Consider the following 93,172-nt stretch of genomic DNA (forward strand, 5'->3'; position numbering starts at 1 on the left):
ACAGGCCATCGCGTGCTCGGCGCGGTCGCGGGTGGCGGCGTCGGCTTGCGCAAGCTTCGCGAGTGTCTTCGACAGATGCTTCGCTTGCTCGTCGCCCGGGCCCGGATGCTCGTCGGCGGCGAGCGACAACTGGTTCGACAGGCGTTTGAGCGCCGCGACCCGCACCGCGTCCGTGACCGGCGCCGCGACCGGCTGGTTCAGCGCGGGGAGCAACTGCGCGGCGGCCGCGCGGATCAGTTCGAGGTTCTTCGGCTGATCGTCGGGGATCAGCGAGTCGAGCGTCGTCACGCGGCCGACTTCGGGCAGTTTCGCGAGTTTCTCGCCGATCGCCTTCGCGTCCGCGAGCGACGGCGCGAGCACGGCGACATCGTTGACCGACGCCTCGGGCGCGTCCTTCAGCGCGAGCAGCGTCTCCATCGATTCGGTGTGCGGGTCCTTCAGATGCAGCGGATTGAAGTCGAAGCGCAGGTTCAGGAGCAGCGGCAGCGCGCCGATCACGACGATCAGCGTGCCGATCAGCACGGGTTTGCGATTGCGGTCGAGATATTCGTCGACGGGCGCGAGCGCCGGGAAGCCCGGCGCGCTCGGCTCGCCGGGCGGCGCGAACACCTTCAGGAGCGCCGGCAGGAGCGTCATGTTGGTCACGAACGCGACGATCATCCCGACGCCCGCGATCAGCCCGAGTTCGGACACGCCGCGATAGGCGGTCGGCAGGAACGAGAAGAAGCTCGCGGCCGTGGCGGCAGCGGCGAGCGTCAGCGGCACGGCGACGTGCCGCGCGGTTTCGGCGAGCGCGACGTCGAGCCGGCGGTGCCGGTGGCGTTCCTCGCGATAGCGCACGCCGAACTGGATGCCGAAATCGACGCCGAGGCCGACGAACAGCACCATGAATGCGACCGAGATCATGTTGAGCGCGTGAACCATCAGCAGGCCGAGCGCGGCCGTGATCGCGAGCCCGACGAACACCGTAAGGAACACCGCGACGATCATTTTTCCCGAGCGCAGCGCGAGCCACAGGATCACCAGCACGACGATGAAGGTCGCCACGCCGTTCAGCACGGCGCCGTCCTTGACCGAAGCGAATTCCTCGTCGGCGAGCGGCTGGGCGCCCGTCAGCCGGACCGCCGCGCCGTATTTCTGCGCTAGGCCGAGCTCGTTCGCGGTGGCGCGGACGGCGTCGGAAGCGCCTGCGCCGGCTTCGAGCGCGTTGTAATCCAGCATCGGCTGCAAGGTGACGAATGCGTAGGCGAGCCTGCCTGAACCGGACGAATCCGCCGAATCCGCGAGATTGCGCCACGAGAACGCGGCCGGCTGGTTCGCCAGCACGCGGTCGAGCACGGTCGCGCTCTGGTTCAGCAGGTTCGACATCTGCCCGAGCGTCACCTGTCCCAGTTGCAGCGGCAGGTTCAGGCTCGTGTTGAGCGTCTGCGCGAGGCCGGTGAGCGACGGGTCGTGCGCCAGCGCATTGATGAGTGGCCGCGCCTGGGTGAGTTGCCCGGTGGTTTGTGCGACTTTGTCGGCCGACAGATAGAGCAGGCCGTTGTGCTCGAAGAAATCGCCGCCCGAAGGCTGCGATACCGACCTGAAGCGGTCCGGATGCTTCGCGAGCGCGCCGGCGAGTTCGTTCGCGGCGGCTTCGGCGAATTCAGGCGCCTCTGCCTCTACGACCACGAGCAGCGTCGAGCCGCGCTGCGGGAACGCCTGGTCGATCGCCTGGCTGCGCGCGGCCCACGCCGGCTCGGTTTCGATCAGCTGGCTGACGTCGGTGCTGATCCTGAAGTGATGGACGACGTAAATCGAGCTCAGCACGGCGAGGAGCAGCGATACGACGATGATCCACGCCGGCCGGCGAATGGAAATCGTGACGAGGCGGGTGAGGTGGGACGTCAGCATGAAGACGGGTACCGTTGGTGCTACTTTTTAAGTGCGGGCTGTGCTGGGCAAAATCTGCGCGTTTCGAAATCCGCGCTCGCGCACAGCCGGGAACCGCGCAAGTATACCGGGCGGGGCACGAAGCGCTCCGGTGAACTGTCGGCGCGCGGGCGAGTCGATATACTGGCTTGCAGCCGCGGCGCATTCCGGCTTGCCACAAGGCGCGCCGCGCTGAAAACCCAAGCCCACGCGTTCAACTTTCCAATATAGAGAACGGGTTCCATGAAACGCTATCTGTCTATTTGCTTCGCTTTTCTTGCCGCCTCGCTGTTCCATTCGGGCGAGGCCTTCGCCCAGGCGAGCCCCGATTCGGTCGTGAAGACTGCCGTCGAAGGCACGGTCAACGCCATGAAGGCCGACCCGCAAGCCCGCGGCGGCGACATGGCGAAGATCACACAGCTCGTCGAGACGCGCTTCGTGCCCGCCACCGACTTCGAGCGCATGACGCGCATCGCCGTCGGCAAAGCCTGGAGCACCGCCACGCCCGAGCAGCAAAAGCAGCTCTACGAGCAGTTCCAGAAGCTCTTCGTGCGCACCTACGCTTCGTCGCTCGCGCAATTGCGCGACCAGGACGTCAAGTTCGTCTTCGACACCCCCAAGGTCGACGCGAACGCGAAGGACGTCGTCGTCGAATCCCACGTGATTTCCACGGGCGGCGACAATCCGGTGCGCTACCGCCTCGCCAAGGGCGCCCAGGGCTGGAAAATCTACGACATCGACATGATGGGCGCCTGGCTCGTCCAGGTCTACCAGCAGCAGTTCGCAGGCCAGTTGTCGAAAGGCGGCGTGGATGGCCTCATCAAGTTCCTGACGGAGCACAACGCGCGCTCCGAATAAGCCGCGTTGGCGTTCAGGTCCGGCGGTGTTCCACCGCGAACTTGATCAGTTCGGCCTGACCGTCGATATCGAGCTTGCGCTTCAGGTTCAGCCGGTGCGTTTCCACCGTACGCACCGACAACCCATGCTGCTGCGCGATCTGCTTGCTCGACAAACCTTCGGCAAGGGCATCGAGAATATCGCGCTCGCGCGGCGTCAGACGCTCGAGCAGCGTCTCGGCCGACCGCGCCTGGATCATCCGCATCGCGAGGCTCGCGCTGAAAAACGTCTTGCCGGCCAACACGGCGTCGATCGCGTGGATGATTTCCGTCGCCGGCGAATCCTTCAGCACGTAGCCGCTCGCGCCGGCCCGTACCGCCTGCGTCACGTATTCCGCGTTGTCGTGCATCGACAGCATCAGCACGCGAATCGCCGGAAAACGCTCGTGAAAAAGCGCCGCCAGTTCGATCCCGCTCATTCCCGCCATGCCGACGTCCATCAGCGCGAGATCGGGCGGATTGGTTTCGTCGGCGGCGAGCGCGAGCGCCTCGGCCGCGTTGCCCGCCTCGCCGATCACGGTGAGATGCGGCGCCGCCTCCAGCCGGGCGCGCAAGCCGTCGCGCACGAGCGGATGGTCGTCGATCAGCACGAGGCGCGCAGGATTAGTGGTCATCGGTCAATCCTTGCAATGTGGGGACGGCGAGCGGCAGCGGCACCCTGGCGGCGAGCACCGTGCGCCCGACCTGCGATGCAATCGAGAGCGTCGCGCCGAGCGCATCGAGCCGCTCGCGCATGTTGCGCAGGCCGACGCCGCTCTGCGGATCGACGAGCGCGGCATCGACGTCGAATCCTTCGCCATTGTCCGCGATCGTGAGCGTCACCGCGTCCGGCGTGAGGTCGAGCGTGAGCAGGGCGCGCGTCGCCCGCGCGTGCCGGACGATGTTCGTGAGCGCTTCCTGCGCGATGCGAAACAGCACCGTGTTGACCGCATCGGGCAGCGCGGGACGCGCGCTCACCGGCGCCCGCGTCACCGATTCGAAGCGCACGTCGAGCGTGCCCTGTTCCCCGAGTTCGCGGGCAAGCTGTTCGAGCGCGGCGGCGAGGCCGAGGTCGTCGAGCATCGCGGGACGGAGCGCGTGCGAGATCTGACGCACCTCGCGCAGCGTGTCGGCGAGGCGGCCGAGGCTGGTCGAGAGCGCCGCTTCGGCGGCGGGCACGCGCGTTTCGCCGCGCTCGAAGCGCGCGAGCGCCGACTCCAGCAGCAATTTCACCGACACCAGCATCTGGCTGATGCCGTCGTGCAGTTCGCGCGAAAGGCGCGCGCGTTCCTGTTCCTGCGAATCGACCACCTGCCGCGCGAGCCGCTTGAGCTTGACGTCGGCGCTGCGATGCTCGCTGATGTTGAGCACGGCGCCGCACACCGCGATCACTCCGAGCGCGGCCAGCGCGATCGCGCCGATCCACATCATGGTGCGCTCGATGTTCGCCGACGCGTGTTCGTCGATGCGCGCGAGGGTCGTCTCGACATCCTCCAGATAAATGCCCGTGCCGATCATCCAGCCCCAGCGTTCGAGCGGCACGACATAGCCGAGCTTCGGCGCGAGCTTGCCCGTCGACGGCCGGCGCCACACGTAGCGCACGTAGCCGCCGCCGCGCGATGCTTCGGTGACGAGCTTCTGGATGGTGAGCGCGCCCGCCGGATCGCGCATTTCCCACAGATCGCGGCCGACGAGATCCGGCTGGCGCGGATGCATCAGTGAAGTGCCGTGCATCGTGTAGGCGAAGAAATAGCCGTCGGCGCCGAAATCGAGTTGCTGCAGCGCGTCGAGGGCCTGTTTCTGGCGCCGTTCTTCTTCGGCGGGCGTGCCGACGGGCGCATCGTAGAACGGCGCGATTGCACTCTTCGCGATCTCCACGTAATGACGCAGTTCGATTTCCTTGCTCGACATATACGCGGACTGCATCGTCGCGTGCTGCGACTGCGCGAGCGTTGTGGCCTGCTGGCGCACGCCGTACTGGATGCCGCCGATCGCAAGCGCGAACGGCACGATCGCGAGCAGAAAGATCTTGGCTTTGAGATTCATGTCGAGCTTGATGGACGGTGCATCCCGTCTCCCCTACGTAATTTTACGTAGTTCGCTTACGTAGTTGTCCGCTTGTAAGGGCTGCGGCGAAGGCGAATACTACACGCCCATGGCGCCATTGGCGCAATACGTCCGCTTTGTCAATCGGATACGGCGGGAACTTCAAACTAAAAGACAGGAGACACCATGAATCGGGCTTCCGGATTCCTGGTCTGGATTGCGATCGCGCTACTTGGCGCGTTCTCTTTCGGCACCATTGCACTCGCGCATGGAGAGCGCATCAGCGCGCTCTGGGTCGTAATCGCCGCGGTCTGCGTGTATCTCATCGCCTACCGTTTCTATTCGCGCTTCATCGCAAGCAAGGTGTTGCAACTCGACGGTCTGCGCATGACGCCGGCCGTGCGCCACAACGACGGTCTCGACTACGTTCCGACCAATAAATACGTGCTGTTCGGCCACCACTTCGCGGCGATTGCCGGCGCGGGTCCGCTCGTCGGTCCGGTGCTTGCCGCGCAGATGGGCTACACGCCCGGCATGCTCTGGATTCTCGCGGGCGTCGTATTCGCGGGCGCGGTGCAGGATTTCGTCGTGCTCTTCATCTCGACGCGTCGCGACGGCCGTTCGCTGGGCGACCTCGTCAAGATGGAACTGGGCCTCGTGCCCGGCGTGATCGCGCTGTTCGGGGCGTTCCTCATCATGGTGATCATTCTCGCGGTGCTCGCGCTGATCGTCGTGAAGGCGCTGACGGGCTCGCCGTGGGGCACGTTCACGGTGGCCGCGACGATTCCGGTAGCGATCTTCATGGGCATCTACACGCGCTATATCCGGCCGGGCCGGATCGGCGAGGTGTCGATCATCGGCTTCTTCGGCCTGATGTTCGCGATCGTGTACGGCCAGCACGTGGCGGAATCGGCGACGCTCGCGCCGTTCTTCACGTTCACCGGCACGCAGCTGACGTGGATCCTGATCGGCTACGGCTTCGTCGCTTCGGTGCTGCCGGTGTGGCTGCTGCTCGCGCCGCGCGATTACCTTTCGACGTTCCTCAAGATCGGCACGATTCTCGGCCTCGCGATCGGCATCCTGATCGTTGCGCCGGAACTGAAGATGCCGCAGTTCACGAAGTTCGTCGACGGCACCGGCCCGGTCTGGTCGGGCAGCCTGTTCCCGTTCCTCTTCATCACGATCGCGTGCGGCGCGGTGTCGGGCTTCCACGCGCTGATCTCGTCGGGCACGACGCCCAAGCTGATCGACAACGAAAGCAACATGCGCTTCATCGGCTACGGCGCGATGCTGATGGAATCGTTCGTCGCGATCATGGCGCTGGTCGCCGCGTCGGTGATCGAGCCGGGCATCTACTTCGCGATGAACAGCCCGGCGGCCGTGCTCGGCACGACGCCCGAAGCAGTCGCGCAGACGGTGACGGGCTGGGGCTTCATGCTCACGCCCGACATGCTGACGTCCACGGCGAAGGCGGTCGGCGAGACGACGATCGTCGCGCGTGCGGGCGGCGCGCCGACGCTGGCGGTCGGCATGGCGCAGATCCTGCATCAGGTGATCGGCGGCCCGGCGATGATGGCGTTCTGGTACCACTTCGCGATTCTGTTCGAGGCGCTCTTCATCCTGACGGCGGTCGATGCCGGCACGCGCGCGGGCCGCTTCATGCTGCAGGACCTGCTCGGCACGTTCAACCCGGCGCTGCGCCGCACGGAATCGCTCCCGGCGAACCTGATCGCCACCGGCCTGTGCGTCGCGGCCTGGGGCTACTTCCTGTATCAGGGCGTGATCGATCCGCTCGGCGGCATCAATACGCTGTGGCCGCTCTTTGGCATCTCGAACCAGATGCTCGCGGGCATTGCGCTGACGCTCGGAACGGTCGTGCTGTTCAAGATGAAGCGCGAGCGTTTCGCGTGGGTGACGGTCGTGCCGACAGTGTGGCTTCTCATCTGCACGATGACGGCCGGCTGGCAGAAGATTTTCGACGCAAACCCGAAGGTCGGTTTCCTCGCGCATGCGTCGAAGCTGAACGAGGCGTTCGATGCGGGCAAGATCGTCGCGCCGGCGAAATCGCTGGATGAGATGAAACGGATCATCTTCAACGATTACATCGACGCCGCGCTGGCCGGGCTGTTCATTTTCGTGGTGGTGGCCATCGTGGTGTATGGTGTGATGGCCGTGATGCGCGCGCGTCGCGAAACGCGTCCGACCGTGCGCGAAACGCCGTTCGAAGCAATGCCCGGCGGCACGCCGACGGGCGCCGCGATCCGTTCGGGACACTGAGATTCGAAAGCAACCAGTTGCATGGGCCGGAGTAAGCGCTAACTTTGGCCGACAGGAGAAAGCCATGTTCACCGATCTTCGACAGGCAGGGCGGTATCTCGGGCAGGCGATGCGTCTGATGGTAGGCTTGCCCGATTACGACAACTACGTCTCGCACATGCAGGCGACACATCCGGATCGGCCCGTGATGACCTATGAGGAATTTTTCCGCGAGAGGCAGGAAGCGCGGTATGGGTCGGGGGCGGGGAAGTGCTGCTGAGGCAGTAGTTTTCTGCGTTGGAAATGAAAAAGCGCGACGGCGGAAGCCGTCGCGCTTTTTTTATGCTGCGAGCGAAGCGGGCAAGCTGGAAGCGCCTCAAACCTCCGACACCAGCACCACCGCCTTCGCCGACACACTCTTCGCCGACCTGAGCGCCTTGTCGCGCACGGCGGTCATGTCTTCGACCTCGCTCGAATACCGATAGCTCGCCGGCAGCAGCCGGAAATCGCCGCCCACCTGCGCGGCCTTCGTCTCGCTGAATCCGAGCTTGCGCAGCGTCCTGCCGAGCAGCGAGTAATCGTCGAGATCGGCCTTGCCGAGGTTGATCAGTATGTTGAATTGAGCCATGACTTTCCGTGCATCCTGTCGCAGAGCCGCGAATCGTACATCGGTCGGCGCCTGACGCCCGGACGCATCGACAAAAAGCATCAAAACGAAAGCGTCGCATCGTCGATCCGCGACGCCAAAACAAACGGGCAGATGAAGCCGCCGCAAAAGGCGACTTCATCTGCCCGCGATCTCATCGCATCGTGACGAAGCTCAGTGCGCCGCCGCCGTCTGCTTTGCGCCCTTGTTCTTGCCCGCGCGGCCGATCTCTTCCAGCTTGATCTCGACGTGCTTCGAGAACACGTATTCCGCCGGACGCTGCTTGTCGATCGGCAGTTCCTTTGCGTACGCGCCTTCCGTGCGCGGTCCGCGCAGCGACACGCCGAGCGCCTTCAGCGGATGCGCCACGGTATCCATCACCGCCGTCGCTTCGAAACCGCTGTGCACCATGCAGTCCGCGCACTTCTCGTAGTTGCCCGTGCCGTACTTTTCCCACTCGGTCGTTTCCATCAGTTCCTTGAAGGTCTTGGCATACCCTTCGCCGAGCAGATAGCACGGACGCTGCCAGCCGAACACCGTGCGCGCCGGGTTGCCCCAGGGCGTGCACTGATACGTCTGGTTGCCCGCGAGGAAGTCGAGGAACATGCCCGACTGGCTGAACGACCAGTTCTTGCCGTTGTTGCCGCGCTTGAAGATTTCGCGGAAGAGCGTCTTCGTCTTGTCGCGGTTCAGGAAGTGCTGCTGGTCCGGCGCGCGCTCGTACGCGTAGCCCGGCGACACCGTGATGCCGTCGACGCCCATCGGCCCGAGCGTATCGAAGAACGCGGCCACGCGTTCCGGATTCGCATCGTTGAAGAGCGTGCAGTTGATGTTCACGCGAAAGCCGCGGCGCTTCGCTTCCTTGATCGCGTTGACGGCCTTGTCGTACACGCCGTCCTGCGAGACCGAATGGTCGTGCGTCTGCCTGTCGCCGTCGAGGTGGACCGACCAGACGAAGTACGGGCTGGGCTCGTAGTCGTCCATCTTCTTTTCCATCAGAAGCGCGTTCGTGCAGAGATACACGAACTTCTTGCGCGCGATGATGCCCTTCACGACCTGCGGCATTTCCTTGTGCAGGAGCGGTTCGCCGCCCGCGATCGACACGACCGGCGCGCCGCATTCATCGACGGCGCCGAGGCATTCTTCCAGCGACAGACGCTGATTCAGGATCGGGTCCGGATAGTCGATCTTGCCGCAGCCGTTGCAGGCGAGATTGCAGCGGAACAGCGGTTCGAGCATCAGCGCGAGCGGATAACGCTTGTTGCGCATGAAATGCTGGCGCGCGATGTACGCGCCAACCCGGACTTTCTGCAGCATCGGAATAGACAATTGGGTGCTCCTTATTCTTCCCGCGCGGCCGTCGCATCGACCGCGGCGAGCGGTTGCGTCAGTTTCGCGGGGAGTTTGAATTCGACCTTTTCTTCACGGCCGCTCATCGTCGACACTTCGACGTGACCGAGCGCGCGCAAGGCGTCGATGACATGGTTGACCATTTCCTCGGGTGCCGAAGCGCCCGCGGTAATGCCGACGGTCTGCGCATTCGCAAACCATTCCGGCTTCACTTCCGAGCCGTCCGCGACGAGATAGCTCGGCACGCCGGTTTCGGCACCGATCTCGCGCAGGCGATTCGAGTTGGAACTGTTGGTGGCGCCGACCACGAGCAGCACGTCCACTTGCTTCGACAGTTCGCGCACGGCGGCCTGCCGATTTTGCGTCGCGTAGCAGATGTCGCGCGTATCGGGGCCGACGATATCGGTGAAGCGGCGCTGCAGCGCGTCGATGATGCCGCGCGTGTCGTCCACCGAGAGCGTGGTTTGCGTGACGTAGGCAGCGGGCGTGTCGACGGGCAACTCGAGCGTGGCTACTTCGGCTTCGCTCTGCACCAGCACGACCTTGCCGGGAATCTGGCCGATCGTGCCTTCGACTTCCGGGTGCCCCGCGTGGCCGATCAGGATCAGCGTCCGGCCCTGCGAGACATACTGGCGGCCCTGTACGTGGACCTTCGTCACGAGCGGACAGGTTGCGTCCAGCACGTCGAGGCCGCGCGCCTGAGCGTCCGCCTCGACGGCCTGCGCGACGCCATGCGCGCTGAAGATCGCGACAGCGCCGTGCGGCACTTCGTCGAGTTCCTCGACGAAACGCGCGCCTTTGTTCCGCAAATTGTCGACGACGTGCCGATTGTGAACGATTTCGTGGCGCACGTAGACGGGCGCGCCATGCCGTTCGAGGGCCCGATCGACGATTTCGATCGCACGGACCACGCCCGCACAAAAGCCGCGGGGCTGAGCAAGGATGATACGCATATTCGGGCGAACTCCGACTGGCGCGGGTTTCGGGTGAGCCGACGCGGGGGCGTACGGCCTTTCGAGTCCATCTCGTCCGGCGAGCAAAACGCTCGAGGACTCACAAAGACGATCGGTAATAAAGGAACGATTCTTTCAAACTTCGCGGCGAAGTTGACCGCGTATTCTAACGCGTTCGCTTTTTGGATGCTTGTTACCCGCTTATGACGCGGCGAGTCGCGAAATAGATCAAATTACTGCGATCCGCAGAACCCAGTAAACTGTCCGGCGTTCCGGCGCTGGCCGGCTTTTCGTCATACATCCTGCGCGTCGATTCTGGCGGTTCTGAACGAATGCGGGCGGCGTTTTCGGCCGCCGTGCCGTTTGTTGTAGCCAAATCTTCGCGGTTGCGCTGCGTGAGCGTGCCTGCAGCCGGGCGATGCCCAGGTCCTGGCCGTTGCGCGCAGGCGCATTTTGTCGAAGGCTCATCCTCATGTTATTGATCGCCTGGTCGTCGTTTCTCATCTGGCTCGTCCTCGTCTTCGCACGTGGCGGGTTCTGGCGCGTGCAGCCGGCCGCGCCGCTTTCGGACACCACCTTGCACGCGGTCGGGAAGGCGGAGATCGCACGGCACGGCGCGTGGCCGGCGCTCGTCGCCGTGGTGCCGGCGCGCAACGAAGCCGATGTGATCGGACGAGCGGTCGGCTCGCTGCTCAAGCAGGAATACGCGGGGTCGTTTCGCGTGATCGTCGTCGATGACCACAGCGCCGACGGAACCGCCGACGCCGCGCAGTCCGCCGCCCGCGAACTGGGCCTCGAGGATCGGCTGACGGTGCTGACGGCTGCGCCGCTGCCGCCTGGCTGGTCGGGCAAGGTGTGGGCGCAGTCGCAGGGTATCGAGGCTATCGAGAAGCTCGGCCTGCCCGCGGAGTTCCTGCTCCTCACCGACGCCGACATCCATCATCCTGCCGATGCCGCGACGCAGCTCGTCGCGCGGGCGATTCTGGAGGACCGCGATCTGGTGTCGCTGATGGTGCGGCTGCGTTGCGATTCGCTGTGGGAGAAGGCGCTGATTCCGGCGTTCGTGTTTTTCTTTGCAAAGCTGTATCCGTTTTCGTGGGTGAGCGACGTGAGGAAGCCGACCGCTGGCGCGGCGGGTGGCTGCATGATGGTGCGGCGTAGCGCGCTGGAAGAGGCGGGCGGGATCGAATCGATCCGGGCGGAACTGATCGACGATTGCAGTCTTGCTGCGCGCCTGAAGCATGGCGACGGGCGCGGCGAGGCGCGGCCGATCCGGCTGGATCTTGCGGAGCGTAGTGAGTCGCTGCGTCCCTACGACGACTGGCGCCAGATCTGGAACATGATTGCGCGCACGGCGTTCACGCAGTTGCGGTATTCGCCGTGGCTGCTCGCGGGGACCGTGCTCGGGATGGTGGTGATCTATATCGTGCCGCCGGTGCTGGCGCTATGGCTCGGACCTCGCGCGTGGCCGGCCTGCGCGGCGTGGGCGTTGATGTGCATCGCGTATGCACCGATGCTGCGGTACTACCGCAGGTCGTTGTTGTGGGCGCCCATTTTGCCGGTCGTTGCGCTGTTCTACGTGAGTGCGACCGTCGGGTCGGCCGTGAGGTTCTGGCGCGGCAAAGGCGGACAGTGGAAGGCGCGGGTGCAGGCGCCGGGGAAAGGGTCTTAGCGGATGGGTTGGTTTTTAAACATCAGGCGGTGTCGAGCGACCCACCGCTAGCACCAGCGAAACTCAAGCGACCATCACCGGCACAGCAGCCAGCGAAGGCGCCTGTTTGCGGCGCTCTCTGGTGGGCGCCGTCCCAAACGCATCACGATAGCTTTTAGAAAAATGACATGCGGACTGAAAACCGCAAGCCATGGTGATGTGCATGATCGACATATCGGTCTGAAGCAGCAACTCCCGCGCGCGCCTCAACCGTAGCGTCAGATAGTAATGCGTCGGCGTCATGCCGAGATGCTCGCGAAAGAGCCGCTGCAACTGCCTTTGCGACATCCCCGCGAGCCGCGCGAGTTCTTCCCGCGACAAAGGCTCTTCGATGTTGTTCTCCATCAGCGAGATCACCTCGAAGAGCGATTTGTTCGCCGACCCTAATCGCGCCACGAGCGGCATGCGTTGCTGCGCATTGGTGTCACGAACATGCTCGACGATGAACTGCTCCGCAATCTGCGTCACGCGCGCGGTGCCGACGCGCGCGGCAATCAGGTTAAGCATCATGTCGAGCGGCGCGACGCCGCCCGTGCAAGTCACACGATCGCGATCGACGACGAACAACTCCTTCAGAAACCGCGTGTCCGGAAACTCCTCCTTGAGCGCGGACATGTTTTCCCAATGGATTGCGCACGCGTAGCCCGCAAGCAGTCCGGCGCGCGCAAGCGCGTAGGTTCCGGTGCAAAGGCTCCCGAGCACGCTGCCGAGCCGCGCGAAGCGGCGCAGTGCCACAAGATGCGCCGGCGTGGTCTCGCGCTGCACGTCGATGCCGCCGACCACGAACACGATGTCCGGCTGGCCGACGCATTCGACCGGTCCCGTATCGACGGACAAGCCGTTGCTCGCCGTGACCGGTCCGCCATCAGGACTGACGATCGACCAGCGGTAAAGCGGTTGCCCTGTCAGATAGTTCGCCATGCGCAACACTTCGATAGCGTTGGTGAACGCGATCATCGTGAAGTTGGGGAGCGGCATGAATACGAAATGCGACAGCGACGCCGTGCGATCGGGGGACATGGGGACGGTGATTCCTTCGAATCTATAGTTTGACGCCGGCGTGGGGAGCGACGGCTTGTTCATTTTGATTACTAGTGCAACTACCATGCCATAAGGCTAAACCCTGAGCCGTTCATTTGCCGTGCCCCACGGAGGCGCGACGGCCGCACCGGAAACGGGTTGAGGCGCCCGCTGGACAAGCATCCGCGCTCTGCCGCAGTGCAGCACGCACACCGGCTACCTCAAATCGCGCGACGCCACTTGTCGAAAAAAGACGCGCATGTCGGAAAAGGCCAAGAACGCGTCTGAATTCGTAAATTGACTTGAAGGACGTGAGACAAGAATAGACCCATCGAAGCGCAGTAAAGGACGGCCAGCCGGGCCGGTCCCCGGCGCCTCGGAATCGTTCCATTTCCTTGACCCACGGACCTCACAATGTCGAATCCGAATCCTTTCTTTGAAGAGTCGCTGGCGACGCGCGACGCCCTCGTGCGCGGCGCCGTACTGAAAGAACTCGAGCGCCAGCAGTCGCAAGTCGAACTGATCGCGTCGGAAAACATCGTGTCGCGCGCGGTGCTCGAAGCACAGGGTTCGGTGCTGACCAACAAGTATGCCGAAGGTTATCCGGGCAAGCGCTATTACGGCGGCTGCGAATTCGTCGACGAAATCGAAGCGCTCGCCATCGACCGCATCAAGCAGCTCTTCAACGCGAAGTTCGCGAACGTGCAGCCGCATTCGGGCGCGCAAGCCAACGGCGCCGTCATGCTCGCGCTCGCCAAACCGGGCGATACGATCCTCGGCATGTCGCTCGACGCCGGCGGCCACCTCACGCACGGCGCGAAGCCCGCGCTCTCCGGCAAGTGGTTCAACGCGGTCCAGTACGGCGTGAATCGCGAAACGATGCTGATCGATTACGAACAGATCGAAGAACTCGCGCAACAGCACAAGCCGTCGCTCCTGATCGCGGGTTTCTCCGCGTATCCGCGCAAGCTCGACTTCGCGCGCCTGCGTTCCATCGCGGACAGCGTCGGCGCGAAGCTCATGGTCGACATGGCGCACATCGCCGGCATCATCGCGGCGGGCCGCCACGACAATCCGGTCGATCATGCGCACGTCGTGACGTCCACGACGCACAAGACCCTGCGCGGCCCGCGCGGCGGCTTCGTGCTGACCAACGACGAAGACATCGCGAAGAAGATCAATTCCGCCGTGTTCCCCGGCCTGCAAGGCGGCCCGCTGATGCACGTGATCGCGGGCAAGGCAGTCGCGTTCGGCGAAGCGCTGCGGCCGGACTTCAAGACCTACATAGACAATGTGCTCGCCAACGCACAGGCGCTCGGCGACGTGCTGAAGCAAGGCGGCGTCGATCTCGTGACGGGCGGCACCGACAACCATCTGCTCCTCGTCGACCTGCGTCCGAAGGGTTTGAAGGGCAATCAGGTCGAGCAGGCGCTGGAGCGTGCGGGCATCACATGCAACAAGAACGGCATTCCGTTCGATACCGAGAAGCCGACGGTCACGTCAGGCATTCGCCTCGGCACGCCGGCGGGCACGACGCGCGGCTTTGGCGTGAATGAATTCCGCGACATCGGGCGCCTGATTGTCGAGGTCTTCGATTCATTGCGCGACAACCCGGAAGGTCATGCCGCCACCGAACAGCGCGTGCGCCGCGAGATTTTCGCGCTGTGCGAACGCTTCCCCATCTACTGAGAACGCCTGGAGCATTCAGATGAGCAACCTGCACGAAAACAGCATCATCATCGACGGCCTGAACATCTCGAAGTTCGAGCGCTCCGTGTTCGAGGACATGCGAAAGGGCGGCGTCACCGCCGTCAACTGCACGGTGTCGGTGTGGGAGGACTTCCAGAAGACCATCGACAACATCGCGGAAATGAAGCAGCAGATCCGCGAATACAGCGAGATCCTGACGCTCGTGCGCACGACCGACGACATCCTGCGCGCGAAGAAGGAGAACAAGACCGGCATCATCTTCGGCTTCCAGAACTCGTACGCATTCGAGGACAACCTCGGCTATATCGAAGTGTTCAAGGAGCTCGGCGTGAACGTGGTGCAGCTCTGCTACAACACGCAGAACCTCGTCGGCACCGGTTGCTACGAAGCAGATGGCGGCCTGTCCGGCTACGGCCGCGAAGTCATTCAGGAAATGAACCGCGTTGGCATCCTGGTCGATCTCTCGCACGTCGGCGCCAAGACTTCGTCGGATGCAATCGCCTGCTCGAAGAAGCCGGTCACGTACTCGCACTGCTGCCCTTCGGGCCTTAAGGAACATCCGCGCAACAAGTCAGACGAGCAACTCAAGGAGATTGCCGACGCACACGGCTTTGTCGGCGTGACGATGTTCGCGCCGTTCCTGAAGCGCGGCGCCGAAGCGAACGTCGAGGACTATCTTGAAGCCATCGAATACGTGGTCGATCTCATCGGCGAAGACAAGGTGGGCATCGGCACCGACTTCACGCAGGGCTACTCCACCGAGTTCTTCGACTGGATCACGCACGACAAGGGCCGCTATCGCCGCCTGACGAACTTCGGCAAGGTCGTGAATCCGGAAGGCATTCGCACGATCGGCGAATTCCCGAACCTGACCGCCGCGATGGAAAGAGCGGGCTGGAGCGAGTCGCGCATCAAGAAAGTGATGGGCGAGAACTGGATGCGTGTGTTCGGCGAAGTCTGGAACGTCTGACGCCAACCAAAAGAACAAGGAACCCTGCGATGCAACCTCAACTGCCCATCGACGTCGATCCGAAGACTGGCGTCTGGACCACCGACGCGCTGCCGATGCTCTACGTGCCGCGCCACTTCTTCACGAACAACCACACGGCGGTGGAAGAAGCGCTCGGGCGCGACGTCTATGCCGAGATTCTTTACAAGGCCGGCTACAAGTCGGCGTATCACTGGTGCGACAAGGAAGCGAAGCAGCACGGCATCGCGGGCATGGCCGTGTTCGAGCATTACCTGAACCGCCTGTCGCAACGCGGCTGGGGCCTCTTCACGATCAGCCAGGCCGATCCTTCGTCTTCCCGCGCACGTATCGAACTTCATCACTCGTCGTTCGTGCTCGCGCAGCCGGGCAAGGAGGGCAAGCTTTGCTACATGTTCGCGGGCTGGTTTGCAGGCGCTATGGACTGGGTGAACGACACGGCAGCGCCCGAAGCAACGAAAGGTCCGCGCTCGCATTCCGTCGAAACGCAGTGTGCCGCCGAAGGGCATGACCACTGCGTGTTCGAAGTGTCGCCGCTCGCGTCGTAGCGAACACGCGCCAGCTGCCAAGCCAAACTATTCCGAGGTCGATCGCGATGCGTTACCCCAACCTTTTCAAGCCTCTCACGCTGAACAAGCTGACCTTGCGCAACCGCATCGTCAGCACCGCGCACGCCGAGGTCTATGCGGAACCGGGCGGCTTGCCGGGCGACCGTTATATCCGCTACTACGAAGAGAAGGCGAAGGGCGGGGTCGGGCTTGCCGTGTGTGGCGGGTCGAGCCCGGTCTCGATCGACAGCCCGCAAGGCTGGTGGAAGTCGGTCAATCTCTCTACCGACAAGATCATCGATCCGCTTGCGCGTCTTGCCGAAGCGATGCATCGCCATGGCGCGAAGATCATGATCCAGGCGACGCACATGGGGCGCCGCTCGGCATGGCATGGCGAGAGCTGGCCTCATCTGATGTCGCCTTCGGGCGTGCGTGAGCCGGTGCACCGCGGCAACGCGAAGATCATCGAAGTGGAAGAGATTCGCCGCATCATCACGGACTTCGCGGCTGCCGCGAAGCGCGTGAAGGATGCGGGCATGGACGGCATCGAGATTTCGGCGGCGCACCAGCATCTGATCGACCAGTTCTGGAGCCCGCGCACGAACTTCCGCACCGACGAATGGGGCGGCTCGCTCGAAAATCGCCTGCGCTTCGGCACGGAAGTATTGAAGGCCGTGCGCGAAGCGGTGGGCGCGGACTTCTGCGTCGGCCTGCGCATGTGCGGCGACGAATTCCACGAAGACGGCCTCGATCACGAACAGTTGAAGGAGATTGCGCAGGCGATGTCGGAGTCGGGTTTGATCGACTACGTCGGCGTGATCGGGTCGGGCGCGGACACGCACAACACCCTCGCGAACTGTATGCCGCCGATGGCGCTGCCGCCCGAGCCGTTCGTGCATCTCGCGGCCGGCATCAAGTCGGTGGTGAAGCTGCCGGTAATGCATGCGCAGAGCATCCGCGATGCAGGTCAGGCCGAGCGTCTGCTCGCGAGCGGCATGATCGATCTGGTCGGCATGACGCGCGCGCAGATCGCCGACCCGCACATGGTCATCAAGATCCGCGATGGCCGCGAAGACGAGATCAAGCAGTGCGTCGGCGCGAACTACTGCATCGACCGCCAGTACAACGGGCTTGACGTGCTGTGCGTGCAGAACGCCGCGACCTCGCGCGAAGAAACGATGCCGCATGTGATCGAAAAGACGCGCGGGCCGAAGCGCAAGGTGGTCGTGGTCGGCGCGGGTCCGGCGGGACTCGAAGCGGCGCGCGTGGCGAAGTCGCGCGGGCATGACGTCGTGCTGTTCGAGAAGAACGACTACGTCGGCGGCCAGATCATGATCGCCGCAAAGGCGCCGCAGCGCGAGCAGATGGCGGGCATCGTGCGCTGGTTCGACATGGAGACGAAGCGCCTGGGCATCGATCGCCGTCTGGGTGTCGCCGCCGACGACAAAATGATCATGGCCGAGAAGCCGGACATCATCGTGCTGGCGACAGGCGGCTCGGCGTTCACGCAACAAGTTCCCGCTTGGGGCGTCGAGGAAGGGCTCGCCGTGAGTTCGTGGGACGTGCTCTCGGGCAAGGTCGAGCCGGGCAAGAACGTGCTCGTCTACGATGGAGTCAGCACGCATGCCGGCGCCGGCGTCGCGGACTTCATGTCGAGCCGGGGGGCGAATGTCGAGATCGTCACGCCGGACGTGAAGGTCGCGGACGACGTCGGCGGCACGACGTTCCCCATTTTCTATCGACGGCTTTATGCGCAGGGTGTGATCCACACGCCGAACTACTGGCTCGACAAGGTGTACGAGGAAGACGGCAAGAAGATCGCCGTACTTCGCAACGAGTACACGGAAGAGCAGGAAGAGCGCGTGGTCGATCAGGTGGTGATCGAGAACGGCAGCACGCCGAACGACGAACTCTACTGGAAGCTCAAGCCAGAGTCGCTCAATCGCGGACAAGTCGACGTGCAGAAGCTCTTCGCGTCCGAGCCGCAGCCGTCGCTCGCGGAAGAGCTCGGCAATGGCCGCTTCCTGCTGTTTCGTGTAGGCGACTGCATCTCCATGCACAACATCCACGGCGCGATCTACGACGCGCTGCGTCTTTGCAAGGACTTTTGACGATGAGCCCCGTGTTTGTCATCACCGTCTTGCTGTGGGTTTCGGTCGCCGGCCTCGCGTTTGCCGTGGCCAGGCGCGCGGCTTACTGGCGCGAAGGGCGCGCGACCGCGGCGGGTGCCTACGGCTGGGCCAACCTGCTTTCGATCCCGAAGCGCTATTTCGTCGATCTGCATCATGTGGTCGCGCGCGATCCGTATATCGCGAAGACGCACGTCGCGACCGCGGGCGGCGCGATCCTCGCGATGGCGCTCGTCTTCGTGAACTACGGTCTCGCGATCTATTCGCCGTGGCTCGACAAGGCGATCTTTCTCGCGTCCTTGATCATGCTGGTCGGCGCGGTGTTCGTGTGGCGTCGCCGGCATGGCGCCAAAGCCGTGCCCGCGCGGTTGTCGCGCGGTCCGTGGGACAGCCTGCCGCTGCTGCTCGGTTCGTTCGCGCTCGGCCTCGCGCTGTTCGTGGCGCTGCCGGCGGGCGCGATGTCGGGTGCGCTCGCGGTCATCATCGCGTTGCTGATCGCGGCCGGGGCCTTCACCATGACCTTCGGCGCGGCGCGCGGCGGTCCGATGAAGCATGCGACTGCGGGCCTCTTGCATCTCGCGTTCCATCCGCGTCAGGAGCGCTTCACGAACAAGGACCATGCAAACGACCTCGTGCCGCCGACCGCGCTCAAGATGCCCGTCCTCGACGCAAAGGAATACGGCGTCGGCAAGCCGGTGGAGTTTCGCTGGAACCAGTTGCTGAGCTTCGATGCGTGCGTGCAATGCGGCAAATGCGAAGCCGCGTGCCCCGCGTTCGCATCGGGCCAGCCGCTCAATCCGAAGAAGCTGATCCAGGATCTCGTGACGGGCATGGTCGGCGGAACGGACGCGGCCTACGCAGGCAGCCCGACGCCCGGCATTCCGGTCGGCCGTCATGGCGGTGCGCCGGGCAAGCCGCTGATTTCGAGCCTGATCGAAGCGGACACGATCTGGTCCTGCACCACCTGCCGCGCCTGCGTGCAGGAGTGCCCGATGCTGATCGAGCACGTCGATGCGATCGTCGACATGCGTCGCAACCAGACGCTCGTCGAGGGCGTCGTGCCTGGCAAGGGACCGATCACGCTTGCGAACCTGAGAGAGACGGGCAGCGCGAACGGGTACGACATCGGCGCGCGCTATGACTGGGCGGTGGACCTGCAGGTGCAGGTCGCGCAGCCGGGACGTCATGTCGATGTGCTGCTGATCGCGGGCGAGGGTGCGTTCGACATGCGCTATCAGCGCACGCTGCGAGCGCTCGTCAAGGTGCTGAACAAGGCGGGAATCGACTATGCGGTGCTCGGCGGCGTGGAGACCGACACGGGCGACACGGCCCGTCGTCTCGGCGATGAAGCCACCTTCCAGCAGCTCGCGAAGCAACTGATCGGCACGCTCTCGCAGTACTCGTTCGGCAAGATCGTGACCGCCGATCCGCACGTGATGCACAGCCTGCGCAACGAGTATCGCGCGCTTGGCGGCTTTTACGACGTGCAGCATCACACGTCGCTGATCGCGGAGATCGTCGCGAGCGGCAAGCTTTCACCGCGTGTTGCCGCCGCGCTCGCCGAGAAGAAGATCACGTATCACGATCCCTGCTACCTGGGCCGTTACAACGGCGAGACGGAAGCGCCACGCAAGCTGCTGAAGACCATCGGCATCAAGGTGGTCGAGATGGAACGGCACGGCATGCGCGGTCGCTGCTGCGGCGGCGGTGGCGGAGCGCCGCTCACCGACATCCCCGGCAAGCAGCGCATTCCCGACATCCGTATCGCCGACGCACGCGCCATCGACGCGGAGATCGTCGCGGTCGGCTGCCCGAACTGCACGGCGATGCTCGAAGGCGTCGTGGGCCCGCGTCCGGAAGTGCTCGACGTGGCGGAACTCGTTGCAGCGGCGCTGGAGTAAGCGATGAACGACAACATCAAACGAATCGATCCGCGCCGGCCGTTCACGATCACGGCCGAAGGGCTCAGGCGCATCACGCTCGGCGCGGTGGGCACGGGCGGCATGATCGATCTCGCGGCCGCGCTAGGCGGCGGCCATCGCGAGCAGCCGAAGCAGCTTCGCACGACGGCCGTTGCGCAGCGCACGCTGCTGGTGGCGGCGCATACGGATCGCGGCGCGCTCGACGATCACGGCCGCCAGACGCTGGCCGCAGCCGCATTGATCGCGGATGCGCACACGGAAGTGGTGCTGCTCGCGTTCGGCGAGTTCAACGACGACGCAGCCGCACTCGGCGCGGACAAGCTCATCGCTTTGCCTGCGTTCGACCGGCGCGGCTTTGCGCCGGAAGACGAACTGAACGCGCTGGCCGCTTACGTCGCCGCGTTTTCGCCCGCGCACGTTTTCCTGCCGGACAACGCGACCGGCGATGGCGACCTCGGCCGCCGGTACGCGGCGCGCGCGAACGCGAGCGTCGCGACGCATGTGGTCGAGATCGATGCGAAGCACGTGGCTGCGTACGCGCAGGGCGGCAAGGCGTTCGCGACGCGCGCGCTGCCCGAAGTGGTGCTGCTCGCGCCGAATGCCGTCGACCCGAAGCTGCCCTTCGTGGGCGCGGGTGAGCGGATCGAAAGCATCGGCGTGGTGGCGTCGAAGGGCGCGTATCGCGATCTCGGCATCGAAGAGATCGACGCCGCGCAGGTCGCGCTGGAAGAAGCGGACTTCATCGTGTCGGCGGGCAACGGCGTGTCCGACGTGCCTGCGTTCGAGCGTCTCGCCCGAACGCTTGGCGCCGCGATCGGCGCGAGCCGGGTCGCGGTCGACGACGGCAAGTTCACGCGCGACAAGCAGATCGGCGCGACCGGCAAGACCGTCGATGCAAGCGTCTATATCGCGTTCGGCATCTCGGGCGCGGTGCAGCACTTGCAGGGCATCAAGGATTGCCGCCATGTGATCGCGGTGAACCTCGACGCGAGTTCGCCGATCGCCAAGCGCGCAAACCTGACGATTGTCGCGGACACGCAGGAAACCATCGCCGCGCTGACCGAGGCGGCATCCGCCGCGCGCGGCTCGAAGGGCACGGGCGCGGCGTTGCTGAACACGAAGCCCGTCTCGGAAGGAGCACTGGCATGAAGATCGCCGTACTGGTTTCCATCGGACGACACCCGGTGAGCGGCACCGCGCGCTACAGCCGCAACGACGCCGCCGCGCTCACCATGGCGCTTTCCATCGCGAAGGAACGCCGCGCGACGCTCGATGTGCTGCATGCAGGCGATCCGTCGAATCCCGCGCTGCAGGAATATCTCGCGCTCGGCGCGGCACGCGTCGAAGTGCTCGATGTGGAAGGCGACGCCATCGCGGCGCTCGCCGCGCGCCTGAAAGGCTACGACCTCGTCATGACCGGCACGCGTGCCGAAGGCGCGTTCGACAGCGGCATGCTGCCCTACCGTCTCGCCGATGCGCTCAACATGGCGCTCGTCGGCTCGGCGGTCGATGTGTCGGTCAAGGATGCGGCCGTCGAAGTGCGGCAGTTCATGCCGAAAGGCTTGCGCCGCCGCGTGGAGGCGTCGCTGCCCGCGCTCGTCGCCGTGCATCCGATGGCGAACGCGGCGCCGCGCTACGCCTACGCCCGCCTGCGCGAAGGCACGGTCGCGCCCGTAATTACACGCGCGCCGGCGGACGCCGAAAGCGCGCAGTGGACCATCAAGCCCGCGACGGCAAAACCCGTGCGTCTCGCCGCCGCCGAAAAGCGCTCGGGCCACGCACGCATGCTTTCCGCGACGACGACAGAGAGCCGCGGCGGCAGCGTCGTAATTGAAGGAAGTTCCGTCGAAAAAGCACAAGTGATCCTGGCGTATTTGCGCGAGCATCAACTCGTGGATTACTGATTTTTCGTTTCGCAGACAACCTGCCGGCACGAACGCTCGAGCGGGTCACCCCAGGCACAACGGAGCACACGATGAAAGTTTCGGCAGACGTTCGCGTAATGATCGAACGCCGCAAAAAGGGCTACACGCTCGAAGCGCCGTTCTACACGAGCGAGGACATTCATGCGCTCGATCTCGACGTAATTTTCCGCAAGCACTGGATTCAGGTCGCGGTGGAACCGGACGTGCCCGAGCCGGGCGATTACGTGACGGTCGAGATCGGCAATGATTCGGTGCTGATCGTGCGCGACGACGACATGCAGATCCGTGCTTTCCACAACGTCTGCCGCCATCGCGGCGCACGCCTGTGCAATTCGGAGAAGGGCTCGCTCGGCAACATCGTGTGCCCGTATCACAGCTGGACCTACAACCTGAGCGGCGACCTGATGTTCGCCGAGCACATGGGCGACCAGTTCGACCGCTGCAAGCACAGCCTGAAGAGCGTTCATCTGGAGAATCTGGCGGGCCTCATCTTCATCTGCCTCGCCGACGAGCCGCCCGCCGACTTCGGCGTGATGCGCGCGGCGATGGAGCCGTATATGCTGCCGCACGGCCTCAACGAGACCAAGATCGCCGCCTCGATCGACATCGTGGAGGAAGGCAACTGGAAGCTCACGATGGAGAACAACCGCGAGTGCTATCACTGCGTCGCTAACCATCCCGAGCTTACGGTTTCCCTCTACGAATACGGCTTCGGCTATCAGCGCACGCCGGCCAACGAGGAAGGCATGGCCGCGTTCGAAGAGACTGTCGCGCGCCGCACCGCGCAGTGGGAAGCGATGAACCTGCCGTCGGCGGAGATCGAACGTCTCGCCGATCTGGTCACCGGCTTTCGCACGCAACGCCTGCCGCTCGACCGCGACGGCGAATCGCAGACGCTCGACGCCAAGGTCGCTTCGAAGAAGCTGCTCGGCGGCTTCGAGCAGGCGGACCTCGGCGGCCTGTCGTTCTGGACTCAGCCGAATTCGTGGCATCACTTCATGAGCGATCACATCGTGACGTTCTGCGTGATTCCGCTGTCCGCAGGCAGGACGCTCGTGCGCACGAAGTGGCTCGTGCACAAGGACGCGCGCGAGGGCATCGATTACGACGTGAACAACCTCACGGCCGTGTGGCGCGCGACGAACGACCAGGACCGCACGCTCGTCGAGTACTCGCATCGTGGCGCGACGAGCAGCGCCTATGAACCGGGCCCGTACTCGCCGTTCACAGAAGGTCTGGTCGAGAAGTTCTGCGAGTGGTACATCGCGCGTCTCGCGGACTACGCAGACGCGCCCGAAACGAAACTTCCGGTTGATTCCGAACCGGCATCGCACGGCGAGAAAGTCGTGTCCTTCATGCGCTAAAGGCGCCGCCTGAAACGAGAAGCAGGAGAAACACATGATGCGCGATCAGGCGATCCTCGAGGCGACGAGCCGCGTGACCCAGCCGCAATTCTGGGGCACGCTGCCGGCGCGCTGGGATAGCGATACCGACGACACACTCGTTTGTTGCCACGTCCGGCAGGAAACGCACGACGTGAAAAGCTTTTTCTTCCGCGCGCCGGGCGAACGCGCGTTCGTCTTCGAGCCGGGACAGTTCATCACACTCGAACTCGACATCGACGGCGAGACGATCAACCGCTGCTACACGATCTCGTCGCCGCCGACGCGTCCGCACACGATCTCGATCACGGTCAAGCGCGTGCCGGGCGGCAAGGTCTCGAACTGGCTGCACGACAATCTTCGGCCCGGAGCGAGCGTGCGTGTGCTCGGGCCGTCCGGCGAATTCACCTGCGCGCGGCATCCGGCGCGCAAGTTCCTGTTCCTCTCCGCGGGCTCGGGCGTCACGCCGCTGATGTCGATGAGCCGCGCGCACCATGAGCTTGGCGAGGACAGCGACATCGTGTTCATGCATAGCGCCCGCACGCCCGACGACATCATCTTCGCGCGCGAGCTGGACCTGATCGCGTCGAATCAGTCGAACTTCCGCACGGCGTTCGTCTGCGAGCGGATCGGCGCGCGCACGAACTGGCCGGGCATCACGGGTTTCCTGACGCTGCCGCTCCTCAAGCTGATCGCACCGGATTTTCTTGAGCGCGAAATCTTCACATGCGGCCCCGCGCCGTACATGAAGGCGGTGCGCGACCTGCTCGACGCCGGCGGTTTCGATCGCGAGCACTATCACGAAGAAAGCTTCTCGTTCGAGACGGTTTCCGAAGTCGCCGCGCAACTGACCACCGCTCATGTCGCCGACGCATTGCAGGGCAACGGGCATTTGGCAGAGGAATCGGTCGGCTTCGCACCGGCGCCCGCCGAGGTCGAAACGAAGTTCAAGGTGAGCTTCGCGAAGAGCAATCGCGAGATCGAATGCGGCGGCGCACAACACGTGCTCGACGCCGCGAAGAAAGCTGGCGTGCGGCTGGCCGCTTCGTGCACGCAGGGCATGTGCGGCACCTGCAAGGTCAAGCTCGTGTCGGGCGCAGTCGACATGAAGCACGCGGGTGGTATCCGTCAGCGCGAAATCGATCAGGGGATGGTGCTGCTGTGTTGCAGCAAGCCGTTATCCGATCTCGTCGTCGACAAGTAGGACGCAGGGAAAACAGCCGACGTCGCATCCGGACAACTCGATGTCGGAAAACAGCGTTACAGCGCATTTCTGGCTGGCGATTCTGAATGCTCAACGGCTTGAACCGCGAACGGGAGAACGACGATGAGACTGATCAAAAAACTGCTGGTACTTAGTACTTTGAGCGCGGCACTGGCTGCAACTAGCGTAGGGGTTTCCGCCGATACGAAACCGACCATCAAAATCGGCTACGTGGAAGGCTGGGACGATAGCGTCGCGACGTCCAACGTGGCCGCGCGCATCATCGAGAAGCGCTTGGGCTATCAGGTGCAACTGGTGCCGGTCGCGGCCGGCGTGATGTGGCAGGGCGTGGCGCGCGGCGATCTCGACGCGACGCTTTCGGCGTGGCTGCCGATCACGCACGGCGCCTACTGGAACAACTTCAAGGAAAAGGTGGTCGATCTCGGTCCCAACTTCAACGATGCGAAGATCGGCCTGATCGTGCCCGAGAACGTCGATGTGAAGAGCCTCGACGACCTTCAGGCGAAGAAGGCGGAGTTCGGTTCGCGCATCGTCGGGATCGACGCAGGCGCGGGTGTGATGCAGAAGGCGAGCGAGGCGATCAAGGCCTACAAGCTCGACTATCAGCTGATGCCGAGTTCGGGCAGCGCGATGACGGCCGAACTGGCACGCTCGGAAGCGGCGAACAAGCCGATCATCGTAACCGGCTGGAAGCCGCACTGGATGTTCGCGAAGTACAAGCTCAAGTTCCTCGAGGACCCGAAGAAGGTGTTCGGTGAAGCCGAGCACGTCGACAGCGTCGTGAATCCGGAACTGGAAAAGAAGGCGCCGCCGGTCGTCGCGTTCCTGAAGAAATTCCAGTGGAAGCCGGGCGAGATCGACAGCGTGATGCTCGCGACGCAGAACGGCGAGAAGCCGACCGCTGCCGCCGATGCATGGATCGGCGCGCATGGCGATCGGGTGGACAGCTGGGTGAAGTAACGCTCTCTTTGCAGGCCAGTCAGCAAAACGCCGCTTTTAAAAGCGGCGTTTTGCGTTACTGCAGCACGACCGTGCGGTCGCCGTTGATGAACACACGCCGCTCGATGAACGCCTTCACCGCGCGCGCAAGCGTGATGCATTCGACGTCGCGCCCGGTGGCGAGCAGCCGCTCCGGGCTGTACGAATGATCGACGCGCTCCACTTCCTGTTCGATGATCGGGCCTTCGTCGAGATCGTCGGTGACGAAATGCGCCGTCGCGCCGATCAGCTTCACGCCGCGCGCGTGAGCCTGGTGATACGGCTTCGCACCCTTGAAGCCGGGCAGGAACGAGTGGTGGATGTTGATCGCGCGGCCCGCCAGCTTGCGGCTCGTGTCGCCGGAAAGAATCTGCATGTAACGCGCGAGGATCATCAGTTCGGCGCCGCAGGTGTCGAACAGGTCGAGAACGCGCGCCTCCTGTTGCGGCTTGGTGTCCGCGGTGATCGGCAGATGATGGAACGGCAGGCCGTGCTGCACTGCGAGCGGCTCCAGATCCCGGTGATTCGAGCCGATCCCGACGATATCCATCTTCAGTTCGCCCATGCGCCAGCGGAACAGGAGATCGGCGAGACAGTGTTCCAGCTTGGACACCATGATCAGCACCTTCGGCCGCGCGGCGACGTCGTGAATCGCCCAGGTCATGTGAAAGCGCACGGCGATTGCTTCGAATTCGCGCTTGAGCGCCTCAATCTGCAGCGTCTCGTCGCGCTCGACGCCATGAAACACGCAGCGCACGAAGAAGCGCTCGCTCAAGTCGTCGTCGAAGACGGTCAGTTCGTCGATATAGCACTGATGCCGGTCGAGAAAGCCGACGACGGCGGCAACCTGGCCCGCCGCGCTCGGACAGGCGACGGTCAGCACCAGTTGATGCGGACGGGAAATGGCACTGGAATCGGCGGACATGCGCTCTCCACTAGTCGATCAGAGTCAGCTCTTTGACGCTTACTCTGGTCCCATGCAAGATACTTGCTGGACGATTGGGCTTCGCCGCGGACGCGGCACTGCATGATCGAAGTAGAGCAAACCGGAGCGGCCCCCGGATAGAAGCTAAACGCCGTCGAACTGGAACGGGAGCGTCAGGTACTCATTCAATGCCGCATTCGTCTAGCAGCCACTGGCGGAACGCGTTGATGGTCGGCGTCGGGGTGCGCTGCGTGACGAGGAGATAGCCACGCTCGGTCACGACGGGCACGTCGAACAGTCGCACGAGCTGGCCGGTCGCGATCAGTTCGTCGACGAGCGGCGCCCAGCCGAGCGCGACGCCTTCGCCCATGACCGCCGCATGCGCCACGAACGCGTAGCTGTTGAACGTGATGCCGCGATGCGCCGGCGGAGAATCGAGCCCATGCGCCGCGAACCAGCCGTCCCACGAGAGCCAGCGGGCGGGCGTCGTCGGCTGGAGATGCAGAAGCGGCAGTGCGGCGAGATCGGCGGCCGTGTGCGGCTTCGCGTTGCCCGCGAGGAACGACGGGCTGCAGACCGGCGTGACTTCCTCCGCGAACAGCTTCACGACCTCGCGCGCGCCCCAGTCGCCGTGCGCATCGCCGAATGCGATGGCGATATCCGCATGATCGTGCGACGTATCGAACACGTTCTGCGACGTGATGATCTTCACGTCGACGTCGGGCATCAGCGCCTTGAACTGCGAGAGCCGCGGCATCAGCCAGTAGGTGGCGAAGCCGAAATCGGTGGAGAGCGTCAGCGTGCGCGGCGTGTGGCGCGCGCGAATGTCGGCGGTGGCGAGGCGGATGGTGTCGAGAGCCTGCCGTACCGCTTCGAGGAGACGCGCCCCGTCTTCAGTCAGCGTGACGCCGCGATGGCCGCGCTCGAAGAGCGCTGCACCGAGCGCCTCTTCGAGCTGAATGACGCGCTGGCTCACGGCCGGCTGCGTCGAGCCGAGTTCGCGCGCGGCGGCAGTGAAGCTCGCGAGGCGCGCGGCGGATTCGAACATCGATAGCGCCTGCATCGGCGGCAAGCGATCCTGCCTCGGCATAACTCCCCCTTATGGCCACATAACGAAATGCCGTCTTCACAGCCCGGATATGGACGGCAATAGTGACGCTCATGGCCGCTTGCGCATCCACGCGGCCATCTGCACTTCTGTTCGATTCTATTCGAGGCACGCACACATGCTCAGCACGAAACAAAATATCGTCATCCTCATGGCCGACCAGATGACCCCGTTCGCGCTTGCCGCGCACGGTCATCGCCTCACGAAGACGCCGCATCTCGACCGGCTCGCGAAGGAGGGCGTCGTGTTCGATTCGGCCTATTGTGCGAGCCCGCTGTGTGCACCTTCGCGCTTTTCTCTTCTCTCGGGCAAGCTGCCTTCGGCCATCGGCGCTTACGACAATGCCGCCGAGTTTCCCTCGCAGACGCTGACCTTTGCGCACTATCTTCGCGCCGAGGGCTATCGCACGGTGCTGTCGGGCAAGATGCACTTCTGCGGCGCCGACCAGTTGCACGGGTTCGAGGAACGCCTCACCACCGACATCTATCCCGCCGACTTCGGGTGGACGCCCGACTGGGAGCACTTTGAAGAGCGTCCGACCTGGTATCACAACATGAGTTCGGTGATCGATGCCGGGCCGTGCGTGCGCACGAACCAGCTCGACTTCGACGACGAAGTGACCTTCACCACGCGCCAGAAGCTCTTCGACATCGCGCGCGAACGCAACGCGGGCAAGGATGCACGGCCGTTCTGCATGGTTGCGTCGCTTACGCATCCGCACGATCCGTACGCGATTCCGCAGAAGTACTGGGACATGTATCGCGACGAAGACATCGACATGCCAGTGCATCGCGATTCGCTCGAAGAATGCGACGCGCATTCGAAACGCCTGCGCTACGTGTGCGAAGCGGACCGCACGCCGCCGACCGACCAGCAGATCCGCAACGCGCGCCGCGCCTACTACGGCGCGATCTCGTACGTGGACGACCAGTTCGGCTCGATCCTCGAAGCCCTCAGGCAGTCTGGTCTCGATGAGAACACCATCGTGATCGTCACGTCCGATCACGGCGAGATGCTTGGCGAACGTGGCCTCTGGTACAAGATGACCTTCTTCGAAGGCGGCTGCCGCGTGCCGCTGATCGTGCATGCGCCAAAGCAGTTCGACGCGCATCGCGTCAGCGCTTCGGTCTCGCATCTGGATCTGCTGCCGACGCTCGTCGAACTCGCTCGTGGCAAGCCGCGCGACGCTTGGCCCGATTCGCTCGACGGCAGAAGCCTCGTGCCGCATCTGCTGAATGCGCGCGATGCGCACGACGAAGCCATCGGCGAGTATCTCGGCGAAGGCGCGATTGCACCGATCGTGATGCTGCGGCGCGGGCGCTTCAAGTTCATCCACACGCCGGCCGATCCGGACCAGCTCTACGACGTCGAGGCCGATCCGCTGGAGCGGAACAACCTCGCTTCGAACGCGGACTACAAGGCAGAAGCGGCTGCATTCCGCGACGAAATCGCCAGCCGCTGGAATCTCGCTGCGCTGCATGACGCTGTGCTTCAAAGCCAGCGCCGCCGCCGCTTTCACTTCGACGCGACCACACGCGGCGTAATCCAGTCGTGGGACTGGCAGCCGCACGTCGATGCGAGCCAGCGCTACATGCGCAATCACATCGACCTCGACACGCTCGAAGCGATGGCCCGCTTTCCCCCAGTCGCCCATCCCTGAGCACACGACCCCACCCTACAAAGGAAGCCGACATGAAAAAGCCCTTTGCACAAGCGGTATTCGGCGCGTTACTGCTATGCGCGGCGACGCTCGCATCGGCGGCCGAGCCGGAGGCCTGCACGCAGGTGAGGATGGCAGGGCCCGGCTGGACCGACATCGATGCGACCAACGCGATGAGCGGCGTCGTGCTGAAGGCGCTTGGCTACAAGCAGAACGTAGCGAATCTCTCGGTGCCGATCACCTATCAGGGCCTGAAGAAAGGGCAGATCGACGTGTTCCTCGGTAACTGGATGCCCGCGCAGGCGCCGCTCGTGAAGCCTTTCGTCGACGAGAAGTCGGTTGAGGTCGTGCGTCCCAATCTGAGCAACGCGAAGTTCACGCTGGCGGTTCCCGAGTATGTGGCCGCGGCGGGTGTCCATACGTTCGCCGATCTCGCCAAGAACGCCGACAAGTTCGACAGTAGGATCTACGGCATCGAGCCGGGCGCGCCGGCGAACCAGAACATCAAGAAAATGGTCGACGACAAGGCGTTCGGGCTTGGCGGCTGGAAGGTCGTCGAGTCGAGCGAGACCGGCATGCTCACTCAGGTCGAGCGTGCCGTGCGCGACAAGAAGTGGATCGTCTTCCTCGCGTGGGAACCGCACCTGATGAACACCAAGTTCAAGCTTACCTATCTCGATGGCGGAGATCGGTACTTCGGGCCGAACTACGGCGGCGCGACTGTCAACACGGTGGCGCGCTCGGGCTATGAGGCGCAGTGTCCGAACGTCGCGCGTCTGTTCAGGCAGCTCACCTTCAATGTCGATCTGGAAAACGGCGTGATCACCGAGGTGCTCGACAAGAAGACCAATATCGACATGGCCGCGACCGATGCACTGAAGCGCCATCCCGAGTTGCTCAAGACATGGCTCGACGGCGTGACTACCGCGAACGGCGGCAACGGTCTGCAAGCGGTGCAGAGCGCGCTCGGCGTCAAGTGAGGAACTGGTCGCAACTGGACAGATTCGCGTCGCAATCGGTCGAGCCGTGATCAATATGGTCTCTTACTTTTACATCATCGGTGCTTGAGCTTGCCGCTAGGGCTTTTTTGTTCACACCGGTTGATGTTTCTGCGCTTTCGTGAAACTTGCTTTCTTAGTGGTCTATTAGCACTGCCCCTGTCCGGGGCGGCAGTCACTTTCTTTGCTGCTGCAAAGAAAGTAACCAAAGAAAGCAGCTTTTTCAGGCAACAGTCTTAGGACGGCAACGCACTGGCAATACCGATTGGCCCAGCCCCTAAGTGTCGTCCTCAAAAGACCGAGGGGCTTGGCGCGCGGCACGCACTGTGAAATCGCGCAGTGAACGAGTTGGCACAGCAGTCATTCATCCGTTTTCGCTTCGCTGGACGAGAGGTACATTTGTCGCGTGGTTGAGGTTCGCGGTCGAGGTTGAAAACCGCTGGTTTTCGGACGCCCGTCGTCCGAGCGAAGCGCGGACGGATCGGAACGAAGTGCTTACCACTTTGTTGGACTGCGAGGGGTGTCAGTGCGTGCGCGCGCCAAGTCGCGTCGATGTTTGAGGGCGACACTTAGGCGCTGCACCACTCGGTAATGCGAGTGCGTTGCCGGTTTGTGACTGGTGCCAGAAAAGCTGCTTTCTTTGCTTACTTTATTTGCAGCAGCAAAGAAAGTAAGTCCCGCCCCGGACAGGGGCAGAGCTAATAGACCACTAAGAAAACAAGTTTCATAGAAGCGCAGAAGGTCAAAAACCCATACGAGCCATCCCGAGCGAACGAGGGAATTCCGAGCGGCGGGGGCTCGTCCTTGTCCAACGAAACACGCAACGACAGCAGCAAGGGGATAAGCAAATGAGAAAGGGAAATGCCGCCAGACTCGCGGGACTCGCACTAGCAGCGGGCGTGTCGAGTGCGCCCGCGATCGTTCATGCTCAGAGCAGCGTCACGCTGTACGGCATTCTCGACGCCGGCATCACCTACGTGAACAACACGGGCGGTGCGCATGTGTGGAAATTCGACGACGGCATTTCGTACGGCAACCGTATCGGCTTCAAGGGCGTCGAGGATCTCGGCGGCGGCCTTCAGGCGGTCTTCGTGCTCGAGTCTGGCTTTCACCTCGGTAACGGGCAATACGGCTTCGGCGGCGCAGAGTTCGGCCGGCAGGCCTATGTGGGCCTCAAGAATGCGTGGGGCACGGTCTCGCTCGGTAACCAGCTCGACATGACCGAGGAGTTCGTCTATCTCTACAACATTTCCGCGTGGGCAAGCGGCTATGCGATCCACCAGGGCGACTTCGACCGCATGAACGGCGACCGCTTGCCGAACTCGATCAAGTTCCTCTCGAGCGATTTCTCCGGCTTCACGTTCGGCGGCATGTATTCGTTCGGCAACAACGCGGGCGACTTCCATCGGAACAGCGCATGGAGCGTGGGCGCGCACTACGCGCGCAACACGTTCAACATCGGTGCGGCCTATACGCAGCTGAACAATCCATTCGGCATCTACGCGTTCGATCCTTACGCGATGATCGGCACGCGCACTTTCCTCGGCCAGCCGACGGTGTCCGTCGATCCGGCAACCGGCGCGGTGACCGATCTCTATATCGCGAATTCGTTCCCCGTCGACAAGCAAGGCGCCTTCGCGATCGGCGCGGCCTATACGATCGGCGACGTGATGCTCTCGGGCAACTTCACCTATACGACGATCAAGGGCCTGGGCGTGACGTCGCACATGCAGGTGTACGAAGGCGGCGCGTCGTACAGCTTCACGCCGGCGCTCGCGCTGTACGGCGGCTACCAGCACACGAGCTTCGAAGGCAATCACTGGAATCAGGGCTCGCTCGGACTGCACTACCTGCTCTCCAAGCGCACCGACGTCTACATCTCCGGCGACTATCTGCGCGCCTCTGATGGCGTGAACGCGGTGATCGGCTATAGCTTCACGCCGTCGTCGTCGAATACGCAAAGCGACGTGCGCATCGGCATGCGCCATTCGTTCTGAGCCTCAGTTGATCGCGGCGGCTTCCATCGACTGAGCGGAAGCCGTCGTGCGCAGTGCGCTGCGGTCGTGCCGCGGACTCGTGCCGAAGCGCGCGCGATACGTGCGCGAGAAATGCGAAGGCGATTCGAAGCCGCACGCCACGCAGACCGCCATGATCGACATGTCGGTCTGTTGCAGCAATTCGCGGGCGCGTGTGAGACGCAGGCCCAGATAGAAATGCGTCGGCGTGTCCTTCATTGCCGAGCAGAAGAGGCGTTCCAGTTGCCGTCGCGTCACGCCGATCGAATCAGCGAGTTCGTCCGGCGAAAGCGGCTCTTCCATGTGCTGCTCCATCACCCCGATCACCTGGATCAGCTTGCGGCTGTGGATGCCGTAACGCGCCGCGATCTGCATGCGCTGATGATCCGAACGCTGCCGGATGCGCCCGAGCACGAATTGCTCGGAGACCTGCGCAGCCAGCTCCGCGCCATGACGGCGCCCGATCACGTCCAGCATGAGATCGATCGATGCGGTGCCGCCCGCGCACGTGATGCGCCGCTCGTCGATTTCGAACAACTCCTCGCTCACTTCGAGCGACGGATAGCGCTCCTTGAATGCCGACGCCGCTTCCCAATGCACGGTCACGCGCTTGTCCTGGAGCAGACCCGCTTCGGCGAGAATGAAGCTGCCCGTATCGATGCCCCCGAGCGTCACGTTCGCGCGGTCGAGCCGCCGCAGCCATTCGCCCGTCTCGCGCGTATAGCGCGCAAGCGGCTCGAAGCCCGCGACCACGAACACGGCGCTCGCATCCTTCACGCTGCCGAATGCGCCTTCCGCGTTCAGTGATATGCCGTTGCTCGCAGCGACCGGTCCACCATCCGCGCTGACAATGTGCCATCGGTACAGCGTGCCGCTGAACCGGTTCGCGACGCGCAGCGGTTCGATCGCCGACATGAATCCGATCGACGAGAACTCGGGCAACAGCAGGAAATAGAAGTCTTCGGTCATCGGGTGCGCGCGCGGTTTCTTGAACAAGACACGCTAGCAAGCCGAAATTAGCCGCGCAATCGGGCGTCGCCCGGAGCATCGGGCGAAGGCCGACGGCACGTCGCAGGCAGTCAACTCGCGGTCGCAACCGGTCGCCTGCGCGCCTTTATGCGGCGGTACTTTCATGCACGGGCAGACAGAACGCCCGCCTCACAGAAACGCAAAGTCAACGGAACCCCGACGCTATGAGACCTCTTTTCAAATCAGTGCTCGCCAGCCTGTGCATCGCATCGGCGTCGGCCGGCGCGGCCCACGCGCAGGCGAAGGAAGACGAGTCGTGCCGCACCGTGCGCTTCGTCGATATCGGCTGGACCGACATCACATCGACGACCGCGCTCGCCTCGGTTGTCTTCGAAGGGCTCGGCTATGCGCCGAAGACGACGGTCGCCTCGGTGCCGATCTCGCTCGCGGGCCTGAAGAGCAAGCAGATCGACGTGTCGCTCGGCTACTGGTGGCCGGTGCAGCAAAAGGCGGTCGAACCGTTCCTCGAATCGAAGTCGATCCAGAAGATCGAACCGCCGAATCTGTCGGGCGCGAAGGCGACGCTAGCCGTGCCGAGCTACGAATACGAGGCGGGGTTGAAGACGTTTGCCGACATCGCAAAACATCGCGACGAACTCGACGGCAAGATCTACGGCATCGAGCCCGGCAGCAGCGCGAACGCGAAGATCCAGAAGATGATCGACACGAACCAGTTCGGTCTTGGCGGTTTCAAGCTCGTGCAATCGAGCGAGGCGGGCATGCTCGTGACGGTCGAGCGCGCGATCCGCGACAAGAAGTGGGTCGTCTTCCTCGGCTGGGAGCCGCATCCGATGAACATCCAGATGAAGATCGACTATCTCTCGGGCGGCGATGAAGTGTTCGGCCCGAACTACGGCGAAGCGCGCGTCTATACGCTGACCAATACCGACTTCATCGCGCGCTGCCCGAACGCGGGCAAGCTCGTCACGAACCTGCGCTTCACGACGCAACTGGAGAACCAGTTGATGCAGCCGGTGATGAACAAGGAGCGTCCCGCCGACGCGGCGAAGGCTTACCTGAAGAAGAATCCGCAGGTGCTCGATGCGTGGCTTGCGGGCGTGAAGACGGTTGACGGCAAGGACGGCTTGCCGGCGGTCAGGCAGTACCTCGGTCTGTGAATGTAGGACACACAAAGGACGGCGCGAACATGAACTACGAAGTGATCGTGACCTGCGCGGTAACGGGCGCGGGCGATACGACGAACAAGCACCCGGCGATTCCGGTCACGCCGAAGCAGATCGCCGAGGCGGCCATCGAAGCGGCGCGCGCGGGCGCCACGGTAGCGCATTGCCACGTGCGCGATCCGCGGACAGGGCGCGGCAGTCGCGATCCCGCGCTGTATCGCGAACTGATGGATCGCATCCGGTCGTCGGACGTGGATGTCATCATCAACCTGACCGCGGGCATGGGCGGCGATCTGGAGATCGGAAGGGGCGAAGCGCCGATGCAGTTCGGTGCGGGCACGGATCTCGTTGGCGGGCTGACGCGGCTTGCGCACGTCGAGGAACTGCTGCCGGAGATCTGCACGCTGGATTGCGGCACGCTCAATTTCGGCGATGGCGACTACATCTATGTATCCACGCCCGCGCAATTGCGGGCGGGCGCGAAGCGCATTCAGGAACTCGGCGTGAAGCCTGAGCTTGAGATCTTCGATACGGGTCATCTGTGGTTTGCCAAGCAGATGCTGAAGGAAGGTCTGCTTGACGATCCGCCCTTGTTCCAGCTTTGCATGGGCATTCCGTGGGGCGCACCGCCGGATACCGGCACAATGAAGTCGATGGTCGACAACATGCCGCCGGGGGCGCACTGGGCCGGGTTCGGTATCGGCCGGATGCAGATGCCGATGGTCGCGCAGGCGATGCTGCTCGGGGGGCACGTGCGTGTCGGGCTCGAGGACAATCTTTATCTCGATCGCGGGGTGCATGCGAGCAATGGGTCGCTTGTGCAACGCGCTGTCGAGATCATCGAGCGGCTTGGCGGGCGGGCGCTTACTCCTGCGGAAGGGCGCAGGAAGATTGGGCTGCCTCCGCGGGGGGAGCGGGCGTTGGACCGGCGGGCGTTCAACACCGCTTGATGTTTTTTTCGCTTCCATGGAACTTGCTTTCTTAGCGGTCTATTAGCTCTGCCCCTGTCCGGGGCGGGACTTACTTTCTTTGCTGCTGCAAAGAAAGTAAGCAAAGAAAGCAGCTAGGGGGCCAACGGTGTTAGGACGTAACCACACTAGCACTACTGAGTGGCCCAGCGCCTAAGTGTCGCCCTCAAAGGACTTCAGGGGCTTGGCCGCGCGGCACGCACTGTGTCATCGCACAGCCAACGAATTGGCACAGCAGTCATTCATCCGTTTTCGCTTCGCTGGACGAAAGGTGCATCAGTCGTGCGGTTTAGGTTCGCGGTCGTTGCAATCCGCTGGTTTTCGGTTGGGCCCCTCGTCCGAGCGAAGCGCGGACGGACCGGAACGCAGCGCATACCACTCCGGCGGAGCCTCAGTGGTGTCAGTGCGTGCCGCGCACCAAGCCGCGTGGATGGTTGAGGGAGACACTTAGGCGCTGCGCCACTCGGTATTGCTAGTGTGTTGACGTGTTGTGACTGCTGCCAGAAAAGCTGCTTTCTTTGCTTACTTTCTTTGCAGCAGCAAAGAAAGTAAGTCCCGCCCCGGACAGGGGCAGAGCTAACAGACCACTAAGAAAGCAAGTTTCACGAGAGAAAGAGAAAGAGAAAGAGAAAGAGAAAGAGAAAGAGCAAGCGAAGCGACTAGCAGCAAAGCAGGGACCACCCTCAACCTCCGTCAGGAAATAACCGGTATGCAAGTAAAAACCTTCGCCGCGCTGGGCGCCGGCGTCATCGGCAGCGGCTGGATAGCCCGCGCGCTCGCGCATGGCCTCGACGTGATCGCCTGGGACCCGGCGCCTTCAGCTGAACAGCAACTGCGCGCCAACGTAGCCAACGCATGGCCCGCATTGGAACGCGCAGGCCTCAAGGAAGGCGCATCGCAAACAAGATTGCGCTTCGTCCCGACGGTCGAAGAATGTGTCACACAAGCAGACTTCATCCAGGAAAGCGCGCCCGAACGCGAAGACCTGAAGCTCACCCTGCACGAGCGCGTGAGCCGCGCAGCAAAGCCCGATGCGATCATCGCCTCTTCGACATCGGGTCTCCTGCCCACCGATTTCTACGCCCGTGCGATCCACCCCGAACGCTGCATCGTCGGGCATCCGTTCAATCCGGTGTATCTGCTGCCGCTCGTCGAAGTGCTCGGCGGCGAACGCACGTCGGGCGAAACCATCGATGCAGCGATAAGCTTCTACGCCTCCATCGGCATGCGGCCGCTGAAAGTGCGCAAGGAAGTGCCCGGCTTTATCGCGGACCGCCTGCTCGAAGCGCTCTGGCGCGAGGCGCTGCATCTCGTGAACGAAGGCGTCGCGACGACCGGCGAAATCGACGACGCCATTCGCTTCGGCGCAGGCATCCGCTGGTCGTTCATGGGGACGTTCCTCACCTACACGCTGGCGGGCGGCGAGTCCGGCATGCGACACTTCATGCAGCAGTTCGGCCCTGCGCTCGAATTGCCCTGGACCAAACTGGTCGCGCCGAAACTCACCGACGAACTGATCGACCGCGTGGTCGACGGCACATCGCGGCAAACGGGCGGACGCAGCATCAAGGAACTGGAGCGCTATCGCGACGACTGCATCACGAGCGTGATCGATGCAATCGCCGCCGCGAAGGCGCGCCATGGAATCGAAGACTGACGACGGGGGCGAGATGGCCGCTGCATTCACGATCTACCGCGATACGGTGCGGCCCGAATGGGTCGACTACAACGGCCATCTGCGCGATGCGTTCTACATGCTGATCTACAGCCTCGCGACCGATGCGTTCATGGACCGCATCGGTCTCGACGACGCCACGCGCCGCGCCCGTCATCGCACCATCTACACACTGGAAGCGCATGTGAACTTTCTGCGTGAGATGAAGGAGGGCGCGCCGCTTCGCATCGATGCGCAGGTGCTCGCACGCGACGCAAAGCGCGTTCATCTGTACATGGAGATGTTCGAGGGCGAGGAAAGCGAGCCGGTGTCGGCAAGCGAGCAGATGCTACTGCACATCGATTCGAGCAGCGAGCCGAAGTCGGCTGTATTCGATGAAGACGTCGCCGGGCGGATCGCCGCGTTGTGCAGCGACGCGCCGGCAGCACGTTACGCGGGACGCGTGATTGGCCTGCCGGTACGGTCTTCGGCAACAGCCGATCCCGCCTGAGCATGCCACGTCCTTAGCAGGAGCGCGTTCGTCACGACGCTCACGCTCGAAAACGCCATCGCGGCGCCCGCGAACATAGGATCGAGCAACCCGAATGCCGCGAGCGGAATGCCGATCAGGTTATAGGCGAACGCCCAGAAGAGGTTCTGCTGGATCTTCCGGTACGTGCGCCGCGAAATGTCGATGGCATCCGCGACGAGCGCCGGATCGCCGCGCATCAGTGTGATGCCGGCGGCTTCGATCGCGACGTCGGTGCCGCTCGCCATCGCGATGCCGATGTCGGCGGCGGCGAGCGCCGGGGCGTCGTTGATGCCGTCGCCGGCCATCGCGACCACGCCGTCCGTCGTCGTTTTGAGTTGCGCGATCACGCGCGCCTTGTCTTCGGGCAGGACCTGCGCGTGAACGTCCCCGGGCGCGATGCCGAGCGCCGCCGCGACGCTCGCCGCGCTGCCCGCGTTGTCGCCCGTGACGAGCACGCTTCTCACGCCCATCGATGCCAGACGCTCGACCGCGGCTCGGGCCGTCGGCTTCACCGTATCGCCGAAAGCGATCAGGGCCAGCGCGCGCGGGCCTTCCATTGCGATCAGCCACGACACGGTATTGCCCTTTGCTTCGAGTTCGCGCGCCCGCGCGGCGAGCGCCAGCGGCACGTCCGCGTTCAGTTCGTCGAGCCAGCGTCCGCTGCCGATCGCCAGCCTGTTCGCGCCATCGGGGGCGACATTCGCCTCGACGCCGCGCCCCGCGACCGCCCGCGCTTCGCTCGCTTCGAGGCGAGGCGCGCCCGCCTCGTCGGCGGCAGCGACGACCGCCCGCGCAAGCGGATGATCGCTCATGCGCTGCACGGCGGCCGCGAAGCCCAGCGCCTGCGTGCGATCGACGCCCGGCGCGGCTTCGAAGGCCGTCACGGTGGGACGGCCGACCGTCAGCGTGCCGGTTTTGTCGAAGGCGACGACCTTGATCCGGTGCGCGAGTTCGAGCGCCCCGGCGTCCTTGATGAGCACGCCGTGCCGCGCCGCGACGCCGGTGCCGGCCATGATCGCGGTCGGTGTCGCGAGTCCGAGCGCGCACGGGCACGCGATCACCAGCACGGCGACCGCGTTCAGCAGCGCGGTCTCGGCGCCCGCGCCATGCACGAGCCAGCCAATGAGCGTCATGAGCGCAATGGCGAGAATCGCCGGCACGAACACTGCCGACACGCGATCGACGAGCCGCTGGATCGGCGCCTTCTCCGCCTGCGCGGATTCGACGAGCCGGATGATGCGCGCGAGCGTCGTTTCTGCGCCGATCGCCATCGTCTCGATCGAGATCACGCCTTCGCCGTTGATCGATCCGGCGGTCGCGCGCGCGCCCGGTTCCTTCGCGACGGGCAGGCTTTCGCCCGTAATCAGCGATTCGTCAATATGCGTGCGGCCCTCGCGCACGACGCCGTCCACCGGCACGCGCTCGCCCGGCCGCACGATCGCGATGTCGCCGATGCGCACCTCGGCAAGCGGAATCTCGCGCTCGCCCGACGCGCCGCGCACTCGCGCGCGGTCCGGGCGCAATGCGTTGAGCGCGCGGATCGCGTCGGTGGTCTGGCGCTTCGCGCGCGCTTCGAGCCATTTGCCGAAGCGCACCAGCGTGATGACGACCGCCGACGCCTCGAAGTACAGGTGCATCGCGTCGCCAGGATGCGCGAACATCTGATAGACGCTCAGTCCCCAGGCCGCCGACGTGCCGAGGGCGACGAGCAGGTCCATGTTGCCGGCCCTAGCCCGCACCGCGTGCCACGCGCCCACGTAGAAGCGCGCGCCGAGCACGAACTGCACGACGCTCGCGAGCGCTAGCTGAACCCACATATTGAGTTCGAACGCGGAGCCGAGCATCGGCAGGACGAGCGGCAACGTGATGAGCGCCGAGACGATCACCGCGACGAGTTCTCCGTTGCGCGTCGGCGACGGCGCGGCGGGCGGCGCTTCGGGCTGGATCGGCGTGGCTTCGTAGCCGGCCTTGGTGATTGCGGCGACGAGCTGTTCGTCGCTCACGGACGCGCTCGCGTGCACGGTCGCTTTCTCGGTCGCGAGGTTGACAGACACGCGCTCGACGCCCGGCACGCGCGTCAGGACCTTCTCGACGCGCGCCACGCACGACGCGCACGTCATCCCTCCGACGGCGAATTCAGCAGTTTTCGACGGTGCTTCTGCACTGGACATGACAATCCACTCCCGGTCTGGCTGGGCTATTCGAATTTTTTGAACGTTCGGCGAGCCCCGATAGACACAGTATTGACCTTCCAATGCTTGGAAGGTCAAGCGCGGGAGGCCGGGCAGCTTATTTGATCAGAGGCGGCGCGGCGAGCATCGCGCCGGCGAGCGCGTGCGCCTGGGGTTCGTCGCGCGTGCGCAGGCCTTCGGCTGCGCCGCGCCGGTCGGCGTCGCTCTTGTTCTGCGAAAGCTTCGCCTTGCCGACGAGCCGCGTCACCTCGATCTCGATCCCGACGATCGCTCCCAGCATCTGATTGATGAAATCGGCGGGCGCGTCGCCCATTTTCCAGGGTACGGGCTGGCCGGCTTCCATCTTGCGCGTGAGGCGCGCGACGAGGCCGCGCACGAACGCTTCGTCGTCGCGCACGGTGATCCGGCCGTGCGCGTGCACGACGAGATAGTTGTAAGTCGGCACCTGCCGGTGCGCCTCGTGCTTGCTCGGATACCAGTTCGGCGAGATATAGCCCGTCGGGCCCTGGAAAATCACGAGCACGTCCGACTGCGGCCCGACTTCGCGCCACACCGGGTTCGCCCGCGCGACGTGCGCCCGCAGCGTGCCGGGCGCGCCCGGGTCCTTGCCCGCGTCCAATTCAAATGGCACATGATTCGCGTCGAGGCCGTTCGGCCCGGACGTCACGAGCGCCCCGAGCGGATGCGCCGCGATCAGGGCGTGGAGCGCTTCCGGGCGCGTTTCTTCGAAATGGGCGGGGAGGTACATCGTCGGCTCGGATTGTGGGATGGACAGGCGTCGATGGTACGCGATGCGGGCTGGCGCCGAAAGGCGGCGCCGCAAGCCGGGCGCCGCCATTGTCGAGCCGTGGACCCCCGGTTGCGCGCGCGATGCGACGCGCTTCTTGCCTATCCTTAATAGATAAGATAAAACCCGGATTCCAAGATGGAAAAATTCGTGGAAAAACAGCGCGGCGTCGAGGTGGGGCACGGCCACGGCAGATCGCGTCGCATGGACACACAGTAAAAGAACCGGATCGACTCGAATGAAAACCAATCCACGCTGGGCATTCCCGTTGCATTCGGTTGCCTGCGCGGCTGCCGTTCTCGGCGCCGCGGCCCTTATGGCGGGGTGCGCCACGAAAACACAGCAGCCGAAACCGAGCGGCGGCTGGCTGAAGGATCAGGTCGCCGACGCCTACACGTTCGGTTTTCCCCTCGTCGCGACCGACCTCGCGCGCGAGCGGGCTGCGGGCGGCGACGCCAGCCGGCCCGGTCAGGCGCCGCTCAACACGCTGCGCCACGCGACGGCGCTCCCGCCGGTCGGCGCGCGCGGCTTCCCGAGCGTCGACACGCTCGATTCGAGCGCCTGGCTCGACCTCGCGAGCGAGCCGGTGCTTGTGTCGCTGCCCGCCGCGCCGCGCGGCCGCTACTACGACGCCCGCGCATTCGACGCCTGGACCAACTCGCTCTATTCGAGCGCCGAGCGCATGCCATTCCCGAAAGCGCAAACGATAGCGTTCGTCCCGGCCGGCTGGAAAGGCGTGCTGCCGGCGGGTGCGCTGCGCGTCGATTCGCCGACACGTTACGTCTGGCTTTCAATCCGGGTGCGGGTGAACGGTCAGCGCGACGTGCGCGAAGCGCGCAAGCTGCAGACGGCGATGGAGATCGAGACGGTGCCGGGCACAGGCGGCGTGAAAAGCGCGAAGAGCACGGCGAACGACGCGGCAGCCAACGCCGCCCTCGCCACGCCCGCTACGGCGGGCGCCTGGCCGACCGGCGCCGCCGAGCGCACGACGGCGCCGCCCGTGTCGATGTCGCCGGCCGAGCAGGCTGCGTCGCTCGACGCCAACGCGTTCTTCGCGCGGCTCGCGCGCGCCCTCGACGACAATCCGCCTGCCCCCGACGACGCTCACGAAATGAACCAACTCGGCGAGCTCGGCGTGGTGCCGGGCGAGCCGGTGCAGTTCCGCAAGAGCGACGCCGAGCTGCTGGCCACCGGTCTCACCGATGCCCGCGAGCGGCTCGCGACGGTGCCGTCGAACGCGCTTTCCAAGAACGGCTGGACCTGGTTCGGCGACGGCGCCGGCAACTACGGCTCCGACTACACGCTGCGTGCGTTCCTTGCGCGCAACCAGCCGGGTACTGGAACGAAGGACAGCGAAGTGCGGCCGGTCGCGCGGGTCGACAGCGACGATCACCCGTTGAACGGCGCGAATACCTACGTGCTGCATATCGCGCCGAACCAGGTGCCGCCCGTACGCGGCTTCTGGACGCTGACCGCGTACACGAAGGACGGCTCGCTCGCCGATTCGAAAGTGCCGCGCCTGTCGATTTCCGATCGCGACAAGCTGAAGAAGAACCGCGACGGCTCGGTCGACGTGATCGTGTCGGAGAGTTCGCCCGGCAAGGCGCGCGCGTCGAACTGGCTGCCGGCGCCCGGCGGCGACTTCCAGCTCGTGATGCGGCTCTATGCGCCGAAGCCGCAGGCCACCGACGGAACCTGGGCGCCGCCCGTCATCGAGCGGCAGTGAGGTGATGCGCGTCGCGTGAACGACGCGGCGCGGTAATCTCCGTTTTAGTGCAACGTTTGCTTTACGCATCGTCGTATACTCGGGCATCACAATTCCCTGACCGCGCGGCGCGTGCTTCGCCTGCACCGAGCCGCGCCGAACGCATCGCATGGCAAGCGTCACCAAGTCTTCGCTGGCATCGGCCGGACAAACCCTGCGTGGCGTGGCCAGTGCGCGCCGCACCCGACGCATCTTCATCGGCCTCCTGATAGCGCTCGCCGTCATCGGGCTCCTCGGATTCTTCGCAGCGCCGCCACTCATCCGGCACGTCGCCGAGCAACAACTGAGCACGCAACTCGACCGTCCGGTGACGATCGGGCGCATCGCGCTCAATCCCTACACGCTCGAATTCGAGGCGGACCGCGTGCACATCGGCGAGTCGGCGGCGAACCTGAAGGGCGCGCCGGCCAGCGCCGCGAACTTCATCGACGTCGAGCGGCTCATCGTGCGGACTTCGTGGTCGTCGTTGTTCCGGCTCGCGCCCATCGTCGACGAAGTGAAGATCGACTCGCCGCGCCTCGCCCTCGTCCGCTACGACGCCGAGCGCTTCAATTTCTCCGACCTGATCGCGAAATTCTCGAAGCCGTCGCCGGAGCCGTCGAAGGGTCCGGCGCGCTTTTCCGTTTCGAACATCCGGCTGGAGAACGGCCGCATCGATTTCGACGACCGGCTGCTGAACGCGCGCCACGTGATCGACCGCTGGGCGCTCGGCATTCCGTTCGTTGCAACGCTGCCGTCCGCCACCGACATTTTCGTGACGCCTTCGCTGCAGGCGCACATCGACGGCTCGCCGCTTTCGATCAAAGGCCGCACCAAGCCTTTCGCGCAGTCGCGCGAGTCGGAGATCGCGCTCACGCTCGACGGGCTCGACGTGCCGAAGGTGGCCTCGTATGCGCCGGCTTCGGTGCCGGTGGCCGTGAAAAGCGGCCAGCTTTCGACCGACCTGAACGTGCGTTTCTCGATTGCCGACGGCGCGCCCGCGATCCACATCGACGGCACCGCCGATCTCGCCGACCTTGCCGTGACCGACAGGCAGAACGCGCCGCTCGTGGCGGCGCGCGCGCTGCACGTGACGATCGCCAATGCCGAGCCGCTGCGCAACGTCTACCGGATCGACGAGTTGCGCATCTCGCAGCCGGACGTGTCGCTCGAACGCGACAAATCGGGCACGCTCAATTTCGCGAAGCTTGCGCCGCCCGCCAGGCCGGACGAGCCAGCGGCGAAGGACGCGAAGGCGCCGGAGCAGGCCGCGCCGCCGCTCGATCTCGCGGTGAAGCATCTCGGAATCGACGGCGGGCGGATCGCGCTGGATGACCGTCTGCTGGCGCAGCGCACGCAAGAGACGCTTTCGAATCTGCAAGTGACCGTCGACGATTTCTCGACACTCGCGAAGACGCCCGCGCGCTACACGCTCAAGACGGCGGTCGACAAGGGCGGCAAGCTCGATGCGTCGGGCAGCTTCACGCTCGCCGCCAAGACCGCCGATCTCAAGCTCGCCGTCGACGCGCTCGCGCTGCCGCCGTTTCAGCCATATATCGACAATGCGCTGGCCGCACGCGTCACCGACGGTTCGCTCGGCGTGAACCTGCCTTTGAGCGTCGACTGGTCGAAGCCCGAACCCGTGATCCGGGTCGGCGCTGGAGACGTGACGCTCAAGTCGCTCAGGCTCGTGCCGGAGTCGGACGCGGCGCCGGTCGCGCTGGCGTCGGCGGTCGCGAAGATCCAGAAAGTCGATGTCGCCGCGCGCACGGCCGCCATCGACAGCGTGCAGATCACGGGCCTTTCCGTCGACGCGACGCGCATGAAGGACGGCACGATCGACCTCGCTTCTTTGGCCGGCCCGCACGAGGCGGCGCCCGAGCCGAGCGCCACGCGCAAGATCCAGAAAGCGCAGGCGGCAGGGCCGGCGTGGCGCTATCAGATCGGCCAGATCGCACTCGCCGACGCGAGCGCGAACTTCACCGACGAAACCACGACGCAGCCCGTCAAGCTGCGTGTCGCGCCGCTGAACGTGAACGTCAGGCAGGTGAGCGACGATCTGTCGAAGCCGCTCGCCGTCGACGGCAAGCTCACGCTGAACGGGAAGGGCGCGCTCGGCGTGGCCGGCACGGTGACGGTGAATCCGCTGAAAGTGGCGCTGCACGTCGACGGCAATCAGGTCGATGCCGCCGCGTTCGAGCCGTATTTCGGCAACAAGCTCAACGTCGCGATCGCAAGCGCGCTCGTGAACGCGAACGGCGACGTTGCGATGGCGGGCAGCGGGCGCGACCTGAAGGCGTCGTACAAGGGCGACGTGTCGCTCAGCAACGTGCGCATGATCGACAAGGCCACCTCCGACCCGTTCGCCGGCTGGAAGCTCCTGGGCCTCACGAACGTCAAGGCCGACTACAGCGAGCGCGGCACGGACGTCGAGGCGGCGCGCGTCGTGTTCGCGAACTTCTACGGCCGCGTGCTGCTCAACGCGCAGGGCAAGCTGAATTTGCGCGATGTCGTCGCGAGCCGGAGCGGGCCGGCTCAGTCCGTCACGCGCGACAAGGACGCGCCAGCCGAAGCCTCCGCGCCGGTGCCGGCCAGCGCGCCGCAGAACGTGACCGCCGCGAGCGGCCCCGAGAGCCCGGTGAACCTGCGTTTCGGGCAGCTCGTGTTGCAGAACGGGCGCGTCACCTACACCGACAACTTCATCAAGCCGAATTTCACCGCGAACCTGGTGGGCATCACCGGGACGATCGGCGCATTCGGCACGCACTCGACGACGCCCGCGCCGGTCGATGTCGCCGCGAAGCTGGCCGCAAACGGGCCGGTGTCGATCAAGGGGCAGGTGAATCCGCTCATCAAGAAGCCGTCGCTCGACCTGACCGCGAGCGCGCACGATGTCGAGCTGACCAACCTCACGCCCTATTCGTCGAAATATGCGGGCTATCCGATCACGAAAGGCAAGCTCAACGTCGATCTGCACTACATGCTCGCGGACGATCAGCTCACCGCGAACAATCACCTGTTCATCGATCAGCTGACGTTCGGCGATCACGTCGACAACCCGAGCGCCACCAAGCTGCCGGTGCGGCTCGCGGTGTCGCTGCTGAAGAATTCGCGCGGTGAAATCGACGTGAACATTCCGATTTCCGGGTCGTTGTCGAATCCGGAATTCTCGATCGGCGGGCTTGTCTGGCAGGCCATCGTCAACCTCGTGCAGAAGGCCGTGACCGCGCCGTTCTCGCTGCTCGCGCATGCGTTCGGCGGCAATGGCGAGGAACTGGGTTACGTCGAATTCGATCCCGGCTCGGACGACCTGACCGATGCCGCGAAGAAGAAGCTCGACATGATCGCGAAGGCGCTCGCCGACAAGCCGTCGATCAAGCTCGATCTGTCGGCGCGCGTGGACCCGGCGGTCGACGGTCCGGCGCTGCGGGCCGCGTATGTCGAGCGGCAGGTGCGGATTGCAAAGCTGCGCGACCAGGTCGGCAGCGGCGCGAGCGTCGATCCGTCGACCGTGAAGGTGTCCGCCGACGAGTACAGCAAGTATCTGGAGAAGGCCTACAAGTCGGCGGACTTCAAGAAGCCGCGCAACATGATCGGCTTGACCAAGACGCTGCCGGACGAGGAGATGAAGAAGGCGCTCGCCGAGAATGCTCCGGTCGATGACGCAGCGCTCAGGGCGCTCGCGCAGAGCCGGGCAGCGGCGGTGCAGGAATTCTTCGATGGGAAGATCGACAGCAAGCGGATTTTTGTCGTCGCGCCGAAGATGGATACCGATGGCATCAAGGACAAGGGCGCTGCCACGCGAGTGGACTTCGGGTTGAAGTCATAGGGTTTGGCTGTCGCTCGCCCAGTCTGGGTCCGGGCGACAGCCGCCTTCAGTGGGCTCCGGCCGCCGCCCCTCCGCCGCCGCCCTTGGCCCGCTTGGTAATCCAGATCAGCGGAATGATCGCAAGAAAGATCACCGCCGAGATAAAGAAAATGTCGTTGAGTCCCATCATCGCCGCTTGCGTGCTGAGGTTGAAGTTGAACACCCCGCGCGCTTGTGCGTCGTTCACGTTGAGCACCGTCTGCGATGTCCCGAGCGACTGCAGGAACACCGGGTTATAGACATTCGCCTGCTCCGTGAGCCGTTCGTGGTGCAACGCGATCCGGTTGTCCCACGCATTGCCGAACAGCGACGTCCCCACCGCGCCGCAAAACACCCGCGCGAAATTCGACAACCCGGCCGCCGCCGGAATCTTCGAAGGCGGCAAGCCCGACAGCACGATCGACGTAAGCGGCACGAAGAAAAGCGCCATCGGAATGCCCTGCAGAAGCGTCGGCAAGACGAGATGCCACGTGTCGATCTCGATCACATACTTCGAACGTATGTAGAACACGATCGCAAAGCCGACGAACGCCATCGTCGCGATCACGCGCGCGTCGGTGCGCGGCAGCACTTTGCCCATCACCGGCGCGAGGATCACTGCGAAGATGCCGAGCGGCGCCGTGACGAGACCCGCATCCACCGACCTGTAGTTCAGATACTGCTGCATCCATTGCGGCAACAGCACGAGGTTGCCGAAGAACACGCCATACGCGACCGAAATCGCCACCGTCCCGCCGAAGAAATTGCGCCCCGCGAAAAGCCGCAAGTCGACGACCGGGTTCTCGTCGGTCAATTCCCACACGACGAAGAACGCAAACGCGATCACCGCGACAATCGCGAGCACGACGATCACCGGCGACGAAAACCAGTCGAGGTCGCGGCCCTTGTCGAGCATGACCTGCAGCGACGCCACCCACGCGACGAGCAGCGCGAGTCCGACCGCGTCGATGGGCGCCTTCTTCGTCGGCGACTCGCGCTTGCGGTAGATGATCCACGTGACCGCAGCCGCGAAGAGGCCGACCGGGATGTTGATGTAGAAGATCCACGACCACGAATAGCTGTCGGTGATCCAGCCGCCCAGCGCGGGGCCCGCGATCGGGCCGACGGTCGCGGTCATCGCCCAGAGTGAGAGCGCCATCGACGACTTCTCCTTCGGATACGAACCGAGCAGGATCGCCTGCGAAAGCGGAATCAGCGGCCCGGCCACGGCGCCTTGCAGGACACGGGCGACGAGCAGCACCGGCAGGTTCGGCGCGAGCCCGCAGAGCCAGGACGAGATTACAAACAGGAGAATGGCGCCGACAAACAGCTTGATCTGGCCGATGCGCTGCGTGAGCCAGCCGGTGAGCGGAATCGAGACGGCGTTGGCCGCCGCGAACACGGTGATGACCCACGTGCCTTCATTGACCGAGACGCCGAGGTTGCCGGAGATCGTCGGAATCGCGACGTTCGCAATCGACGAGTCCAGCACGTTCATGAAGGTGGCGAGCGCGACGGCGAAGGTCGCGAGGACGAGCTGGCCGCCCGCGAGCGGAGGGGGCGCGGGCTGGCCGGAGGGCGCCCGGGATGCGGGCGCGGCGGCGTTCGAGGGCGGCGTGCTCATGCGTCAGTCCGTTGAGATCGAGCCGCCAGTGTGCCAGCGCCGATAAAACGGCGCACGAACCCGCCCGTGCGAGGCTTACTTCGCCGAGATGTCGATGTCGCCGAGATACTTCTTCGCGTACTTGTCGATGGTGCCGTCGGCCCGGACCTTCTCGATCGCGGCGTTGAGCTTCGCCTTCAGCGCGTCGTCGCCCTTGCGCACGCCGTACGCGATACCGCTGCCGAGGATCTTGTCGTCGCGCACGGGCGCGCCGGCGAAGCTGTAGCCCTTGCCGTCCGGCTTCGAGAGGAAGCCGGTCTGTCCGGCGGGCGCGAGCACCAGCGTGCCGTCCAGCCGCCCGGCGACGAGATCGGTATAGACCTGGTTCTGGTCCTGATACGCGACGACGTTCACACCCGCGTTTGCCCAGTGCGCCTTGGCATACGTTTCCTGAATCGATCCCTGCAATACGCCGACGCTCTTGCCCTTGAGCGATTCGACGCTCGGCTGCAGGCCGCTGCCGGTCTTCGCGATGAGCTGCGTCGGCACGCGATACACGACGGTCGTGAAATCGATGGCCTGGCGGCGCGCGTCGGTTGCGTTCATCGCGGAGTTGATCGCGTCGAACTTGCGGCCCTGCAGCGCGGGAATCAGACCGTCGAACGAAGTCTCGACCCACTGGCAGGTCATCTTCGCGGCGGCGCAAACTGCCTTGCCGACGTCGATGTCGAGCCCCTGCAACTCGCCCGTCGACGACTTCGATTCGAACGGCGGGTATTGCGCTTCGAGGCCGAAGCGCAGCGTGTCGGCAGCGAGCGCCGCCGTGCTCGCGCCCGCGAACGAGCACGCGAGCAGCACTGCGGCGGCCAGCTTGTGATTCAGTTTGATCATCCTGGGTCTCCCGGATCGAATGTGTTTGGTCAGATCGAAGCAAGGCGGCGCGCGCCTTCGAGCAGCGTGTCGTCGTCCTTCGCGAACGAAAAGCGGATCACGCGGTTGTCCGTGCCGTCGGCGTAGAACGCGGACAGCGGAATGGTCGCGACCCGCGCCTCGCGGATCAGGCGCAGCACGAAGTCGCTGTCGCTTTCCTCGGAGAACGCGCCAAAGCGTGCAAGCATGAAGAAACTGCCCGCGCTCGGCAAGAGTTCAAAACGCGAACCCGCGAGCGCTTTCGCGAGCAGGTCGCGCTTCTTCTGATAGAACGGTCCGAGGCCGAGATAGCTCGATTCGTCGGCGAGCGCTTCGGCGAACGCGATCTGCATCGGCGTGTCGGCGGAAAACGTCATGAACTGGTGGACCTTGCGGATCTCGGCGGTGAGCTCGGCCGGCGCGAGGCAGAAGCCGACGCGCCAGCCCGTCACGTGATACGACTTGCCGAACGACGACACGATCACGCTGCGCTCGGCAAGCGCCGGATGGCGCGCCATGCTCTGATGCAGCGCACCGTCGAACACGACGTGCTCGTACACTTCGTCGGAGAGCACGATGATCTGCGTGTCGCGCGTGAGCGCCGTCAGGCGTTCGATGTCGTGGGCGGTGAACGCGCTGCCGCTCGGATTGTGCGGCGTATTGACGAGGATCATGCGCGTCTTCGGCGTGATCTTCGCGGCGACTTCGTCCCAGTCGATCTGGAAGGTCTCCCCCGACAGCTTGATCGCGACCGGCGTCGCGCCCTGCAACTGGACGATCGGCCCGTAGCTGTCGAACGACGGCTCGAAATAGATCACCTCGTCGCCGGGATGCACGAGCGCGCTGATCGACGCATAGAGGCCCTCGCTCGCGCTCGCGACCACGGTGATTTCGCTGCCCGGATCGTACTTCGCGCCGTAGAGCTTTTCGGTCTTCGCGGCGAGCGCCTCGCGCAGCGCGACCACGCCCGACATCGGGGAATACTGGTTATGTCCTGCCCGCATGGCTCGCGAAACCGCTTCGACGAGTTTCGGATCGCAGGCGAAGTTCGGCGCGCCCTGCGACAGGTTCAGCGCCTTGTGTTCCTCGGCGAGCTGGCCGATCACGGTGAAAATGGTGGTGCCGACGTTCGGCAGTTTCGATTGAGGCGTGCAGGCACTTTTCACGACGACGGCTCCAGAAGCGGTTGCGATGAGTCTTTTGTCGATTGAACCGCGGCAATAATGGGCGGACAATCGAAAGTTTGTCATACTAGCCATGCTTCGCACTCATGCCTGGAACCCCGATGAAAGCGCTTCCGTCTATCGACGTGCTCAAAACGTTTCTCGTCGTCGCGCAGAAGCTCAACTTCACGCGCGCGGCGGACGTCCTCAATCTTACGCAGGGCGCGGTGAGCCGGCAGATTTCCGGGCTGGAATCGCATCTAGGCTACGCGCTCTTCGTGCGCCAGGCGCGCGGGCTCGCGCTCACGCCGCACGGGGCGATCCTGCTCGCGCCCTTGCAGCAGGCGTTCGCGCAGATCGGCGAGGCGCTCGCGAAGAGCGGAGCGCAGTCCGGCACGCTGCGGGTGAAATGCCCGACCTGCGCGATGCGCTGGATTCTGCCGCGCGTGATCCGGCTGCAAAACGAGCGGCCCGAGCTGGTGGTGGAAGTGACGGCGGCGGTGTCGCACGGTGTCGAGTTCAACGCCGAGCAGTTCGATGCCGCGATCGTCTTCGGCAAGCCGACAGTGAAGGGTGTGAGCACGCATCATCTGTTCGACGAGGTGCTGACGCCGGTTTGCGCGCCGGGCCTGTGGAAGGGCAAGAAGGGGCGGGCCGCGACGCCCGACGATCTCGCCGACAAGACGCTCCTGCATCCCACCCGCGACCGGCGCGACTGGCTGCGCTGGCTGGAGGCGTATGGCTATCGCGGTTTGCCGTCGACGAAGGCACAGCATTTCGATACGCTCGATCTGGCGATTTCGTCGGCGATGCAGGGACTTGGCGTCACGATCGGCGATCTTTCGCTGATCGATGAGGATTTGCGCGCGAAGCGCATCGTCACGCCGTTTTCGCTGTGCGTGCCGAGCGGCGCGGCGTATTACCTGATTTATCCGGAGCGGCCCGCGCCGTCGCCCGCGTTGCAGCAGTTCGCAGAGTGGCTGGAGGACGAGGCGGCACAGACTCGCGCGAGCCTGTCCGCCTATCTGCAAGCGGCGTGATGCTTACATGCCGCTCTTCGTGACGATCGACACCCATGCGCCGTTCTTGACCTGATACAGCGTCGACGATGCGTTCTTCAGCGCGCCGTTGTCGTCGAAAGCGATCGGGCCGGTGATGCCGTCGAATGAAATCTTCTTCAGCACCGGCCGATACACCTTCGGATCGGTCGAGTTCGCCTTCTGCATCGCGTGGATCGCGGCCCAGGCGGCGTCGTAGCCGAACGGCGCGTACGACAGGATCGCCACGCCGAAGCGCTTCTTGAACTTCTCGTCGAACGCCTTGCCGTGCGGCAGCTTGTCGAGCGGGCTGCCGTATTCCCACGCCTGCGCCCCTTCGGCCGGATCGCCCGCGAGCTTCAGGAAATCCGCGTCCATCACGCCGCCGCCGCCGACGAACTGCGCGTTCATGCCGAGCTGCTTCATCCGCTTGACGACCGCCGCCGCCTGCCGGTCGAGGCCGCCGAAGAAGATCAGGGCGGCGTTCGTCGCCTTGATGCGCGTGAGTTGCGCGCTGAAATCGACGGTCTGGTTGTCGCTGAATTCGCGCGCGACGATCGTGCCGCCCTTCGCTTTCACCGCTTTTTCGAACTCGTCGGCTTCGCCCTGGCCGAAGGCCGTGCGGTCGTCGATGATCGCGATGCGCTTCGCCTTCGTTGTCGTCACGGCGTAGATGCCGGCGTTGCCCGCGTTCTGCGCGTCGCTCGAAATCACGGTGAAGACGTTCGCGAAGCCCTGCGTCGTGATGGTCGGATTGGTCGCGGCCGGGTCGATCACCGGGATGCCGGCGTTCTCATACACGCGCGACGCGGGCAGCGTCGTGCCGGAATTGAAGTGGCCGACGACGACCGCGACGCCATCGTCCACGAGCTTTTGCGCCGCCTGCACGCCGACGCGCGGGTCGGCTTGATCGTCTTCTGCGGCGATTTCGAATTTCGCGGTCTTGCCGCCGATCTTGATGTTCTTCGCGTTGGCCTCGTCGAGCGCCAGTTGCACGCCGTTCTGCAAGTCCTTGCCATAGCCCGCGTTTGCGCCGGTGAGCGGCGCGGCAAAGCCGACCTTGACGGCGAGGTCTTCCGCCGAAGCCGCGAGCGGCATTGCGGTGAGGGTGCCGGCACAGGCCAGCATCAAGGCAAGCGGTTTCAAGCTCGGGCGAACACGCATGGTTTCCTCTCCTTTTAGTTGGCAATCGACTGGAACACGGCCGGATTCGTCGGCGCAAGAAGGGCTTGCACCGATGCGGGACGCGTCTGGTTGCGCGCGTGGAATCCGGCTCCCCGCTGAATCCGCAATTTAGGAAGCCAAAATCCGTGCGTCTTGGCTTTTCGGCGCGCCGCGAATGCGGATTTCGGCATAGGGGACATATCGGAGCCGCTTCCGCGCGTACGGAAGAACGGTTCCACTTGACAAAGTGCATATGCACAACTAGGCTACAATCATGACTTCCAGTTCAACCTCCGCCCCGGCCTCCAGGTCGTCCTACCTGGATTGCAATTGCTTTGCGATTCGGCAGGCCGCGCGCTACGTCTCGCAGTTGTACGAGCGCCATTTGAGCGGCGTGGGTCTCACCGGCGCGCAGTTCACGCTGGTGGCCGCGATCGGGCGCAGTCCCGGCATCCAGATGGCCGATCTCGCCGAGGCGATGGTGATGGACCGCACGACGCTCGTTCGTGCGCTCAAGCCGTTGCAGCGCGATGGCATCGTCGAGGCGGCGCCGCAGTCGTCGGGCACGCGCGCGGTTGGCTTGCGCCTCTCCGCGGCGGGCAAGGAAGCGCTCGCGCGGGCGTCGCTCTGCTGGCAGGCGGCGCAGGCGGAATTCGAGGAGAAGTTCGGGCAGGACCGCGCGCGGCAGTTGCGCCAGTCGTTGTTCGAATTGACTTCGGGCGGTTGAAACGAAAGGCAGCGCAGGACCCGCATTGAGCCGGGTCTTTTTTCTGGCCGTGAAAGTGCATATGCACTAAGGCGCGGCAAGGCATTCATTGGAGCGAAGCACATGCAGATCAAGGGCAAAGTGGTACTCGTCACCGGCGCCAATCGCGGCCTCGGCAAGCAATTTGCGAAGTCGCTCGTCGAGGCAGGCGCGGCGAAGGTTTATGCGGCGGCACGCGATCCGGGCAGCGTGAAGATCGAAGGCGTCGAAGCGATCCGGCTCGACGTGGCGAATCCCGCCGACGTCGCGGCCGCCGCCGAGCGTTACACCGACGTGCAGGTGCTGATCAACAACGCCGGCGCGACGCTGCGTGGCGACCTGATCGATCCGGCTTCGACGCAAGGCGTGCGCGAACTCTTCGAAGTCAACGTGATCGGGCCGCTGACGCTCACGCAGGCCTTCGCGCCGATCCTCAAGCGCAATGGCGGCGGCGCGGTGGTGAACGTGCTGTCCGTGCTGAGCTGGGTCGCGCTGCCGTCGGGCGGTGCGTACAGCGTGTCGAAGTCGGCGGCGTGGGCTGTGACGAACGTGCAGCGCCAGGAATTGCGCGAGCAGGGCACGCTCGTGGTCGCCGTGCACCCCGGCTATATCGACACCGACATGACCGCTGGCGTCAACGCGCCGAAGACTACGCCCGAGCACGTCGTGCGCGAGGTGCTGCAGGCGATCGAGAAAGACCAGGAAGAAGTCCTCGTCGACGATACCGGCCGCTCGGTCAAGGAATCGCTGTCCACCGCGAGTCCGCTCTATCTCACGGGCATTCCGCGCTAAGCGCCTGCGGCAATCAGCATTCCGACGGAGGAACTGCATCATGAATTCGCATGAAATCGTGCTGTGTCATCCAGTGCGCACGGCGATCGGCGCGTTCAACGGGTCGTTGCGCGACGTCCCCGCGACCGAACTCGGCGCGGCCGCGGTGCGCGAGACGCTGCGGCGCGCGGGCGAGCGATTCGACCCATCGGCCATCGATACAGTCGTGCTCGGCAACGTCATCCAGGCGGGCAACCGCATGAACCCCGCGCGGCAGGCGTCGGTTGCGGGCGGCGTGCCGGTGTCGGTGCCGGCGCTGACGGTGAACCGCGTTTGCGGCTCGGGCGCCCAGGCGATCGCGACCGTCGCGACGGAGATCGCGTCGGGCATCGCGCAACTGGGCGTTGCGGGCGGCATGGAGAACATGGACCGCGCGCCGTATCTGCTCGACGGCGGCCGCCACGGCTACCGGATGGGCAACGCGCAGATTCACGACAGCTTGTTACGCGACGGCCTCGTCGATGCGTTTTCCGGCGAGCATTCCGGCTGGCACACGGAAGACCTCGTGACGCAGTCCGACATCACGCGCGAAGCGCAGGACCGCTGGGCGGAGCGTTCGCAGCAGCGTTTCGCGGCGGCGCAGGCGAAGGGTCTGTTCGATGCGGAGATCGTCGGCATCGACGTGAAGGCGGGCAAGCAGATGGTGGCGTTCGCCCGCGACGAACAGCCGCGCCCGGACACAACCGTTGCGACGCTCGGCCGCTTGCGTCCGGCGTTCCGCCCGGACGGCACGATCACCGCGGGCAACGCGCCGGGGCTAAACAGCGGCGCGGCGGCGATGCTGGTCGCGGACAGGCGCGTGGCGGACCGGCGCGGGATCGAGCCGTTCGTGCGGCTCGTCGCGTTCGGTATCGGCGCGGTCGAACCGGGGATGTTCGGACTCGGGCCCGTGCCCGCCGTGCAGCAGGCGCTGCAACGCGCGGGCTGGACGCTGAGCGATCTGGAACGCATCGAGATCAACGAGGCGTTCGCGGCGGTGCCAATCGCGGTGGCGCGCAAGCTCGGCCTGCCGGACGACATCGTGAACGTCGATGGCGGCGCGATCGCTCACGGGCATCCGATCGGCGCGACGGGCGCGGTGCTGACGACGCGCCTCGCGCACGCGATGCGCCGCGACGGCGTGCGGCGCGCGATGGTGACGCTATGCATCGGCGGCGGGCAGGGCATTGCGCTCGCGCTGGAAACCCTGAACTGAGCGCACGCGGCTGGCGGCCGCGCCGCGTCACTTCTTTGTCTGCATGTCCTGAAAGCCGGCAGCCGCTTCCTGCACGTCCTGCGGGAAGTCGGCGAATTCCTGCACTTGCCGCACTTCGATCACTTCGTTGCCCGAACCCGGGCAACGCTTCGCCCACTCGATCGCTTCCTCGCGCGACTTCACCTGGATCATCCAATATCCGCCGACGACTTCCTTCGCCTCCGCGAACGGTCCGTCGGTCACGCGCGGCTTGCCGCCTTCGAACGAAACCCGCGCGCCCATCGAAGGCGGATGCAGTCCATCGAGCGCGAGCAGCACGCCGGCCTTTTGCAAATCCTCGTTGTATCGCATCATGGCGGCGACGGCATCCGCGCTCGGCATCGTGCCCGGTTCTGCAGTTTCGTAGCCGTGGGGAATCATCAGCATCATGAATCGCATTTGAAAGCTCCTTGTCGTTGTGATTGAAAGCGAAACAGCGCGCTCTCAACCTTACGACGCCCGGTGCTTCACATAATCGACATGACCCGTGAAATTGCGTCTTAAGCGTTTGTCCCTATCCGATTCGTCTTGCGAACGCAGTGCAGTACAACCAATAATGTAATCCATTACATTTCCATCTGCGCCAAGCCGCGATGACCGTGTCCGAGACCGCACGACCGATTGAGGAAGTGTCGATTGCCGATGTCGCCGAGAGAGCGGGCGTGTCGGTCGCGACGGTATCGCGCGTGCTCAACGGCCATACGAACGTCCGTCAGCCGACGCGCGAAAAAGTGCTCGCCGCCGTTGCGGAAAGCGGCTATCGCATCAACGAACTCGCGCGCAACCTGCGCACCGCCGAGAGCCGCCTGCTGCTCACGATGGTCCCCGACTTCGGCAATCCGTTCTACGCGGCGATCGTGCGCGGCATCGACAGCGTCGCGCGCCAAAACGGTTACTTCATGCTTCTCTGCGACACGGGCGCCGACCCGCTGCGCGAGCGCAGCTACTTCGACCTGTTGCGCGGCCGCCGTGCCGACGGCGCGATCTGCCTCGATCCGGCCGCCGTGCAGAAGGCGCTCGCCGAAGAGGCGTCGGCGCTGCCGTGGGTCGCGTGCTGTGAATTCGATCCTGCTGCGGGCGTGCCCTTCGTCGGTATCGACAACCACGCGGCCGCCGGCGACGTCGTGCGCTACCTGATAGGGCGCGGTCACCGCAAGATCGCGCTGATCAATTCGGGCCACGGCTATCTCTACGGGCGACAGCGCCTCGCGGGCTATCGCGACGCGCTTCATGCCGCAGGCATCGATCCGCTTCCGGCGTGGCAGATCGAACTCGACAGTCTCGACTACACCGCGGGCGAAGACGCCGCGCGGCAGCTCGCGGCGCTCGGCGAAAACCGGCCGAGCGCGGTGTTCGCCGTCTCCGATACGCTCGCCATCGGCGTGATCAACGGGCTGCGCGGCGTGGCGCTCAGGGTGCCGGAAGACGTGGCGGTGGTCGGCTTCGACGACATCGCCGTTGCCGCGCACATCGATCCGCCGCTCACGACCGTCGCGCAACCGATGCAGGAACTCGGCGAAACGGCCGCGCACTTGTTGCTGCGGCGCCTGCGCGAGCCGAAGGTGCAGGTCGGCGGCGTGCTGCTGCCGCATCAGCTGATCCTGCGAAGGAGCGCGTGAGATGAGCCTTGCCGTGCGCTTCGACGCGATCGAGAAACAGTTCGGCCCGGTGCGCGTGCTGCACGGCGTGAGCTTCGATCTCGCGCCCGGACGCATCTACGGCCTGCTCGGCGAGAACGGTGCGGGCAAGTCGACGCTGATGAAAATCCTCGCGGGCTACGAGCGCGCGAGCGGCGGCACGGTGTCGGTCCAGGGTGCGCCGGTCGCGTTCGACAGTTCGCGCGATGCCGAGGCTGCCGGTATCGTGCTGATCCACCAGGAACTGAATCTCGCGGACCACCTGAGCATCGTGCAGAACATGTTCCTCGGCCACGAGAAGCGGCGCCACTTCCTGCTCGACGAAGCCGCGATGCGCGAAGCGGCCCGCGCGCGTCTCGCGGATGTCGGCCTGCACAAGCATCCGGACACGAAGGTGCGCGACCTGATCGTCGCGGAGAAGCAACTGGTCGAGATCGCCAAGGCGATGCTGCGCGACGCGCGCCTGCTCATCATGGACGAACCGACCGCAACGCTCACGCCCGCCGAAACGCAGCGCCTCTTCAAGCTGATGGCGCGGCTGAAGGAAGACGGCGTGACGATCGTCTATATCTCGCACAAGCTCGACGAAGTGGAACGCGTGACCGACGAAGTGATCGTGATGCGCGACGGCCGCTTCGTGACCCGCGCGCCGACCGTCGAACTCACGCGCCAGCAGATGGCGAACCTGATGGTGGGCCGCGAAGTGTCGGACATGTTTCCGGACAAGCCCGCACTCGCCGCCGACGCGCCCGTCGCGTTGCAGGTGGAAGGCGTCTACGTGCCCGGTTGGGCGCGCAACGTGAGCTTCGCCGTGCGCGCGGGCGAAGTGTTCGGTTTTGCGGGACTGGTCGGCGCGGGGCGCACGGAACTGTTCGAATCGCTGATCGGCGTGAGGAAGCGCACCGCGGGACGCATTTCGCTCGATGGCCGCGCGCTTGCTTCGGCACGCCCGCACGATCCGCGCGACGCGATGAATCTCGGCCTCACGTATCTGAGCGAAGACCGCAAGGGGCGCGGGCTGCACGTCGACATGTCGCTGAAGGACAACCTCACGCTGATGACGCTCGAACGCTACGCGCATCCGTTCATCGACGGTGCGGCGGAGCGTCAGGCGCTGAAGCAAGCGGTCGGCGATTTCGACATCCGCACGGGCAATCTCGCGAGCCGCGCGCGCATGCTGTCCGGCGGCAACCAGCAGAAGCTCGCCCTCGCGAAGTTCCTGCATCCCGACCCGCGCGTGATCGTGCTCGACGAGCCGACGCGCGGCGTCGACGTCGGTGCGAAGCGCGACATCTATTTCCTGATCCACCGGCTCGCCGCCGAAGGGCGCGCGGTGATCGTGATCTCGTCCGAACTCATCGAGCTGATCGGCTTGTGCCATCGCGTCGCCGTGATGCGCGCGGGCGAGCTCGTCGCGACGCTCGACATCGAACACCTGACCGAAGAGAGGTTGATCGCGCATGCGACCGGCACACACTGAAGGCGCCGAACGAACCAGCCGCGTCGGCGGCTTCGCGCGGCGGCTGCACGGCATCGGGCCGCTCGTCGGCCTGATCGCGCTGTGCATCGGCGGCACGTTCCTCAACGGCGACTTTGCTACGCTCGACAACGCGATGAACGTGCTCACGCGCACCTCGTTCATCGGCATCATCGCGGTGGGCATGACGTTCGTGATCATCTCGGGCGGCATCGATCTTTCGGTCGGATCGATGGCGGCGCTGATAGCGGGCACGATGATCTGGCTGATGAACGGGCTGAAGGAAGGCGTGGGCGGCCACACCTTCGCGCCGCTCACGATCGTTACGCTCGGCATCGTTTTAGCCCTTGTTTTAGGGGGTCTTTTCGGCCTCGCGCATGGATTGCTCGTGACCAAGGGACGCATCGAGCCGTTCATCGTGACGCTCGGCACGCTCGGCATGTTCCGCGCGCTGCTCACGTGGCTCGCTGACGGCGGCGCGCTCACGCTCGACAATTCGCTCGCCGATCTCTACGGCCCTGTCTACTACGCGAGCCTCTTCGGCGTGCCGGTGCCGATCTGGGTGTTTCTGATCGTCGCGGCGGGCGGCACGCTGCTGCTCAACCGCACGGTGTTCGGACGTCATGTGCAGGCAATCGGCTCGAACGAACAGGTCGCGCGTTACGCGGCGATTCGCGTCGACAGCGTGAAGATCGCGACTTACGTGCTGCTGGGGCTTTGCGTCGGCGTCGCGACGGTGCTGTATGTGCCGCGCCTCGGCTCGGCAACGCCGACCACGGGCCTTCTGTGGGAACTTGAAGCCATCGCGGCGGTGGTCGTCGGCGGGACGGCGCTCAAGGGCGGCGAAGGGCGCGTGATTGGCACGGTGATCGGCGCGATATTGCTCTCGGTCATCAGCAATATCCTCAATCTCACGAGCATCATCAGCGTGTATCTGAATGCGGCGGTGCAGGGCGCCGTGATCATCTTCGTGGCTTTCCTGCAGCGTGGACGTCGTTGATCGTTTGGGCAGTGAATCGACAACCAACCGGGCGCGCAATGCGTGCTGAAAATCTGGAGACATCACCATGAAAAAAATGCTTCGCGCGCTCGGCGCCCTGACCCTCGCGACGAGCGCGCTAGCCGCGACTTCGTCCGCATTCGCCGCCGACAAGGTCATCCTCGGCGTCGCGATTCCCACCGCGACGCACGGCTTCACGGGCGGCATCGTCTGGTGGGCGAACGAAGCGAAAAAGGAACTGGAGAAGGCGCATCCCGACCTGAAGGTGATCGTGAAGACGGCGGGCGGCGCGCCCGAGCAGGCGAACCAGTTGCAGGACCTCGTCACTGTCAACAAGATCAACGCGCTCGTGATCTTCCCGTTCGAATCGGCGTCGCTCACGCAGCCGGTCGCGCAGGTGAAGAAGAAAGGCGTGTACGTGACGGTGGTCGATCGCGGGCTGACCGACACGAGCGCGCAGGACGCGTACGTCGCCGGCGACAACACCGCCTTCGGCAAGCTGCCGGCGGAATATCTCGCGAAGACGCTCAACGGCAAGGGCGACATTGTCGCGCTGCGCGGCATTCCGACGACGCTCGACAACGAGCGCTGGGCCGCGTTTGAATCGGTGATGAAACAGCATCCGGACATCAAGATTCTTGACGCGAAGTACGCAAACTGGAATCGCGACGATGCGTTCAAGGTGATGCAGGATTACCTCACGCGCTTCAAGCACATCGACGCCGTCTGGGCCGCCGACGACGACATGATGGTCGGCGTACTGAAGGCGATCGACCAGGCGAAGCGCACGGACATCAAGGAAGTGTTCGGCGGGGCGGGGTCGAAGGAAGCGGTCAAGCGCATCATCGACGGCGATCCGCGCGTGAAGGCCGATGTCTCGTACTCGCCGAAGTTCATCTACGACGCGATCAAGATGACGGCCGAAGCGCGCCTGAAGGGCGACAAGCTGCCGCCGACGACGATCATCCCCTCGGTGCTGATCACGAAGGACAACGCGAAGCAGTTCTACTATCCGAACTCGCCGTTCTGAGTCTGCTTATTTCGCGTCGCGCGCGTTCGCTGGCGAGCGCGCGCTTGTTCATGGAGCAAGCGACATGAAAACCATCAAAGGCCCGGCGATCTTTCTCGCGCAGTTTCTCGGCGACGAGCTGCCCTTCGACAATCTCGCGCACCTCGCGCAATGGGCGAAAGGGCTGGGCTATGAGGGCATCCAGGTGCCCGCCGACCCGCGCCTGATCGACCTGGAAAAAGCCGCGACGAGCGATGCCTATTGCGACGAGTTGCGCCAGACCGTGAGCGACGCAGGCGTGTGCATTACCGAATTGTCGACGCATCTGCAGGGGCAGCTCGTCGCGGTGCATCCGGCGTACGACACGCTCTTCGACGGCTTCGCCGCGCCGCATGTGCGCGGCAATCCGGCGGCGCGCACCGAGTGGGCGATCGCGCAGATGAAGCACGCGGCGGCGGCTTCGCGACGGCTCGGGCTGTCGGCGCATGTGTCGTTTTCGGGCGCGCTCGCGTGGCCGTATTTCTATCCGTGGCCGCAGCGCCCGGCGGGTCTCGTCGAAGCGGCGTTCGAAGAGCTCGCCGCGCGCTGGCGCCCGATCCTCGACGCGTTCGACGAAGCGGGCGTCGATGTCTGCTACGAGCTGCATCCGGGCGAAGACCTGCACGACGGCGTGACGTTCGAGAGGTTTCTCGCAGCAGTCGGCAATCATCCGCGCGCGAACATCCTGTTCGATCCGAGCCATTACGTCTTGCAGCAGCTCGACTACCTGCAGTTCATCGACATCTATCACGAGCGCATCAAGGCGTTTCATGTGAAGGACGCGGAGTTTCGTCCCAATGGAAGGCAGGGCGTCTACGGCGGCTACTCGGGCTGGGTCGAGCGCGCAGGGCGCTTCCGTTCGCTCGGCGACGGCCAGATCGACTTCAAGGCGATCTTCTCGAAGATGGCGCAATACGACTTTCCCGGCTGGGCCGTGCTCGAATGGGAATGCGCGCTGAAGCATCCGGAAGACGGCGCGCGCGAGGGCGCGGTCTTTATCCGCGATCGCATCATCCGCGTGGCGGAGCGCGCCTTCGATGACTTCGCCGGCAGTGGCGCGAACCGCGAGCAGTTGCGCGGCGTGCTCGGCATCGGAGAACGGCCATGAAGCGGCGTCTCAGGCTCGGGATGGTCGGTGGCGGCGAGGGCGCGTTCATCGGCGCGGTGCACCGGATCGCGTCGCGTATCGACGACCGGTTCGAACTCGTAGCGGGCGCATTGTCGTCGGACCCGGAGCGGGCGGCGGCGAGCGCGGCGGCGGTCGGCATCGCGCGCAGCTACGCCGACTTCCGCGAGATGGCGACGACGGAAGCCGCGCGCGAGGACGGCATCGACGCGGTCGCGATCGTCACGCCGAATCATCTGCATGCGCCCGTCGCGACGGCGTTTCTCGATGCCGGCATTCACGTGATCTGCGACAAGCCGCTCGCCGTATCGCTCGACGAGGGCGAGTCGCTCGCTCGTCTCGCGCGCGAGAAGGGGCTCGTGTTTGCCGTCACTTACACGTATTCGGGCTATCCGCTCGTGCGTCATGCGCGCGCGCTGGTGCAGGACGGCGCGCTCGGTGACGTGCGGCTCGTGAACGTCGAGTACGCACAGGACTGGCTCTCGCTGCCGGTCGAACATCAGTCGAACCGGCAGGCGGCGTGGCGCACCGATCCGGCGCTGGCGGGCCCGGCCGGCTGTCTCGGCGATATCGGCACGCATGCGTATCAGCTTGCGGAATTCGTGACCGGGATGCGGCCGTCGGAGGTGTCGGCGGAGGTGGCGACGTTCGTGCCGAACCGTCCGATCGACGATCACGTGCAGGCGATGCTGCGCTATGCGAATGGCGCGCGCGGCATGCTGTGGGCGAGCCAGGTCGCGGCGGGCGAGGAGAACGCGCTGCGGCTGCGCGTCTACGGGACGAAGGCGGGGCTCTCGTTCGATCAGCAGAACCCGAACGAGTTGTGGATCACGCCGCTTGGCGGGGCGTCGGAGCGGATCACGCGCGGACGGTTGCAGGGCAAGGAAGCGCTGCACGCGACGCGCGTCCCGGCCGGGCATCCCGAAGGCTATCTGGAAGCGTTCGCGCAGCTTTATACCGATGCGGCGTCGCAGATTGCGGCGGCGATCGATGCGGATTCACCGCCGCCGGAAAGCGAGTGGCTGACGACTGTCGACGACGGCGTCGCGGGGCTTCGGTTCATCGACGCGGTGTTGACGAGCAGCCGGGCGAATGCGGCGTGGGTGAAGATCGAATGAAAAAAGGGCGGTCCCGCAACGGGACCGCCCTTTTCTGCTCACTCAGTCAGGCAGGTCACGCCCAATCCGCGTGAAAACTCCCCTTCTTGTCGACGCGCTCGAACGTATGCGCGCCGAAGAAGTCGCGCTGTGCCTGCACGAGATTCGCGGGCAAGCGCTCCGAACGATAGCCGTCGAAGTAAGCCACCGCCGACGAGAACGCCGGCACCGGCACGCCCGCCTTGATCGCGGCTGTCACCACGTCGCGCAACGCGTCCTGGTACTTCGCGGCGATGTCCGCGAAATACGGATCGAGCAGCAGGTTCGCGATGCCTTCGTCCTTTGCGTACGCTTCGGTGATCTTCTGCAGGAAGCGCGCGCGGATGATGCAGCCCGCGCGGAAGATCTTCGCGATCTCGCCGTAATGCAGGTTCCACTTGTATTCGTCCGAAGCCGCGCGCAACTGCGCGAACCCCTGCGCATACGAAACGATCTTGCTCAGATAGAGCGCGCGCCGCACCGATTCGATAAACGCGTCGCGGTCGCCGTCGAACTTCGGCGACGGTCCGCTCAACTGCTTGCTCGCCGCGACGCGCTGATCCTTCAGCGACGACAGCACGCGCGCGAACACCGCTTCCGTGATGAGCGGCAGCGGTGCGCCGAGGTCGAGCGCGTTCTGGCTCGTCCACTTGCCCGTGCCTTTTTGCGCCGCGCGATCGAGGATCACGTCGACGAGATCCTTGCCGGTTTCGTCGTCCTTCTTCGAGAAGATTTTCGACGTGATCTCGATCAGGTAACTATCCAGTTCACCCGCGTTCCACTCGGTGTAGACCTTGCCCAGCTCCTCGTTCGACAGGCCCGCGACGCGCTTCATCACGTCGTAGCTTTCGGCGATCAGCTGCATGTCGCCGTATTCGATGCCGTTGTGCACCATCTTCACGAAGTGGCCCGCGCCGTCCGGTCCCATGTACGCCACGCACGGCTCGCCGTCCGGCGCCTTCGCGGCGATCTCGGTCAGGATCGGGGCGACGAGATCGTAGGCTTCGCGCTGGCCGCCCGGCATGATCGACGGACCCTTCAGCGCGCCTTCTTCGCCGCCCGACACGCCCGTGCCGATGAAGTGCAGCCCCGACTTCGCGAGGTCCTGATTGCGGCGGATCGTGTCGGTGAAATGCGTGTTGCCGCCGTCGATCAGGATGTCGCCCTTTTGAAGGAGCGGACGCAGCGCGTCGATGGTGGCGTCGGTGCCAGCGCCTGCCTTCACCATCAGGAGGATGCGGCGCGGCGTTTCCAGCGACTCGACGAATTCTTCCAGCGTGTAGGCGGGCACGAGCTTCTTGTCGGGATGCTCGGCGATCAGTTCGTCGGTTTTCTCGCGGCTGCGGTTGTACACCGAAACCGCGTGCCCGCGGCTCTCGATGTTCAGCGCCAGGTTGCGTCCCATGACGGCGAGACCCACTACGCCGATTGCTTGCTTGCTCATGCTTTCTCTCCGGATGACCGGCGCGCTGGCTGCTCGTGACGGACAGCGCGCCGGGTGAATGTGTCGATTGGGCGGCGCTCGCGGCTTGCTGCTGCATCGCATCCTGCCGTTCATCCGGCAGGCGGCGCAGTGCGCCCAGACGGTGCGCGGGCGCGGGCGAGCCACGGCACCGCGCCGAATGCCGCGCGAGCGCAGACGGACCCGAGATTACCACTTCGGCACGCGTCTGGCTGGGACGCCGCGCGCCGTCCGGACGAGCGTGCGCGCCGATCCGGCATGCGCCGCGCGGCCGGTCTAGAATGAACGCCCGGCGCTTCTGCCCTTGAACCGCACATGACGCTTGCCCGAAAGCCGCGCCGCCATCATTACTTCGTCTATGTGATCGAATTGTCCGATTCGGTCTGGAACGAAGCGCGCTTTCGCCGGGCAAATCCGGACTACCGGCTGGGCAAGCCGTTCGTCTACGTCGGCATGACGGGCATCGGTCCGGACGTGCGCTTCGACAAGCACAAGGCCGGCATCCAGTCGAACCGCTTTGTGCGGGATTTCGGGCTGCGGCTGCTGCCGCATCTGTACGAGGTCTACAACCCGATGCCGTACGACGGCGCGCGAGAGATGGAAGTCGAACTGGCGATCGGTCTGAGGGAAGCCGGATACGGCGTCTGGCAGGCGTGAACACTTTGAACACAACGTGAGAACACAGGAGCGGGACATGCGGATTCTGGTGGTGGGCGCGGGGGCGATCGGCGGCTATTTCGGCGGGCGGCTGCTCGACTCGGGCAGGGACGTGACCTTCCTCGTGCGCGAGCGGCGCGCCGAGCGGCTCAGGCAGTGCGGCCTCAAGCTGAGGAGCCCGCACGGCGACCTGGAACTGGAATGCCCCCCGACGATCCTCGCGAAGGACGTAACCGAGCCTTTCGATCTCGTGCTGCTGAGCTGCAAGGCGTATGACCTCGACGGCGCGATCGAGTCGTTCAAGGGCGCGGTCGGGCCGGACACAGTCGTGTTGCCGCTTCTGAACGGCATGCGCCATCTCGACGTGCTCGAAGCGCGCTTCGGTGCTGATCGCGTGCTGGGCGGCCAGTGCGTCATCGCCGCGACGCTCGACGCCGAAGGCGAAATCGTGCACCTGAACCAGTTGCATTCGATGACGCTCGGCGAGCGCGCGGGCGGACGCAGCGAGCGCATCGAACGGATCGCCGCCGAATTCGGCGGCGCCGGGTTCGACCTGCAGGTGAGCGACGACATCCTGCAGTCGATGTGGGAAAAGTGGGTATTCCTCGCGACGCTCGCGGCCGGCACGTGCCTGATGCGCGCGCCGATCGGCGATATTCTCGCGGCACCCGGCGGCGAGGAACTGCTGCTCGGTCTCTTCGACGAATGCAGCGCGGTCGCGGCCGATCAGGGTCACCGTCCGGGCGAAGGGACCGCTGCGCGTGCGCGCGCGATGTTCACGGAGCGCGGCTCGCTCCTGACGGCGTCCATGCTGCGCGACCTCGAGAACAACGCGGCGATCGAGGCGGATCATATCGTCGGCGACCTGCTGGCGCGGCGCACGACAAAGCCTGACGGGGTGTCCTTGCTGGCGATTGCCTACGCGCATCTGAAGGCGTACGAAGCGCGGCGCGCGCGCGCCGGGCAAAAGACGGATTGAAAACGCTTCGCGCGCGTCCCTGCCGACGCGACGCGCGTTTCGCGTACTGTCTGGAAAGCGCAAGGGTTACGCGTTACGCTGGCGGCTTTTCCACGCCCCGTTCGCATCATGCCGCCCGACCTCACCGCTACCGCCCCCGCTCCGGGCGCGCCCGTTCCCACCGTCGCGCAGATTTTCACCGGATTCCTCACGCTCGGCCTCACCGCTTTTGGCGGCGCGCTGCCGCTCGCGCGCCGCGAGATCGTCGAGCGCCGCAAGTGGCTCGCACCCGACGAGTTCACTGAACTCCTCGGCCTCTGCCAGTTCCTGCCGGGTGGCAATGTGATCAACCTGTCGGTCGCGATCGGCATGCGTTTTCGCGGCGTGCCGGGCGCGCTCGCGGGATTGCCCGGGCTGATCGTCGGACCGTCGCTGATCGTGATTGCGCTCGGGGTCGTGTATCAGCGCACGCATGAAGACCCGCGCGTTGCGCATCTCTTTGCCGGTCTGGCGGCCGCGGCCGCCGGGCTCCTGGTCGCGATGGCGGTGAAGATCGCGTGGCCGTTGCGCAGGAAGCCCGAGATGGCGCTGATCGCCGTGCTTGCGTTCGTCGCGATCGCGCTGCTGCGCTTTCCGCTCCTGCCGACGATGCTGGTCCTCACGCCGGTTTCCGTGCTCATCGCCTGGAAGGTGCGCCGATGAACCACGTTCTCGTTTCGCTCGCCGCGATTTTCAGCCAGCTTTCGCTGCTCGCGTTCGGCGGCGGCAATTCGATCCTGCCGGAGATGCAGCGACAGGTCGTCGAAGTGCATCAGTGGATGTCGAAGGCTGACTTCTCGGCGCTCTTCGCGCTCGCCCAGGCGGCGCCCGGACCGAACATGATGGTCGTCACGCTGATCGGCTGGCACGTCGCGGGGTGGCCGGGCGTGATCGTGACGTCGATCGCGAAGTTCGGGCCGTCGTCGCTCGTGACGATCGCGGCGATGCACGCGTGGGAGCGCTTCAAGGACCGGCCGTGGCGGCGTTACATCCAGACCGGACTCGTGCCGATGACGGCGGGCCTCGTCGCGTCGAGCGCGGCGCTGATCGCGGAGGCGTCGGATACGACGTGGATGCTCGGCGCGATCACGGCGGCCATTGCGGTGCTGTCTTACCGGACGAAGATCCATCCGCTGTGGCTGCTGGCGGCGGGGAGCCTCGTCGGGTTGACGGGGTTCGGGCAGTAGGCGGTTTACGGATCGGAAAAGTCTGATTTTGGGCTGGCGCGCGGGCGGGGCGTTGCCGGTGGAGACGTCGCGCGATGCGGCAGGCTTGTGTGCCATCTCCTTTATCGGCGGGCGGTGCGGCACTTCGCGAATACCTCGATCTGCATCGCCCGCCAAGGGCTGTGTGGACAGTTTGTTAAGCTATCCCGAAAAAAGCTGTGCGAGTATGGCGCCCCAGTTTCCGGAGGCCCAGCATGAGAATCGTCCATGCCGCATTACTGAGCGTCGCAATTCTGCCCGCGCTCGCACACGCTACGCTCGGACAGGCGCCGAGCCTGTCCACAGCGACGAAATCGGCGACCCGTTCGCTCGAGGCATCGAGCACCGCCGCCAGCACTTACACCATACGCGAATCCACGACTTCATATGGGTTGACCGTTCGCGAGTACGTCTTGCCGACGAACGTCGTCTTTGCCGTGACGTGGAGCGGTCCGGTGCGGCCTGACATGCGCGAACTGCTGGGCAGCTATTTTTCGAATTTCGCGACACGATCGAACGCAGGGCACTCGCTCGGCACTACGTCGCGCTTCGAGCGAAGCGGCGCGCTGGTGCTGCAGTCGTCGGGACACGCCGGCGATGTTTCCGGAAAGGCCTACGTGCCGCGGCTCGTCCCGGCCAACGTCGACGCGGGAGCGCTGCAATGAACAACGATTTGAAGACTGGAGCGCGGGCGCGGGGCGCGTGGCTGGCTGCGGCAGTGATGTCAGCAGTCTGGCGTTGTCGGCGTGCGGCGGAGGCGGAAGCGATCCGGACACGGCGGCGAAGCCCTCCGCACCTGCATCGAGCGTCAGTGCAAACGGCGACGCGGCCACCAAGCTCAACGGTGCCACCACGACCGAACTGGCAAATGGAACCTCCAGCGGGGCATCGACGGGGAGTTCGTCAGGCAGTGCGAACCAGAATGGCGGTTCGGGCGGCGCTGCGTCAACGGTGACTAATGTCGCCGCGAACGGCAGCGGCAGCATGTTGGCCGGCGTGGTCGCGACGGGCGGCTCGACCTCGACGGGCGGCACAACTACGGCCGGCGGCACGACTGCGGCCGGCGGCTCGATTACGACCGGTGGCACGGCTGGGGTCGGTGGCACGACCACGGCTACGACGGCTGGCGCGACCAGCGCGGGCGGCACGACCACAACGGGTGGCAAGCCCACGACCGGAGGCACAAACACCACGAGCAGCACGACCACCACCGGGAGCACCGGCACGACCACGACCGGCAGCACCAACACAACCACGCCCACGACCGGTACCACAACCCCCACCCCCGCCGATTCGAACACCGTCCCTGTCGTCGTAAAGAACTCCGCGGGCGAGTACGCGAACTTCCCCCAGGTCAGCGTGACGCTGTGTACGCCGGGCGCGACGGGTTCGACCCAGTGCGTGACGATCGACAAGATGCTGCTCGACACCGGCTCGTACGGGGTGCGAGTCGTGGCCTCCGCGCTCGGTTCGGCGCTCACGCAGGGTCTGCCTGCGCAAACGGGCGCAGTCGGCGATTCAACCTCCGCCGCGCCCATAGCAGAATGCACGCTCTTCGCATCGGGTTACGCATGGGGCGCCGTCAAGCGCGCCGACGTGATCATCGGCGAAAAGAAGGCCGCGAACCTGCCGATCCAGGTCATGGGCGACGGCGGCTTTGCCGAACCTTCGGACTGCTCGTCGCGAGGCGGCCAGGATCTGAGTTCGGTGGCGGCGCTTGGGGCGAACGGCATTCTCGGCCTGGGGCCGTTGCCGCAGGACTACCCGTCCGCCGCCAAGCAGGTGTTGCCGGCAACCTATTACATGTGCCCGACGTCGTCGGAATGCGTGAATGCCAGCGTGCCGCTCGGCAAACAGGTGGCGAACCCGGTGTCCGCATTCGCCACCGACAACAACGGCATCGTCGTCCAGTTGCCGGCGGTCGACGCGAACGGCTCATCGACCGTAACGGGCCAGCTCATCTTCGGCGTTGGCACACGAGCGAACAATGCGCTCGCGTCCGGAGCGAACATCGCGCCGCTTTCAGACAACGGCCGACTGACGACGACCTACGGCATGACGCGCTATGTGAACAGCTTTGTCGACACCGGCTCGAACGGCATCTTTTTCCCTGATTCGACGATCGCCCAGTACAGCTCGTGGTACACGCCCGGGACACCGTTGGCACTGAACGCGTCGATTTCGTCGACGGGCAGCACGACGATTCCGGTGTCGGTCTCTGTCGGCAATGCGCTCACGTTGTTCTCTAGCGGCAATGCGGCGTTCAGCAATGTCGCTGCCTATTCGTCCGGCGTCTTCGCCTGGGGCTTGCCGTTCTTCTATGGCCGCAGCGTGTTCATTGTCATGAAAGGCTCGACCGCAAATGCGCAGCCGGGTCCGTTCATCGCCTTCTGAGGCGCCTTTCCGCCCCGCTCGCCGGCCCTCCCGGTGAGCGGGCGGGATTTCTGCTGTAATGGCCAGCGATACCAATCGAAGGACATTCGACATGGCCATGACCAACCACTACGCAACCTCCGAACCGCCACGCGCCGACATCGACGACCTCACCGGCCCGACCGTCGTCGAATTCGGCACCGGCTGGTGCGGTTTCTGCCGCGCGGCGCAGCCACTGATCGCGCAGGCTTTCCACGATCACCCCGACGTGCGCCATCTGAAAATCGAGGACGGCAGCGGCCGCCCGCTTGGTCGCTCGTTCCGAGTCAAGCTCTGGCCGACGCTCGTCTTCATGCTCGACGGCAAGGAAGTCGCGCGCCTCGTTCGCCCGCAGGACGCGTCCGAAGTCCGCGACGCGCTCGCCCTCATCGACGAACCGCTCTCCCACTGAGCGGAACCACGCTCCCCCAAACGGCGTAAGGGTTATCTCCGATACGCCCGTCAAGTCTCAAACTTGTATGATGACCCGATCACCTAACAAACGGCGCGTGGCATGTTCGAGAAAATCCCGGCGCGGGCGCTGAGCGACACGGTCGCGCAGCAACTGCAAAAGCAGATCGAAAAAGGCAGCTTTGCCAAAAGCGGCAAGCTGCCGACCGAAGCCGTGCTTGCGCAGGAATTCGGCGTGAGCCGGACCGTGATCCGCGAGGCGATTTCGCGCCTGAAGAACGAAGGCATGGTCGAGCCGCGCCAGGGCAGCGGCGTGTTCGTCGTGGAGCGTGCGGGCATCCGGCCGCTGCGCATCGATTACGCGCAGGCCGTCGAGCCGGGCTCCGTCGTGCAGATCCTCGCGTTGCGGCGCGCGATCGAGGCGGAAGTGGCGTCTGAAGCCGCAATGCGCCGCACTGACGCGCAAATGGCCGCCATCGACGCCGCGCTCGCGAAGATCGAGGCCGCTGTCGCGGACGGCGAGGACGGCGTCGCGGAAGACGTCGCGTTCCACCGCGCGATCGCCAACGCGACGGGCAACCCCTACTTCCTGAAAACGCTCACCTTCCTGAACCAGTACCTCGAAGCCGGCACGATCGTCACGCGCAAGAACGAGGCGCTGCGCGAGGATTTCTCGCGGCAGGTCAAGGAAGAGCACGCCGCCATTGCCGCCGCGATCCGCGCAGGCGATCCGATGGCCGCGCGCAACGCCGCCCAGACCCATCTCTACAACGCCGCTCGCCGCCTGGCCGAAGCCGGCATCCGCTAACGCTCGATCAACAAGAGAAACGACATGTCCAGAAATGTAGGAGTCATCGGCCTGGGCGCAATGGGCCTGGGCGTCGCGCGCTCGCTGCTGCGCGCCGGCTTCGCGGTCCATGCGTGCGACGTCCGCGCGCAAGTGCTCGAAGCGTTCTCAGCCGAAGGCGGCATCGCGTGCGCGACGCCCGCGGAACTCGGCGGCAAGTGCGACGTGGTCGTGACGGTCGTCGTCAACGCGGCGCAGACGGAAACCGTACTGTTCGGCGACAACGGCGCCGTGTCGTCGATGAAGCCGGGCGGCGTGATTCTCGCCTGCGCGACGGTCTCGCCGGCTTTCGCGATCGATCTTGGCAAACGCGTCGAAGCCGCTGGCCTGCAACTGCTCGACGCGCCGCTCTCCGGCGGCGCGGCGCGCGCAGCATCGGGCGAAATGACGATGATGACGTCCGGCCCCGCCGCCGCGTACGCCGCGTGCGAGGACGTGCTCGGCGCCATCGCGGGCAAGGTCTACCGCCTCGGCGACGCGCACGGCGCGGGATCGAAAGTGAAGATCATCAACCAGCTGCTCGCGGGCGTGCACATCGCCGCCGCTGCCGAAGCGATGGCGCTCGGCTTGCGCGAAGGCGTCGATCCGGACGCGCTCTACGACGTCATCACGCACAGCGCGGGCAACTCGTGGATGTTCGAGAACCGCGTGCCGCACATCCTCGCGGGCGACTACACGCCGCTTTCCGCCGTCGATATCTTCGTGAAGGACCTCGGCCTCGTGCTCGATACGGCGCGCACGTCGAAATTCCCGCTGCCGCTCTCGGCGGCGGCGCACCAGATGTTCATGATGGCGTCGACGGCCGGCCACGGCGGCGAGGACGATTCCGCCGTCATCAAGATTTTCCCGGGCATCGACGTTCCGAAGGGAGACAAAAAATGACGAAAGCGCTGTTGGGCTGTATCGCCGACGATTTCACCGGCGCCACCGATCTCGCCAACATGCTCGTGCGCGGCGGCATGCGCACGGTGCAGACGATCGGCGTACCTGCCGCGGGCACCGAAATCGAAGCCGACGCGCTGGTCGTCGCGTTGAAATCGCGCACGATTCCCGCCGACGAAGCGGTTGCGCAATCGCTCGAAGCGCTCGAATGGCTGCGCGCGCAGGGCTGCAGGCAGTTTCTCTTCAAATACTGCTCGACCTTCGATTCCACCGAGAAGGGCAACATCGGCCCGGTCGCGGATGCGCTGCTCGACGCGCTGAAGGACGATTTCACGATTGCCTGCCCGGCGTTCCCCGAGAACGGCCGCACGATCTTCCGCGGCAACCTGTTCGTCGGCGACGTTCTGCTGAACGAGTCGGGCATGGAGAACCATCCGCTCACGCCGATGACCGATCCGAACCTCGTGCGCGTGCTGCAGCGTCAGACGAAATCGAAAGTCGGGCTGATTCGCTACGACACGATCGAGAAAGGGGCCGATGCCGTCCACGAAAAGATCGCGGCGCTGCGTGCGGACGGCGTGCGTCTCGCCATCGCGGACGCCGTGTCCGACGCCGATCTCTACGTGCTGGGCGAAGCCTGCTCGGAGTTGAAGCTCATCACCGGCGGCTCGGGCATCGCGCTCGGCTTGCCGAAGAACTTCGGCCAGCTCGCCGACGCCGCTCACGCAAGCGACCTGCCGAAGATCGAAGGCAAGTCGGTGGTGCTGGCGGGCAGCGCATCGAAGGCGACGAACGCGCAGGTCGCGGAATGGCTCGCTTCGAAGCCGGGCTTTCGCGTCGAGCCGATGGCGCTCTCGCGCGGCGAGCCGGTCGTCGAGCAGGCAATTGCGTTCGCGAAGCAGCACGGCGACGAGCCCGTGCTGATCTACGCGACGTCCTCGCACGACGAAGTGAAGGCGGCGCAAAAGGAACTGGGCGTCGAGAAGGCGGGGCATCTGGTCGAAGCGGCGCTTGCGTCGATTGCGCGCGGCTTGCGCGAATCGGGCTGCACCAAGTTCGTCGTCGCGGGCGGCGAGACGTCGGGCGCGGTCGTGCAGGCGCTCGATGTCCGCTCGCTGCGCATCGGGCCGCAGATCGACCCGGGCGTGCCGGCGACGCAATCGATCGGGCACGAGCCGCTGGCGCTCGCACTGAAGTCGGGCAATTTCGGCACGGTGGACTTCTTCGCGAAGGCGCTGAAGGCGCTCGACGGAGGCGCGTGAGCATGTCAGAAAACGAAAATCGCATCCGCGAGGAAATCTGCGTGACGGGCGCGAGCCTGTATCAGCGCGGCTATACGGTCGGCAGCGCGGGCAACATCAGCGCGCGTCTCGCCGACGGCTGGCTCATCACGCCGACCGACGTCTGCCTCGGCCGCCTCGATCCCGCCGAAATCGCCAAGGTCGACCACGAGGGCAACCACGTTTCGGGCGCGCGGCCGTCGAAGACGCTGGCGCTGCATCGGCGGATCTACGAGAACAACGCGGACGCGCGCGGCGTCGTCCATACGCATTCGACGCATCTCGTCGCGCTGACGCTCGCGGGCGTCTGGCGCGAGAGCGACGTGCTGCCGCCGATCACGCCCTACTACGTGATGAAAGTCGGCCATGTGCCGCTGATCCGCTACCGCAAGCCGGGCGATCCGGCCGTCGCGGAAGAAGTGGCGGCGCTCGCATCGAAGGTGCGCGGCGTCTTGCTGGAACGGCTCGGGCCGGTCGTCTGGGAGCGATCGGTTTCACAAGCGTCCTATGCGCTCGAAGAGCTGGAAGAAACCGCGCGGCTGTGGCTCATGTCCACGCCGCGTCCCGAGCCTCTCGAAGAAGCGGCCATCGAAGACCTGCGCGCCACCTTCAACGCGCGCTGGTAAGCCACGATTTATCGTATTTTTCCTGGAGACAAACCCAATGAGCCTTGACCAAGCGCTGCCGCGAGGCACGCGCGCGACCGATGTCGCGCTGCCCGACGCCGAAGAGACCAAACGCACCTACTCGAAAGTGTTCTGGCGCATCGTGCCGTTCCTGATGCTGTGCTATGTGGTCGCCTATCTGGACCGCGTGAACGTCGGTTTCGCGAAGCTGCAAATGTCGCAGGATCTCGCGTTCAGCGAAACGGTGTTCGGCCTTGGCGCCGGCATCTTCTTCCTCGGCTATTTCCTGTTCGAATTGCCGAGCAACATGCTGATGCACAAGATCGGCGCGCGCATCTGGATCGCGCGGATCATGATCACGTGGGGCCTGCTCTCGGCCGCGTTCGTGTTCGTCAAGACGCCGACGCAGTTTTACGTGCTGCGCTTCCTGCTCGGGCTCGCCGAAGCGGGCTTCTATCCGGGCGTGATCCTGTATCTGACGTACTGGTTCCCGTCGCATCGCCGCGCGAAGATCGTCGCGGTGTTCATGTCGGCGATTCCGGTGTCGGGCATTTTCGGCAATCCACTCTCGGGCTGGATCATGCAGTCGTTCGCGGGCCACAAGGGTTTCGCCGGCTGGCAGTGGATGTTCCTGATCGAGGCGATTCCGGCCGTGCTCGTCGGCATCGCGACGATTCTCTATCTCGACAACAACATCCGCAGCGCGAAATGGCTCACGGAGCGCGAAAAGCGCCTGCTGGAAGACGAGATCGCCGCGCAGCCGCAACACGCCGGCGACGGCAAGAAGCACTCATTGCGCGCCGTTTTCGCCGACAAGCGCATGTGGTGGATGTCGCTGATCTACTTTGCGTTCGTGACGGGCCAGTACGGCCTGACGTTCTGGATGCCGACCTTCATCAAGTCGACGGGCGTGAGCGGCGCATTCAACATCGGTTTGCTCTCCGCGATTCCGTTCCTCGTCGCGATCGTGGTGATGAACGTGCTCGGCCATAGCGCCGACAAGCATCGCGAGCGCCGCTGGCACCTGATCGTGCCGGCGCTGGCCGCGGCGGTCGGCTTCTCGATCGCAGCTTCCTTCGCTGGGAACACGGTCGTGTCGATCATCGCGCTGTCGCTCGCGGCGGCCGGCGTGCTGACCTGCGCGCCGCTTTTCTGGTCGCTGCCGACGGCGTTCATGTCGGGCGCGGCTGCCGCGGCCGGCATCGCGATCATCAACTCGATCGGCAATCTGGCCGGTTTCGCAAGCCCGTACATGATCGGCTATCTGAAGGACATGACGCACAGCACCGCTACCGGCATGTACGTGCTCGCGGGTATGCTGGTGATCGGCGCGATCGCTGTCTTCCTGACGCCCGCGAAGCTGGTGAACCGCTGAACCGCTCATGCACTATTCGCAATAACTTGCATGGGACCAGAGTAAGGTGCTAAAGCACCGACTCTGGTCGACCGCAATATCTTGCATGGGACCAGAGTAAGCGCTAAAGCGCTAACTCTGGTCGACAAAGGAGATGCAATGCCTCGTTTTGCCGCCAATCTCACGATGATGTACAACGAGCACGCGTTCCTCGACCGTTTCGCCGCCGCGGCGAAGGACGGCTTCAAGGGCGTCGAGTTCCTGTTCCCCTACGAGTTTCCTGCCGCCGAGATCAAGGCGCGCCTCGACGAACACGGCCTCACACAGGCGCTGTTCAACGCGCCGCCCGGCGACTGGGCGGCGGGCGAGCGCGGGATCGCGTCGCTGCCGGGCCGCGAGGACGAGTTCCGCCAGAGCGTTGAGAAAGGGCTCGAATACGCCGCCGTGCTCGGCAACCAGAAACTGCACGTGATGGCCGGCCTGATCGCGCCGGATCAGCCGCGCGAGCAGCATCGCGCCGTGTATCTGAAGAATCTGGAATTCGCCGCGAAGGCCGCGCAGTCGGCGGGAATCGGCATCGTGATCGAGCCGATCAACACGCGCGACATCCCGGACTTCTTCCTGAATCGCCAGGACGACGCGCAGTCGATATGCGGTGAAGTCGGCGCGCCGAACCTGCAGGTGCAGTTCGACCTGTACCACTGCCAGATCGTCGAGGGCGATCTCGCGGTGAAACTCAAGCGCGACATGAAGCGGCCGAACGCCGGCATCGGCCACATCCAGGTGGCGGGCGTGCCGGAGCGGCACGAGCCGAACATCGGCGAAGTGAACTATCCGTACCTGTTCGACCTGATCGATTCGCTCGGCTACGACGGCTGGATTGGCTGCGAATACCGTCCGCGCGCCGGCACCTCCGAGGGCCTCGGCTGGCTCAAACCGTACCTCCAAAACATCTGAACGCGATCATGAAAATCCTGATTACCGGCGGCGCCGGCTTCCTCGGTCAGCGTCTTGCGCGCCGTCTTCTCGAACGCGGCGAACTGAACGGCAAGCCCATCAGCGAACTCGTGCTGCTGGATGTGGTGCGCGCGAGCGATCCGAAGCTGCTCGACGACAAGCGCGTGCGCGCCGAAACTGGCGATATCGCCGATCGCGCTGTGCTGGAGCGCGCCATCGACACCGAAACGCAAGCCATCTTCCACCTTGCCGCGATCGTGAGCGGCCAGGCGGAAGCCGATTTCGAACTCGGCATGCGCATCAATCTCGACGCGTCGCGCCTCCTGCTCGAGGTGTGCCGCGCGCGCGGCCACGCGCCGCGCGTGCTGTTCACGAGTTCGGTCGCGGTCTACGGCGGCACGCTGCCTGATGTCGTGCAGGACGACACCGCGCTCAACCCGCAATCGTCGTATGGAACGCAGAAGGCGATTGCGGAACTGCTGTTGTCGGACTACTCGCGGCGCGGTTTTGTCGATGGCCGCGTGCTGCGGCTGCCGACGATCAGCGTGCGGCCGGGCAAGCCGAACGCGGCGGCGTCGTCGTTCGCGAGCGGGATCATCCGCGAGCCGCTGAACGGCGAGCGCGCCGTCTGCCCAGTCGATGGCAAGACGCGCCTGTGGCTCCTGTCTCCGAAAAGCGCGATCGAAGTGCTGATCGCGGGTCTCGAAATCGATCGCACGGCGCTTGGCATCCGGCCGGTGGTGAACATGCCGGGGCTGTCGGTGAGCGTCGACGAGATGGTCGCCGCGCTGCGCGAAGTCGCGGGCGAAGAGGCCGTCGCGCGCATCGACTGGCAGCCGGAGGAGCGCGTGGAGAAGATCGTCGGAAGCTGGCCGGGCGCGTGGGACACCGCGCGCGCGACCCAGCTCGGCCTGCAAGGCGACAAGAATTTCGCGGATGTGATCCGCGCCTATATCGCCGATGAACTTCCTCGTTGAGCGTCATCGCCTGACGTTCTCAGTAAGCCTTCACTCCACACGGCGCCGCAGCCCTTGCGGCGCCTGCCCGCCCATGCGGGTGGGGGAAGGTTTTCGCAATCCGCGCTACACTCATCTCTTTAATGTGACGAAGCTGGCTCGGAGCCAGTCTGCATCGGCGCGTGAAGTCGATTCGCGCTTTCGCACATATCCCAAATAGTCCCTTTCGTCATCCTTGGCAGACGTCATTTCGCGTGCGGGAGACTTCCATGCTGCTGCATGACCTCGTCGATCGGTTCGGCCCGGCGATCGTCTTCGTCAACGTAATGGGCGCGGCGCTCGGGCTGCCCGTGCCCGCGATGCCGACGCTGATCGTCGTCGGCGCGTCCGTCGAGTTGATGGCGCTGCGCGGCAGCGGCGTGGCGCTGCCCTTGCTCGGCATGCTGGCGCTCGCGGTGGCGGGCGGCGTGCTCGGCGATCTCGTCTGGTTCCAGGGCGGCCGGCGCTACGGCGATCGCACGCTCAAGACGATCTGCAAGCTCTCGCTGTCGCGCGATACCTGCGTCAAGAAGACCGAGCGCTTCTTCGGCCGCTGGGGCGTGCGCGTGTTGCTCGTCGCGAAATTCATTCCGGGGCTTTCGCTCGTCTCCGTGCCGCTCGCGGGCGCGATGGGCGTGCGGCTGCGCAGTTTCATCGCGCACGACGGCGCCGGGATCGCGCTGTGGGCGGCGGTCGGGCTCGCGCTCGGCGTCGCGTTCGCGGCGGAACTCGAAATGCTGTTTGCGCTCATCGCCCGGCTCGGCCGCCAGGCGATCATGGTCGTCGCGATTGCGCTTGCGGCTTATATCGCCTATCGCTGGTGGCGGCGCCGTGCGCTGATGGCGACGCTCGAACAGGCGCGCGTTTCCGTCGACGAACTCTATGCGCTGATGAACGACCGGCCGCTGCCGACCATCTTCGATATCCGTTCGCGCGAAAAGCGCGTGCTCGATCCGTTCGTGATTCCCGGCTCGGTGTTCGCGGACGAGCGCGAATTGCAGAAGATCATTGCCGAGTACGATCCGGCGCAGAAGATCATCATCTATTGCTCGTGCCCGAACGAGGTGTCGGCGGCGTGGATGGCGAAGACCTTGCGCAATGCCGGTTTCCGCGACGTCGTGCCGCTCACCGGCGGGCTCGACGCATGGCGGCTCGCCGGCTTCGAAGTCTCGCGGCTGACCGAATTCGGCGAGGACCCGGTGATGACCGAAGAAGTCGGCGAAATGGCCGCGATGTGTCCTTGGCCCGTGAAATCGCCGGGCAATTCCGCATCCTTGCAAGAAGCTGGTTTTCCACATGGAGATCGCGCATGAGCACAGGTATGACCGGCGAGCCGCGGGAAATTCATCCCGGCGTGATGGCGTGGGGCCCGCGCGCCACGCCGCTGGAAGATCCGAATGTGATGCCGACGGGCGTCGGTTCCTCGCCCGCCGCGAGCGCGGGCGAGGACGCGCCGTTCTCGCCGCTGCAGACCCGCGCGCACCAGATGTTCCCGATGCTCACGGACAGCGAAGTCGAACGCATGCGCCGCTTCGGCACGGTCGAGCGCTGGCGGGCCGGCGACACGATGTTCCGCATGGGCGACGTCGGGCGCGGCATGGTGGTCGTGCTGTCGGGGCTCGTGCGGATCAACCGGCGCGATGCGCTCGGCAACGTGCACCTCATCATCGACCAGACGCCGGGCCACTTTCTCGCGGAGATCGCGCAACTGTCGGGCAAGCCGTGTCTCGTCGACGGCTTCGCGCTCGAGGATGTCGAAGGCATCGTGATTCCGCCGGAACGGCTGCGGGCGCTGATCGTCGCCGAAGCGGAACTCGGCGAGCGCATCATGCGCGCGCTGATCCTGCGGCGCGTCGGACTGATCGAAAAGGGCAGTGGGCCGGTGCTGCTCGGCAAGTCCGACGATGGCAAGCTCGTCGCGCTGCAAGGGTTCCTGCGCCGTAACGGCTATCCGCATACGGTCATCGACGCCTGCGCCGATCCGGACGCGATCGCGCTGCTGGAACGCATTTCGGCGTCGAAGGCGGATTTCCCGCTCGTGATCTGCCCCGACGGCACAGTGCTGCGCGCGCCCGACGAAAACCAGGTCGCGACGCAACTCGGCTGGCTGCCCGAATTCGACGCGGCGCATATCTACGATGTCGCGGTCGTCGGCGCCGGACCGGCGGGACTGGCGACGGCGGTGTACGCGGCGTCGGAAGGGCTGTCGGTTGCAGTGTTCGATTGCCGCGCGCCGGGCGGACAGGCGGGCGCCAGTTCGCGCATCGAAAACTATCTCGGCTTTCCGACCGGCATCTCCGGTCAGGCGCTCGCAGGGCGCGCATTCGTGCAGGCGCAGAAGTTCGGCGCGCACATCGCGATTCCGTGCGAAATCAAGGCGCTGCACTGCGACCGCTCGCCGATCCAGGTCGAGCTTGCGAGCGGCACGGTCGTCTCGACGCGCACGGTGGTGATCGCGAGCGGCGCGGCGTACCGGCGGCCCGCCATCGACGGGCTCGAACGATTTGAAGGGCACGGAACGTACTACTGGGCGTCGCCCGTGGAGGCGAAGCTTTGCAAGGACGCGGAAGTAGTGCTCGTCGGCGGCGGCAATTCGGCGGGGCAGGGCGCGGTCTATCTCGCGTCGCATTGCGCGCACGTTCACATCCTGATTCGCGGCCGCGGGCTGGCGGCGAGCATGTCGCGTTATCTCGTCGACCGCATTGCGTCGCTGCCGAACGTGACCGTGCACACGCGCACGGAAATTACGTCGCTCGACGGCGACGAGCGCGGACTCACGGCGGTGAATTGCATGAGCGCCGAAGGCGCAGTCTCGTTTCCGGTGCGGCATCTCTTTCTCTTCACCGGCGCCGATCCGAACACCTCGTGGTTGAGCGGTTGCAATGTGCGCGTCGACGACAAGGGCTTCGTGCTGACCGGACCGGAAGCGCACGTAGGGCAGGCGCCGGGCGCGCCGGGACTGGAGACGAGCGTGCCGGGCGTATTCGCAATCGGCGACGTGCGGTCGGCATCGACGAAACGTGTGGCGGCCGCGGTCGGCGAAGGCGCGGCGGTGGTCGCGCAGATTCACGCGTTGCTTGCCGTGCAGCAGGAGTTGGCCCTCGATGCGGGATGTGCGGCGCGCCGCGGGTAATTGCACGCGCGCCGCTGGATCGTCAAGTCGCGAAAACATCCGAACAGCGCCCGGTGTTTGCCGGGCGCTTTTTTTTCTCAGTGATTAGCGATATTCCTGCGTATAGCCTCCGTAGCCATACGATGCGGCTTTCACGTCCTGCACGTAGATGTAGCTCTCTTCATGCAGGTCGCCGAGAATGCGCTCGAAGCCTTCAAAGGCCTCCCGGATATAGCGGGCCTTTTCGTCCTTGGTATTCGTTTCGTCGGTAATCTTGATGTCGAAGTAAAAGCTGTTCTTGTTCTGCTCACTGAGCAGCTTGCCGCCGACGACCCAGCTGTCGCGATCCACGAAATCGATCGCGATGGCCGTGACTTCGCGCTTCTTCCCGAGCACGCGCGTGGTGAGATCGAGCAGCAGATCCGAGATTTGACGCGTCAGTTCAGGTGTTTTATTTGCACTGACTTTCACATTGAGAATAGGCATGACAGGCTCCTTTGTGATGTAGTTAGCTATGCAACTATATAGACAAAAAATCAGTCGATCAGCGAACGGATGTTTTTCAGCTTCGACACTGAATCTTCGAAATGGGCGGCGCCCAGCTTTTTCCTCAGGCGTTTGGTGACATCGGCGCTTACCGCATTCAGGTCGTCCTTCATCGATTCGCCGAGCGCTGTGGGATGAATGGCGGATTCGCGGCCGTCACGGTCCGTCGACCAGCGTTCGATCAATGTGAGCTTCTGCAATCCATCGAGCGAGCGCGTGGCGGTGGGGCGCGAAATGGCGAGCCCGGCCGCGAGTTCGCTTTGCAGCAAGCCCGGCTTGTCCAGAATCGCGCGCAACATGAAGCCCTGCGACGGCGTCAGGCCGAACGGCTTGAACGCCTTCGTCCACTCGCGTTCGAGAGCGCGAGCCAGCGCGGTGGTATTGAAATAGAGGCATTGATCGAACATGGAACCAGCTTAATGCAAAGTGGTTTGCTATGCAACTAGTTTCGATTGGCTCATCGCGAAGCCCGTTCCGCCATATGCTCGAAGAACCGCACGGCCAGCGCGTCGCCGGTATGCGCCGAATTGATCCGCACCCACGCGCAGGTCTCGCCGTTCGGACGATAGTAGTTGCCCGGCGCGAGCGTCACGCCGAACTTCAGCGCCTCGTCGACGAGCACGGTCGAATCTTCGATTCCGGGCACCTTCGCCCAGACGAGATTTCCGCCGCTCGGTTCGTCGAACACATCCCAGCCGCACGCCTCGAGTTGCTGCACGGCGCCCGATAGTGCGTCGCGCACGCGCCGGCGCAGGCGTTCGAGATACTTGCGATAGGTGCCGCGCTCGAGCAGATGGGCTGCCACGGCTTCGCTGAAGCGCGTGCCGCCGAGGCTCGTCAGCACTTTCACGTCGACGAGATTCTTGACCAGCTCCGCGCTCGCCGCGAGATAGCCGATCCGAAGCGACGACGACAACGTCTTCGACAATCCGCCGATGTAAATCACGCGATCCAGTTGATCGAGCGACGCAAGACGCTGCGTGGGCACGGTCTGGAAGTCGGCGTAGATGTCGTCCTCCACGATCGAGAAGCCGTATTGCTGCGCCAGTTGCAACAGCTTGAACGCCACTTGCGGCGCGACGTTCGTCGCCGTGGGGTTCTGGAAGACCGTGTTGATGAAAAAGAGCTTCGGCTGGTGAATCTTCAGCAATTCCTCGGCCGCATCGACGTCGGGGCCGGTCGCGAGCCGAGGGACGCCGACAAGCCGCACGCCTTGCAGTTTCAGCAAGCCGAACAGGTTGTAGTAGCCGGGATCTTCGACGAAGACCGTATCACCCGCCTTGAGCATGTAGCGCACGACGAGATCGAGCGCCTGGCTTGCGCCGCTCGTGATCATCACGTTCTTCAGGTCGGCGTCGATGCCAAGCAGATGCAGCCGCATCTGCACCTGATGGCGCAGGTTCGCGTCGCCGTAGGGCATTGCGTAGTCGATCACGCTCGTCACGTCCATGCGTGACGCGTGGCGCACCGCCTGAGTAATGCCTTCGACATCCCGCCAGGACTCGGGAACGAAGCCGCTGGAAAGCTTCAGCGTCTCGCCGGGATAGTTGAACTGCTGCAGGATCTGGTTCGATTCCTCTTCGGCGAGTCTCGGATCGCAGCGGCCGTTCCCCCGCTCCGCTTCCTCGATATGCCCCGCGACGTAGAAGCCGGAGCCGTGCTTCGGCTGGATCAGTCCCAGCGACGCGAGCCGGTCATACGCTTCGATCACCGGAAAGCGGCTGATTTTCTGATCGGCCGCGAGCTGGCGGATCGACGGCAGCTTCGCGCCAGCCAGCACGCGGCGCGCGCGGATCTGCGATTCGATCTGGTTCACGAGCTGATCGGTCAGCGGAACGCCCGTCTGCGCGTCGATTTCGAATTTCATCATGATGGTTGCCGCAAGTGTTCGCCTCGATTGACTGAACAGTTCGGTGAAACTGTTCGGTACTGTGCATTCACAGTATTCGACAGCATCTCAATAATGTCGTCAAGCGTTCCGTTTCGCGACGCGCTATTCAGGAGCAGCAAAATGCGTGAAATCCGGATATACGAACTCGACCGGCGCGATGTGCCGACTGGGTGGTTCATCGACCGTCCCCAAACCCTGAAAGTGACGCACGGCCAACTGTGGGTGACCGTCGAAGGCGACGCCGACGACATCTGGCTGCGTGCAGGCGAAGCGATCGAATTGCAGCCGTACTCGACGATCTGGGTCAGCGCGTCGGAAGAAGGTGGCCGCTTTTCGATGGCATCGGTGTCGGCGCCGCGCAAGGCCTGGCTCGAGCGCGCGATCGCGTGGTTTGCGCGGCGGCCGCAGTTGGGCGCGCGCGTGATGGCGTCTTGACGGATAGCAGGCGAAAAAAAACCCGGCGCGAGGCCGGGTTCAATGTTCCCGCGCTCTCATCGAGCGCGGTCACCTGCAAAGCTCAGTCGATCACGCTGCCAGGAGCGAGCGCAGCACGAACGGCAGAATCCCGCCGTGCTTGTAGTAATCGACTTCGATCGGCGTATCGATACGCAGCAGCACGGCTACGCGCTGCTCGCTGCCGTCCTTGCGGCGGATCACGAGCGTCACTTCCTGCTGCGGCTTGATGTCGTCGGTGAGGTCTTCGATGTCGAAAGTTTCGTCGCCGGTGATATTGAGCGTCTGGACGCTGTCCGTGCCCTTGAACTGCAGCGGCAAAACGCCCATGCCGACGAGGTTCGAGCGGTGAATCCGCTCGAAGCTGCGCGCGACGACGGCCTTCACGCCGAGCAGTTGCGTGCCCTTCGCGGCCCAGTCGCGCGACGAACCCGTGCCGTATTCCTCACCCGCGAACACGACGGTCGGCGTGCCTTCGTCGATGTACTTCATCGCGGCATCGTAGATCGACAGTTGTTCGCCGCTCGGCTGATGAATCGTCAGGCCGCCCTCGACGCGCGCGCCGTCGGCCTTCGGCGGAATCATCAGGTTCTTGATGCGGACGTTGGCGAACGTGCCGCGCATCATCACGTCGTGATTGCCGCGACGCGAGCCGTAGCTGTTGAAGTCGGCCTTCTGCACGCCGTTCGCCTTCAGCCACAGGCCTGCCGGCGAGCTTTCCTTGATCGACCCTGCCGGGCTGATGTGGTCGGTCGTGACCGAATCGCCGAAGATGCCGAGCGGGCGCGCGTTCTTCACGGCCGGAATGCTGTCGGCCGGCTGCATCGAGAAGTCCTTGCCGAAGAACGGCGGCTCTGCGATGTAAGTCGACTTCGGCCAGTCATAGACCTGACCTGTTTCGCCCGCGATCTTGCTCCACAGGTCGCCGTCTTTCGTGAGCTGCGAGTAGTTCTTGCGGAACGCGTCGGCGTCGAGCGCGAACTTCAGCAGCGAATGCACTTCGTCGCTGGTCGGCCAGATGTCGCCGAGATAGATGTCGCGGCCGTCCTTGCCCTTGCCGACCGGCTCGGTCATCAGGTCGCGCGTGATGTTGCCCGCGATCGCATACGCGACGACGAGCGGCGGCGATGCCAGGAAGTTCGCACGGATGTTCGGGTGAATGCGCGCTTCGAAGTTGCGGTTGCCCGACAGCACGGCGGCCGCGACGATGTCGTTCTTCGTGATCGCGTCGTTCAGTTCCGGCGTGAGATCGCCCGCGTTACCGATGCAGGTCGTGCAGCCGTAGGCGGCGAGCGTGAAGCCGAGCTGGTCGAGGTAGGGCAGAAGGCCCGTCTTCGTCAGGTACTCGGTCACGATGCGCGATCCCGGCGCAAGCGACGTCTTGATGTGCGGCGCGACCGTCAGGCCGGCTTCGACCGCCTTCTTCGCCAGAAGACCGGCGGCGAGCAGCACGCTCGGGTTCGACGTGTTCGTGCACGACGTGATTGCGGCGATCAGCACGTCGCCGTTCTTCACGTTCACGCCGTTGGTCGTCGTGTATTGGGCGTCGAGGTCGGCGGGCTTCTTCGCAAAGCCGTTTTCGCCGACCGGCTTCGAGAACAGGTCGGTGAAGGTGCTCTTCACGTTGCCGATTTCGATGCGGTCCTGCGGGCGCTTCGGGCCTGCCAGCGACGGCGCGACCGTCGCGAGGTCGAGCGTCAGCGTCTTCGTGAAGTCGATTTCGCCTGCCTTCGGCACGCCGAACAGGTTCTGCGCCTTGAAGTAGTTTTCGAAGGCCGAGATTTCCGCGTCGGTGCGGCCCGTGCCCTTGAAGTAGTCGATGGTTTTTTCGTCGACGGGGAAGAAGCCCATTGTCGCGCCGTATTCCGGCGCCATGTTGCCGATGGTCGCGCGGTCCGGCAGCGACAGCGAGGCCGTGCCTTCGCCGAAGAACTCGACGAACTTGCCGACGACCTTCTCCTTGCGCAGCATTTCGGTGACGGTCAGGACGAGGTCGGTTGCCGTCACGCCTTCGCGCAGCTTGCCCTTCAGCTCGACGCCCACGACGTCCGGCGTCAGGAAGTACACCGGCTGGCCGAGCATGCCCGCTTCCGCTTCGATGCCGCCCACGCCCCAGCCCACCACGCCGATGCCGTTGATCATCGTCGTGTGGCTGTCGGTGCCGACGAGCGTATCCGGGTAGTACACGGTGTCGCCGTTATCCGACTTCTTGTGCACGCCGCGCGCGAGGTATTCCAGGTTCACCTGGTGCACGATGCCGACGCCCGGCGGCACGACCTTGAACGTGTCGAATGCCTGCATGCCCCACTTCATGAACTGGTAGCGCTCGTTGTTGCGCTGGAATTCCAGCTTCATGTTCAGGTCGAGCGCGTTCGGCTCGCGGAAGTGGTCGATCTGCACCGAGTGGTCGACCACCAGATCGACCGGCACGAGCGGTTCGATCGCCTTCGGGTCCTTGCCCGCGCGCTTCGCGACGCCACGCATCGCGGCGATGTCGGCGAGCAGCGGCACGCCGGTAAAGTCCTGCAGCACGACGCGCGCGACGACGAACGGGATTTCGTCGGTACGGGAAGCGTTCGGCTTCCAGTTCACCAGTTGCTGGATGTGTTCTTCCGAGATCTTCTTGCCGTCGTAGTTGCGCAGCACCGATTCCAGCACGATGCGGATCGACACCGGCAAGCGTTCGATCTTGACGTTCAGCTCTTTTCCGAGCTGCGGCAGCGAATAGAACTTGCCTTTGCCGGCACCGCTGTCGAATTCCTTAAGCGTTTTGTGGAGATTGTGGGCCATGATTTTTTCCGTGGGAATTAAACGGGAGATACCTTCGATGCGACGTTTCTGTTTGACTGACTAGATCACATACAGATCGACGTATTCATTGACCGGCATCGCTTCGAGCTTTGCCTGATCGAGCGATACCGCGAGGATCGCCTGTTGCTGCTTTTGGGGGAAGCGTCGCGCGAGGTTCGTCCTGAACTTCTCGACGAGCAGCGGAATACCATCCGCGCGACGACGCTTGTGTCCGATCGGATATTCGACCACGACTTCATCGAACGTCGAGCCGTCGTTGAACTCGACGGTCAGCGCGTTCGCGATCGAGCGCTTCTCCGGATCGAAATAATCCTTGGTGAACTGCGGGTCCTCGACGCACTCCATCTTCGCGCGCAGCACGTCGATGCGCGGGTCCTGCGCCACCGAGTCTTCGTAGTCGGAGGCGGTCAGGCGGCCGAAGATCAGCGGCACCGCGACCATGTACTGGATGCAGTGATCGCGGTCGGCGGGATTGTCGAGCGGGCCCTTTTTATCGATGATCCGAATCGCCGCTTCGTGCGTGCGAATCGTGATTTTCCTGATGTCTTCGACGTTTTTGCCTGCGCGGGCAAGCTGCGCGTGCAGCGTCATCGCCGCTTCCACCGCTGTCTGCGAATGGAATTCGGCGGGGAACGAAATCTTGAAGAGCACGTTCTCCATCACGTACGAGCCGTACGGACGCTGGAACCTGAATTCGTTGCCCTTGAAGAGCACGTCGTAGAAGCCCCAGGTCTTCGCGGTCAGCACCGACGGGTAACCCATCTCGCCGGTCTTTGCGATCAGCGCGAGACGCACGGCGCGCGAGGTCGCATCGCCGGCGGCCCACGACTTGCGCGAGCCCGTATTGGGCGCGTGGCGATAGGTGCGCAGCGAGTGTCCATCGACAAATGCGAGCGACACCGCGTTGATCAGTTCGTCGCGCGTCAGGCCGATCATCTGGCCGACGACCGCAGTCGAAGCGAGCTTGACCAGCAATACGTGATCGAGCCCGACCTTGTTGAACGAGTTTTCGAGCGCGATGCAGCCCTGAATTTCATGCGCCTTGACCATGCCGGTCAGGACGTCTTTCATCGTCAGCGGCTTCTTGCCGCCGGCGACGGCGTTGCGCGACAGCCAGTCGGCGGTCGCGAGGATGCCGCCGAGGTTGTCCGACGGATGGCCCCATTCTGCGGCGAGCCAGGTGTCGTTGAAGTCGAGCCAGCGGATCATCGCGCCGATGTTGAAGGCGGCCTGAACCGGGTCGAGCTGGAATGAGGTGCCCAGCACCTTCGCGCCGTTGGGGACGATCGTGCCCGGCACGATGGGTCCCATCAGCTTGGTGCAGGCGGGGTAGGAGAGCGCTTCGAGTCCGCAACCGAGCGTGTCGATCAGGCAATTACGTGCCGTGTCGAGCGCGAGCGTGCTGTCGACGTTGAAATTGACAACGTAGTCGACTATGTCGACGAGGACCTTGTCCGGATCAGGCCGGACGTTGGAGATCGGTGCGGACATCGAGAGTTTCCTGGTTTGAATACGAACAGGGGCTTACTTCACGTCCTTGATCAGCGCGTTCGATTGCGTCGGAGCAGGCGCGCCAGCGGCCATTGCCTGGGTGACGCACTCGTCGGCGAGACGCGATTCGTCCTTGTCCGAGAACAACATCGCCTTCGTCGGGATCACGACGAGGTCCATGCCCGAAGCGGAGTCGTGGAAGCGGTCGGCGCCGGTCGTCGTGTCCTGGCGCGGCAGGCGGTAGTCCTTCTGCGCCCAGTTCACGGTCACCACCGCATCGCGCTTCATGTCACCTTTCAGGTAGAAAGCGAGCCCTTCCTTGCACGACCACTTTTCCGCGCCTTCCGGAATCGGATCGGTCTTCGCAGCGGCTGCCGCAACTGCCGCCGGCTTGCGCTTGATCAGGCGCTTCGCCGGTGCCGGGCGCTGGGCCGTGGCTTTCTTGGTTGCTGCTGCTTCGGTTGTCGCGGCGAAAGCGTCGGTCGTGACGATGATGCTGGAAGTTGCCAGGGTGCCGACGATTGCAGCGATCAGAAGTTTGTTCATTGATGAAACCTTTCAAATTCGTGAGTGTTGATGGCGAGCGCCGCGCGGATTGGGCCGATTTCGAACCGGCCCGAACGCGCAACTCGCTATTTTCGCTTATTTAGCGCGATGAACTTCAAATTCTCGGGTCCGGTGTAATTTGCGCTCGGCCGGATGATCTTGTTGTCGATGCGCTGCTCGATGATGTGCGCGCTCCAGCCCGCCGTGCGCGAGATCACGAAAAGCGGCGTGAACATCGCGGTCGGCACGCCCATCTGGTGATACGACACGGCGCTGAACCAGTCGAGATTCGGGAACATCTTCTTCGCGTCCCACATGACCGACTCCAGCCGCTCGGCGATGTCGAAGAGCTTCATGTCGCCCGCTTCCTTCGACAATTTCTTCGCTACTTCCTTGATGACCTTGTTGCGCGGATCGGAGATCGTGTACACCGGATGGCCGAAGCCGATCACGACTTCCTTGTTCTCGACGCGCTTCTTGATGTCGGCCTCGGCTTCGTCGGCGGATTCGTAGCGCGACTGGATTTCGAACGCGGCTTCGTTCGCGCCGCCGTGCTTCGGCCCGCGCAGCGCGCCGATCGCGCCCGTGATCGCGGAATAGACGTCCGAGCCCGTGCCCGCGATCACGCGGCCGGTGAACGTCGATGCATTGAATTCATGCTCGGCATACAAATTGAGCGACGTGTGCATCGCCTCGACCCACGACTTCGACGGCTCCACGCCATGCAGCAGATGCAGGAAGTGTCCGCCGATCGAATCGTCGTCGGTTTCGACTTCGATCCGGCGGCCGTTGTGCGAATAGTGGTACCAATAGAGCAGCATCGAGCCGAGCGAGGCCATCAGGCGGTCGGCGATATCCTTCGCGCCCGCGACGTTGTGGTCGTCTTTCTCGGGCAATACCGTGCCGAGGACGGAAACTCCCGTGCGCATCACGTCCATCGGATGCGCCGATGCCGGAATCCATTCGAGCGCCGCCTTCAGGTTCGCGGGCAAACCGCGCAGCGCCTTGAGCTTGGTCTTGTACGCTTTCAGTTCCGCGGCGTTCGGCAGCTTGCCGTGCACGAGCAGGTACGCGATCTCTTCGAATTCACAGGTAGTCGCGACATCGAGAATGTCGTATCCGCGATAGTGCAGATCATTGCCGGTCTTGCCGACCGTGCACAGCGCCGTATTCCCGGCCGTCACGCCCGACAGCGCGACGGACTTCTTCGGCTTGAAACCACCTGCGGCGGCAGGCGCTTCGGTTGTTGCGGTATCGCTCATCGCCCCAAGTCTCCTTTGTCGACCAGAGTTATCGCCTTAACGCTTGCTCTGGCCCCATGCAAGATATTTGCTTCGGTGTGAAACGCGCTACTTGTTCTGGCTGAACAGTGCGTCGAGCTTCTCCTCGTACGCGTGATAGCCGATGCTCTCGTAAAGTTCGCTACGCGTCTGCATCGTATCGACGACGGCCTTTTGCGTGCCGTCGCGACGAATCGACTCGTAGACGTTCTGCGCCGCCTTGTTCATCGCGCGGAACGCGGAAAGCGGATACAACACGATCGAGACATCGACGCTGCGCAATTCGTCGACCGTAAAGAGCGGCGTCGAGCCAAATTCGGTGATGTTCGCGAGCACCGGTACCTTCACGGCGTCGACGAACTGCCTGTACATGCCGAGTTCGGTCATCGCTTCGGGGAAGATCATGTCCGCGCCCGCTTCGACGCACGCCTCCGCTCGCTCGATCGCCGATTGCAGGCCCTCGACCGCGAGCGCATCGGTGCGCGCCATGATGACGAACTGGTCGTCGGTGCGCGCGTCGACGGCCGCCTTCACGCGATCGACCATTTCCTGTTGCGTGACGATCGCCTTTCCCGGCCGATGCCCGCAGCGCTTCGCGCCCACCTGATCCTCGATGTGCATCGCACCCGCGCCCGTCTTGATGAGCGACTTCACCGTGCGCGCGATGTTGAACGCGCTCGGGCCGAAGCCGGTGTCGACGTCGACGAGCAGCGGCAGGTCGCAGACGTCCGTGATGCGGCGCACGTCGGTGAGGACGTCGTCGAGCGTCGAGATGCCGAGGTCGGGAAGCCCGAGCGAGCCGGCCGCGACACCCCCGCCCGACAGGTAGATCGCCTTGAATCCGGCGCGTTTCGCGAGCAGCGCGTGATTGGCGTTGATCGCGCCGATCAGTTGCAGCGGCTTTTCAGCCGCGACGGCGGCGCGGAAGTTCGCGCCCGCGGAAGTGATCGTCATGTTCAGCTTCCTCTCGGTGATTCGTCAGAACCGAAGAGCGCCCGGGCGCTCTCCGGCATCGCCTGTCCGATGGCCTGCGCGCGGCGCAGCACCGACCAGTAATAGCGATAGCTCGCGCGGTCGTGCAGCGTGTCGCCGTGACGCGTCGGGCCCCACTGCGCGGCCTGCGCCGCGAGCAGGATCTCGGCGGCGAGATCGATTTCGTCGGCGCGCGGCGCAAAAGCGGCGACGATCGGCGCGATCTGGTCGGGATGAATGCTCCACATGCGCGTGTAGCCGAATTCGTTGCGCGCGCGGGCCGCATCGTTCGCCACGACGCTCATGTCGCGCACTTCCGTCGAAACGTTATGCGACGGCACCTTGCCGTGCGCATGGCAGGCCGCCGCGATCTCCAGCTTCGCGCGCCGCACGAGCGGATGATCGAACTGGCCGGGCGAGCGCATCGCGGTGTCGGGGATCGCACCATTGTGCGCCGATACGAAGTCCATCAGGCCGAAACTCAGCGCTTCGACGCCGGGCAGCGCGGCGAGTTCGAAAACTTCGGCGAGCGCGCCGTGCGTCTCGATCAGCAGGTGACACGGAATCGGCTTTCCGATGCCTGCTTCACAGCGCGACGCCTCGACGAACGCGACCATTTCCGCGGCATCGAAGACGCTGCGGATTTTCGGCAGCGTGATGTAGGCGGGGGCCTTGCTGGCATTGCGCAGGATGATGCGCACGTCGTCGCGCCAGGCGGGATTGGCGAAATCGTGGATGCGCACGCCCACACGCCCGAAACGGTCTTCCTCGCCGCCGATGAACGACGCCACGAGTTCCGCGTGCGCCGCTTCCTGGCCGATCTGAGCGCCGTCTTCACAATCGAGCGTGATGTCGAAGACCGGCCCGAGTTGCGCCTGCAACGCGAGCGACTTCTTCATCAGCTTCTCGCTGCCGGCATAGTGATCGCACGGCGGCAAGACCGCAGGTTGCACTTCGCCGTCAAACAGCACTTCGGCGGGGGTGAGAGCGCGCATCGTCGGCGTCGGGTCGAATTTGGGAGGTGAAAGGGGCCGATTCGAACGCGCTCGGCGACACCCAAGCGCGCTCGGATCGGCCGCGAACGCCTTTGCAGGCGTTCGCGTAACGCGAAGAGCCGGCTCGCGGCCCATCAACTGGTCTTACTTGCCGAGCAGATGCGCAACACCGTCGCGCTCTTCGAGCAGTTCGTTAAGCGTGCCATCCATCTTCTCGCGCGAGAACGCATCGATTTCCAGGCCTTCGACGCGCTTGTACTCGCCGTTTTCGCAGGTCACCGGCACGCCGTAGATGATGTTTTCGGGGATGCCGTACGTGCCGTCCGACGGAATGCCCATCGTGACCCACTTGCCGTTCGTGCCGAGCACCCAGTCATGCACGTGGTCGATCGCAGCGTTGGCCGCCGAAGCCGCCGACGACAGGCCGCGCGCTTCGATGATCGCCGCGCCGCGCTTGCCGACCGTCGGGATGAACGTGTTGCGGTTCCATTCGTCGTCGTTGATGAGCTTCGTGAGCGATTCGCCGCCGACCGTCGCGAAACGGAAGTCGGGGTACATCGTCGGCGAGTGGTTGCCCCACACGGCGAGCTTTTCGATCGACGCCACCGGCTTGCCCGACTTGGCGGCCAGTTGCGACAGCGCGCGGTTGTGGTCGAGGCGCAGCATGGCGGTGAAGTTCTTCTTCGGCAGGTCCGGCGCCGAATTCATCGCAATGTACGCGTTCGTGTTGGCCGGGTTGCCGACGACCAGCACCTTGATGTCGCGGCTCGCGACTTCGTTGATCGCCTTGCCCTGGACCGTGAAGATTTCCGCATTGGCCGACAGCAGGTCCTTGCGCTCCATGCCCTTCGAGCGCGGACGTGCACCGACGAGCAGCGCGACGTCAGCGTCCTTGAACGCGACCTTCGGGTCGTCGGTGATGACGACGCCTTCGAGCAGCGGGAAAGCGCAGTCTTCCAGTTCCATCACGACGCCCTTGACCGCGTTCTGCGCTTGCGGCAGGTCGAGCAGTTGAAGGATCACCGGCTGGTCTTTGCCGAGCATGTCGCCGTTGGCGATGCGGAACAGCAGCGAGTAGCCGATTTGACCTGCGGCGCCGGTGACGGCAACGCGCTTTGCGGACTTAGCCATTGAGAACTCTCCTGGACGGTGCGTGAGACGCTAGGGAAAACGCCATTTTATGCGCGTTACGCGAAGCGTTGATGAAGCATGTCGGTCGTGCTGCGCGAGATCATGCTTAAACGCCGTTGGGACGCGCTTGTCAAGCGCGGGCCGTCGGGCATTCGAACCGCATGTGGCGCGGCGGCGCGGCTGCCATGCCGAGAATTTTTCTTCAGAGCGGGAGTCTGCAGTGGCGGGGCGCCGGATCTCGTCGCACAGGAGGCGTTTCGAGGTGACGCTGGACGTTGCAAGGCAATACACAGGCAGCGGCGGGCGAATCGAAAGCCGTTCGGCGTGAGGCGAGAAGCGGCGGGACGCTCCTGGTGACCGATTGCGTTGCGCTATCAAATACTGTTCCTGATGCGCCCGGCCGACCTTTTCTTCGACCCGCAATGTCCCGCAAACCCTTGCTCGACAAGGAGTGTAGGATTCGCCGGACATAAAGTCAACAGTATCTTATGTCTTATATAAGACATAGGAATCTAAGGGAAAACGCTGGCGCGCCGCGAACCTTTATGATGAAATGCGCGCATGAATTCGAACCCGGCGACGACGAACCCTCCGAACGGCGCAGGTGCGACGGACGTCGCGCCGGCGCCGTCACCGACGTTCAGCCCGCTCTATCAGCAGATCAAGGCGTTCATCACGCAGGGGCTTGAGTCCGGCGAATGGAAGCCTGGCGAGATCATCCCAAGCGAGGTCGAACTCGCTGCCCGCTACAAAGTCAGCCAGGGTACGGTGCGCAAGGCGATCGACGAACTTGCCGCCGACAACCTGCTCGTGCGGCGTCAAGGCAAGGGCACGTTCGTTGCGACGCACAATGAAGACCGCGTCCAGTTCCGCTTCCTGCGCCTGTTGCCCGACGATGGCGACGTCCATCCCCACGTTAGCCGTCTGCTTGAATGCCGGCGCCTGCGCGCGCCCGCAGAGATCGCGCGCCAGCTGGACCTGAAGCCCGCGGACCCGGTCGTTCTTATCAGGCGCCTGTTGCAGTTTGATGGCGAGACCACCGTCTTCGACGAGATCTGGCTGCCGGGCGCGGTGTTTCGCGGCCTGACGGCTGAACGTCTCGCCGACTACAAGGGCCCGCTCTATGCGATGTTCGAAACGGAGTTCGGCACGCGCATGATTCGTGCGTCGGAGAAGATACGCGCGGTCGCGGCAGAGGCGGGCGTCGCGGAACTGCTCAAGGTGGCCGAAGGTTTCCCGTTGCTGTCCGTCGAACGCGTGTCCTATACCTATGGCGACCGGCCCGTCGAAGTGCGCCGCGGATGGTATGTCACGACCGGCTACTACTATCAGAACGACCTGAGCTGAATGGAATGAGGAAAGGGCTGCGCATCGGACCGCAACCGGTGTGCGTGCCTCTCGCAAACGCCTTTATTTCGCGGCCTGCAAAGGAATCTTCTGCGGCGTTTCGCTGCAGCGCGATATGAAAAGGCGCTAAAATCGCGGATTAGTGTGATAACAATGTTGGGGTCTAGCATGGCTGAAGCCGTAAAAAAACCAAGGCCCGAGTTCCGTAACATCGGGATCGGCCAAATCGCGAAGTATCGCTTGC

At 64.5% G+C, this 93,172-nt stretch carries 79 protein-coding genes and 1 pseudogene; 52 read left to right on the top strand and 28 right to left on the bottom strand.

Going from position 1 to position 93,172, the window contains the following annotated elements; translation table 11 throughout:
* A partial coding sequence (locus tag AWB81_RS17465; RefSeq protein ID WP_062637563.1) for an MMPL family transporter occupies positions 1 to 1,893 on the bottom strand: 1,893 nt, incomplete at its 3' end.
* Positions 1,894 to 2,154: 261 nt separating this feature from the next.
* Here AWB81_RS17465 and AWB81_RS17470 point away from each other — a divergent pair.
* Positions 2,155 to 2,769 carry an MlaC/ttg2D family ABC transporter substrate-binding protein gene (locus tag AWB81_RS17470; protein ID WP_062637565.1) on the top strand — a complete coding sequence of 205 codons (615 nt, stop codon included), beginning with the start codon at positions 2,155 to 2,157 and terminating at the stop codon, positions 2,767 to 2,769.
* Positions 2,770 to 2,782: 13 nt separating this feature from the next.
* Here AWB81_RS17470 and AWB81_RS17475 read toward each other — a convergent pair whose 3' ends face one another.
* Both AWB81_RS17475 and AWB81_RS17480 read right to left on the bottom strand, forming a co-directional pair.
* Complete coding sequence (locus AWB81_RS17475) at positions 2,783 to 3,421, bottom strand: response regulator (protein ID WP_062637567.1); 639 nt, start codon at positions 3,419 to 3,421, stop codon at positions 2,783 to 2,785.
* Entirely contained in the window at positions 3,411 to 4,832 is a 1,422-nt protein-coding gene (locus AWB81_RS17480) for a cache domain-containing protein (protein ID WP_062637569.1), read from the bottom strand. Before AWB81_RS17480 ends, AWB81_RS17475 begins: the two co-directional genes overlap by 11 nt.
* Before the next feature lie 186 nt (positions 4,833 to 5,018).
* Here AWB81_RS17480 and AWB81_RS17485 point away from each other — a divergent pair, with 186 nt between their 5' ends.
* A complete protein-coding gene (locus AWB81_RS17485; RefSeq protein WP_062637572.1) occupies positions 5,019 to 7,109 on the top strand; it encodes a carbon starvation CstA family protein in 2,091 nt (696 codons plus the stop codon).
* Between the two features lie 64 nt (positions 7,110 to 7,173).
* Positions 7,174 to 7,368: a YbdD/YjiX family protein gene (locus AWB81_RS17490; protein WP_062637574.1), complete on the top strand. Its 195-nt coding sequence runs from the start codon at positions 7,174 to 7,176 to the stop codon at positions 7,366 to 7,368.
* Between the two features lie 96 nt (positions 7,369 to 7,464).
* Here the strand turns inward: AWB81_RS17490 and AWB81_RS17495 are convergent, their stop codons facing one another.
* The 3 genes from AWB81_RS17495 to ispH all read right to left on the bottom strand — a co-directional run bounded on the left by AWB81_RS17495 (position 7,465) and on the right by ispH (position 10,037).
* On the bottom strand, positions 7,465 to 7,716 hold the full coding sequence (locus AWB81_RS17495; RefSeq protein WP_062637576.1) for a hypothetical protein: 252 nt from the start codon (positions 7,714 to 7,716) through the stop codon (positions 7,465 to 7,467).
* A gap of 192 nt (positions 7,717 to 7,908) precedes the next feature.
* On the bottom strand, positions 7,909 to 9,063 hold the full coding sequence (hpnH, locus tag AWB81_RS17505; RefSeq protein WP_062637580.1) for an adenosyl-hopene transferase HpnH: 1,155 nt from the start codon (positions 9,061 to 9,063) through the stop codon (positions 7,909 to 7,911).
* An 11-nt stretch (positions 9,064 to 9,074) separates the two neighbouring features.
* The gene (gene ispH / locus AWB81_RS17510) at positions 9,075 to 10,037 is read right to left on the bottom strand and encodes a 4-hydroxy-3-methylbut-2-enyl diphosphate reductase (protein ID WP_062637582.1); all 963 of its coding nucleotides are present in this window, start codon (positions 10,035 to 10,037) and stop codon (positions 9,075 to 9,077) included.
* A 472-nt stretch (positions 10,038 to 10,509) separates the two neighbouring features.
* Here ispH and AWB81_RS17515 point away from each other — a divergent pair, with 472 nt between their 5' ends.
* On the top strand, positions 10,510 to 11,709 hold the full coding sequence (locus AWB81_RS17515) for a glycosyltransferase (protein WP_087135042.1): 1,200 nt from the start codon (positions 10,510 to 10,512) through the stop codon (positions 11,707 to 11,709).
* Positions 11,710 to 11,772: 63 nt separating this feature from the next.
* On the opposite strand, the gene AWB81_RS17520 is transcribed toward AWB81_RS17515, so the two are convergent.
* Positions 11,773 to 12,768 carry a GlxA family transcriptional regulator gene (locus tag AWB81_RS17520; RefSeq protein WP_062637586.1) on the bottom strand — a complete coding sequence of 332 codons (996 nt, stop codon included), beginning with the start codon at positions 12,766 to 12,768 and terminating at the stop codon, positions 11,773 to 11,775.
* 414 nt (positions 12,769 to 13,182) lie between these two features.
* Here AWB81_RS17520 and AWB81_RS17525 point away from each other — a divergent pair, with 414 nt between their 5' ends.
* From AWB81_RS17525 to AWB81_RS17570, 10 genes are all read left to right on the top strand, one after another.
* On the top strand, positions 13,183 to 14,457 hold the full coding sequence (locus tag AWB81_RS17525) for a serine hydroxymethyltransferase (protein WP_062637588.1): 1,275 nt from the start codon (positions 13,183 to 13,185) through the stop codon (positions 14,455 to 14,457).
* Positions 14,458 to 14,476: 19 nt separating this feature from the next.
* Positions 14,477 to 15,448, top strand: coding sequence for a dipeptidase (locus tag AWB81_RS17530; RefSeq protein ID WP_062637590.1), 972 nt, complete (start codon positions 14,477 to 14,479; stop codon positions 15,446 to 15,448).
* 29 nt (positions 15,449 to 15,477) lie between these two features.
* The gene (locus AWB81_RS17535; RefSeq protein WP_062637592.1) at positions 15,478 to 16,014 is read left to right on the top strand and encodes a DUF5943 domain-containing protein; all 537 of its coding nucleotides are present in this window, start codon (positions 15,478 to 15,480) and stop codon (positions 16,012 to 16,014) included.
* A 47-nt stretch (positions 16,015 to 16,061) separates the two neighbouring features.
* Complete coding sequence (locus AWB81_RS17540) at positions 16,062 to 18,125, top strand: NADH:flavin oxidoreductase (protein WP_062637595.1); 2,064 nt, start codon at positions 16,062 to 16,064, stop codon at positions 18,123 to 18,125.
* Positions 18,126 to 18,127: 2 nt separating this feature from the next.
* Positions 18,128 to 20,044 (top strand): (Fe-S)-binding protein, encoded by a 1,917-nt coding sequence (locus AWB81_RS17545; protein ID WP_062637597.1) that lies wholly within the window; start codon positions 18,128 to 18,130, stop codon positions 20,042 to 20,044.
* Positions 20,045 to 20,047: 3 nt separating this feature from the next.
* Complete coding sequence (locus AWB81_RS17550) at positions 20,048 to 21,214, top strand: electron transfer flavoprotein subunit alpha/FixB family protein (protein ID WP_062637599.1); 1,167 nt, start codon at positions 20,048 to 20,050, stop codon at positions 21,212 to 21,214.
* A complete protein-coding gene (locus tag AWB81_RS17555) occupies positions 21,211 to 21,969 on the top strand; it encodes a universal stress protein (RefSeq protein WP_062637601.1) in 759 nt (252 codons plus the stop codon). The genes AWB81_RS17550 and AWB81_RS17555 overlap by 4 nt, the downstream gene beginning before the upstream one ends.
* Before the next feature lie 71 nt (positions 21,970 to 22,040).
* On the top strand, positions 22,041 to 23,354 hold the full coding sequence (locus AWB81_RS17560) for an aromatic ring-hydroxylating oxygenase subunit alpha (protein WP_062637603.1): 1,314 nt from the start codon (positions 22,041 to 22,043) through the stop codon (positions 23,352 to 23,354).
* Between the two features lie 34 nt (positions 23,355 to 23,388).
* A complete protein-coding gene (locus tag AWB81_RS17565; protein ID WP_062637604.1) occupies positions 23,389 to 24,576 on the top strand; it encodes an FAD-binding oxidoreductase in 1,188 nt (395 codons plus the stop codon).
* A 123-nt stretch (positions 24,577 to 24,699) separates the two neighbouring features.
* Entirely contained in the window at positions 24,700 to 25,557 is an 858-nt protein-coding gene (locus tag AWB81_RS17570) for a glycine betaine ABC transporter substrate-binding protein (protein ID WP_062637607.1), read from the top strand.
* Between the two features lie 55 nt (positions 25,558 to 25,612).
* Here AWB81_RS17570 and purU read toward each other — a convergent pair whose 3' ends face one another.
* Together purU and AWB81_RS17580 are read right to left on the bottom strand one after the other, a co-directional pair.
* On the bottom strand, positions 25,613 to 26,500 hold the full coding sequence (gene purU, locus AWB81_RS17575) for a formyltetrahydrofolate deformylase (protein WP_062637609.1): 888 nt from the start codon (positions 26,498 to 26,500) through the stop codon (positions 25,613 to 25,615).
* Between the two features lie 181 nt (positions 26,501 to 26,681).
* A complete protein-coding gene (locus AWB81_RS17580; RefSeq protein WP_062637611.1) occupies positions 26,682 to 27,590 on the bottom strand; it encodes a choline sulfate utilization transcriptional regulator in 909 nt (302 codons plus the stop codon).
* 136 nt (positions 27,591 to 27,726) lie between these two features.
* On the opposite strand from AWB81_RS17580, the gene betC reads away from it, so the two are divergent.
* From betC to AWB81_RS17595, 3 genes are all read left to right on the top strand, one after another.
* The gene (gene betC / locus AWB81_RS17585) at positions 27,727 to 29,268 is read left to right on the top strand and encodes a choline-sulfatase (RefSeq protein ID WP_062637613.1); all 1,542 of its coding nucleotides are present in this window, start codon (positions 27,727 to 27,729) and stop codon (positions 29,266 to 29,268) included.
* Between the two features lie 32 nt (positions 29,269 to 29,300).
* Positions 29,301 to 30,248 carry a choline ABC transporter substrate-binding protein gene (locus tag AWB81_RS17590; protein WP_062637615.1) on the top strand — a complete coding sequence of 316 codons (948 nt, stop codon included), beginning with the start codon at positions 29,301 to 29,303 and terminating at the stop codon, positions 30,246 to 30,248.
* An 866-nt stretch (positions 30,249 to 31,114) separates the two neighbouring features.
* Positions 31,115 to 32,263 carry a porin gene (locus AWB81_RS17595; protein WP_062637617.1) on the top strand — a complete coding sequence of 383 codons (1,149 nt, stop codon included), beginning with the start codon at positions 31,115 to 31,117 and terminating at the stop codon, positions 32,261 to 32,263.
* Positions 32,264 to 32,266: 3 nt separating this feature from the next.
* Here AWB81_RS17595 and AWB81_RS17600 read toward each other — a convergent pair whose 3' ends face one another.
* Positions 32,267 to 33,250 carry a GlxA family transcriptional regulator gene (locus AWB81_RS17600; protein WP_062637707.1) on the bottom strand — a complete coding sequence of 328 codons (984 nt, stop codon included), beginning with the start codon at positions 33,248 to 33,250 and terminating at the stop codon, positions 32,267 to 32,269.
* Positions 33,251 to 33,474: 224 nt separating this feature from the next.
* On the opposite strand from AWB81_RS17600, the gene AWB81_RS17605 reads away from it, so the two are divergent.
* The 4 genes from AWB81_RS17605 (at position 33,475) to AWB81_RS17625 (ending at position 37,567) form a co-directional block, all read left to right on the top strand.
* Positions 33,475 to 34,428: a choline ABC transporter substrate-binding protein gene (locus AWB81_RS17605; RefSeq protein WP_062637619.1), complete on the top strand. Its 954-nt coding sequence runs from the start codon at positions 33,475 to 33,477 to the stop codon at positions 34,426 to 34,428.
* Between the two features lie 29 nt (positions 34,429 to 34,457).
* The gene (cdhC, locus tag AWB81_RS17610; RefSeq protein WP_062637621.1) at positions 34,458 to 35,384 is read left to right on the top strand and encodes a 3-dehydrocarnitine:acetyl-CoA trimethylamine transferase CdhC; all 927 of its coding nucleotides are present in this window, start codon (positions 34,458 to 34,460) and stop codon (positions 35,382 to 35,384) included.
* Between the two features lie 727 nt (positions 35,385 to 36,111).
* A complete protein-coding gene (locus tag AWB81_RS17620; RefSeq protein ID WP_062637623.1) occupies positions 36,112 to 37,059 on the top strand; it encodes an L-carnitine dehydrogenase in 948 nt (315 codons plus the stop codon).
* The gene (locus AWB81_RS17625) at positions 37,043 to 37,567 is read left to right on the top strand and encodes a thioesterase family protein (protein ID WP_235025822.1); all 525 of its coding nucleotides are present in this window, start codon (positions 37,043 to 37,045) and stop codon (positions 37,565 to 37,567) included. Before AWB81_RS17620 ends, AWB81_RS17625 begins: the two co-directional genes overlap by 17 nt.
* On the opposite strand, the gene AWB81_RS17630 is transcribed toward AWB81_RS17625, so the two are convergent.
* Entirely contained in the window at positions 37,507 to 39,759 is a 2,253-nt protein-coding gene (locus tag AWB81_RS17630; protein ID WP_143753563.1) for a heavy metal translocating P-type ATPase, read from the bottom strand. The two genes, AWB81_RS17625 and AWB81_RS17630, sit on opposite strands and share 61 nt — an antisense overlap.
* A gap of 118 nt (positions 39,760 to 39,877) precedes the next feature.
* Positions 39,878 to 40,528, bottom strand: a complete 651-nt coding sequence (locus AWB81_RS17635) for an FMN-binding negative transcriptional regulator (protein WP_062637627.1) — start codon at positions 40,526 to 40,528, stop codon at positions 39,878 to 39,880.
* A gap of 277 nt (positions 40,529 to 40,805) precedes the next feature.
* On the opposite strand from AWB81_RS17635, the gene AWB81_RS17640 reads away from it, so the two are divergent.
* A complete protein-coding gene (locus AWB81_RS17640; protein ID WP_062637629.1) occupies positions 40,806 to 42,293 on the top strand; it encodes a DUF1254 domain-containing protein in 1,488 nt (495 codons plus the stop codon).
* Positions 42,294 to 42,441: 148 nt separating this feature from the next.
* Entirely contained in the window at positions 42,442 to 46,140 is a 3,699-nt protein-coding gene (locus tag AWB81_RS17645) for a DUF748 domain-containing protein (protein ID WP_062637631.1), read from the top strand.
* Positions 46,141 to 46,186: 46 nt separating this feature from the next.
* On the opposite strand, the gene AWB81_RS17650 is transcribed toward AWB81_RS17645, so the two are convergent.
* From AWB81_RS17650 to AWB81_RS17660, 3 genes are all read right to left on the bottom strand, one after another.
* Positions 46,187 to 47,782, bottom strand: a complete 1,596-nt coding sequence (locus AWB81_RS17650; protein WP_062637634.1) for a DHA2 family efflux MFS transporter permease subunit — start codon at positions 47,780 to 47,782, stop codon at positions 46,187 to 46,189.
* Between the two features lie 75 nt (positions 47,783 to 47,857).
* A complete protein-coding gene (locus AWB81_RS17655; RefSeq protein WP_200822514.1) occupies positions 47,858 to 48,652 on the bottom strand; it encodes an ABC transporter substrate-binding protein in 795 nt (264 codons plus the stop codon).
* Positions 48,653 to 48,681: 29 nt separating this feature from the next.
* Positions 48,682 to 49,836 carry a methionine aminotransferase gene (locus AWB81_RS17660; protein ID WP_062637635.1) on the bottom strand — a complete coding sequence of 385 codons (1,155 nt, stop codon included), beginning with the start codon at positions 49,834 to 49,836 and terminating at the stop codon, positions 48,682 to 48,684.
* 119 nt (positions 49,837 to 49,955) lie between these two features.
* Here AWB81_RS17660 and AWB81_RS17665 point away from each other — a divergent pair, with 119 nt between their 5' ends.
* Positions 49,956 to 50,873: a LysR substrate-binding domain-containing protein gene (locus tag AWB81_RS17665; protein WP_062637636.1), complete on the top strand. Its 918-nt coding sequence runs from the start codon at positions 49,956 to 49,958 to the stop codon at positions 50,871 to 50,873.
* A gap of 3 nt (positions 50,874 to 50,876) precedes the next feature.
* On the opposite strand, the gene AWB81_RS17670 is transcribed toward AWB81_RS17665, so the two are convergent.
* Complete coding sequence (locus tag AWB81_RS17670) at positions 50,877 to 52,034, bottom strand: branched-chain amino acid ABC transporter substrate-binding protein (RefSeq protein WP_062637637.1); 1,158 nt, start codon at positions 52,032 to 52,034, stop codon at positions 50,877 to 50,879.
* 274 nt (positions 52,035 to 52,308) lie between these two features.
* Between AWB81_RS17670 and AWB81_RS17675 the strand changes: the two genes are divergently transcribed.
* The 3 genes from AWB81_RS17675 to AWB81_RS17685 all read left to right on the top strand — a co-directional run bounded on the left by AWB81_RS17675 (position 52,309) and on the right by AWB81_RS17685 (position 54,805).
* Complete coding sequence (locus tag AWB81_RS17675; RefSeq protein WP_062637639.1) at positions 52,309 to 52,761, top strand: MarR family winged helix-turn-helix transcriptional regulator; 453 nt, start codon at positions 52,309 to 52,311, stop codon at positions 52,759 to 52,761.
* Positions 52,762 to 52,863: 102 nt separating this feature from the next.
* On the top strand, positions 52,864 to 53,571 hold the full coding sequence (locus AWB81_RS17680; RefSeq protein ID WP_062637641.1) for an SDR family oxidoreductase: 708 nt from the start codon (positions 52,864 to 52,866) through the stop codon (positions 53,569 to 53,571).
* A gap of 40 nt (positions 53,572 to 53,611) precedes the next feature.
* A complete protein-coding gene (locus tag AWB81_RS17685; RefSeq protein ID WP_062637643.1) occupies positions 53,612 to 54,805 on the top strand; it encodes a thiolase family protein in 1,194 nt (397 codons plus the stop codon).
* Positions 54,806 to 54,832: 27 nt separating this feature from the next.
* On the opposite strand, the gene AWB81_RS17690 is transcribed toward AWB81_RS17685, so the two are convergent.
* Entirely contained in the window at positions 54,833 to 55,243 is a 411-nt protein-coding gene (locus AWB81_RS17690; protein ID WP_062637644.1) for a YciI family protein, read from the bottom strand.
* A gap of 194 nt (positions 55,244 to 55,437) precedes the next feature.
* Between AWB81_RS17690 and AWB81_RS17695 the strand changes: the two genes are divergently transcribed.
* The 6 genes from AWB81_RS17695 (at position 55,438) to AWB81_RS17720 (ending at position 62,250) form a co-directional block, all read left to right on the top strand.
* Positions 55,438 to 56,463, top strand: a complete 1,026-nt coding sequence (locus tag AWB81_RS17695; protein ID WP_200822515.1) for a LacI family DNA-binding transcriptional regulator — start codon at positions 55,438 to 55,440, stop codon at positions 56,461 to 56,463.
* A gap of 1 nt (position 56,464) precedes the next feature.
* On the top strand, positions 56,465 to 57,961 hold the full coding sequence (locus AWB81_RS17700) for a sugar ABC transporter ATP-binding protein (protein WP_062637646.1): 1,497 nt from the start codon (positions 56,465 to 56,467) through the stop codon (positions 57,959 to 57,961).
* Positions 57,942 to 58,958, top strand: coding sequence for an ABC transporter permease (locus tag AWB81_RS17705; RefSeq protein WP_062637648.1), 1,017 nt, complete (start codon positions 57,942 to 57,944; stop codon positions 58,956 to 58,958). Before AWB81_RS17700 ends, AWB81_RS17705 begins: the two co-directional genes overlap by 20 nt.
* Positions 58,959 to 59,025: 67 nt before the next feature.
* Positions 59,026 to 59,988, top strand: coding sequence for a substrate-binding domain-containing protein (locus tag AWB81_RS17710; RefSeq protein ID WP_062637650.1), 963 nt, complete (start codon positions 59,026 to 59,028; stop codon positions 59,986 to 59,988).
* A gap of 64 nt (positions 59,989 to 60,052) precedes the next feature.
* Entirely contained in the window at positions 60,053 to 61,114 is a 1,062-nt protein-coding gene (locus tag AWB81_RS17715; protein ID WP_062637651.1) for a sugar phosphate isomerase/epimerase family protein, read from the top strand.
* A complete protein-coding gene (locus AWB81_RS17720; protein ID WP_062637653.1) occupies positions 61,111 to 62,250 on the top strand; it encodes a Gfo/Idh/MocA family protein in 1,140 nt (379 codons plus the stop codon). The genes AWB81_RS17715 and AWB81_RS17720 overlap by 4 nt, the downstream gene beginning before the upstream one ends.
* Positions 62,251 to 62,305: 55 nt before the next feature.
* Here the strand turns inward: AWB81_RS17720 and gnd are convergent, their stop codons facing one another.
* On the bottom strand, positions 62,306 to 63,712 hold the full coding sequence (gene gnd / locus AWB81_RS17725) for an NADP-dependent phosphogluconate dehydrogenase (RefSeq protein ID WP_062637655.1): 1,407 nt from the start codon (positions 63,710 to 63,712) through the stop codon (positions 62,306 to 62,308).
* 333 nt (positions 63,713 to 64,045) lie between these two features.
* Here gnd and AWB81_RS17735 point away from each other — a divergent pair, with 333 nt between their 5' ends.
* The 16 genes from AWB81_RS17735 (at position 64,046) to AWB81_RS17810 (ending at position 79,486) form a co-directional block, all read left to right on the top strand.
* The gene (locus AWB81_RS17735) at positions 64,046 to 64,387 is read left to right on the top strand and encodes a hypothetical protein (protein ID WP_062637660.1); all 342 of its coding nucleotides are present in this window, start codon (positions 64,046 to 64,048) and stop codon (positions 64,385 to 64,387) included.
* 37 nt (positions 64,388 to 64,424) lie between these two features.
* Positions 64,425 to 65,366, top strand: coding sequence for a 2-dehydropantoate 2-reductase (gene panE / locus AWB81_RS17740; protein ID WP_062637662.1), 942 nt, complete (start codon positions 64,425 to 64,427; stop codon positions 65,364 to 65,366).
* 108 nt (positions 65,367 to 65,474) lie between these two features.
* Positions 65,475 to 66,047: a chromate transporter gene (locus AWB81_RS17745; protein WP_062637664.1), complete on the top strand. Its 573-nt coding sequence runs from the start codon at positions 65,475 to 65,477 to the stop codon at positions 66,045 to 66,047.
* The gene (locus AWB81_RS17750) at positions 66,044 to 66,571 is read left to right on the top strand and encodes a chromate transporter (protein WP_062637666.1); all 528 of its coding nucleotides are present in this window, start codon (positions 66,044 to 66,046) and stop codon (positions 66,569 to 66,571) included. Before AWB81_RS17745 ends, AWB81_RS17750 begins: the two co-directional genes overlap by 4 nt.
* 233 nt (positions 66,572 to 66,804) lie before the next feature.
* Positions 66,805 to 67,254, top strand: a complete 450-nt coding sequence (locus AWB81_RS17755) for a DUF2844 domain-containing protein (RefSeq protein WP_062637667.1) — start codon at positions 66,805 to 66,807, stop codon at positions 67,252 to 67,254.
* 37 nt (positions 67,255 to 67,291) lie between these two features.
* Positions 67,292 to 68,983: a DUF3443 family protein gene (locus AWB81_RS46885; protein WP_235025823.1), complete on the top strand. Its 1,692-nt coding sequence runs from the start codon at positions 67,292 to 67,294 to the stop codon at positions 68,981 to 68,983.
* A gap of 97 nt (positions 68,984 to 69,080) precedes the next feature.
* A complete protein-coding gene (locus AWB81_RS17765) occupies positions 69,081 to 69,413 on the top strand; it encodes a thioredoxin family protein (RefSeq protein WP_374730497.1) in 333 nt (110 codons plus the stop codon).
* Positions 69,414 to 69,515: 102 nt separating this feature from the next.
* A complete protein-coding gene (locus tag AWB81_RS17770; RefSeq protein ID WP_062637671.1) occupies positions 69,516 to 70,220 on the top strand; it encodes a FadR/GntR family transcriptional regulator in 705 nt (234 codons plus the stop codon).
* A gap of 24 nt (positions 70,221 to 70,244) precedes the next feature.
* Positions 70,245 to 71,141, top strand: a complete 897-nt coding sequence (gene ltnD / locus AWB81_RS17775; RefSeq protein ID WP_062637673.1) for an L-threonate dehydrogenase — start codon at positions 70,245 to 70,247, stop codon at positions 71,139 to 71,141.
* Positions 71,138 to 72,403 (top strand): 3-oxo-tetronate kinase, encoded by a 1,266-nt coding sequence (gene otnK / locus AWB81_RS17780; RefSeq protein ID WP_062637675.1) that lies wholly within the window; start codon positions 71,138 to 71,140, stop codon positions 72,401 to 72,403. The genes ltnD and otnK overlap by 4 nt, the downstream gene beginning before the upstream one ends.
* A 2-nt stretch (positions 72,404 to 72,405) precedes the next feature.
* Entirely contained in the window at positions 72,406 to 73,047 is a 642-nt protein-coding gene (gene otnC, locus AWB81_RS17785; RefSeq protein ID WP_062637677.1) for a 3-oxo-tetronate 4-phosphate decarboxylase, read from the top strand.
* A 37-nt stretch (positions 73,048 to 73,084) separates the two neighbouring features.
* Positions 73,085 to 74,422, top strand: coding sequence for an MFS transporter (locus AWB81_RS17790; RefSeq protein WP_087135044.1), 1,338 nt, complete (start codon positions 73,085 to 73,087; stop codon positions 74,420 to 74,422).
* A gap of 138 nt (positions 74,423 to 74,560) precedes the next feature.
* Positions 74,561 to 75,358: a 2-oxo-tetronate isomerase gene (gene otnI, locus AWB81_RS17795; RefSeq protein ID WP_062637678.1), complete on the top strand. Its 798-nt coding sequence runs from the start codon at positions 74,561 to 74,563 to the stop codon at positions 75,356 to 75,358.
* An 8-nt stretch (positions 75,359 to 75,366) separates the two neighbouring features.
* Positions 75,367 to 76,335 carry a D-erythronate dehydrogenase gene (gene denD, locus AWB81_RS17800; RefSeq protein WP_062637680.1) on the top strand — a complete coding sequence of 323 codons (969 nt, stop codon included), beginning with the start codon at positions 75,367 to 75,369 and terminating at the stop codon, positions 76,333 to 76,335.
* Between the two features lie 251 nt (positions 76,336 to 76,586).
* Positions 76,587 to 77,666, top strand: coding sequence for a DedA family protein/thiosulfate sulfurtransferase GlpE (locus AWB81_RS17805; RefSeq protein ID WP_087135047.1), 1,080 nt, complete (start codon positions 76,587 to 76,589; stop codon positions 77,664 to 77,666).
* A gap of 89 nt (positions 77,667 to 77,755) precedes the next feature.
* Positions 77,756 to 79,486 carry an FAD-dependent oxidoreductase gene (locus AWB81_RS17810; protein WP_062637720.1) on the top strand — a complete coding sequence of 577 codons (1,731 nt, stop codon included), beginning with the start codon at positions 77,756 to 77,758 and terminating at the stop codon, positions 79,484 to 79,486.
* Between the two features lie 84 nt (positions 79,487 to 79,570).
* Here AWB81_RS17810 and AWB81_RS17815 read toward each other — a convergent pair whose 3' ends face one another.
* The 3 genes from AWB81_RS17815 to AWB81_RS17825 are packed head-to-tail and all read right to left on the bottom strand — an operon-like array spanning position 79,571 to position 81,878.
* The gene (locus tag AWB81_RS17815) at positions 79,571 to 79,951 is read right to left on the bottom strand and encodes a tautomerase family protein (protein ID WP_062637684.1); all 381 of its coding nucleotides are present in this window, start codon (positions 79,949 to 79,951) and stop codon (positions 79,571 to 79,573) included.
* Between the two features lie 50 nt (positions 79,952 to 80,001).
* On the bottom strand, positions 80,002 to 80,418 hold the full coding sequence (locus AWB81_RS17820; protein ID WP_062637686.1) for a MarR family winged helix-turn-helix transcriptional regulator: 417 nt from the start codon (positions 80,416 to 80,418) through the stop codon (positions 80,002 to 80,004).
* Positions 80,419 to 80,468: 50 nt separating this feature from the next.
* Positions 80,469 to 81,878, bottom strand: coding sequence for an aminotransferase-like domain-containing protein (locus AWB81_RS17825; RefSeq protein ID WP_062637722.1), 1,410 nt, complete (start codon positions 81,876 to 81,878; stop codon positions 80,469 to 80,471).
* Between the two features lie 144 nt (positions 81,879 to 82,022).
* Here AWB81_RS17825 and AWB81_RS17830 point away from each other — a divergent pair, with 144 nt between their 5' ends.
* A complete protein-coding gene (locus tag AWB81_RS17830) occupies positions 82,023 to 82,337 on the top strand; it encodes a DUF2917 domain-containing protein (RefSeq protein WP_062637688.1) in 315 nt (104 codons plus the stop codon).
* Between the two features lie 90 nt (positions 82,338 to 82,427).
* On the opposite strand, the gene acnA is transcribed toward AWB81_RS17830, so the two are convergent.
* From acnA to AWB81_RS17865, 7 genes are all read right to left on the bottom strand, one after another.
* On the bottom strand, positions 82,428 to 85,145 hold the full coding sequence (gene acnA, locus AWB81_RS17835; RefSeq protein WP_062637691.1) for an aconitate hydratase AcnA: 2,718 nt from the start codon (positions 85,143 to 85,145) through the stop codon (positions 82,428 to 82,430).
* Between the two features lie 60 nt (positions 85,146 to 85,205).
* Positions 85,206 to 86,657, bottom strand: coding sequence for a bifunctional 2-methylcitrate dehydratase/aconitate hydratase (locus AWB81_RS17840; RefSeq protein ID WP_062637693.1), 1,452 nt, complete (start codon positions 86,655 to 86,657; stop codon positions 85,206 to 85,208).
* Between the two features lie 33 nt (positions 86,658 to 86,690).
* Positions 86,691 to 87,203 (bottom strand): hypothetical protein, encoded by a 513-nt coding sequence (locus tag AWB81_RS45740; RefSeq protein ID WP_062637695.1) that lies wholly within the window; start codon positions 87,201 to 87,203, stop codon positions 86,691 to 86,693.
* Between the two features lie 86 nt (positions 87,204 to 87,289).
* Positions 87,290 to 88,465, bottom strand: coding sequence for a bifunctional 2-methylcitrate synthase/citrate synthase (gene prpC / locus AWB81_RS17850; RefSeq protein ID WP_062637697.1), 1,176 nt, complete (start codon positions 88,463 to 88,465; stop codon positions 87,290 to 87,292).
* 87 nt (positions 88,466 to 88,552) lie between these two features.
* A complete protein-coding gene (gene prpB / locus AWB81_RS17855) occupies positions 88,553 to 89,437 on the bottom strand; it encodes a methylisocitrate lyase (protein ID WP_062637699.1) in 885 nt (294 codons plus the stop codon).
* Between the two features lie 2 nt (positions 89,438 to 89,439).
* On the bottom strand, positions 89,440 to 90,450 hold the full coding sequence (locus AWB81_RS17860; protein WP_062637701.1) for an HpcH/HpaI aldolase/citrate lyase family protein: 1,011 nt from the start codon (positions 90,448 to 90,450) through the stop codon (positions 89,440 to 89,442).
* 144 nt (positions 90,451 to 90,594) lie between these two features.
* Positions 90,595 to 91,581 carry a malate dehydrogenase gene (locus AWB81_RS17865; RefSeq protein WP_062637703.1) on the bottom strand — a complete coding sequence of 329 codons (987 nt, stop codon included), beginning with the start codon at positions 91,579 to 91,581 and terminating at the stop codon, positions 90,595 to 90,597.
* Between the two features lie 561 nt (positions 91,582 to 92,142).
* Here AWB81_RS17865 and AWB81_RS17870 point away from each other — a divergent pair.
* Positions 92,143 to 92,928 (top strand): GntR family transcriptional regulator, encoded by a 786-nt coding sequence (locus AWB81_RS17870; protein WP_062637705.1) that lies wholly within the window; start codon positions 92,143 to 92,145, stop codon positions 92,926 to 92,928.
* A gap of 168 nt (positions 92,929 to 93,096) precedes the next feature.
* Positions 93,097 to 93,172: pseudogene (locus AWB81_RS17875) on the top strand (succinate dehydrogenase, cytochrome b556 subunit); the annotation flags it as partial.

Origin of the sequence: Caballeronia arationis (assembly GCF_001544975.2) — a bacterium.
In the GTDB taxonomy this organism is placed as follows: Bacteria; Pseudomonadota; Gammaproteobacteria; order Burkholderiales; family Burkholderiaceae; genus Caballeronia; species Caballeronia arationis.

Coding starts and splice junctions, on each gene's coding strand:
- AWB81_RS17470 (WP_062637565.1), top strand. CDS start 2,155: ATGAAACGCTATCTGTCTATTTGCTTCGCTTTTCTTGCCGCCTCGCTG.
- AWB81_RS17475 (WP_062637567.1), bottom strand. CDS start 3,421: ATGACCACTAATCCTGCGCGCCTCGTGCTGATCGACGACCATCCGCTC.
- AWB81_RS17480 (WP_062637569.1), bottom strand. CDS start 4,832: ATGAATCTCAAAGCCAAGATCTTTCTGCTCGCGATCGTGCCGTTCGCG.
- AWB81_RS17485 (WP_062637572.1), top strand. CDS start 5,019: ATGAATCGGGCTTCCGGATTCCTGGTCTGGATTGCGATCGCGCTACTT.
- AWB81_RS17490 (WP_062637574.1), top strand. CDS start 7,174: ATGTTCACCGATCTTCGACAGGCAGGGCGGTATCTCGGGCAGGCGATG.
- AWB81_RS17495 (WP_062637576.1), bottom strand. CDS start 7,716: ATGGCTCAATTCAACATACTGATCAACCTCGGCAAGGCCGATCTCGAC.
- ispH (WP_062637582.1), bottom strand. CDS start 10,037: ATGCGTATCATCCTTGCTCAGCCCCGCGGCTTTTGTGCGGGCGTGGTC.
- AWB81_RS17515 (WP_087135042.1), top strand. CDS start 10,510: ATGTTATTGATCGCCTGGTCGTCGTTTCTCATCTGGCTCGTCCTCGTC.
- AWB81_RS17520 (WP_062637586.1), bottom strand. CDS start 12,768: ATGTCCCCCGATCGCACGGCGTCGCTGTCGCATTTCGTATTCATGCCG.
- AWB81_RS17525 (WP_062637588.1), top strand. CDS start 13,183: ATGTCGAATCCGAATCCTTTCTTTGAAGAGTCGCTGGCGACGCGCGAC.
- AWB81_RS17530 (WP_062637590.1), top strand. CDS start 14,477: ATGAGCAACCTGCACGAAAACAGCATCATCATCGACGGCCTGAACATC.
- AWB81_RS17535 (WP_062637592.1), top strand. CDS start 15,478: ATGCAACCTCAACTGCCCATCGACGTCGATCCGAAGACTGGCGTCTGG.
- AWB81_RS17540 (WP_062637595.1), top strand. CDS start 16,062: ATGCGTTACCCCAACCTTTTCAAGCCTCTCACGCTGAACAAGCTGACC.
- AWB81_RS17545 (WP_062637597.1), top strand. CDS start 18,128: ATGAGCCCCGTGTTTGTCATCACCGTCTTGCTGTGGGTTTCGGTCGCC.
- AWB81_RS17550 (WP_062637599.1), top strand. CDS start 20,048: ATGAACGACAACATCAAACGAATCGATCCGCGCCGGCCGTTCACGATC.
- AWB81_RS17555 (WP_062637601.1), top strand. CDS start 21,211: ATGAAGATCGCCGTACTGGTTTCCATCGGACGACACCCGGTGAGCGGC.
- AWB81_RS17560 (WP_062637603.1), top strand. CDS start 22,041: ATGAAAGTTTCGGCAGACGTTCGCGTAATGATCGAACGCCGCAAAAAG.
- AWB81_RS17565 (WP_062637604.1), top strand. CDS start 23,389: ATGATGCGCGATCAGGCGATCCTCGAGGCGACGAGCCGCGTGACCCAG.
- AWB81_RS17570 (WP_062637607.1), top strand. CDS start 24,700: ATGAGACTGATCAAAAAACTGCTGGTACTTAGTACTTTGAGCGCGGCA.
- purU (WP_062637609.1), bottom strand. CDS start 26,500: ATGTCCGCCGATTCCAGTGCCATTTCCCGTCCGCATCAACTGGTGCTG.
- AWB81_RS17580 (WP_062637611.1), bottom strand. CDS start 27,590: ATGCCGAGGCAGGATCGCTTGCCGCCGATGCAGGCGCTATCGATGTTC.
- betC (WP_062637613.1), top strand. CDS start 27,727: ATGCTCAGCACGAAACAAAATATCGTCATCCTCATGGCCGACCAGATG.
- AWB81_RS17590 (WP_062637615.1), top strand. CDS start 29,301: ATGAAAAAGCCCTTTGCACAAGCGGTATTCGGCGCGTTACTGCTATGC.
- AWB81_RS17595 (WP_062637617.1), top strand. CDS start 31,115: ATGAGAAAGGGAAATGCCGCCAGACTCGCGGGACTCGCACTAGCAGCG.
- AWB81_RS17600 (WP_062637707.1), bottom strand. CDS start 33,250: ATGACCGAAGACTTCTATTTCCTGCTGTTGCCCGAGTTCTCGTCGATC.
- AWB81_RS17605 (WP_062637619.1), top strand. CDS start 33,475: ATGAGACCTCTTTTCAAATCAGTGCTCGCCAGCCTGTGCATCGCATCG.
- cdhC (WP_062637621.1), top strand. CDS start 34,458: ATGAACTACGAAGTGATCGTGACCTGCGCGGTAACGGGCGCGGGCGAT.
- AWB81_RS17620 (WP_062637623.1), top strand. CDS start 36,112: ATGCAAGTAAAAACCTTCGCCGCGCTGGGCGCCGGCGTCATCGGCAGC.
- AWB81_RS17625 (WP_235025822.1), top strand. CDS start 37,043: ATGGAATCGAAGACTGACGACGGGGGCGAGATGGCCGCTGCATTCACG.
- AWB81_RS17630 (WP_143753563.1), bottom strand. CDS start 39,759: ATGTCCAGTGCAGAAGCACCGTCGAAAACTGCTGAATTCGCCGTCGGA.
- AWB81_RS17635 (WP_062637627.1), bottom strand. CDS start 40,528: ATGTACCTCCCCGCCCATTTCGAAGAAACGCGCCCGGAAGCGCTCCAC.
- AWB81_RS17640 (WP_062637629.1), top strand. CDS start 40,806: ATGAAAACCAATCCACGCTGGGCATTCCCGTTGCATTCGGTTGCCTGC.
- AWB81_RS17645 (WP_062637631.1), top strand. CDS start 42,442: ATGGCAAGCGTCACCAAGTCTTCGCTGGCATCGGCCGGACAAACCCTG.
- AWB81_RS17650 (WP_062637634.1), bottom strand. CDS start 47,782: ATGAGCACGCCGCCCTCGAACGCCGCCGCGCCCGCATCCCGGGCGCCC.
- AWB81_RS17655 (WP_200822514.1), bottom strand. CDS start 48,652: ATGATCAAACTGAATCACAAGCTGGCCGCCGCAGTGCTGCTCGCGTGC.
- AWB81_RS17665 (WP_062637636.1), top strand. CDS start 49,956: ATGAAAGCGCTTCCGTCTATCGACGTGCTCAAAACGTTTCTCGTCGTC.
- AWB81_RS17670 (WP_062637637.1), bottom strand. CDS start 52,034: ATGCGTGTTCGCCCGAGCTTGAAACCGCTTGCCTTGATGCTGGCCTGT.
- AWB81_RS17675 (WP_062637639.1), top strand. CDS start 52,309: ATGACTTCCAGTTCAACCTCCGCCCCGGCCTCCAGGTCGTCCTACCTG.
- AWB81_RS17680 (WP_062637641.1), top strand. CDS start 52,864: ATGCAGATCAAGGGCAAAGTGGTACTCGTCACCGGCGCCAATCGCGGC.
- AWB81_RS17685 (WP_062637643.1), top strand. CDS start 53,612: ATGAATTCGCATGAAATCGTGCTGTGTCATCCAGTGCGCACGGCGATC.
- AWB81_RS17690 (WP_062637644.1), bottom strand. CDS start 55,243: ATGCGATTCATGATGCTGATGATTCCCCACGGCTACGAAACTGCAGAA.
- AWB81_RS17695 (WP_200822515.1), top strand. CDS start 55,438: ATGACCGTGTCCGAGACCGCACGACCGATTGAGGAAGTGTCGATTGCC.
- AWB81_RS17700 (WP_062637646.1), top strand. CDS start 56,465: ATGAGCCTTGCCGTGCGCTTCGACGCGATCGAGAAACAGTTCGGCCCG.
- AWB81_RS17705 (WP_062637648.1), top strand. CDS start 57,942: ATGCGACCGGCACACACTGAAGGCGCCGAACGAACCAGCCGCGTCGGC.
- AWB81_RS17710 (WP_062637650.1), top strand. CDS start 59,026: ATGAAAAAAATGCTTCGCGCGCTCGGCGCCCTGACCCTCGCGACGAGC.
- AWB81_RS17715 (WP_062637651.1), top strand. CDS start 60,053: ATGAAAACCATCAAAGGCCCGGCGATCTTTCTCGCGCAGTTTCTCGGC.
- AWB81_RS17720 (WP_062637653.1), top strand. CDS start 61,111: ATGAAGCGGCGTCTCAGGCTCGGGATGGTCGGTGGCGGCGAGGGCGCG.
- gnd (WP_062637655.1), bottom strand. CDS start 63,712: ATGAGCAAGCAAGCAATCGGCGTAGTGGGTCTCGCCGTCATGGGACGC.
- AWB81_RS17735 (WP_062637660.1), top strand. CDS start 64,046: ATGACGCTTGCCCGAAAGCCGCGCCGCCATCATTACTTCGTCTATGTG.
- panE (WP_062637662.1), top strand. CDS start 64,425: ATGCGGATTCTGGTGGTGGGCGCGGGGGCGATCGGCGGCTATTTCGGC.
- AWB81_RS17745 (WP_062637664.1), top strand. CDS start 65,475: ATGCCGCCCGACCTCACCGCTACCGCCCCCGCTCCGGGCGCGCCCGTT.
- AWB81_RS17750 (WP_062637666.1), top strand. CDS start 66,044: ATGAACCACGTTCTCGTTTCGCTCGCCGCGATTTTCAGCCAGCTTTCG.
- AWB81_RS17755 (WP_062637667.1), top strand. CDS start 66,805: ATGAGAATCGTCCATGCCGCATTACTGAGCGTCGCAATTCTGCCCGCG.
- AWB81_RS17765 (WP_374730497.1), top strand. CDS start 69,081: ATGACCAACCACTACGCAACCTCCGAACCGCCACGCGCCGACATCGAC.
- AWB81_RS17770 (WP_062637671.1), top strand. CDS start 69,516: ATGTTCGAGAAAATCCCGGCGCGGGCGCTGAGCGACACGGTCGCGCAG.
- ltnD (WP_062637673.1), top strand. CDS start 70,245: ATGTCCAGAAATGTAGGAGTCATCGGCCTGGGCGCAATGGGCCTGGGC.
- otnK (WP_062637675.1), top strand. CDS start 71,138: ATGACGAAAGCGCTGTTGGGCTGTATCGCCGACGATTTCACCGGCGCC.
- otnC (WP_062637677.1), top strand. CDS start 72,406: ATGTCAGAAAACGAAAATCGCATCCGCGAGGAAATCTGCGTGACGGGC.
- AWB81_RS17790 (WP_087135044.1), top strand. CDS start 73,085: ATGAGCCTTGACCAAGCGCTGCCGCGAGGCACGCGCGCGACCGATGTC.
- otnI (WP_062637678.1), top strand. CDS start 74,561: ATGCCTCGTTTTGCCGCCAATCTCACGATGATGTACAACGAGCACGCG.
- denD (WP_062637680.1), top strand. CDS start 75,367: ATGAAAATCCTGATTACCGGCGGCGCCGGCTTCCTCGGTCAGCGTCTT.
- AWB81_RS17810 (WP_062637720.1), top strand. CDS start 77,756: ATGCCGACGGGCGTCGGTTCCTCGCCCGCCGCGAGCGCGGGCGAGGAC.
- AWB81_RS17815 (WP_062637684.1), bottom strand. CDS start 79,951: ATGCCTATTCTCAATGTGAAAGTCAGTGCAAATAAAACACCTGAACTG.
- AWB81_RS17820 (WP_062637686.1), bottom strand. CDS start 80,418: ATGTTCGATCAATGCCTCTATTTCAATACCACCGCGCTGGCTCGCGCT.
- AWB81_RS17825 (WP_062637722.1), bottom strand. CDS start 81,878: ATGAAATTCGAAATCGACGCGCAGACGGGCGTTCCGCTGACCGATCAG.
- AWB81_RS17830 (WP_062637688.1), top strand. CDS start 82,023: ATGCGTGAAATCCGGATATACGAACTCGACCGGCGCGATGTGCCGACT.
- acnA (WP_062637691.1), bottom strand. CDS start 85,145: ATGGCCCACAATCTCCACAAAACGCTTAAGGAATTCGACAGCGGTGCC.
- AWB81_RS17840 (WP_062637693.1), bottom strand. CDS start 86,657: ATGTCCGCACCGATCTCCAACGTCCGGCCTGATCCGGACAAGGTCCTC.
- AWB81_RS45740 (WP_062637695.1), bottom strand. CDS start 87,203: ATGAACAAACTTCTGATCGCTGCAATCGTCGGCACCCTGGCAACTTCC.
- prpC (WP_062637697.1), bottom strand. CDS start 88,465: ATGAGCGATACCGCAACAACCGAAGCGCCTGCCGCCGCAGGTGGTTTC.
- prpB (WP_062637699.1), bottom strand. CDS start 89,437: ATGACGATCACTTCCGCGGGCGCGAACTTCCGCGCCGCCGTCGCGGCT.
- AWB81_RS17860 (WP_062637701.1), bottom strand. CDS start 90,450: ATGCGCGCTCTCACCCCCGCCGAAGTGCTGTTTGACGGCGAAGTGCAA.
- AWB81_RS17865 (WP_062637703.1), bottom strand. CDS start 91,581: ATGGCTAAGTCCGCAAAGCGCGTTGCCGTCACCGGCGCCGCAGGTCAA.
- AWB81_RS17870 (WP_062637705.1), top strand. CDS start 92,143: ATGAATTCGAACCCGGCGACGACGAACCCTCCGAACGGCGCAGGTGCG.